The organism is Streptomyces cylindrosporus (assembly GCF_022698165.1).
Lineage (GTDB): Bacteria > Actinomycetota > Actinomycetes > Streptomycetales > Streptomycetaceae > Streptomyces > Streptomyces cylindrosporus.
Map to the genome: position 1 here is coordinate 169,396 of NZ_JALDAY010000010.1, position 115,343 is coordinate 284,738.

Sequence of the window (115,343 nt, forward strand, 5' to 3'; positions counted from 1 at the left end):
CCTAGCCGGCGATCGTCAGTCCAGGAACTCCCCGTCCACATAGACCCACGCCCCGTCCACCCGCTCGAACCGGCTGCGCTCGTGCAGGGCGCCGCCCCTGAAGGACGCGCGGAAGGTCACCGTGCCGGTGCCGTGGAATGCCGAACCGTCGGTCGTGGCGAGGATCTCCAGGCCCGTCCAGCGCGCTCCGGGGTCGAGGTCGAGCGTCGCGGGGCGGGTGCGCGGGTGCCAAGTCCGCAGCAGGTACTGCTCGTTGCGCTTCACGAAGGCGCTGTAGCGCGAACGCATCAACGCCTCGGCGGTGGGTGCCGCGGCCTCACCCCGGTGGAATCGGCCACAGCACCTCTCGTACGTCTCCGCGAGACCGCAAGGGCAGGAGGGGGATTGCGAGGTACGTCGGGACATGGTGCCCATTCTCGGTCTACGCCGACTCGGCGTTCGTCGGCGGGTGCGTCGGGCGGGCCGGGACCTGCGTCGGCATCGGGGGGAGCGCCGTGCCGTACACCCAGGCGTCGAACAGGTCGTTCAGCGGCTCGTCCGCGAAGCGGTTCGCGTGGGCTGTGAACGTCGTGGTCGTCACGGCACCGCCCCGGTGCAGTCCCGCCCAGCCGCGCAGCATGCGGAAGAACGCGTCGTCGCCCATCGCGCAGCGCACCGCGTGCACGGTGAGGCCGCCCCGCTCGTAGAGCCGGTCGTCGAACATCGACTTGCGGCCCGGGTCGGCCAGCCGCAGGTCCTGCGGCTGCGCGGACAGCAACCGGTGCGCGGCGGCGGCCAGTTGCTGCGCCGTACGCCCGCCCGAGCGCTCCGACCACAGCCACTCGGCGTACTTGGCGAAGCCCTCGTTCAGCCAGATGTGCCGCCAGTCCGCGATGGACACGCTGTTGCCGAACCACTGGTGCGCCAGCTCGTGCGCCACCAGCCGCTCCGAACCCCGCGCCCCGTCCACGTGGTTGGCGCCGAACAGCGACAACCCCTGCGCCTCGACCGGGACGTCGAGCTCCTCCTCCGTCACCAGCACCGCGTACTCGTCGAACGGGTAGGGCCCGAACAGCTCCTGGAACAGGTCCATCATCTGCGGCTGCCGCGCGAAGTCCCGGGAGAACTCGGGGAGCAGGTGCGCCGGGATGTGGCCGTGCTGCGGCACGCCGCCCGGGCCGGGGTCGCCCAGCAGCACCGTCTGGTACTTGCCGATCGCGAGGCCGACGAGATAGCTCGACGTGGGCGCCGCCTGCTCGTACACCCAGGTCGTCGTGGACGCCTTCGTCGTACGGGTCAGCAGGCGCCCGCCCGCCACCACCGCGTACGCGGACGGCGTGGTGATCGAGATCTGGTACGACGCCTTGTCCGCGGGCCGGTCGTTGCACGGGTACCAGGACGGCGCCCCGATCGGCTGGCTCGCGACCAGCGCCCCGTCCTCCAGCTCCTCCCAGCCGAGCCCGCCCCAGGGGCTGTTGACCGGCTTCGGGTTGCCCGACCAGTGCACCTCGACCGTGAAGGCCGCGCCGGGGCGGACCGGCTTGGCGGGGCGGATGCGGAGGCGGCCACCGCGGTGCGTGTAGTGCGGCTGCCGGCCGTCCACCCGGACCCGGCCGATCTTGAAGCCGGCCAGGTTCAGGGTGAATTCGGACAGCGGCGAGCGGCCCGCTATGGCGTTGATCCGGGCGCTCCCGGCCAGTCGGTTCGGACCTGGGCGGTAGTCCAGCGCGAGCTCGTAGCGGTGCACCCGGTACCGGGAGTCACCGTGCTCCGGAAAATACGGGTCCGACCCCGCCGACTGCTGAACTGCCACTGCCGCTTCTGCTCCCTGCGCTGCGCTGCCACTCAATGACGCCGGTGCCCCGCTCACCGGTTCCGAGTGGCCCGCGCTCAGGGTCGCCATGCCTCGATCGGGTTACCGAGCCAGCGCGTGTCGTCCGGGACGGACTCCGCTGCCATGACGAGCGACGCGGGACCCAGGGTGGTACGGGCCCCGATCGTGCTGCCGGGCAGCACGATCCCGCCAGGGCCCAGCGTGGCGCCCTCACGGAGAACAACAGTATCCGTCCGCAAGATCCGGTCGTGGAAGAGGTGGGTCTGCAGGACGCAGCCGCGGTTCACGGTCGACGCGTCCTCCAGGGTCACCAGATCCGTCTCGGGCAGCCAGTAGCTCTCCACCCACACGCCCTTGCCGATCCGGGCGCCCATACCGCGCAGCCAGCCGGTCATGAGCGGCGTGCCGGGCACCGAGCCGGCCAGCCAGGGCACGGCCACGACCTCGACGAAGGTGTCCGCGAGCTCGTTGCGCCACACGAAGCCGCTCCACAGCGGGTGCTCACCGCTGCGGTGCCGCCCCACCAGCAGCCACTTCGCGACGATCGACACCAGGGCCGCCGTCACACCGGCGGCAAGGAGCACCAGACCGGACAGCAGCGGCGCCCAGGGCCCGAGCAGGCACAGCAGCGCCACCGTGCCGACGGCGAGCGCCGCCGAGCAGAACACCGGCACGATCCGGAACAGCTCGACCAGCCCGCGCGCCCACAGCAGCCGGGCCGGCGGGTCGTAGGTCAGGCTCTGGTCGCCCGTCTCCGCGTTGCGCGGCAGCTTCACCGGCGGCAGCCCCAGGTACGAGCTGCCCTTCTTCGCCTTCTTCGGGGTCGCCGACAGCACGCCCACGAGCCCGCCGTCCGGCACGCTGCGGCCCGGCGCGGTCATCCCGGAGTTCCCGAGGAAGGCCCGCCGCCCGATCTCCGCGCGCCCGATCCGCATCCAGCCGCCACCGAGCTCGTACGGCGCGGTCAGCGTGTCGTCGGCCAGGAACGCGCCTTCGCCGACCGTGGTGAGGCTCGGCAGCGCCAGCACGGTGGACACCTCGGCGCCCCGCCCGATCTTCATGCCGAGCAGCCGCAGCCACACCGGCGTGGCGAGCCCCGCGTACAGCGGGAAGAGGGTCTCGCGGGAGCGGTCCATCAGCTGCGTGACGGTCCAGGCCTGCCAGCCGATCCGGCTGTGCGTGGGGTGCGTGCCCTCCCGCAGGCCGAGGCTCAGCAGCCGCACGCCGATCAGGATCAGCAGCGCGTACGCCGCCCCGAACGCCAGCGTCGCGGGGACCAGGGCGAGCGCGGCACCCTTCAGGGGCGCGTCGGCGTCGATGAAGGCGCGGGCCACCAGGAGGGCGGCGGCGCCCGCGAGCAGCGGCAGCGCGGAGAGCGCGAGGCCCGTCAGGCCGTACATGACCCGCCAGTACGTGCCGCGCTGCGGCCGGTGCTTCGGCCAGTTCCGCTTGGCCTTGCCGAGCTTGACCGCGGGCGCGCCCGCCCAGCGCTGGCCGGTCGGGATCTGCCCGGTGACCGCCGAGCCGGGGGCCACCTCGGCGCGCTTGCCGACGCGGGCGCCAGGGAAGACCATGCTGCGGGTGCCGACGGTGGCGTGCGCGCCGACCTTGACCGTGCCGATCTCCAGCCGGTCGCCGTCCAGCCACCAGCCGGACAGGTCGACCTCGGACTCCACGGCCGCGCCCCGGCCCAGCTTGAGCAGGCCGGTGACCGGCGGCAGCGAGTGCAGGTCGACGTCCTGGCCGACCTTGGCGCCCAGGGCGCGCGCGTACCGCTCCAGCCAGGACCCGGTCAGCGAGGTCGCCCCGCTGAACTCGGCCAGCCGCTCGGCCGCCCACAGCCGCAGGTGGACGCTCCCGCCGCGCGCGTAACGCCCGGGCTGCACGTCCCGCAGCAGCAGCCGCGCGCCGCCCGCGGCGATCGCGAGCCGGCCGGGCGGGGTGAACAGCACGAGCCCGCCGGCCACCAGCGCCCACCAGGGGGCGGTCGGCAGCCAGGAGTAGGCAGGCAGCAGGTTCCCGAGCGCGGCCAGCGGGACCGCCCAGCGCAGGCCGAGCAGCGTGAAGAGCGGGACCAGGAGCAGCAGCTGGACCGCCCTGGCGCGGACCGGCACCGGGGCGATCGTGCGCTGCGCGCCGTCCTCCTGCGCCGACTCCTCCAGGTGGCGGGCCAGCTTGCGCAGGGTGGGCTTCTGGTAGATGTCGACGACGGCGGCGCTCGGGTAGCGGGTGCGCAGCCTCGTCGTCAGCTGGGCGGCGGCCAGGCTGCTGCCGCCGATCGCGAAGAAGTCGTCGCGGGCACTGGTGACCGGGATGCCGAGGACTTCCGTCCACTGCTCGGCGAGCCAGGCCTCGGTGCCGTACAGCTGCTCGGCCGGGCCGCCGGTCTCCAGGCCCTCCAGGGGCCACGGGAGTGCGTTGCGATCCACCTTGCCGGAGGTGCGGGTCGGGAGGTCCGCGACCGGTGCCAGCAGCGGGACGAGGGCCGCGGGCAGCTCGGCGCGCAGCCTCTCGACGGCGGCCGCCTGGTCCCAGCCGTCCTGGGTGACGACGTAACCGACCAGGAGCTGGTTGCCGCCGCGGGCGGTGCGCACGGCGGCCGCGGCGCCCTGGACGCCCGGCAGCGCCTGCAGGGCCGCGTCCACCTCGCCGAGCTCGATCCGGCGCCCGCCGAGCTTGATCTGCTCGTCGGCACGCCCCAGGAACACCAGCCCCTCGGGCTCGGCCTTGACCAGGTCACCGCTGCGGTACGCCCGCTCCCAGCCCAGGGACTCCAGCGGCGCGTACTTCTCCGCGTCCTTCTCGGCGTCCAGGTACCGGGCGAGCCCGACCCCGCCGATCACCAGCTGGCCGCTCTCGCCCATGCGGACCGGAACCCCGGCCTCGTCGACCACGGCCAGTTCGTAGCCGTCCAGCGGCAGCCCGATCCGGATCGGTTCCTCGCCGGACATCAGCGAGGCACAGGCCACCACGGTCGCCTCGGTCGGCCCGTACGTGTTCCAGACCTCGCGGCCCTCGGTGACCAGCCGCTGCACCAGCTCGGGCGGGCAGGCCTCGCCGCCGAAGATCAGCAGGCGTACGTCGTTGAGCGTCTCCGGCTCCCAGAGCGCGGCGAGCGTGGGGACCGTGGACACCACGGTGATCTCCTGCTCGACCAGCCAGGGCCCGAGGTCGGCGCCGCTGCGGACCTGGGAGCGGGGGACCGGCACCAGACAGGCGCCGTAGCGCCAGGCCAGCCACATCTCCTCGCAGGACGCGTCGAAGGCCACCGACAGGCCCGCCATGACCCTGTCACCGGGACCGATCGGGTCCTCGGTCAGGAACAGCGCGGCCTCCGCGTCCACGAACGCGGCGGCACTGCGGTGCGAGACGGCGACACCCTTGGGCTTGCCGGTGGAACCTGACGTGAAGATGATCCACGCGTCGTGCTCGACGCCCGGGCGGGCGGCAGGGACCTCGCTGCGGCCGGTCACGGTGAGTTCGTGCGCGGCGCCGACGACGGCCCGCACCTCGGCCTCCCCGAACACCAACTCGGCCCGCTCGTCCGGGTCCTCGGCGTCCACGGGCACGTAGGCGGCACCGGCGGCGAGGACGGCCAGGATCGCCACGTACAGGTCGTTGGTGCCGGAGGGGACCCGGACACCCACCCGGTCCCCGAGGCCGACTCCGGCCGCGGCGAGCCGGCGCCGCAGCTGCTCGACCTCGCCGGCCAGTTCCCGGTAGGTCAGCTGGACCGAGCCGTCGTCCAGGGCGAGTTCGTCCGGGTAGGAGCGCACGGACGCCTCGAAGATGTCGACGAGCGTGCGCGGGGAGGCCGCCTGACCTCCCGAAAAGCGTGCGGTGTCGCCGAACTGCTGGTGGATCTCAGCGCTGAGCTCTTCGTCGAGCAGGCCGAGAGCGCTGCTCTCGTGTATGGCTGCCATCGGTCCTCGCGTCTCGATCCCGGAAGCCTCCGGGGCGCTGGCGGGCCCGCAGGTCTGCCTGGGGTTGTCCTCCTCCAGCTCCGTAACAAGCCGGAAATTTTAGTACGACGCTAGGTTCCCGCAGTGTGATCGGCCACTCGGGACGTCCGATCGGGCGTGGGGGCAGCCCACTTCGACCTCTCTGACCTGGTGATCTCCGCCCTGGAGAGAGATGCCCCACACTGTGCGTCAGGGACGGTTTCCATAGGGTGTTGAAGGGGTGTCCGGCCGGTGACTAAGGGGTGTTGGGGGAGCGGCGGGCCAGGAGCGCGGCGGCCAGAACTGCGGCGATGCAGGAGACCCCGGCGACCACCCACAGCGCGCTGTGCACACCCTGCGTGAACGCGTCCCCGACCGCGCCGGTTATCCGCGGTGACGAACGGCCCGAGGAACTCCCTCCGCTCCGGGCGACCTGGACCACCTGGTCGATCACCGGCGGCGGCAGACGGTGTTCAGCGAGCTGCGCGGGGAGCGTGTCCAGGAAGCGGACGGCCAGAACCGCGCCCAGGATCGCCGTCGCGAGCACCGAACCGACCTGCCGGAACGCCGTCACCGCCGAGGAGGCCGCGCCCATCTGCGGGCCCTCGACCACCTCGAACGCGGCGGCCGTGGACGGGGCGACCACCAGCCCGCTGCCCAGCCCCGCGAGCACCAGCCCGAGCGCGGTCACGCCGTAGGAGCCGTCCGGCTGTTGACGCAGCAGCACCAGGGCCGCGGCCGTGGTGACGAGCGAGCCCGCCGCCAGCAGCCGGCCCGCGCGGACCCTGCCGGCCAGGCGCTGTGCCGTGGCCGTCGCCGCCACGAAGGCGAGCATCGCGGGCAGCAGCCGTACACCGGTGCCCAAGGGGCCGAAGCCGCGCACCCGTTGCAGGAACAGCACCTCCAGGAAGACCACGCCGACGAACACGAACAGGGCGGCCGCCGCGACGCACAACGCCGCCGTGTAGCGGGCGTTGGCCATCATCCGCACGTCCAGCATCGGGACGGCCCTGCGGCGCTCGGTGACCACCAGGGCGGTCAGCGACACCGCCGCCACCGCGAGCACGGTGACCACCACCGGGTCGTCGTAGCCCGCCCGGCCGCCCACGGCTATGCCGTAGACCAGCGTGGACAGGCCCAGCACCGCCCAGAACTGGCCCGGCAGATCCAGCGGCCGGTCGGGCACCCGGGACTCCGCGACGGCGTACAGCGTCACGGCCACGGTGACCACCGCGAGCGGCGTGTTCACCAGGTACACCGCCCGCCAGCTCCAGGTCTGGAGCAGGGTGCCGCCGAGGAGCGGGCCGACGGCCAGTCCCACGCCCGAGACGGACACCCAGATGGCTATGTAGCGCAGCATGCGGGGCAGGTCGACGAAGAACGTGGTCGTGATGAGGGCCAGCGAGGTGGGCAGGACCAGGGCGCCGCCGAGGCCGCTGATGCCCCGGCCCACCAGCACCTGCGGGTAGGTGTGCGCCGTCGCCACCACCAGGGAGCCGGCCGCTATCAGGACCGTGCCGGTCACGAACACCCGGCGCCGCCCGAACCGCTCGCCCAGCGCCCCGCCCGACAGCACGCAGGCCGCCACCACCAGGGTGTAGGTGCTGGACACCCAGCTCAGGTCGGCGGGCGCCACCCGCATGTCGACCTGGAGGGCACGCAGGGTGGAGATGGCCGCGGTGACCTCGATGAACGACATGAACAGGCCGAGGCAGGCGGCCAGCAGGACGAGACGGCCCCGGGGGACGGCGGCAGCCGGCCGGGCGTCCGCCGTGGTGGCCGAGACCGTGCTCATGTCGACTGCGCCTCCTTCTCGGCCTGTTCGGCGAGGCGGCGCTGCGCCTCGTCCCAGGTGATCGGGAGGCGCTCCTGCTCGGTGTTCCAGAAGACGAACACCGAGCCCTTCATGCCGGGGCGCAGTCCGCGCACGCTCTTCGCGTGCGGGTCGGTGCGGGCGAAGGCGTCCAGCGCCTCCTGGTCACGCCAGGCCGACAGCGTCCAGAACGTGCGCTTGAACGGCTCCGCCTTCAGGGACGCACCGAGCAGCCCGGGCGAACGGCGCACCTGCTGGAAGACCACCAGCGACAGCAGGAAGAACTTCGGCACGCCCAGCAGCGAGCGCAGCTCCAGCCGCGAGGCCATCACCAGCGGTGGCCCGGCGGGCTCGGTGCCGTCCTTCGCGGTACCGGGCATCCAGGGAATCGTCGGCATGAAGGGTCTCCTCGGCAGAGCGGTCGGGGGCAGGCCGTGCGGAAGTGGCGGGTCATTCATAAGAGTCCGCGAGCGCCGCGTTCCGTACACCCCCGCAAGAGTGAATGCGGCGGACTGCGTGCAGTCGCGCCCACGGAGCCCCGTACGCCCGGATCCGGACACCCGGCCCGCCGGCCCATCGGAGCCTTCGATGGCCGATGTCCCCTCGCCGATGCGGCGATTGACCCCGTTTTCCGGGCCGCCCTACCTTGCTCGTACGCCGTCCGCCGGGCAACGCCGCGGACCGCCACCCACCTCAGAGGTATCAGCCCTCTGCGCCTCACCGTGACCGTTCCCGAGAACTGTTCGAGCCGAGGTGCAGCCCTGCCATGACCACCCGTGTCGCTGTCGTCGGAGCCGGGATCTCCGGACTCTCCGCCGCCCACCACCTGCCGGACGACGCCGAAGTCACCGTGTACGAGAGCCAGGACCGCCCCGGCGGCCACGCCCACACCGTGGAAGTCGACGAGGGCGGCCGCACGATCGGCATCGACACGGCCTTCGTGGTCTTCAACGCGCGCACCTACCCGGAACTCACCGCCTTCTTCGAGAAGCTCGGCGCGCCCGCCCTCGACCACACCGGCGGCTTCGACTTCTTCGACCTCGACCGCGGACTCGACTACGGCACCGCCGAGTTCGAGCTGACCGAGGCCGAGATCGCCGCCCGCTACCCGGCCGACTTCCTGCCCCTGTGGCGCGACGCCGAACGCTTCCACCGCGAGGCGCCCCGCGACTTCCTGCGCAAGCGCACGGACCTCTCCCTCGGCGACTACCTGGACCGCGGCGGCTACACCGACGCCTTCAAGTACGGCTACGTCGTCCTGCTCGCCACCGCCGTCTGGTCGGTGCCGGCCGAACTGATCTGGGAGATGCCGGCGACGACCGTGATCGCCTTCTTCATGTCCCACGACCCCGGCGGCCTCGGCGGGCGTTCGGTGGCCTGGAAGACCGTCTCGGGCGGCAGCATCGAGTACGTCCGCCGGGTCGTCGCCGGCATCAACGGCAAGGTCCGCACCGGCGCCGAGGTCACCCGGGTGCGGGAGGAGGCGGACGGGGTCGTCGTCGGCACGGCCGCGGGCGAGGAGAAGTACGACTACGCCGTGCTCGCCGCGCACGCCGACCAGACCCGCGCCGTCCTCGAACACCCCACGCTGCGCCAGGCGGAGATCCTCGGCAAGGTCCGCTACAGCGCCACCCGGGCGATCCTGCACACCGACCCGTCGAGCATGCCGCCGAGCCGGGAGCGCTGGCAGAGCTGGAACTACGGCCTGAAGACCGTCGACGGCCACCCTCGCACCTGGGTCGCCTACTACATGAACTCCCTGCAGGGCTTCACCGCCGAGCACGACTACTTCGTCACCCTCGACTCGCCGATCGCCCCGCGCGACGAACTCGTCGTACGCGAACTGCCGTTCACCCACCCGGTCATCGATCTGGAAGTACGGGCCATGCAGCGCACGATCTACGACGTCAACGCGCCCGGCGGCCGCATCAAGCTGGCCGGCTCCTACTTCCACGCGCCGCGTATCGGCGTCGACCTCATCGGCTCCCACGAGGCCGGATTCGTCTCCGGGCGCAAGGCCGCCGAGGCCGTCGCGCGCGAGATGCGGACCCGTCACTGAACCGCACAGCAGGAAACAGAAGGCACAGCAGAAAACAAAAGGCACAGCAGGAAACAGAAGGCACAGAAGGAACAGGGGAATTCCATGCAGCGTGTCACCGCCGAAGAGGCCCGGGCCTGGCTGGTCGAGAAGCTCGCGATCCGGCTCGGGGTCGGACCGGAGCAGATCGACGTCGAGCGCTACTTCGACGAGTTCGACCTGGACTCGACGGAGGCGCTGATCCTCGCGGGCGAGCTGGAGAAGTGGCTCGGCTTCGAACTGGAGGCCACGGCGCTCTGGTACCACCCGACGATCGCCGCCCTGTCCGAGCACATCGCCGAGGAGAGCGACCGCCATGTCGCAGCGGCCTGAGCAGGCCGTACGACGTCAACGGGGGCCGGAACAGCGCCTGTTGACGCCCCTCGGTCCGCCCCGTCCGGACGCGGCCAGGACAGTCGTCGCCGTCCACCCGGGCGCCCTGCCGGCCGGCGTCTGGCAGACGGCCCTGGCCCGGCTGCCCGAGGACGGCGCACCGCACCTGCTCGACCTCGGCACCGTCCCGGAGTACTTCGCCGCCGCCCTGGTGCCGACCCTGTCCGTCATCGGCGTCCGCGAACTCGCCGAACGCTGCCTGACCGAACTGACCGAAGCGGGGCTCACCGAGCGGCCGTTCACACTCGTCGGCTGGTCGTTCGGGGGAGTGGTGGCGTACGAGATCGCCGCCCGCCTCGACGGCCAGGGGCTCGGCGACCGCGTCGAGGACCTCGTCGTGCTCGACTCGATCGCGCCCGTCGCCGCGTTCCAGCGGCCGGAGGAAGAGCTCCGGCCCGCCATGCTCCTCGGCTGGTTCGCGATGTACCTGGGCGCCAAGCGCCGCCGTCGGCTCACCCTGGCGCCGGGCGCCCTGGAAGGCCTCGGTGAGCAGGACGGACTGGGCGTGCTGCTCACCGAGGCGACCGCCCAGGGAGTCCTGCCCGACGGCACCGAACCGGCCGGGCTGCGCAAGCTGTACACCGCGTTCCACACCGGACTCGTCCGCAACAACCGGTGCACCGTCGGCTACCTGCCAGCCCCGCTCGACCGCACCGTCACCGTCGTCAAGCCCGAGGGCTCCCTGCTGCCCGACAGCCCGGACCTCGGCTGGACCGAGCTGAGCGGACGTCCGATCCGCCGACTGCCGGTCCCCGGCGACCACTACACGATGCTCCAGGAACCGGAGACCGCGGACGCCCTCGCCGCCCTGCTCACCACCGGCTCCCCAACCCGCTGAGCCCACCCACCACTTGACGTACTCGCCGCACGCGATCCGCGCGACGCGCAAGCCCGAGAGGACCACCATCGTGCACTACTCACGTCTGGCCGAGACGCCGATCGCGATCGTCGGGTTGGCGGGCCTCTTCCCCAAGTCGCGCGACCTGCGCGAGTTCTGGCACAACATCGTGAACGCCGAGGACTGCATCGAGGACGTTCCCGAGAGCCACTGGAACCCCGAGGACTACTACGACCCGGACCCGGCGGCCGAGGACAAGACCTACGTCCGCCGCGGCGGCTTCCTGCCCGAAATCGCCTTCAACCCCATGGAGTTCGGGCTGCCGCCCAACACCCTGGAGGTCACCGACATCCTCCAGCTGCTCTCCCTCACCGTCGCGCGGGACGTGCTGCGCGACGCCGGAGCGGACAGCGGCAGCTGGTACGACGCCTCCCGCACCGGCGTCATCCTCGGCATCACCGGCGCCAACTCCCTCACCCAGCCGCTGTCCGCCCGCCTCCAGACGCCGGTCCTCAAGGAGGTCGTGCGCAGTGTCGGCCTGAGCGAGGCGGACGCCGAGGAGATCGCGCGGCGCTTCAAGAAGGCGTACATCCCCTGGGAGGAGAACTCCTTCCCCGGCATGCTCGGCAACGTCGTCGCCGGCCGCATCGCCAACCGCTTCGACCTCGGCGGCACCAACTGCACGGTCGACGCCGCCTGCGCCAGCTCCCTCGCGGCCGTCAAGCTCGCGGTCAGCGAACTCATCGAGGGCCGCGCCGACATGATGATCACCGGCGGCTGCGACGCCGAGAACACGATCCTCATGTACATGTGCTTCAGCAAGACCCCGGCGTTCTCCAGGAGCCAGCGGATACGGCCGTTCGACGAGTCCGCCGACGGCACCCTGATCGGCGAGGGCATCGGCATGCTCGCCCTCAAGCGCCTCGCCGACGCCGAACGCGACGGCGACCGGATCTACGCCGTCCTGCGCGGCATCGGTACCTCCAGCGACGGCCGCTTCAAGAGCATCTACGCCCCGCGCGCCGAGGGCCAGCAGCTCGCCCTGCGCCGCGCCTACGAGGACGCGAACGTGCCGGTCGGCTCCATCGAGCTGTTCGAGGCGCACGGCACGGGTACGGCCGTCGGCGACCACACCGAGCTGTCCGCCCTGTCGTCGGTGGTCGCCGCCGGCAACGACGACCACGGCTACGCCGCCATCGGCAGCGTGAAGTCCCAGATCGGGCACACCAAGGCGGCCGCGGGCGCCGCGAGCCTCATCAAGCTCTCCCTCGCCCTGCACCAGAAGGTCCTGCCGCCCACCATCAACGTCGAGACACCCAGCGAGGCCGTCGCCCCGGCCACCACGCCCTTCTACGTCAACACCGAGGCGCGCCCGTGGGTGTTGGACCCGAAGCGCGGCAAACGCCGGGCCGCCGTCTCGTCGTTCGGCTTCGGCGGCACCAACTTCCACATGGTGCTGGAGGAGCACGGGGAGGCCGCATCCGACGCCAAATACCTCGGTCCGACGTCCCGTTGGGGCCTGTGGCACGCCGCCGGACCCGAGGCGCTCGCGCTGCGCATCGAGAACGGCGCCGCCCCCGACGAGTCCGGCGCGATCCCCGCGAGCGACGCCCGCATCGGGATCGTCGCCGGCAGCGACGCGGAGTTCGACGAACTCCGCGCCACGGCGGTGGAGTTGCTGCGCGCCCGCCCCGACGCGGCCTCCTGGCAGCACCCCAAGGGCATCACGTACCGCCGCGAGGCACTCCCGGCGTCCGTCAAGGTGGCGGCCGTGTTCGCCGGGCAGGGCAGCCAGTACGTCGGCATGGGCCGACGCGCCGCGGTCGCCGTGCCGCCCGTGCGCGCCGCCTTCGACCGCGCCAACCGGCTCACCGACGGCCCGGACACCCTCGCCCGCACCGTCTTCCCGCCGCCCGCCTTCACCGACGCCGCCCGCGCCGAACAGGAAACGGCCCTGCGCCGCACCGACTTCGCCCAGCCCGCCATCGGCGCGCTCGCCTCCGGCCAGTACATCTGGCTGCGCGGCCTCGGCTTCCGCGCCGACGGCGTCATCGGCCACAGCTTCGGCGAACTCACCGCGCTGTGGGCCGCGGGCGCGCTCGACGACGACCAGTTCGCCGAACTGGCCCGCGCCCGCGGCCTCGCCATGGCCCCGCCCGAGCCCGCCGCGCCCGGCTTCGACCCCGGCGCGATGGCGGCGATCCGCGCCTCGCTCTCCGACGTCCAGGCCCTCGTGGCGTCGTACCGCAACGTCGCCATCTGCAACATCAACGCACCCGGCCAGATCGTCGTCGGCGGGCCGACGGAGGAGATCGACCGCCTGGTCGCCGACGCCTCGGGCCGCCGGGTCCCGGCGAAGCGGCTGCCGGTCTCCGCGGCCTTCCACACCGGCTTCGTCGCCCACGCCGCGGACGCGTTCCGGCAGGCCGTGGAGTCGACCGGCCTCGGCGCCCCCACGATCCCCGTGTACGCCAACACACCGGGCTCCTCGTACGGCGACGACCCCGCCGCCAACCGGCGCACCCTCGTCGACCAGCTCCTGCAACCCGTCGACTTCGTCTCCGGCATCGAGGAGATGTACGCCGACGGCTTCCGTGTCTTCGTCGAGTTCGGCCCCAAGCGGGTCCTCACGGACCTGATCGACCGCATCCTCGAAGGCCGCACCGACGTGGTCACCCTCGCGGCGGACGGCGGCCCGAGCAAGGACGGCGAACTCTCCCTGAAGCGTGCGGCGATCGAGCTCGCGGTGATCGGACTGCCGGTGGTGGGCTTCGACGACCACGTGGAACCGCGCCGCGAACAGCCGGCCCGCAAGGGTATGAACATCGCCCTCCGCGGCATCAACTACGTGACCCAGGAACGGCGTTCGGCCTACCGGGAAGCGCTGTCGGAGCCGCTGGCCCTGGGAGCCGCGGCGGGTCCCGTCGGGGGTGAGGGCGAGGGTGACGGCATCGAGGACGTCGTACGAGATGGTCTCGCCCTTCAGGCGGAGATCCTCACGGCACACGCGGACACCGTGCACGCGTCGGTGCGTTCGCTGGAGGAGTCGGTACGGGCCGGGGGACACCCCGACACGGACGCGGCGCTGCGGCTGATACGGGAGCAGGGCGCGACGATCGGGGCGGCGCACGAGCGGTCGACGCGGCTGTTGCTGGAGGCGTTGCGGGGGCGGGAGACGGAGACCGAGGCAACGGTTGCTGTGGGGGCCGAGGTCGAGGCCGAGGTCGAGGCCGACCCCGCACCGGTGGCCGAGACCCCGGAGCCTGTCGTGCAGCCGGAGCCCGAGCCTGTCTCCGTGGCCGACTCTGCTGTCGCCGCCGGGGTGATGGATGCCCTGATGGGTGCGGTGGCGGAGAAGACCGGTTACCCGGTGGAGATGCTGGAGCCGGGGATGGATGTCGAGGCTGATCTGGGTATCGACTCGATCAAGCGGGTGCAGATTCTGGGGGCGTTGCAGGAGTCGTATCCGGTGTCGGAGGACGTGGATCCGGAGGTGCTCGCCGAACTCCGCACTCTCGATGACATCGCCGGGTTCCTGGCCTCCACGGTTCCGGCGGAGCCGACGGCGGAATCGGTCGCCGTGGCCGAGCCGGTCGTTTCCCCCAACTCCGCTGTCGCCGCTGGGGTGATGGACGCCTTGATGGGTGCGGTGGCGGAGAAGACCGGTTACCCGGTGGAGATGCTGGAGCCGGGGATGGATGTCGAGGCTGATCTGGGTATCGACTCGATCAAGCGGGTGCAGATTCTGGGGGCGTTGCAGGAGTCGTATCCGGTGTCGGAGGACGTGGATCCGGAGGTGCTCGCGGAGCTGCGGACCCTCGATGACATCGCCGGGTTCCTGGCGTCCACCGTTTCCGCCGAGCCCGTCCCGCAGCCCGCGCCCGCACAGCAGCCTGCCCCGGCGCAGCCTGTCCCCGAGGCTGCCCCCGCATCCAACGGCGCTGTTCCCGCAGGTGTGATGGAAGCCCTCCTCGGCGCCGTGGCGGAGAAGACCGGCTACCCCGTGGAGATGCTGGAGCCGGGGATGGATGTCGAGGCCGATCTCGGTATCGACTCCATCAAGCGGGTCCAGATCCTCGGTGCGCTGCAGGAGGCCTATCCCGTCTCCGAGGACGTCGACCCCGAGGTGCTCGCCGAGTTGCGGACGCTGGACGACATCGCCGGCTTCCTCGCCTCCACCGTGAGCGGGACGCCCGGCTCAACCCCCGCGTCCCTCACCGTGACCTACCCGCCCGCCCCCGGCATCGGCCGCACCCACGCCGGCATCGTCGAGATCGCGCCGCCGCACACCCTCGTCGGCGCCTACGCGGAACCCCGTACCGCCGTCCTCGTCGACGACGGATCCACGCTCACCCGGCCTCTCGCCGGAGCGCTCCGTGGGGACGGCTGGCGGGTCGAGGTCGTCGCACTGCCCGGTGTCGACACCGTCGTGCCGGAGGCGGATGCCGTGCGGCGGCTGGGGAGTTGGGACGAGGGCGAGCTCGCCGGGGCGCTGGTGCGCGGCCGGGTCGACCTCGTCGTGCAACTGGCCGCCGCGGCCGGGCCCGAGTGGGCCGAGGGCGTGCAGCGGCTCACGCACTGCCTGCTCGTCGCCAAGCACAGCCTGGCCGGGCTGAAGACGGCCGCCGCACAGGGCACCCGCGCCGCCTTCGTCGCCGTGACCCGCCTCGACGGAGCGAACGGCTACCGCGGTGGCGGCGACGCCTCCCCGCTGCTCGGCGGCGTCGGCGGCCTGGTGAAGACCCTCGCCATCGAGGCGCCCGAACTCTTCGCCCGTACGGTCGACTTCGCGCCGGAACTGGCCCCGACCACCGTCGGCGCCCGCTTCCTCGCCGAGATCCACGACCTGTCGGCCGAGCACGTCGACGTGGCCCACGACCCGGACGGGCGCCGTACCGTCTCGCTCGCGGCCGGCCCGCAGGACGCGTACGCCGGCCCCGTCCCGGAACTCGGCGCCGACGACCTGTTCGTCGTCACCGGCGGCGCCCGCGGCATCACCGCCGACTGCCTGCACGCCCTGGTCTCCGCAAGGCCCGCCGGGCTGCTGCTGCTCGGCCGCAGCCGGCCCGCGCCCGAGCCCGAGTGGGCCGTGGGCACGGAAGGGCCGGCGCTGCGGGGGCTCATCGCGCGGCGTGCCACGCAGAGCGGGCAGAAGCCCAACCCCCGTGCGATCGAAGGGGAGTTCCGTGAGATCACCGCTTCCCGTGAGATCGCCGTGAACCTCGCCCGGCTCACCGCCACCGGCGCCCGCGTCGAGTACCTGACCGTCGACATCACCGATCCCGGCGAGGTGCGACGCGTGCTGACGCCGTACGCCGGACGGGTCACCGGGGTGATCCACGGGGCCGGTGTGCTCGCCGACCGGCTCATCGCGCAGAAGTCGCCCGAGGAGACGCGCCGAGTGCTGGCCACCAAGCTGACCGGGCTCGGCAACGTGCTCGACGCCCTGCGCGGGGTCGCCGAGCTGCGGCATCTCGTCCTGTTCTCGTCCGTCGCCGGGTTCTTCGGCAACCGCGGGCAGTCCGACTACGCCATGGCCAACGAGGCGCTGAACCGGATCGCCGTACGGCTGAAGCGGGAACTGCCCTCCGCGCGGGTCACCGCGATGAACTGGGGCGCCTGGGACGGCGGCATGGTCTCCGACGACCTGCGGGCCATGTTCGCCTCGCGCGGCATCGCGCTGGTGCCGCTCGCGACCGGCGCCGGCATGTTCGCCGAGCAGTTCACGGCCGGGCGCGGGCACGACACGGTGATCGTCACCGGACCGCTCACGCCGCTGTCCGCGCCGCCCGGGACGCAGGGCGCCGCACTCGCGCCGCTCGTCGTCGACCGCACGCTCACCGACCTCGCCGACGAACCGCTGCTCACCGATCACGCCATCGGCGACCGGCGTGTACTGCCCGCCACGGCGGCGCTCGGCGCGCTGGTCCACGCCGTCGAGACGGCGACCGGTGAAGTGGTGGGCGCGGCAAGCGGGTTCAAGGTGTTCAAGGGCGTCGCCTGGGACGAGCCGGAGGGGCAGCAGCCGCAGCGGCTCCGGCTGTCCATCGAGCCCGGTGCCGACGGCATCGATGTGCTCGCGTCCTCGGTCGACGCCGGCGGCCGCGGCCGGCCCGCCTACAGTGTCCGGCTGACCACGGGCGACGCCGGGCCGACGCCCGTCGACCGTGCCGACCTCGCGGCCCTCGCCCGGAGCGCCGCGGGCCAGGACGCCGCACGGCTCTACCGCGACGGCACCCTCTTCCACGGGCCCTCCCTGCGCGGGCTGCGCTCCGTGCTGGTGAGCGACGAGCAGCGGCTCCTCGTACGGGCCCGGCTCGCCGACCACCGGCCCGCGCTCGGCGGCTACCACGGCCGGCTGCACAGCCCCGTCCTCGCCGACCTGCTGCTGCAGGCCGTGCTGGTGTGGGTGCGCGAGCGGCGCGGGCGGGCCTGCCTGCCCATGGAGATCGGGCGCCTGAACCTGTACGCGCCACTGCCCTCCGACGGCGACTTCCTGATCGCCGTGGAGGACGTACGACCCGGCCGCACCGGCGTCACCTGCACGGTCACCGCGCTCGACCCGCAGGGCCGGGTGCTCGCCGTCCTGGAGGACGTGGTCGCGGTCGAGGACGCGGAGCTGGACGCCCGGTTCCGGCAGGCGGGCCGGTCGACCGCCACGGTCACGGTCACGGTCTGACGACGCTCGGAGGCTGATCCGTCATGGGCAAGTACGCGATCGTCGGACTGTCCTGCCTCTTCCCGGGGGCGGCCACGCCCGAGGCCTACTGGAACAACCTGATGGGCGGGGTGGACTCGCGCACCGAGGGCGGCGAACGGATCTTCGGGCACGATCCGCTGGCCGGCGGCGGTGAGGGCGGCGAGGAGCGGCACCGCATCTACTGCACGCGCGGCGGCTTCGTCGAGGACGCCCCGGCACTCGATCCCGCCGGGTACGCACTGCCCGCCGACTACCTGGCCGGCCTGGACCGCTCGTTCCACTGGGCGCTCCGGGTCGCCGGGGACGCCCTGGCCGACGCGGGTGTATCCCCCGCTGCCGCGGACGGCCGGGCTGCCGGCCGGAGGACCGGTGTGGTGTTCGGGAACTACCCGTTCCCCACCCCGGCCTCCGGCCGAACAGCGGGGAAGCTGTGGGACGCCGCGGTCTCCGAGGGCCTCGCGGCGGCCGGCTTCCCCGCGGCCGGGTTGCCGTCCGGTGCGGCGGACGGTGACCCGGCCAGTGACCCGGGGGCCGCCAGGGCGGTCGCCCACAACATGTGGCCGGGCGGGCTCCCCGCCCACGTGGTCGCCGCCGCCCTCGGGCTCGGCGGCCCCCGCCACACCCTCGACGCCGCCTGCTCCTCCGCGCTCTACGCCCTCCAACTCGCCTGCGCCCAACTGGCCACCGGGCGGGCGGACTTGATGCTTGCAGGCGGGGTCTGCGCGCCCGACCCGACCGTCATCCACCTCTCCTTCTCCGACCTGCACGCCTATCCGCCGGACGGCTTCAGCCAGCCCTTCGACGCCCGGTCCAAGGGCATCATCACCGGTCAGGGCGCCGCCATGGTCGCCCTGAAGCGGCTCGCCGACGCCCAGCGGGACGGCGACCGGGTGTACGCCGTCATCGACGCCGTCGCCCTCGGCAACGACGGCCCCGGCAAACACCTCCTCGCGCCGAACGTCACCGGCCAGCTCGCCACGTACGAACTCGCCTACCGGGACACCGACTTCACCCCGCAGGACATCCAGTACGTCGAGTGCCACGCCACCGGTACCCCGCTCGGCGACCGCACCGAACTCGACGGCGTGGAACGGCACTTCGGGCGCGGCCCGCTGCTCGGCTCGGTCAAGGGCAACATCGGGCACCTGCTGACCGCGGCCGGCATGAGCAGCCTGGTCAAGGTGGTCCTCGCCCTCGGGCAGGGCGTGATCCCGCCGACCATCGGAGTGACCGAGCCCCTGCCGGACACGGTCGCGGACCGGGTCGTACGGCAGCCCGTGCCCTGGCCGGCCGCGGACGGCGCACGCCGGGCAGCCGTCTCGGCGTTCGGCTTCGGCGGCACCAACGCGCACGTGGTCCTGTCGGAACCCGGCGGCCGGCAGGAGGAGCCCGCCGAGCCGTCGAAGCCCTCACCCATGGCCGTGATCGGCATGGGCGCGCACTTCGGATCCTTCACCACCCTCGACGAGTTCGAGCGCGCCGGGTACGAAGGCACGGACGCGGTACGGGAGTTGCCGCCGCATCGCTGGCGTGGCTTCGAGACGCTGGACGGCGTCGCCGCGCCACCCGCCGCCTACATCGAGGGCTTCGAGGTCGACGCCACCTCCTACCGCATCCCGCCCAAGGACCTCGACCACTTCAACCAGCAGCACCTGCTGATGATGCGGGTCGCCGAGGAGGCGCTGAAGGACGCCGGGTACGAGCGTCCGGGGCCCGGCACGAAGGGGCGGCGCGTCGCCGTCGTGCTGGGCATGGAGATGGAGCCGAGCGCGGAGGGGCACGGCGCCCGCTACGCGCTCGGGCGCAAGCTCGCCGCCTGGTGCGCCGGGGCCGGACTCGCCCCCACGGACGAGCAGTTGGCTGCGCTCACCCGGGCCGCGCGGGACGGGATCCACGACTCCATCGAGGCCAACGAGGTCCTCAGCTACATCGGCAACATCATGGCCGCCCGCATCTCCTCCCTGTGGAACCTCACCGGGCCCTCCTTCACCGTCTCCTCCGACAGCGCCGTCGGCGCCGACGCCCTCGACGCCGCCCGGCTGCTGCTGCTCGACCCGAGCGTCGAGGCGGTACTGGTGGGCGCGGTCGACCTGGCGGCCGGCCCTGAGTCGACGCTGGCCAGGGCGGCACTGTTCGCGGGTGCCGCACTGATGCCCGAGGGCCCGCTCGGTGACGGTGCCGGTGCACTTGTCGTCACCCGTCCCGGCTCGGTCCCGCCGGAGCGTACCGTGTACGCCACCGTCGACTCCCTCGCCGTCCACCACTCGCCCACGCTGGACCCGCGCCCCGACCCGGGCCTGGTCGCCGCCGCGGCCGAGGAGGCCCTCGCGGCCGCCGGAGTGACACCGGTCGAGGTCGAGCTGGTGGAGAGCGGGGCGCTGACCGACGGAGCGCTGACGGGCCTCACCCGCGTCTGGACGGGCGAGAAGCCGCTGCGCACCGCCCTCAGCTCGGTCAACTCCGCGGTGGGGGACTCCGGTTGCGCCTCCGTCCTCGCCTCCGTCATCCGCGCCGCGCTCTGCCTGCACTACGCCTACCAGCCGGTCGCCCCCGCCGGCGTCGACGGCACCCACCTCGCCGGCTCCGCCCTCTTCCTCGCCACCGACTCACGGCCGTGGCTGCGCGAACGCCGCGAAGGCCGCCGTATCGCCTCCGTGAGCGTCACCGGGACCGCGGGCACCCACGCCCATCTGGTCCTCGGCGGCGCACAGACGCGGGGCGAGGTCGCCGCGACCGACTGGGTGCGGTCCGGGGGCAGCCTGGTCGTGCCGGTCGGCGCCGACGACATCGACACGCTGGTACGACGGCTGGGCGAACTGCGGGACGCGGTCGAGGCAGGCGGCGACTGGGCGGGGCTGGTGGAAGACCGGCCGGCCGCGCTGAAGGCCGTACTCGTCGCGGACGATCCGGCAGGCCTGATACGGCAGTTGGAGCAGGCGGCGAAGGATCTGCCCGGGGTGTACCGGGCGGGCGGGGAGTGGACCTCGCCGTCCGGGAGCTGCTTCGCGGCGCGGCCCGTGGGCGGCCCCGGCACGAAGACGGCACTCGTCTACCCCGGCGCCTTCAACTCGTACCTGGGACTGGGCCGTTCGCTCTTCCGGGCCTTCCCCGGGCTCCTCCCACGCTTCGAGACACAGGCCGAACTGCCTGCCGAGATGCTGCGCTCGCACGCCCTCTACCCGCGCGCCCTCCGACCGATCGACCGGCGTGAACTGATGCGCCGCGAGGCCGAGTTGATCGACGACATCCCGTTGATGCTGGCGGTCGGCACGAGCTACGCGCTGCTCTCCACCGACCTGGTGCGGGAGGTGCTCGGGGTGCCGGTGCACGGGGCGTTCGGGTACAGCCTCGGTGAGAGCAGCATGCTGTTCGCGACCGGGGGGTGGGTGAAGGAGGCCCGGGCGACGACGAAGATCGACGCGTCGCCGCTGTTCGTGGACCGGCTGCGCGGCCGCAAGAAGACGGTGCGCGGGCTTTGGGGCCTCGGGGACGACGTGCCCGACCAGGACGTGTGGGCGACGTATGTCGTGCTGGCGCCGGCGGCGGAGGTGCGTGCGGCGGTCGCGGGCTACGACCGCGTGTACATCACGCACGTCAACACGCCGGCCGAGGTGGTCGTGGCCGGGGACCCGGCGCAGTGCCGGGAACTGATCGACGGGCTCGGCTGCCAGAGTGCGCGCTCGCCCGCCAACCACGTGATGCACTGCCCGGTGGTGGACGGGGTGCTGCCGGAGCTGGCCGACCTGAACCGCTACCCGACGGGTGACGTCGGTGACCTCGTCCTCTACAGCAGCCGCCACTACGCGCCCGTCGGCGCCCTCGACCAGGACGTCGTGGCCCACAACATCGCGGTCACGCTCCGCGAGACGGTGGACTTCCCGCGGCTCGTGCGACGGGCGTACGAGGACGGCTTCCGCTGCTTCATCGAGGTCGGCCCGTCCAGCACCTGCACCCGCTGGATCCACGAGACCCTGGGGAACGACCCGCACATCTCGGTCCCCGTCGACCGCCGCGGAGCCCGGGGCGCCACGGACACAGCCCGCCTGGTGGCCCGCCTCGCGGCCCACGCGATCCCGGTCGACCTCACCCCGTTCCGCCCCCGCACCACGCCCGAACCCCGCCCGATCGGCCGCCGAACCTTCGAGGTGGGAGGCACACCGGTCACACCACTGGTGACGGCGGCGGCGACACCGGTGCTGGAGGGGGTACGACGGCTGCCTGAGCCGGCGGTCGTGGCGACGGGGGTGTCGCGCGAGTCGGAGATCGTGGCGACGGCGGTTTCGTCCGAGCTGGCCATCGTGGCGACGGCGGTTTCGTCCGAGTCGGCCATCGCGGCGACGGCGGCTTCGCCCGAGCAGGCACGTGAGGCGGAGGCGGCAGGGGCAGAGCGGAAGCCGACGATGCCCGCGACGTCGTCGTCCGGGCGTGTGCCGCTGACGGCGGGAACACGGGCATCCGGGCGGGCGCTGGTGACGGCTGCGACGGCGTCGTCCGAGGAGGCGCCCGTGTCGGCGGGGACTCCGGCATCCGGGCGGGCGCCAGTGACGGCGGGAGCACCGGCGTCCGAGGCGGTGTCGGCGGCGGCCGAAACAACGCCGTCCGAGCCGGTACGGATGCTGCCGGCGACCGCGCCTGTCGAGCCGGTGCGGATGTTCCCGGCAACCGTCCCTGCCGAGCCGGTCCCAGCGGTCCCGGTGACGGCGGCATCGCAGCCGAGCCCGGCGCTCACCACGGCCGCCGCGGCATCCGGCGCCGCGCCTCCCGCCCCGGCCCCACACCACGCACCGCCGACCACGACTGACCCGGGCCTGCGGCCCTCGCCCGCTCTTGGCGCAACGCGCCTGCCTGGGGCCGGTCCGTCTTCCGCGGTCGGCGAGGGTTCGCGGCGCTCGACTGATGAGGGTCCGACTTCCGCTGCGGGCGAGGGTTCGCCGCGCTCGACTGATGCGGGTCTGCCTTCCTCCGTGGGCGAGGGTTCGCAGTTCCCGACCGATGCTGCTCCGACTTCCGCCGCGGGCGAGGGTTCCCGGCGCCCGGCCGAAGCTGGTCCGACTTCCGCCGCGGGCAAGGGTTCGCGGCCCCCGGCCGATGCCGGCCCGACTCCTGCCGTTGGCAGCGGTTGGCGGCCCCCGGCCCCGTCGGATTCGCACACCCCTGCCGACCCCGGCCTGCCAGCCGCACTCGCCCAGGACCGGCGCTCCCCGACCCCGTCCGGCCTGCCGACCGCGACCGCCCCCGGCCCCCGACCCGAGCCGCCCCCGCCCCCCTCGTCACCCCCCGTCCCGGTGACCGCCGGGGCCCCCGACCAAGCCCCGGAACCCCCTGTCGAGGGATTCCACGCCACGGAATGGGACACCGCGATGCCGACCCGCCCAGACGGTCCGCCCGTACCCGCGCTCTCGCTGGAGCGGGACCCGATCACGATGCTCCCCGCCGACGCGGTCCCGGCACCGTCCCTCGGCGCCGTGCCCCCGCAGGCCGCGCCCGCGGACGTACCCGCCGATGTGCCGCCCCTCCCCGCCATCTTCGGCGCCCCGCTCCCCGTACCGCCGAAGCCGGACCACCCCACGGACGACCGCGCCGCCACACTCGCCCTCGTACGCAGCCTGCGCGCCGAGATCCTGGAGGCACACCAGGAAGTCCTCGACGCCCAGAGGGAGTTGCGCGAAGAACTGACGGCACTGCTCTCCACATCGCCGACTCCCCAACCACCCGCACCCGCCCAGTCACCTTTGCCCACCCAGCCCCCCGCGCTCGCCCAACCGCCCACGTCCACTCAACCGTCCACGTCCACCCCCCAGCCACCCGCACCCGCCCAGCCACCCACCCCTCTTCAGCCCCCCACCACCCCGCAATCACTCCCGCCCTCCCCGAAATCACCCCCGCCCTCCCCACAATCACCCCCCACCACCCCCCACCCCCCAAAACCCGAAGGCGTCGTCTGGGACGAGCGCGACCTGCTCGAGTTCGCCGTCGGCAAGGTCGGTAACGTCTTCGGCCCCCGTTTCGCCCGCATCGACGGCTACGACCGCCGCGTCCGACTCCCCGCCCCGCCCTACCTCTTCGCCACCCGCGTCACCCAACTCGACGCCGAACCCGGCGAGTTCCGGCCCTCCTTCATCCGTACCGAGTACGACGTCCCGGAGGACGCCTGGTACGCCGTCGACGGACAGGTCCCGCCCGCCGTCACCATCGAGGCCGGCCAGTGCGACCTGCTGCTCATCAGTTATCTCGGCGCCGACTTCACCAACCGCGGTCAGCGCGTGTACCGGCTCCTGGACAGCAGCCTGAGCTTCGTCGGCGACCTGCCCCGCACCGGTCAGACCCTGCGCTACGACATCTGGATCGACCAGTTCGTCCGCCAGGGCGACACCCTGCTCTTCTTCTTCCACTACGACTGCTACGCCGACGGCGAGCTCATCCTCAAGCTCAACAACGCCTGCGCGGGCTTCTTCACCGACGAGGAGCTGGAGAGTTCGCCCGGGTTGGTGCAGGGGAAGGTGGCCGGCAAGGTCAAGTCCCAGGTCGACAGCGGGCGTTCAGGGTTCAAGCCGCTTGCCGTCACTCACCGCGCCTCCCTCTCCGCCGCCGACCTCGACGCCCTCGGGGAGGGCCGGATCGCCGACGTCTTCGGGCCCGGCCACCGCCAGCCCCCCGGCTGCAACACCTCCCTGCGCCTGCCCACCCGCCCCCTCCTCATGGCCGACGAGGTCACTCTCCTCGACCGCAAGGGCGGCAGCCACGGGCTCGGCAGGATCGAGGCCGTGAAGGAACTCGTCCCGGATGCCTGGTACTTCACCAGTCACTTCCCCGACGACCCGGTGCTGGCAGGGTCGTTGGTGGCGGAAGGCGCCGTACAACTGCTGGAGCTCTACGCCCTCTCCCTCGGGCTCCACCTCACCCTCCCCGACGCCCGCTTCCAGCCCGTCCCGGGCCTGCGGACCGAGGTGAAGGTGCGCGGGCAGATCACACCCCGCAACGCCCGCATCGAATACCGCATCGACATCACGGAGTTGACGCTCCTGCCGCGCCCGTCGCTCGTCGCCGACGTCGTCGTGCTGCGCGACGGCACGCCCTCCATCGGCGTCACCGGCCTCGGCATCCGGCTGCGCGAGAAGCCCGGCACCCCGTACCGCCCGGAGACCGCCGGTACCGTCCCGCACTTCCTCGGGCGGCTCTCCCCGGCGACCGGCGAGCCCGCCCTGCTCAACGAGTTCCACATGGCGCATGCCGCGAAGGGGGACCTCGCCGTCGCCATGGGGCCGGAGTTCGAGGTGTACGCCGACAGCCGGGCTCCTTACATCCCCAACGGCGACTTCCTCTTCGTCGACCGGGTGATGAAGCTGGAGGGCACCCGCGGCACGCTCAAGCGCGGGGCCGTGATGGTGACCGAGTACGACGCGCCCGAGGACGCCTGGTACTACGCCGACAACGGACACCCGTACATGCCCAACTGCGTCTACATGGAGTCCAGCCTCCAGGCGGCCATCCTCCTCGGCTACTACCTCGGCGCCACCCTGCCCTTCCCGGAGGAGCAGTTCAGCATCCGCAACCTCGACGGCCGCGCCACCCTCGTCAAGGACGTCGACCTGCGCGGGAAGACCGTCCAGCACCGGTCCACGCTGCTGTCCAGCGACCGGATGCCCGGTTCGATCCTGCAGAACTTCTTCTACGAACTCTCCTGCGACGGCGAGGTCTTCTACACCGGCGAGTCCCTCTTCGGCTACTTCAACGAGAAGGCCCTCGCCCACCAGGTCGGCCTGGACAAGGGACAGCACGTACTGCCGTGGCTGGACACGCAGGCCGCCAGGCCGGCCGGGACCCGCCGTGTCGACCTGCGGGAGTACCGGGCCGCCGAGGCCACCCGCGGCGGCCCACGCCTGGCCGGCGGGCACCTCGACCTCGTCGAGTGGCTGGACGTGCTGCCGGGCGGCGGCGAGCACGGACAGGGGTACCTGCGCGGTCACCGTTCCATCCGGCCCGACGAGTGGTACTTCTCCTGCCACTTCCACCGCGACCCGGTGATGCCCGGCTCCCTCGGCGTCGAGGCGCTGCTGCAGGGCATGCAGGTGTACGCCGTCGAGACCGGCCTCACCGACGGGCTGCGCAACCCGCGGTTCGCGCTGAGCAGCGGCACCGAGACGAAGTGGACGTACCGCGGCCAGATCCTGCGCACCGACCCCGACATGGAGTTCGACGTCCACGTCAAGGAGGTCCGCCGCGAACCCGGCCGGATCGTCCTGCTCGGCGACGCCCACGTCTGGAAGTCGACCCTGCGGATCTACCGCCTGGAAGACCTCGGCATCGAGATCCACCACGACTAGGAGCTGTCCGGGCGAGGACTGAGGAGAAGCAACTGATGAGCACCGAGCAGTCGTCGCGGCCGCGGTGGAGCGGACCCGTGGCCCCCGCGGTCGGCGACAACGGGATCCAGGAGGCGCTGACCCGCCTCGACCAGCCCGTCTACATCCTGCGCGGGCCGTACGGCCTCGGCGCCGCCGCCGGGGGCGCGGTGAGCGCCGGCGGCGAGCACGAGATCGTCGCCGCGGTACCGCCCCTCGGCCCCGAACGGCTGGGCAGCGCCGCCTTCCTGGCCGCGTACGGGGTGCGCGAGGCGTACATGAGCGGCGCCATGGCGAACGGCATCGCCTCCGCCGACCTCGTCATCGCCATGGCCCGGGCCGGCTACCTCGGCTCCTACGGGGCGGCCGGGCTGCTGCCCGAGGCCGTCGAGAAGGCGCTCGCGCGCTTCGCGGCCGAGATCCCGGGGCTGCCGTACGCCTGCAATCTCATCCACAGCCCGAGCGAGGAACGCCTCGAACGCACCGCCGTCGAGCTGTACTTGAAACACCGGGTGCCGTGCGTGGAGGCCTCCGCGTTCCTCGCGCTGACCCCGCACATCGTGCGCTACCGGCTGGCCGGGCTGCGCGCGGGCGGGCCGTACGGGGTGATCGCCGAGAACAAGGTCGTCGCCAAGATCTCGCGCACTGAGCTGGCGGAGCTGTTCATGCGGCCCGCGCCCGAGCCGATGGTGCGGGCCCTGGTCGACGAGGGCGCGATCAGCGAGGAGCAGGCGCGGCTCGCCGCGCGTGTGCCGCTCGCCGACGACATCACCGTGGAGGCAGACTCCGGCGGGCACACCGACCGGCGCCCGCTGCCCGCGCAACTGCCCGTGATCATGCGTCAGCGAGACGCTCTGGTACGGGAGTTGCGGTACCCGGAGCGCATCCGGGTGGGCGCGGCCGGTGGCATCGGCACCCCGGAGGCCGCCTGGGCCGCCTTCGCGATGGGCGCCGACTACGTCGTCACCGGGTCCGTCAACCAGTCCTGCGTGGAAGCCGGTACGTCCGCACAGGTCAAGGAGATGCTCGCGCAGGCCGACCTCGCCGACTTCGACATGGCGCCCGCGGCCGACATGTTCGAGATGGGCGTCGAGCTGCAAGTCCTCAAGCGGGGAACGCTGTTCCCGATGCGGGCCCGGCTCCTCTACGAGCTCTACCGCGACCACGACGGCATCGAGGACCTCCCGGCCGCCGCCCGCGCCCGGGTCGAGAAGCAGATCTTCCGGCGGCCCCTGGACGACGTCTGGGCGGAGACCGTCGCCTACTTCGAGCGCCGCGACCCCGACCAGCTCGCCCGCGCCGCCGCGAGCCCCAAACGGCGGGCCGCGCTGGTCTTCCGCTGGTACCTGGGCATGGCCTCCCGCTGGGCCAAGACCGGCGAGGCGGACCGCGCCGTCGACTACCAGATCTGGTGCGGACCGGCGATGGGCAGCTTCAACTCCTGGGTGCGCGGCACCTACTTGGCCGCCCCGCGCAACCGGCACGTGGCCGACGTGGCCCGGCACATCATGACCGGCGCCGCCTTCCACCAGCGCCTGTCGATGCTGCGGGCGGCCGGCCTCGCGCTCTCCCCGGCGATCGCCGACTATCCGGTGCCGCAGCCCGACCCGGCCGTTCGGGTGGGGCCATGACGGCGCCCTTCGCCGCCGCGGCGCGGCTCGACGAACTGCTCGGGGACCCCTGGCGGCCCGAGAACGTCTACGGCTTCCACGCCGGGGCCGCACGGGACGCCCGCGGCGACTTCCCGCACGCCTTCGCGGCCCGCCTCGACGCGGCCGACTTCCCGCTCGCGTATCTGCCGCCGTCCCTGGGCGGCACGCTGAGCGGCCTCGACGACACGCTCGTCCTGGTCAGGGTGGCGGCCCGGCGCGACGCCGCCGTCATGCCGGCGACCCTCCTGTCCTGCTCCGCGGTCCTGACGGTGCTCGCGGCGGGCACCCCGGAGCAGGCGAAGACCGTCGCCGACTGGGTGCGGGAAGGCCGTACGGTCGCCTTCGCGCTCTCCGAGGAACAGGCGGGCAGCGACGTCCTGGCGGGCGAGTGCCGCCTCGACCCGGCCGCGGACGGCGGCTTCCGCCTCACGGGCCGCAAGTGGCTCGTCGGGCGCGGTGCGACCGCCGACGCGGCGGTCGTGGTGGCCCGCACCGCGCCGCGCGGCCCGGCCGCATTCACGGCGGTGCTGCTCGGTCCGGGGGAGCTGCTCCGGGTGCGGCGGCAGCCCGCCCAGCCCGTCACCGGCATGCGCGGCATCGACTTCGCCGACCTGGACTTCGACGGCACGCCGGTGCCGGCCGAGGCGGTCGTCGGGACGGTCGGCGGCGGCCTCGCGGGTGCGATGCGGGCCCAGCAGGTGGTACGGCTGCTCAGCACGGCAGCGTGCCTGGCCACGGCGGACACGGCGCTGCGTACGGCGCTGCGGTTCACGCGGGCCAGGCGGGTCGGGGGCGTCCGAGTCGCCGACACGGGCCACGGCTCCCGCGAACTCGCCGTCGCCGCGGCCGAGTTGTTCGCAGCGGACCTCCTGTCCTTGACGGCCGCCCGCTATGCCCACCTCTCCCCGGCGACCTTCGGCCTGTGCTCCTCGGTGGTGAAACGGATCGCAACCCGCCTCACGGCGTCATCGGTGGCCCGCTCCCGCTCCCTCCTGGGCGCCCGTGGAGTCCTGGCCCACGGCCCCGGCGCGATCGTCGACAAGGCCCAGCGGGACAACGCGATCGTGGAATCCATCGACACGAGCCCCTTCGGGGTACTCCGCTCGGTGGCCCTCCAACTACCGTCCTACGCAACGACGTTCACCACCCCAGCCCACCCCACTCACCCCCCGGGCACCCGCACGCCCACCCCACCGCCCGCCCCCGATCCCACACCGCCAGCCTCGGCCCCCGCTTCCGGCCCCGCGCCTGCCACTTTGGCTCCCGCCACCAGCCCCGCGCCTGCTGCCTCGTCTCCCGCTTCCGGTCTGGCGCCTGTTGTCTCGGCTCCTGCTTCCGGTCCCGCGCTCGCTTCCTCGGTCGCCGCGACCGATCTCGCGCCTGCTGCCTCGGCTCCTGCTTCCGGTCCCGCACCTGCTGCCTCGGCTCCCGCCTCCGACCCTCCGCTCGCCACCTCGGCCGCCCCGACCGATCCCACGCCCGCGGATACGCTGCCCGCCACCGACCCCGTGCCCGTCTCCTCGGCCGCCCCGACCGGTCCCGCACCCGCAGGCACCGCGCCCGCCCCGGGATCCCCGCCCCCGCCCCCGCTCGACGCCCTCTTCGCCTTTGGTGCGCCCCTCCCAGCCCTCGACCCCGTCGCCCTCGATCTCTCCGCCCGCCCCAAGGACCTCGTGCTTCTCGGGTTCGTGGAGCACGCGGAGGCGGTTGCCCAGGAGCTTGTGGGGCGCGGTGAAGGCCGGGTGGCCGGGCTTGTGTGGGACGTGCGGGCCGCCCTCGCCGACACCTTTCGCACTGCCGCCGAGGCGCAGCGTGACCGGGCCCGTGGGCTCGGTTCCTCGCCCGAGTTGCTCGATCTCGCCGACCGGTGCTGTCTGCTGTACGCGGCCGCGGCGGCGGCCCTTGCCTGGTGGGCGCACGCCGAGCGCGGACTGTACGGGGAGGACCCGGCCGGTGCCGGCTGGCTCACCGCCGTGCTCGCCGTGCTGCTCGCCCTCGCCGACGGTCGTGACCCGCGACAGGCCGGCCCTGAGCTACCCCCGGCCGCCCGCGCCCTCAACCGGCTCGACGCCGCCCGGCTCCTGTTCACCGCGCACCCGGTCCAGCTCTCCGACGGACCGTCCCCCGAGAAGGACGAGACGACATGACCGACCTCACCGCGCTCATGGCGGACCTGGAGGGATATCTCGGCGACCCGTGGGACCCCGAGGCCCCGATGCCGTACCCGCGCGTCCTCGATCTCGACGAACGCCAGCAGTACCCGCACGAGTTCGTCGACACCCTCGCCTCCTGGGGCCTGTACGACTGGATCGTCCCGGCCGCCAACGGGGGCAGGGCCGTGCACGTCGAGGACGGGTTCAACCTCTACCGGCTCGTCGGCCGCCGTGATCCCACCTCCGCCACCGCCATGGTCCTCACCAGCCTCAGCTACATGCCCGTGTGGATCGCCGGCAGCGCACAGCAGCGCCAGTACTTCGCCGACGCCATCCGGCGCGGGGAGAAGCTCGCCTGGGGACTGTCCGAGCGGCGGCACGGCAGCGACGTCCTCGCCAACGAGACCAACGCCCGCCGCGTGGACGGCGGTTGGCTGCTCAACGGGGAGAAGTGGACCATCGGCAACGCCACCGTCGCCGCCACCGTCATGGTCTTCGCCCGTACCGCGGACAAGGGCGGACCCGGCGGCTACTCCATCTTCGCCGTGGAGAAGTCCGGCATCCCGGCGGAGCAGCTGACGCACCTGCGCGACGAGCCCCTGCACGGACTGCGCGGCCTAGACATGAGCGGCGTGCGCCTCACCGACTGCCTCCTCCCGGACTCGGCCCTCGTCGGCCGGGTCGGCCAGGGCCTCGAAGTGGCCCTCAAGAGCAGCCAGTTGGCGCGCATCGCCATCTCCAGCATCGCCATGAGCTGTGTGGACACCGCCCTGCGCACCACCCTCGACTTCGCCTCCGGCCGCGTCATCTTCGGCGGAACCGTGCTCGAAGTGCCGTACTCGAAACGCCAGTTGGCCGAGAGCTTCGCCGAGCTGCTGATCGCCGACGCGCTCACCACCGGCGCCGTGCGCTCCCTCCAGCTGGCTCCCGCGCAGGCCAGCATCTGGTCGTCGGTCGTCAAGTACTTCGTGCCGACTCTGCTGGAGGAGACCCTCGCCCGGCTGACCACCGTCCTCGGCGCCCGCTACTACCTGCGGGCACACCCGCGGCACGGCATCTTCCAGAAGGTGCTCCGCGACTTCGCGATCTCCAACTTCGCCGACGGCAACACCGTGGTGAACCTGAAGAACATCGCCCTCCAGCTCCAGGGGCTGCTGGCCAACGCCCTCGCGCAGGAGCCGGACGCGGTGGCGGACGCCGTCGGACTGACCACCCGGCTCTTCGATCCCGCGCACCCCATGGAGCCGTACGAGCCCGCCGAGCAGCAGCTGTTCAGCCGGGGCGGCGACGACTCGGTGCTCGCCCTGCGCTCCGGCGTCGCCGAGCTGCGGGCCGCCGCGGCCACCGCCGACGGCCGCGAGGCGGGCTGGCTGGCCGGGTGCGCGGAGACGGCCGGGCTGATCGCCGACGAGACGCACCGGATCGCCGACGAGCACGCCAAGCTCCTCGCCGAACAGGGCAGGCGGGCCGGGCAGTCGGCCGAGCTGTACGACCTCGCCAAGCAGTACACGGCGGTGTCGGCCGCGGCCGCCTGCGTCCACCTGTATCTCCGCGGACGCGACAGTTTCACGCCCGCGATGCGCTCACCCGCCGTACTCCTGCTCTGCCTTGAGCGGCTGCTGCGCCGCTTCCACCCCACCCGTCGGGTGACCGGGCCTGACGACGTCGACGCCGTCGCCGAGGTCATGGCGGACGCCCATCGCGCGGGCCGACTGTTCTCCTTCCGTCCGTTCCAGGTGAGTTGGTGACCCGGAGATGCGTACGACCGTGGAGACCCTGGACAGCTCGCGAGAGCCCGTCGGCGACCCGCTGGCCGAAGGCGCCGACGTCTGGCTCCTGGCCGAGGAGGACGTGGACCGGTTCGCCGAGGCGACCGGCGGCCTCGAACTGCTCACCGAGGAGGAACGGGCTCGGCACGACCGGCTGCTCTTCCCCGCCGCCCGCACCCGCTTCCTCGGCGCCCGGCTGCTGTCGCGCCAGGTGCTGTCGCAGTACGCCGACGTGCACCCGGGGGAGTGGCGGTTCGACAAGGGCCGGTTCGGGCGGCCGTCGGTCCAAGGGGCCGACTGGGGGCTCGACTTCAACATCACCCACACCAACGGGCTGATCGCCGCGATCGTGGTCCGGGGCCGCACCGCCGGGGTCGACGCCGAGAACACGCCGGCCCGCCCCGAGGCCATCCAGTTCGCGCCGAAGGTCTTCACCCCGCTGGAGCAGGAGGTGCTGCGCCGGGACCGCGAGGACCAGCGGGGGCACGCCTTCGCCGACTCCTGGGTGGCCAAGGAGGCCTACACCAAGGCCACCGGCATGGGGATGGCGCGCGGCTTCGACGCCTTCTCCGTGCACCGGCTCAGGGGCGGCGGACTGGCCGTCGTGGACGACGAGATCCCGCAGGACGAACGGCCGTTGTGGCAGATCCAGGTGCTCCAGGTCTGGGACCGGTTCGCGCTCGGCATCGCCATCCGCGCCAGCGAGCAGGACTCCGGGCCGATCCCCGTACGGATGCGCTCCGCGATGGCCGAGCTGCTGCCGAACTCCCCTACGGGAGGCGCCCGATGAGCGACTGCGCTGTCCACTCCTGGCAAGACCGCTACCTGACGCCGTCATCCGTTTCCGGCCATCGCGCACGCCCGGTTGCATGGAAGCCGGAGCCCGCTCAGGTGCGGGCGCGCGCCGACGGAGGACGAGCGATGCCGACCATGGGGAACGCCGAACTGCTCGCGGGCTGCGCCCGGGGCGAGGCGGAGGCCTGGGACGAGACCGTCGACCGGTTCGGGCGGCTGGTCTGGTCGGTGGCCCGCAGCCACCGGGTCAGCCGGGTCGAGGCCGAGGACGTACGCCAGCTCACCTGGTTCCGGCTGATGCAGAACGCCGACCGCATCCGCGACCCCGAACGGCTCGGCGACTGGCTCGCCACCGTCGCCCGGCGCGAGGCCATCAAGGCGGCCACCCGCGACCGGCGCCTGGTCATGGTCGGCGACAGCGCCTCCCTGGAGCACCTCCTCGACCACCACGAGAGCCCCGAGCAGATCACCCTGCGCGCCGACCGCGGCCAGGAGGTGCTGCGCGCCCTCGACAGCCTCTCCGACCAGTGCCGCGAACTCCTGCTGCGGGCCCTGCAGGACCCGCCCGCCTCCTACCAGGAGATCGCCGCCGCGCTGTCCATGCCGGTCAGCTCGGTCGGCCCGATCCGCACCCGCTGTCTGCGCCGGCTGCGCCGCGCCCTGGACCGGGACGCGCCGCCGGTCGCCCCCGACGACGACTGCGCCCGCTGCCCCGTACGCACTCACCCCGGAACGGAGGTGCCCAGGTGACCACCCTCACCGCGTCCGAGACCCAGCTGGTCAGCCGGGAGATCACCACCGGTGAACCGCTCGGCACCGTCGAGCCGGCCACCCCCGACCGCGTCACCTCCGCTGCCCGCCGGGCCGGCGCCGCGGCCCCCGCCTGGGCGGCCACGCCCGCCGAGGAGCGCGCCGCGATCGTCGAGCGCGCGGCCGACCTGCTGGTCGAACGGGCCGCGCAGGCGCAGGAGTTGCTGGTCCGCGAGGGCGGGGCGATTCCCGGCAAGGCGTTCTTCGAAGTCCACCAGGCCGCCCAGGAGCTGCGGCACGGCGCCCGCCTCGCCCGCCACCCCGGCCTCCCGCACCCGCCCGCCGACGACCCCGACCGCGCGGCCGAGGTGACCCGCGTCCCCGTGGGCGTCGTCGGCGTGATCGTGCCGTGGAACTTCCCGCTGCTGCTCGCCGCCCGCTCGCTGGGCCCCGCGCTCGCCCTCGGCAACACCGTCGTCCTCAAGCCCGACCCGCACACCCCGCTGTCCGGCGGCCGCCTCTTCGTGGAGGCGTTCGCCGGGGCCGGACTGCCGCCGAGCGTCCTCGAAGTCGTGCACGGTGGCGCGGAGGCCGGGTCCGCGCTGGTCCAGGCGCCGGACGTGACCATGGTGTCGTTCACCGGATCCACCGAGGTGGGCCGGGAGATCGGCGCCGCATGCGGGCGGCTCCTCAAGCGGGTCGTGCTCGAACTAGGCGGCCAGAACGCCTTCGTGGTCCTCGACGACGCCGACGTGGAACAGGCCGCGGCGGCCGGTGCCTGGGGCTCCTTCCTGCACCAGGGCCAGATCTGCATGTCCGCCCGCCGCCACCTCGTGCACGCCTCGATCGCCGAGCGGTACACCGAGGCACTCGCCCGGCACGCCGCCGCCCTGCGCGTCGGCGACCCGCACCGCTCCGACGCCCAGATCGGCCCGGTCATCGACCGCCGCCAACTGACCGGCATCGCCACCGCCGTCGAACAGGCGGTCGCCCAGGGCGCCCGCCTCGTCACCGGCGGGCGCCCGCGGCCGCCGTACTACCCGCCGACCGTCCTCGCCGACGTCACCGAGCAGATGGACGTCTTCCACACCGAGGTCTTCGGCCCGGTCGCCACCGTCACCGCCTTCACCGACGACGAGGACGCCGTACGGCTCGCCAACACCAGCGACCACGGACTGACCGCCGCCGTCTACACGCCCGACGTCCGAAGGGGATCGCTGATAGGGCGTCAACTCCGTTGCGGGGTCACGCACATCGGCGACCAGACCGTCGTCCAGGACGCCGCCCTGCCCTTCGGCGGCATCGGCGCCTCCGGCAACGGCTCCGGATTCGGCGGACGGGCCGGCCTGGAGGCGTTCACCCGCTGGCACACCCTCACCACCAGCACACCCCCGCGCACGTACCCCTTCTGACGGACCGTCGACGAGGAGCTTCCGTGGCAGCCAAGGTCGAGCTAGTGCCCCAGGTGGCGGACCCGCCCGAGGGAACCGTCGTGTTCCTCATCGGCATGCGGATCAACAGCTTCTGGAAGGTGCACCGCTGGCTGCCGTCCTTCATGGCGATGGTCCCGATGCTCGTCGAGCTCAACAAGCAGAAGGAGTACGGCTTCCTCGGCGCCCGCACCTGGATCGGCCGGACCGTCCTGGTGCTCCAGTACTGGCACTCCATGGACGAGCTGATGGCGTACGCGCACGACACCGACGCCTCCCACCGGCCGGCCTGGGGCCGCTTCAACCGCACCGTCGCGAACAACGGCGCGGTCGGCATCTACCACGAGGCGTACGTCGTCGACCCGGCACGCATGCACACCGTCTACCGCAACATGCCGCCGTTCGGCATCGGCAGGGCCACCGAGAGCCGGCCCCAGCGGGCCGTTCCGGTGCCGCGGTCGCCGCGCGAGCACGGCAGTCCTCAAGAGCGGAGCACACCATGACCACACCAGGGCCCGTGCGGGCCGGACAGGACGTGCAGTGGCGCCGGTGCGGCTCCTGCGGCGCCTACGTCTACGGCAAACGGCTCGACCGCAACCGCAAGGTCTGCCCCGAGTGCCAGTTCCACTTCCGCATCCCGCCCGACGTACGGATCGCCCAACTCGCCGACCCCGGCAGCTTCGAGGCGTTCCCCGACACCTACGCGCCGCGCGACCTCCTCGGCTTCAGCGACAGCAAGCCGTACCCGGACCGGCTGCGCGACGCCCAGTCCCGGACGGGCCGTCAGGACGCGGTGCTCGCCGGGACGATGAGCATCAACGGCCGTCAACTGGTCGTGGCCGTCCTCGACTTCACCTTCATGGGCGGCAGCATGGGCACGGTCGTCGGCGAGACCGTCGCCGCCGCGGCCCGCACCGCCCTCGCCGAACGGCTCCCGCTCCTCCTGGTCGCCGCCTCCGGCGGGGCCCGGATGCAGGAGGGCGCCCTGTCGCTGATGCAGATGGCGAAGACCTCCCAGTGGATCGCCGCCCTGCGCGAGGCCCGCGTCCCGGTGATCAACCTCAACACCGATCCGACCTTCGGCGGCGTCAGCGCCTCCTTCGCGATGCTCGGCGACGTCGTCCTCGCCGAGCCCGGCAGCCTCCTCGGCTTCGCCGGACCCCAGGTCATCCGCAACACCATCCGCCAGGAGCTGCCGCCCGGCTTCCAGAGCGCCGAGTTCCTGCTCGAACACGGGATGATCGACGGCGTCGTACCACGGGAGAACCAGCGGGAGCAGCTGGCGCGACTGCTCACGCTGCTCGGACCGTCCGTTCCCGAACTGCCCGAAGTGGCCGAAGAACACGCGGTGTTGGAGCATCCGGTACCGACTACCCGTACCACCCGCGAGACCGTCGCCCTCGCCCGGGACATCCAGCGACCCACCACCCTGGAGTACATCGGATACGTCTTCGACGACTTCGTCCCCCTGCACGGCGACCGCGCCTTCGGCGACGACGAGGCACTGGTCGGCGGGCTGGCCCGGTTCGGCGGGCAGAGCGTCGTCGTTCTCGGGCACCAGAAGGGCCACGACACGGCCGAGTTGGTGCGCAGCAACTTCGGCATGCCGAACCCCGAGGGCTACCGCAAGGCGCTCCGGCTGATGCGCTTCGCGGACCGCTTCGGGCTGCCGGTGATCGCGTTCATCGACACGCCCGGCGCCTTCCCCGGGATCGGCGCGGAGGAGCGCGGGCAGAGCGTCGCCATCGCCGACTGCATCCTCGAACTGTCCCGGCTGCGCGTCCCGGTCGTCTCCGTCGTCACCGGCGAGGGCGGCAGCGGCGGCGCGCTCGCGCTGGGCGTCGCCGACACGGTCCTCATCCTGGAGAACGCCTACTACTCGGTGATCAGCCCCGAGGGCTGCTCCACCATCCTCTTCGGTACGGCCGAACACGCCGGCCGCGCCGCCGACGCCCTTCGGCTGACCGCCTCCGAACTGCTGCGCCTCGGCGTCGTCGACGGCATCGTGCCCGAGCCGCCCGACGGCGCCCACACCGCCCCGCACACCACCGCGCTGACCGTGAAGAGCGCCCTCGCGCGGACCCTCGCCCCGCTGCTCGACCGCTCCGGCGAGCAGCTCGTCGACGCCCGACGGAGGCGGTACGACCGCTTCGGGGACCCTCAACTGCAGCCCGTAGTGGACTGGGAGACGCACGATGAGCACTGAGGCGACCACCGGAACCGAGGAAAGCACCGACATGACGGTGGAGGAGCTGAGGGCCCACACCCTGCTCCTCGCCGGCCAACTCCCCGGCACGCTACGGCGGATCACCCTGCGGGCCGGGGCGCTGAGCGTGGACGTGGAATGGGAGAACGCACCCGTGCAGGCCGCCCCGGTCGCGCAGTCGGCCCCCACGGCCGCGCCCGCCTCCCCGGAGCCCGACACCGCCCCCGCGAACCTCGTCCGCGTCACCGCCCCCCTCGTCGGCACCTACTACCAGGCCCCCTCCCCGGGCGCCGAACCCTTCGTCAAGGTCGGCGACACGGTCGAGGCCGGGCAGCAGCTCGCCGTCATCGAGGCGATGAAGCTGCTGAACTCCATCACCGCCGAGGTCAAGGGCGTCGTGCACGCCATCCACGTACAGGACGGGGAGGTCGTGGAGTACGCGCAGCCGCTCGTCGACCTCGTCCCGGCCGGCTGAGACGGGCGGGACGACGACATGTTCGACAAGGTGCTCATCGCCAACCGCGGCGAGATCGCGCTCCGGATCATCCGGACCTGCCGCGACCTCGGCGTCCGTACCGTCGCCGTGTACTCGACGCCCGACGCGGACGCCCAGTTCGTGAAGGCCGCCGACGAGGCCGTGCACATCGGCCCCGGCGCGCCCACCCGCAGCTACCTCAACATCCCGAACATCATCGGCGCCGCCGTGAAGACCGGCGCCGAGGCCGTCCACCCCGGCTACGGCTTCCTCTCCGAGGATCCCTACTTCGCCGAGATCTGCGCCGACGACGGCATCACCTTCATCGGCCCGCCGCCGGACGTCATGGAGAACGTCGGCGACAAGGCCACGGCCCGCAAGCTGATGACGGCAGCCGGGCTCCCGCTGCTCCCCGGTACCACCGAGCCCGTCGACTCCGTCGAGGCCGCCGAGGAGATCGCCCGGGAGATCGGCTACCCGGTCATCATCAAGGCCGCGGCCGGTGGCGGCGGGCGCGGGATCACGGTCGTACGACGCCCCCAGGACCTGCGGGACGCGTACACGACCACCCGCGCCAACGCCCAGGCCGTCTTCAAGAACAGCGCCGTCTACATCGAGCGCTACCTCACCCGCACCCGGCACATCGAGATCCAGGTGCTCTGCGACGACTTCGACGGCGCCGTCCACCTCGGCGAACGCGACTGCTCGGTGCAGCGCCGGCACCAGAAGCTGGTCGAGGAGTCGCCCGGGCCCGGCATCCCGCCCGAGCTGCGCTCCCGGCTCGGCGCGGCGGCCGTCGCCGGTGCACGGGCCGTGGGCTACCGGGGCGCCGGGACCGTGGAGTTCCTGCTGGAGGCCGACCCGGAGGCGCACAACGCCTTCTGGTTCATGGAGATGAACGCCCGGATCCAGGTCGAGCACCCGGTCACCGAACTCGTCACCGGCGTCGACCTGATCAGCGAGCAGCTGCGCGTCGCCTCCGGCTCCCCGCTCACCGTCAAGCAGGAGGACGTCGAGGTCCGCGGGCACGCCATCGAGTGCCGGATCAACGCCGAGGACCCCGACCGCGGCTTCGCGCCCACGCCGGGCCTGCTGGAGAACTACCGCACGCCGGGCGGCCCTTGGGTCCGCGTCGACACCGACTACGTGCCCGGCTCCCGGGTCAGCCCCTACTACGACTCGATGATCGGCAAGCTCATCGTCTGGGGCCCGGACCGCGCCACCTGCCTGGACCGGGCCCTGCGCGCCCTGTCGGAGTTCGAGGTGTCGGGCCCCGGCGTCCACACCACGATCCCCATGCACCAGGAGATACTCGGGCACCCCGAATTCCGCCGCGGCGGCATCGCCACGGATTTCCTGGAACGGAATTTCGCGCTGTAGGAAATCCGTCCCTCAACCTATGGAAATTCTTGATCGCCGGACCGGGAAATCCGTTGGGCGGGATCTGTACTTTTCCTCCGGGGAATTCAAGAGTGAAGGCATGTCTCTGCGAATCGTCGTATCGAGTGTCTCCTCCGACGCGCACATGTGGAATCTGGTCTATCTGCAACTGCTCCTGGAGGAGGGCGGGCACGAGGTCACCAACCTCGGGGTGTGCCCGCCGGACACGACCGTCATGGACGCCTGCCGCGGCGCCGACCGCCCCGACCTGCTGGTCCTGAGCACCGTCAACGGCCACGGCCACCTCGACGGACTGCGCCTGATCCGCGCCCTGCGCGCCGACCCGGAACTCGCCGCACTGCCCGTCGTCATCGGCGGCAAACTCGGCGTCCGGGGCGGCGACGCGGAAGAGGGCCGGCGACTGGTGGACGCCGGTTTCGACGCCGTCTTCAACGAGTCGGAGCAACCGGCCGGCCGCACCCTCGCCGCCTTCGGGGATTTCCTCGCGCGGCTGGCCGAGGAAGTGGCCGCACCCGAGCCCCTCGTCACCGGAGCCCCGCACTGATGGGCCGGTTCGCCGAATTCGTCCGTACGGCGACCACGGCGGGCCGGCTCGTCGTGCAGCCGCGCATGGGCTTCGGCGAACTCGCCCGGATGCGGGCCGGGCTGACGGCGGTGCGGGACTGCCGGGCCACCACGGTCGGCACCATCACCCTCGACAGCTACACCCGCGTCGGCGACTACGCCTCCGCCCGCCGCGCCCTGCGCGAGGGAGCCGACCTCAACGGCTTCCCGCTCCTCGCGCACGGTGCCGGAACCGTCCGGGACCTGCTGCGGGAGGTCTCCTCCGACGGCTTCCCGGTGCAGGTACGGCACGGCTCGCCGTTGCCGCTGGACCTGTTCCGCGTCATGGTCGCCGCGGGCGTGGACGCCACCGAGGGCGGGCCGGTCTCCTACTGCCTGCCCTACGGCCGCGTCCCGCTCCCCGAGGCCGCCGACAACTGGGCGCGCTGCTGCGAACTCGCCGCCGGCGCCCGCGAACCCATGCATCTGGAGACCTTCGGCGGCTGCATGCTCGGCCAGCTCTGCCCGCCCTCGCTGCTGGTCGCGCTGAGCGTCCTGGAGGCCCTGTTCTTCCACGAGCACGGCCTGCGCTCGATCTCCCTCAGCTACGCCCAACAGGTCCACCTGGGCCAGGACTTGGAGGCGCTGGCAGCCCTCCGCCGCCTGGCCTCTGCACATCTCCCCGGCATCGACTGGCACATCACCCTCTACACCTACATGGGCGTCTTCCCCCGCACCCCGATCGGCTCCTACCGCCTGGTCGAGGACAGCGTCCGGCTCGCGGTCCACAGCCGCACCGAGCGGCTCATCGTCAAGACCCCCGCCGAGGCCCGTCGTATCCCCGCGATCGAGGAGAACGCCGAGGCCCTGGAGTTCGCCGACGCCGTGGCCCGCAAGGCCGCGGCGGACTGCGCCGTCACCAACTGCCCGCCGCCCACGGACACCGGCCTCCTGGCCGAGGCCCGCGCCCTGATCGAGGCCACCCTCGAACTCGGCCGTACGGTCGGCTCGGCCCTGGTCGCCGCCTTCGCCCGGGGCGTCCTCGACGTGCCGTACTGCCTCCACCGCGACAACGCCAACGCCGCCCGGGCGGTCATCGACGAGCGGGGGATGCTTAGTTGGGCACGGGCCGGAGGCATGCCGGTCAAGGTGCGGGAGCGAGACGCGGAATGCACCTCCGGCCTCACCGCCGCCCGCCTCACCACGATGCTCACCCACAACGAACGCCGCTACGACCGCGAGGACTTGGTGGGCTCACTGCTACGGGGTGCGACATGAGGACGAAAACGCCGCACACCGGCCCCCGAAACCGCCGAGCCGCCCCGACGCCCACCCGGGTGGCCCCGTCGGCGGCCGCCCGCATGGCCCCCACGCCGGTCGCCCGCGTGATCCCGACGCAGGTCACTCGCGTGGCCCCGCCGGTCGCCCGCGTGACCTCGGCCCCGGCCGCCCGCGTGACCCCGCCGGTCCCCTGGGTGACCTCGACCCCGGTCGCCCGTGTGGCCTTGACCCTAGTCGCCCGCATGGCCCCCACGCCGGTCGCTCGCGTGACCCTGCCCCCGGCGGCCCGGATGGCCCCGACCCCGGTCGCCCGTGTGACCCCGCCAGTCGTCCGCGTGGGCCCGACCCCGGTCGCCCGGGTGACCTCGACCCTGGTCGCCCGCGAGACCCCGACGCCCACCCGCGTGCCCCCGACGTCGGCCGCCCACGTGACTCCGACCGCCGCCCCGGTGACCTCGGCCCCGGTCGCTCGCGTGACCCTGACCCCAGCCACCCGGGTGACCCCGCCCCCGTTCGCCCACGTGACCCCGGTCATGCCTCCCGCCTCCGACGCGCCGTCCGTCGCCCCGGAACGGAGCGTCCCATGACCGGCCGCCGTGCCCCTGCGGGCACCCGTGCCCCCGTCGGCACCCTTGCCGCCGTCCGTGCCCGAGGTGCCGTTCGTGTTCTCGTCTCTCGGGGGCAGCCCGGGCTTTCCCTCCGTACCCCCGACGGGCACTGGACCGGTCTCGACGCGGACGTCGCGCGGGCCGTTGCCGCCGCTGTGCTCGACGAGCCCGACGCCGTCGACTGGTGTCCCGCCGGGTCTGACGAACGGCTCAGTCAACTCGCGGGCGGGCGCGCCGATCTGACGGTGTGCAACGTCAGCTGGACCATGGGCCGCGAGGCCGCGCACGGGCTGCTCTTCGCCGGGGTGACCTGTTACGACGGCGAGGGCTTCCTCGTCCGAGCCGACTCCGGCATCCACGAACCCGCCCACCTCGCCGGTCACCGCCTCGCCGTCCACACCGGCTCCACCTCGCCCGCCAACCTCGCCGCCTGGTACGGCCCCAGGGGCCTCGCCGTCGAGCCCGTCGCCTTCGACGCCCCGGCCGACGCGCTGCACGCCTACGCCCGCGGCGACTGCACCGCGTACGTCCTCGACAAGGTCGCCCTGGCCGGCGCCCGCCGCACCCTGCCGGACCCGGAGGCGCACCGCATCCTGCCCGCCGAGATCTCCCGCGAGCCGATGGCCGCCGTGGTGCGCGACGACGACCCCGGCTGGTTCCGCATCTGCCGCTGGGTGCTCCAACTCCTGTTCGCCGCCGAGTACGAGAGCCACCGCACCGGCGCCGCGGGCCGCGAGGCCGTCGCCCGCCAGGCCGGCCGGCACGGCCCCGCCGCCGGACTCGACGAACGCTGGGCCGCCCGGGTCCTCGACGCCGTCGGCAGCTACGCCGAGCTCTACGAACGCAACCTGGGCCGGGCCTCGGGCCTCGACGTTCCGCGCGGCCCCAACGAGCTGTGGACCAGAGGAGGTCTGCACTACGCCGTGCCCCTGCACTGACCCACCAGCGGAGAGACGAGGTACCGAACGTGAGCAGCACCCCCACCCCAGGACCGACCGGCGCGCAGCAGACCAGAGGAGCCGCCGAACTCACCGCGGCCATGGTCCTGTCGGGCACCCTCGGCGTCTTCGTCGTCGAGTCCGGCCAGCCCAGCTTCAACGTGGTCTTCTTCCGCTGCGTCTTCGGTGCCGTCGCGCTCGCCGCGTACTGCCTGGCCCGCGGGCTCTTCAGGAACCATGGCTTCACCCGCCGCACCTTCGGCCTCGCGGTCCTCGGCGGAGTGTGCATCGTCTTCAACTGGGTTCTGCTGTTCAGCAGTTACGGCAAGACGTCCATCTCGGTGGCGACCGTCGTCTACCACACCCAGCCGTTCTACGTCGTGATCCTCGGGCTCGTCCTGTTCAAGGAGAAGCTCAACCGCCACCAGGCCGGCTGGATCCTGATCGCCTTCGTCGGCGTCCTCCTGGTCGCCGACCTCACCACCGCCGACGGCGCGAAGGGTGCCACGTACTTCCTGGGCGTCGGCCAGGCCCTGCTCGCCGCGCTGCTGTACGCCTTCGCCACCGTCATCGCCAAGCACCTGAAGTCCGTACGCCCCGAACTCACCGCCCTCACCCAGGTGCTGGTCGGCATCCCGCTGCTGCTGCCGTTCACGGCACTGGGCCGCACCGCCGGTCTCGGCGCCGACTGGGCCTGGCTGGTCGCGCTCGGCGTGATCCACACCTGCCTGATGTACATCCTGCTGTACGCCTCGTACCAGAAACTGCCCACCGCGAAGATCGCGGTGCTGTCCTTCGTCTACCCGGCCGTGGCCATCCTCGTCGACTTCACGGTGTACGGGCACCACATCACGCCCCTTCAGGCCCTGGGCGTCCCGCTGATCGTCGTGGCGGGCCTCGGCGTCAACCTCGGCTGGCGGCTGCTGCCGGCCGGGCGCCGCCGTACGCCCGGCGAGACGGCCGCACCCGCGCTCACCCGGATCGGAGAACCCCGATGACCTTCGTCAGCGACAGCAAGGCGCCGGGCATCGCCATCGTCGGCGCGACGGGAGCGGTCGGACAGACTCTCGTGGAGCTCATCGGGACAAGGGGCTTACGGCACCGGGGAGTTCGGCTTGCCGCCTCCGCGCGCTCGGCCGGCCGGCGGATCGAGGTCGACGGCCGCACCCGCACCGTGGAGGACCTGGAGGGCTTCGACTTCTCCGGCACGGACATCGCGTTCTTCTCCGCCGGCACGTCCGTCAGCCAGAAGTACGCCCGCCCGGCCGCCGCGCAGGGCGCCCTGGTCATCGACAACACCAACGCCTTCCGCATGGACCCGGACACCCCGCTGGTCGTCCCGCAGGTCAACGCCGACGTGCTCACCGGGCGTCCGGCGAGCGGGATCATCGCCAATCCCAACTGCTCGACCATCCCGCTGGTGCGGCTGCTGCGGACGGTCGAGCAGCGGTGGGGGATACGGCAGGTGGTGGTCAGCACGTACCAGGCCGCCTCGGGGCAGGGCGAGCACGGCATCGCGGAGCTGCGGGAGGGCGCCGAGCTCGTCCTGCACGAGCCGGGCGCCGAACTGCCCGCCGACCGCTTCGGCAAGCCCCTCGCCTTCAACGTCGTGCCCTTCATCGACCGGCTGCTGGAGACCGGCTTCACGATGGAGGAGCAGAAGATGCTCCAGGAGTCCCGCAAGATCCTCGGCCTGCCGCATCTCGACGTCACCACCACCTGCGTCCGGGTGCCGGTCGTCAACTCCCACTCCGAGGCGGTGTGGGTCGAGGCCACGGAGCCCGTCGACCGCGCCGAACTGGTCGCCCGGCTGGCCGAGTTGCCCGAGGTCACCGTCCACGACCGGGACACCCTGGGCGCCTACCCGACCCCGCTGACCGCGGGCGAGCCCGACCACGTCCACGTCGGCCGGGTCCGGGTCGCCCCGCACAACCCGCGCGGGTTCTGGCTCTGGCTGGTCGCCGACAACCTGCGCATCGGGGCCGCCCTGAACGCCGTACAGATCGCCGAGACCGTCCTCGACCGGGGGTTGCTGTGAGCGACGCTGCCATTCTGAAGTTCGGCGGCTCCACCTTCCGTACTCATGCCGCCTACGACAAGCTCGCGGCCGGACTCGAAGAGCGCCTGGACGCCGACGGACGGCGGCTGGCCGTCGTCGTCAGCGCCATGCAGGGGGAGACCGAGCAACTGCGCGGACGGCTGCACGAGGTCAACCGGCACCCCGAGGACGCCACCCCGGCCGGCATGCTCGCCACCGCCGACCTGATCAGCGCCCACCTCCTGGCCACCGCCCTGCACCGCAGGGGCCGCACGGCCACCGTGCTCGCCGGCCACCAGATCGGGCTGATCACCAACTCCTCGTTCCTGTGGGCCCGGGTCATCGAGACCGACCCCGGGCCGCTGAGCAAGACGCTCTCCGAGCACGAGGTCGTCGTCGTCCCCGGCGGACAGGCCGTCGACGCGCAGGGCCGGCCGACCTGGCTCGGCAAGAACAGCTCCGACCTGAGCGCGATCGCGGTCGCCCGCGCCGTCGGCGGCAGCGCCTGCGAGATCCACTCCGACGTCGACGGCATCTACACCTCCGACCCCCATCTGGTGCGCGGCGTAAGGCTGTTGCCGAAGGTCTCCTTCAACATGGCCGCCCTGATGTCCCTGTACGGCGCGAAGGTGCTGCACCGCAGGGCGGTCCAACTCGCCCTGAGGCACGGCATCGAGATCGTCTGCCGCTACAACCGGGCGCCCTTCTCGCCGGGCACCACCATCAGCCGCGAGGGCGACCAGATGGCCGCGATCGTCTTCAACCAGCGTTCCGTGGTGCTCGGTTACGACAACGACGACTGCGCCGACCTCGCGCACGGCGTCTTCCACGCGGCCGGCATCGACACCGTGCGGCTCACCGACAAACCCTGGGTGGCCGTGGTCGGCGGCTTCGTCGACCTGGAGGCCGTCCAGCGGCGCCAGAACCTCAAACCGGGCGCCTACATCGGCGTCCCGGTCGCCGAGATCCGCGGCTCCAAGGTCACCACCCACATCGCCGAGAGCGGCGAGGACGCCCTGCACGTCGCCCAACGCCTGCACGACCGGCTCGACATACCGTTCACGGGCCCCGAGCCGCGGCCCCAACTCGCCGGAGTGTGACCGTGACCTTCGCCGACCTCGAACTGCCCGACCGGGTGCGCGACACCATCGGCACCGAGCTGTGTCTGCTGCCCGACCCGACCCAGGACGTCGACCGGGCGCTCACCCGCTACCACCGCGTCTTCGCCGCCCTGCCGACCGAACTCCTCCAGCAGATCATGGACTTCGGCCGGCACAACGACTCCCCGGGCGTGATGCTCGTACGCAACCTGCCCCTGGACGAGAACCTGCCGCCCACGCCCGCGGACGGCGAGCCCAGCACCGCCAAGGCCAGCTTCGTCGCCGAGGGCGTGCTGCTGGGCCTCACCGGCCTGCTCGGCGAACCGATCGGCGTGCTCACCGAGAAGGCCGGCCGGCTCGTCCACGACGTCGTCCCGGTGCCGGAAGGAGCACGGGCCCAGACCAACCAGGGCTCCGCGGTCTTCCTCAACTTCCACAGCGACATCACCTACGACACCACCGGCCGCTACGACGTCGCCAACCCGGACTTCCTGGTGCTGAACTGCCTGCGCGGGGCCGCCGGGAACGACGCCCTCACCTACTACGCCGACGCCCGCGACCTGTGCGCCGAACTCCCGGACGCGATCGTCGAGACCCTGCGCAGCCCCCTCTACCGGCTCAACGCGCCCGGCAGCTACACCCGCAGCGTGGGGGAGGAGGTGCTGTCCGAGCCCGTGCCGATCCTCAGCGGCGCGGCCCGCTTCCCGGAGATCGCCGTCTCCGCCAACGGCACCCGCCCCCTCACCCGGGGCGCCCGCGCCGCCCTGGACACCCTCCAGGAGGCCTGCCGGAGCGTCGCCCACGCGGTGCGCCTGCAACCGGGGCAGGCCCTCCTCATCAACAACCGCAAGGGCGTCCACGCCCGCTCCACCTTCCGGGCCCACTACGACGGACAAGACCGCTGGCTCCAACGCACCTACATCCGCCGCAACTTGTGGAACCTGCGGTATCGCGCCACCCCGGAGGACCGGCGCGTTCATTACTGAATGCGCGCACCTACCTAACGCTTTCGCGCCCGCGCACCTCGCAAGGGAGTTCGGGCGGACGGGGCTCGCCTACGCTGGAACGGCGAGAGGCAGTGCTCGACGACTTCGTGGGGTGAGGAATTGACGGGTGGGATTCCTCTACTGGGCGAACTGGCGGTGAAGGCCTACGAAACGGCCCTCCAGAAGGGCCGCTTCGAGGACGAGGAGATCGCCGCCGCCACCGGAGCGGACCTCGGCGCCGTCGAGGAGGTGCGCAAGTCCCTCCAGGACCTGCACCTCCTCAGCCAACCCGCGCCCGGACGACCCGTCGTCCCCCTCGACCCCGAGGTCGCCGAGGCCGAACTCGTCACCCCGCTGGAGGTCGAGATCGGCCGCCGACGGCGCGAGATCGGCCGTATCCACGAGGAGTTGCGCACCCTCGCCGCCGACTACCGCGCCCGGCCGAGCGGCGGCCCCGCCGCCGACGTGCCCATCACCGTCCTCGACGACGTCGAGGAGGTGCGGCGCGAGATCGACCGCGCCCGCTACGGCTGCACGGAGGAGCGCATGAGCCTCCAGTCCGGCGGCGGCCGCCCGCCCGAACTCCTGGAGGCGGACCGGGAACACACCCTGGAGCTGCTGCGCCGGGGCGTCCGCGTGCGCACCCTCTACCAGCACACCGCCCGCACCAGCCTCGCCACCCGCACCTATGTCCAGGAGGTCACCCGCCAGGGCGCCGAGGTGCGCACCGTCGACGAGCTCTCCGAACGGCTCATCATCTACGACCGCAGGATCGCGTTCATCCCCAAGGAGCGCACCGGCAGCCGGCCGCCCGGCGCCGCCGTCATCACCGAGCCGACGGTCGTCGGATATCTCGCCCGCAGCTTCGAGTCGGTCTGGCAGATCGGCCGCCCCTTCGAGGTGGGCCGGCAGACCGCCGAACACCCGCAAGTCGCCGAAGAAGTACGGCATTCCATCATCCGCCTGATGGCGCTCGGCCTCAAGGACGAAGTCATCGCGCGCAGGCTGGGAATGGCGACCCGCACCTGCCGGCGCCACATCTCCGCGATCATGGAGGAAATGGGCGCCGTCAGCCGTTTCCAGGCGGGCCTGATAATCGGCCGTGAAAACGGGGATGTTGGCAGCTAGCTGACGCCGCGTGGCCCGAATGGGACATCGCCCGGACATGGCGCACCCGGCCTCCCGGTGATTCGCTGTACTGGGAAATCCATCGTCGGAAATCCAGCGAATGTCGGCCCATGCAGGGAGAAGACCATGGACATCAGGCAGCTGGCGGCGTTCCACAAGGTGGCCACGCTGCTCAGCTTCTCGAAGGCGGCGACGGAGCTGAAGTACGCGCAGTCCAGCGTCACCAGCCAGATCAAGGGGCTGGAGATGTCCCTCGGCGTCGACCTCTTCGACCGTCTCGGCGGCCGTATCCAGCTCACCGAGGCGGGGCAGCGGCTGCTGCCGTACGCCGAGCAGATGCTGGCCCTGGCCGGCGAGGCCCGCGGCGCCACGGTCGGCTCCGGGGACCCCTCCGGCGTCCTCACCATCGGCTCCATGGAGAGCATCACCTCGTACCGGATGCCGCCCCTGCTGGAGTTCTTCCACCACCGCTACCCGGCCCTGCACATCGTGCTGCGCCCCAGCCTGTGCGCCGAGACCTGCCACGCGCTGCGCCAGGGCATGTTCGACATGGGCTTCCTCATGGAGGCGGAGACCCAGCACCCCGGCGTCCAGACGGAGGTGCTCGGCTCCGAACCGCTCACGGTGGTGGCGGCCCCCGACCACCCGCTGACCCAGCTCCCCAAGGTGACGACCGAGGAACTGCGCCGCACCCAGGTGATATCGGCGGAGGCCGGCTGCGCCTACCGGGAGCTGTTCGAGGCGGAGTTGAACGACGGCACGGGCGAGGCGCTGCCCTTCCTGGAATTCGGCACGATCGAATCCATCAAGCGGGGCGTTGCGGCGGGCCTCGGCATAAGCCTGCTGCCGACGGCCTGCGTCCAGGACACGCTGGATACCGGAATTCTGGTCGAGCTGGAATGGGACATCCCTTTCGAGGTGTTCACCCAGCTCGCCTGGCGACGCGGAAAGAACCTCACCCGGGAAATGCGGGTGTTCACCGACCAGTCGATCCGGTTCCTGGCCGAGGAATACGGCCGTTGAGGGTCATTCACGGGCGATCGGCGCCAGTTCGCGGAGGGTGCTGCGGAGCGTGCGGATGTGGTCGTCCACCGTTCCCAGCCCCATTCCCATCGTGCTCAGACACAGATGCGTCGCCCCCAGGTCACGCCAACCGGCCACGAAGTCCGGCCACTTGGCCTCCGGCACCTCCGAGAGCTTCAGCCGGGCCTCGAAGCCCAGCCGGGACGGATCCCGGCCCGCCTGCACGGCGTACGAGCGCACCCGCCCCACCGCCGCCCGCGCCGCCTCGTCCGGCGGGCGCTGCGGCAGCCAGCCGTCCCCGAGGCGTCCCACCCGCCGCAGCACCGGCTCCGCCTCCCCGCCGAACCACACGGGGATACGGCCCCGTACGGGCCGCGGGAGGATCCCGGCGTCCTCGATCCGGTGCCAGCGGCCCTCGAAGGTGACCGTCGGGGACGTCCACAGCGCCCGCAGCGCCTCCACCTGCTCGGCACTCCGGGCGCCCCGGTCGGTGAAGGCCGCGCCGAGGGCGTCGTACTCCACCCGGTTCCAGCCGATGCCCACGCCCAGTCGCAGCCGGCCGCCGCTGAGCACGTCGACCTCCGCCGCCTGCTTGGCGACCAGTGCCGTCTGGCGCTGCGGGAGCACCAGGACGCCGGTGACCAGCTCCAGCGAGCGGGTGACACCGGCGAGGTAGCCGAACAGCACGAAGACCTCGTGGAAGAGGTCGTCACTGGTGTAGCCGTACCAGCCGGGGCGGCTCGCGGTGCCGGCGCCGAGCACGTGGTCGAAGGCGACCGCGTGCTGGAATCCCAGCCCCTCCACCGCCTCCGCCCACGCGCGCACGGCGCCCGGGTCCGCGCCGATCTCCGTCTGCGGGAACACCGCCCCGATCCGCATGGCTGTGCGGTTCCGCATGGTCCGGCCGCCTAGCCGACCAGACCCCAGCCGTCGTCCTCGCCGGATGTCCCGCGCCTGTTCCCTGCGGCGTTCACCATCGGTTCCTCCTCGTGGGTCGATCCCGTCGTCGTCCCACCCTCACCGCCCCGCGCCACGCACGGAGCGCGCCCGGCACCCGGAGCCGGGCACTCCGTCAGACGGGGAATGACACTGCGTCAAGTGACCTGTCAGATCAAATGAACTGACGTAGTACCGGGTCGGAGCTCGCAGAGTGTGCCGGTCGGGCACCGCACCGGGACCTCGCGCCCGGACCCCCTCACTAGCGTCGGCCGGGACCGCCTCGCCCAACACCACGGCATGCCAACGGAGTTGACCATGAGTCCCGCCGAAGACCGGCTCGACGCCATCGAGACCTGCACCCGGATGCTGTGGCACGTCGACCTGCGGCAGTGGGACGCCCTCCCGGCCCTGCTCGCGGAGAAGGTGACGCTGGACTACACGAGCCTGTTCGGCGGGCAGCCGTCCACGAGCACGCCCGACCGGATCATCGCCGACTGGCGGGCCGGGCTCGGCCACCTCAGGGCGACCCAGCACATGATCGGCAACCAGATCGCCGAGGTGCGCGGGGACGAAGCGGTGGTCACCGCCCACTTCCAGGCCACCCACCTGCTGCCCAACGCGTACGGCGGCGCGACCTGGACGCTCGGCGGCCGCTACCGCTTCGACCTGGCCCGCACCACCGCCGGCTGGCGCATCGCCGGCGTGGTGATGACGGCCCTGTGGGCGGACGGCAACCAGCAGATCATGACCCCTCCGGACAGCCAGTAGGCCGCAACGGCGGCCGCAAGGAGACGACATGAGCGACCTCACCGAGCAGACCCGGGACGTGGCCAAGCGGTGGTTCGCCGCCCTGACCAGCGGCGACTTCGGCACCGCGCTCGGGCTCCTCGCCGACGACGTCGAATGGATCAACTACCGCCCCGTGCCCGGCTACAACGACGACATGAAGTGGATCGGCACCCTGCACTCCAGCACCGAAGTGGCCGACAGCGTCGGGGTGTTCGCCGGACAGTGCGACGTGATCTCCGAGGAGCTGCTCGACCTCGTCGTCGAGGGCGAGAAGGCCGCCGGGATCATCCACGAGATCTCCCGGGTCAAGGAGACCGGCATCGACTTCGAGATCATCTTCACCCACTGGCTGACCGTACGCGACGGCCGGATCGTCCGCTGGGAGTCCCACACCGACCCCTCCCAGATCATCCGCGCCATCCGCGGCGGGGCGGTGACCTCATGAGCGCCGAGCTCGTCGCGGCCGTACGCGCCCGCGCCGCCGAGGACGTCAGGCGGCTGCTCGACGCGGGCGCCGACCCGAGCACCCGGGAGCACTCCTCCGGGCTCACCGTCCTGATGATCGCCGCGGGCCAGGCCGACCCGGCCACCGTCGCGACGCTCCTCGCCTCCGGCGCCGACGTCCACACCGCCGACAGCCGCGCCGGCGCCACCGCGCTGCACAAGGCCTGCCAGGGCGGCAGCCTCGACGTCACCCGGCAACTCGTCGAGGCCGGCGCCTTCGTGGACGCCGTCGCCCCCACCACCGGGCACACCCCGCTGATGGACGCCCTCTGGTACAAGTACCCGGACCTCGTGGAGTACCTCCTCGACCAGGGCGCCGGCCTCAAGCTCCACACCCACTACGGCTTCTCGCTGGAGGAGCACTTCGCCTACGAGCTGAACGTCAACACCTTCGGCAAGGACAAGCTCCTGCGCGCCGAGCAGCTCCTCAAGGAGCGCCGCGAGCACGACGCGAACACCGTCGAGGCCCAGCCCCTGATGGCGGCCACCGCCGCCGGGGACGCCGAGAAGGTACGTCAACTCCTCGCCGACGGCGCCGAGGTGGACGCCCGCGCCCCCTTCCTCAACGGCTTCAACGACGCCCACACCCCGCTGCTCGTCGCCTCCCGCGACGGCCACGGCGAGATCGTCCAGCTGCTGCTCGCCGCGGGCGCCGACATCAACGCCGTCGAGCCCTGCTTCGGCGCGGTACCCCTGCACAAGGCCGTCTACAACGGCCACACCGGCATCACCGCCGACCTGGTCGCCCACCCCGGCATCGACCTCGACTTCCAGGGCGCCACCAACGGCTACACCCCGCTGCACGACGCCCTGTGGCACGGCTACGCCGACTGCGTGACCGTCCTGCTGGACGCGGGCGCCCGCACCGACCTGGTCGGCCACGACGGCAAGACCCCGCTCGACCTCGCCGTCGAGGTCTTCGGCGACGACGACCCGATCACGCGGCGGCTGACGGCGCTCGTCGCGTCGTAACCCCAACTGCCCTAAGGAACCCCGATGTTGTTCTACGTCCAGATGCGCTGGAACCACGAGGGACGGATCTCCCTGGACGAGCTCTGGGAGATCGAGCGCGAAGAGGCCGAGCACGCCCAGGAGACCCTCGACTCCGGCTTCGCGGTCGGCCTGTGGAAGGTCGCCGCGCAGAAGCGGGTGATCGGGATCATCGAGTCCCCGAGCGCCGAGGAGCTGGACCGGACCGCGCTCGGCCGGCTGCCGATGCGCGAGTACCTCGAGTTCGAGGAGGTCTGGCCGCTGCGGGACTACCTCGGCTTCGCCGAGGACGTCAAGAAGGCCTACAAGGTCTGACCGTCCACTTCTTCTGGAGATGGCCATGATCCACCAGCTGATCTTCGCCCACCCCAAACCCGGCATGTCCGAGCAGGAGTTCCAGGACTACTGGGTCAACACCCACGCCGTGCAGTACGCGAGCAGGATCCCGCAGATCAGGAAGTACCTGATCGACACCCGCATCCCCTTCGGGCCGGAGCCCGAGGACCCCCTGTGGAGCGGCATCGCGGAGATCTGGCTGGAGAACGAGCAGGAGCAGCTCGCCTCCCTGCAGACCCCCGAGTTCCTGGAGGGCGCCCGGCTCGACGAGCCGAGGTGGGCCGCCTTCTGGCGGACCGTCGTCCTCGACACCGACGCGCACGTCCTGCGGGCCGGGGACCACCCGGCGCCCGCGGACGGCGTGAAGATCGTCGCCCTGGTGAAGCGGAACGAGGGCACCACCGTGGAGCAGTTCCGCGAGCGCAGCCTCGGCGCGCACGCCGAGCTGATGCTCCAGGTGCCCGGCCTGCGCCGCTACCTGCAGTGCTTCACCCGCGACGGCGCCTACGCCATCGGCGAGGCCCTCCTCGACGCGGCCTACCTGCTCTCCTTCGACAGCCTCGAAGACCTGGAGAAGGCCGCCGCCTCCGAGGAGTACGCGCGGGCCAAGGACGACCTCGTCACCTTCGTGCAGCCCCGCTATCTGCACCACATGGCGGTCAAGGAGCACTGGATCATCGGCTCGGAGGACAGCGCACGTGAACACGGCTGAGAACCCTCGGCGTACCCAACTGGCCCTGGGCACCCTCGCCCTGGGAGCCTTCGTCATCGGTACGGCCGAACTCGTCATCGTCGGCATCCTCAATCTCATCGCCGAGGACACCGGTGTCTCGGTCGGCACGGCCGGCCTGCTCGTCACCGCCTACGCCCTCGGCATCTGCATCGGCGGTCCACTGCTGACGGCCGCGACCATCCGCCTCGGCCGCCACACGCTGCTGTGGTCGGCGCTGTCGGTGTTCCTCGTCGGCAACCTGCTCGCCGCGCTCACCACCAGCTTCGGCGCGCTGATCGTGGCCCGCGTCATCACCGGCGCCATCCACGGCCTGTTCATCGGCGTGGCCTCCGCGCTCGCCGCGCACCTGGTGCCCGCCGGGCAGCAGGGCCGGGCCGTGGCCATGGTGTTCGGCGGGATCGCGGTGTCGACCGTCATCGGCGTGCCGCTGGGCACCCTGGTCGGCAACGCGATCGGCTGGCAGGCCACCTTCGTCGGCATCGTCGCGCTGGGCGCGGTGGCCCTGGTCGCCACCCTCGCCCTCGTGCCGCGGATCGGCATCACCGGACCCACCGGGCTCGGCGCACAGGCCAAACACGCCTTCGCGCCAAGGGTGTTGGCCCAGCTCGGCGTCGGACTGCTGCTGCTCGGCGGCCAGTTCGCGGCCTTCACCTACCTCGCCTCCTACCTGGAGGACGTCACCGGCATCTCCGGCGGAGCCGTCAGCGCCTTCCTCCTCGTGTACGGAATCGCCAGCGCCGTGGGCGTGTTCGGCGGCGGCCGGTTCGCGGACCGGGGCGCGGCGACCACGCTCGTCGTCGCCAACATCGCGCTCGCCCTCATCCTCACCGCCCTGCACTACGTCGGCGACAACGCGGCCCTGACCGCGGTCGCCCTCGCCGTGTGGGGGCTGGTCGGCTTCGGGCTCGTGCCCTCCTTCCAGCTGCGGGTGATCACCCTCGCCGGACCCGGCGGCGACCTCGCGGCCACCCTCGGCGCCTCTGCGGTCAACGCCGGCATCGCCGGGGGAGCGGCGGCGGGCGGCTGGGCGGTGGAGAGCCACGGCGTCGACTCCGTGTTCGTCCTGGCCCTGATCGTCATGGTCGTCGCCCTGCCCGCGACCTGGGCGGCCACACGACTGCGCCCGGCGGCCGACGAGCCGGCCCGGCCGCTGTCCCCCGTGGCCGACCCGGTCTCCGATCCCCTCTGAGGAGCGACCCGTGCAGATCATCGCGAAGAACAGCCTGCCCACCGTGCAGATCAACGGCGAGGTGGCCGCCCACATCCTCAACGCCAGCGACCATCCCGGCCTCAGCGTCTCGGCGTTCATCGTCGACGTCGCCACCGACGCCGGACCGCCGCGCCACACCCACCCCTACGAGGAGATCTTCGTCGTCGTCGAGGGGACGGTACGACTGGAGGCGGGCGGCGACACCGTCGACGCCACCCCGGACGACATCTGCGTCGTACCGGCCGGGATGCCGCACAAGTTCGCCAACCTCGGCCCCGGACGCGCCCGCATGGTCAACATCCACGCGGCCAAGGACGTCGTCACCGAGTTCGTCCCGGACGAGTCCGACACCAACGAGTCGTACGCGTACAACCGTCCGGGCAGCTGAGAGGACCCGTACATGAGGATCGGCATCCTGGGCAGCGGCGAGATCGGCTCCACGCTGGCCCGGCTGCTCACCGCCGCCGGACACGAGGTCGCCCTCGCCAACCGGCGCGGCCCCGGCTCCCTCGCCGGGCTCGTCGGCGAACTGGGCGGGCGGGCGCGGGCGGCGAGCGTCGAGGAGGCGATCGCCTTCGGTGACCCGCTCGTCTTCGTGGCCATTCCGTTCGGGGCGTACGAGACCCTCCCGGCCGGCGCGCTCGCCGGGAAGGTCGTCGTCGACACCACCAACTACACCCCCGGCCGGGACGGGATCTTTCCCGAGCTGGAGGAGGACCGGACCACGTCCTCCGAGTTGATCGCGGCCCACCTCCCGGACTCCCGGCTGGTGAAGGCCGTCAACACCCTCAACTACAAGTACCTGCTCGACCTCGCCCGGCCCGGCGCACCCCGCGAGGAGCGGACCGCGTTGTTCGTGGCGGGCGACGACACCGAGGCCGACGGGACCGTGGCCGCGCTCCTGGAGGAGCTCGGGTTCGCGGTCGTCCGGACGGGCCCCCTCGGCACGGGCGGGCGCCGGCAGCAGCCGGGCACGCCCGTCTTCAACCGTCCCCTCGACGCCCGTACCGCACAGGAGAGGTGGAGCACATGACCATCGTCGAGACCATCAGGTTCAAGCTGCGCCCGGAGGTCGGGGACGCCGACTTCCAGGACCGCAACCGGACCATGGAGAAGGAGTACCTCCAGGCGCGGCCGGGTTTCCTGGCCCGCTCCACCGCCCGCGGCGCCGACGGCGAGTACCTGGTGACCGTCCACTGGGCGACCCCCGAGGACGCCGAGGCCACCATCGCCGCGTTCTTCGGCGCCCCCGAGACACAGTCCTTCCTCGCCGCCGTCGACCTGGAGACCGTACAGCCGGGCCGCTACGAGCTGATCGAGAGCTGAGGCGCGCCTCCTCCCGCCGGGCCGGCTCCAGGACTGTGAGGGACCCGGGGCCGGCCCGATCCATCCCCGACCCGCACAATCCCTCCGCCGAGCCAGCGCGGCCCGTCCGCGGCCTGTCCGATCCGTCGGCCAGACCCCGGCGCGGTTCGTCTGCGGCCTGTCCGATCCGTCGGCCGGACTGTCGCGGTCCGTCCGCAGCCTGCCCGATTCGTCGGCCGGACTCTCGCGGTGGTCCGTCCGCAGCCTGCCGATCCGTCCGCCGGGCCCGCGCGGCCCGTCCCCGGACCGCCCGATCCGTCCGCCGGGTCCGCCCGGCCCGTCCCCGGACCGCCCGATCCGTCCGCCGAGCCCGCGCCGCCCGTCCCCGGCCCGTCCGTTCCGTCCGCCGAGCCCGCGCGGCCCGTCCCCGGACCGCACGATCCGTTCCCCGGACCCGCGCGGCCCGTTCCCGCCCCCGACCATCCCCTGGACCGTCCCTCCATCCCCCGGACCGGACGAGAAGTGGTGGAGCCATGGCACCCTCAACGACCACTCCCGCGTCGGCGGCCGCCGTACGCGCCCTGCGCACCACCCTGCGTGGTGGTGTGCTCGCGGCGGGCGACGCGGCCTACGAGCCGGCCCGGCGCCTGTGGAACGGCGCGGTCGAGGCGCGGCCCGCGGTGATCGTCCGCCCCGCCGACGAGACCGACGTGACCTGGGCGGTCCGCATCGCCCGGACCCACGGCCTGCCGCTGTCCGTGCGCGGCGGCGGCCACGACTGGGCGGGCCGGGCCACCGTGGACGGCGGCCTGGTGATCGACCTCGCCGACCTGCGGCGCGTCACCGTCGACCGGGCGTCCGGCACCGCCGTGGCCCAGGGCGGCGCCCGGGCCGGCGACCTCGTCGAGGCGACCCGCGCCTTCGGGCTCGCCCCGGTCACCGGCACCGTCAAGGCGGTCGGCTTCGCCGGTCTCGCCCTCGGCGGCGGCTACGGCCTGCTCGCCGGCAAGTGCGGACTCGCGCTGGACAACCTGGTCTCCGCCCGCGTCGTTCTCGCCGACGGCCGCCCGGTCGTCGCGAGCGCCGACGAGAACGCGGACCTGTTCTGGGCGCTGCGCGGCGGAGGCGGCAACTTCGGCGTCGTCACCGAACTGCGCGTCCGCCTGCACCCGATCGGCACGGTACTGGCCGGCATGATCCTGCACCCGCTCGCCCGAGCCGCCTCCGTCCTGCGCGGCTACCGCGACATCATCGCCACCGCCGCCGACGAACTCACCGTCATGACCGGCTTCTTCGGCGGCCCCGACGGACAGCCGCTCGTCTATCTGCTGCCGGTCTGGTGCGGGGACATCGCCGAGGGCCGCCGCGTCATCGACCGCTTCGACGCCCTCGGCAAGCCCCTCGCCGGACGCGTCTGCCCGCAGGAGTACGCGGCCGTCCTCGGCATGTTCGACCAGGTCGTCGTCGACGGCCGGCACAACGAGGTCGCCACCCGCTGGCTGCCCGAACTCACCGACGAGGCCGTCGAGTCGGTCGTCGACGCGGCCGCCACGGCCACCTCGCCGTACTCCGGCATGTACGTCCACCACTTCCACGGCGCCGCGAGCCGCGTCCCCGCCGGGGACACCGCCTTCGCGCTGCGCCGCGACCACCTGCTCGTCGAGATCGGCGCCGCCTGGGACCCCGCGGCGCCCGCGGCCCCGCACCGCCGCTGGGCGCACCAGGTGTCCGCCGCGTTCGCCGGACACGCCCTGCCCGGCGGCTACCCCAACCTGCTCGGCCCGGAGGAACACCAGCGCGCCACAGCCGCGTTCGGCCCGGGCGCCGGACGGCTGCTGAAGGTCAAGGAACGCTACGACCCGGACCGCCTCTTCAGCGCGGTGGCGGCGCTCGAACCGACCGACCCCAACCCAGGAGCCTGATCACCATGACCGCCACCAACGAAGCGGCCCCCTCCCGGACCGTGCGGGACGCGACCCTCGACGTCCTGCGCGCCCTCGGCCTGACGACCGTGTTCAGCAACCCCAGCCACACCGAGATGAAGCTGTTCGAGTACTGGCCCGAGGACGAGTTCCGCTTCGTCATGGGCCTGCAGGAGGCCGCCGTCGTCGGCATGGCCGACGGCTACGCCCAGGGCACCGGCGAACCCGCCCTCGTCCTCATCAACGGCGGCCCCGGCCTCGGCAACGCCATGGGCAGCGTCTACACCGCGGCCGCCGCCAACACCCCGATGGTCATCCTCGGCGGCCAGCAGGCCCGCAAGATGCTGCTCGGCGACCCCTTCCTGGTCGCCAAGGACGCCACCCAGCTGCCCAGGCCGTACATCAAGTGGGCCGGCGAACCCGGCCGCCCGCAGGACGTGCCCGCGCTGATCGCCCAGGCCTACCAGATCGCCAAACAGGCCCCGCAGGGCCCGGTGTTCGTCGCCGTCCCCGAGGACGACTGGGTCCGCCCGGCCGACCCGGAGCCGGTGCGCATAGCCCAGGTCGAGAGCGCCGTCGTACCGGACCCGGCGGTCCTGGCGCGGATCGCGGCGGCCCTGGACGGCGCCGAGCGGCCCGGCCTGGTGGCCGGCGGACCGGTGGACGCCCAGGGCGCGCGCGGCGACCTGATCGCGCTCGCCGAGAAGCTCAACGCCCGTGTGTGGGGCGCCCCCGTGTGGAACCGCGGCGCCTTCCCGGAGGACCACCCGCTCTTCGCCGGAGTCCTGCCGCCCATCCCGGAGCTGGTCAACGAGCGGCTCGCCGCCCAGCACGACGTGGTCGTCGTCCTCGGCGGCCCCGCGTTCACCCTGTTCACCGCCTGGGACCTGTTCTCCACCGCGCCCGCCGACCTGGACCGCACCCCGCGGCCCCAACTCACCCCGGACGTACGGTTCCTGCACGTCACCGACAATCCGCAGGCGGCCGCCGCGACGCTCGCCGACCAGAGCTTCGTCGCCCCGCCCGGCGCGGTCGTCAAGGGACTCGTCCCGCTGGTCTCCGAGCGCGAGCGCACCGAACTCGCCCCCGTCCGCGAGCCGGTGGCGGTCCCCGAACCCTCGACCCCGCTGACCCAGGCGTACCTCTTCCACGTCCTGTCGCAGGAACTCCCCGCCGACGCCCAGCTGTTCGAGGAACTGCCCATCGCCCGCGCCGACTTCCACGAGCAGATCCCGCTCGGCGCGGACAACGGCTACTTCGCCACCGCCAGCGGCGCCCTCGGCTTCCCCTTCGCCGGCGCCGTCGGCTACGCCCTCGCACACCCGGAGAAGCGGGCCGTGGTGGTCGTCGGCGAGGGCTCGGCCCAGTACACCCTGCACGCCCTGTGGACCGCGGCCCAGCACCAGCTGCCGGTCACCTTCGTCATCCCCGACAACTCCGGCTACCTGTCCCTCAAGTACTACCTCCAGGACCAGAAGTCCTGGCAGAAGGGCTGGGACCTCAGCGGCGTCGACATGGCCCAGCTGGCCCGAGGCTTCGGCGTGCGCGGCGAACGCGTCGAGAGCCCCGAGGGCCTGCGCGAGGCCCTGCGCACCGCCCTGACGGCCGACGGACCGGTCCTGCTGGACGTCGTGGTCGCCGACCCGGGCCTCTTCCGTCTCTGACGCCCGCGACGCGACACCGGACGCCCTCCGCCCAGCGGGGGGCGTCTTCGTTGCGCATGGGACAACAGCCCAGTCCAAGGCTCGATTTGCCGTAGTGCGGTCTGCCACTTGGGGATGTGCGGCACCCGGCGCCCTCCCGTCTGGTACCGGCCGAAGCCCGAAAACTAGACATGAGTTCGGCGGTTCACGCGTACGAACCGACGCCGACCGAGAGGAACCCCATGAGCAGGCGCATCCTCGTCGTCCTGTCCGAGTACGGCTACTGGGGCGAGGAACTCATCGGCCCCCTGGAGACCTTCGACAAGGCGGGCTACCACATCACCTTCGCCACCCCGACCGGCAAGCGGCCGGTGGCGCTGCCCCCGAGCATGGACCCCGACTACGTCGACCCGCCGCTGGGCCGCTCCGTCACCACGCCCGAGATGGCCGCGAAGGTCAAGGCCGTGGAGGCCTCCGACCGCCTCGACAACCCGCTCGACCTCTCCTCCTGGCTCCCGGACCGGCCCTACCGCTCCAAGCCGTACTTCCTGCGCGACTGGGAGGCCTACAACACCCGCCTGGAGAAGGTCCGCGACCAGATCGCCGACCGCTACGACGCCCTCCTGGTCGTCGGTGGCAGCGGCCCGATCGTCGACCTCGCCAACAACTGGCGCGTCCACGACCTGATCCTCGCCTTCCACGCCCTCGACCGCCCGATCGCCGCCGAGTGCTACGGCGTGGCCTGTCTGGCCTTCGCCCGCGACCAGGAGGACCGCGAGAGCATCATCCGCGGCAAGCACGTCACCGGTCACTGCATCGAGTACGACTACCTCGACGGCACCGGCTTCGTCGGCACCGACTTCAACATGGGCCCGCCGCCGTACCCGCTGGAGTACATCCTGCGCGACGCGACCGCACCCGGCGGCGCCTACCACGGCAACTTCGGCAAGACCACCTCGGTCATCGTCGACTACCCCTTCATCACCGGGCGTTCGACCCCCGACTCCTACCTCACCGGCCAGAAGACGGTCGAGGTCCTCGACCAGGGCCTGCGCCAGTGGGGCTTCAAGTCCGCCTAGCCGACAGCCGTTCACGAGGAGGCAGACCCATGGACAGCAGGCCGGCCCGGGCGGCGTTCCTGGAGCAGCTGGTGGCCGAAGGGGTGCCGTACATGTTCGGCAACCCCGGCACGGTCGAGCAGGGCTTCCTGGACGAACTGCGCCACTTCCCGGCGATCGAGTACGTGCTCACCCTGCAGGAGTCCGTCGCCGTCGGCATGGCGGACGGCCATGCCCGCGCCACCCGCCGCCCGGCGGTCGTCCAGCTGCACTCCGGCGTGGGCCTCGGCAACGGCATCGGCATGCTCTACCAGGCCAAACGCGGCCACGCCCCGCTCGTGGTGGTGGCCGGCGAGGCCGGCCTGCGCTACGAGGCCATGGAGGCCCAGATGGCCGCCGACCTGGTCGCCATGGCCGAACCGGTGACCAAGTGGGCGACCCGCGTGGTCGATCCCGACTCCACGCTCAGGGTGCTGCGCCGCGCCTTCAAGGTGGCCGGCACCCCGCCGTACGGGCCGGTCCTCGTCGTCCTCCCCGCCGACGTGATGGACCGGCCCACGAGCGAGGAGGCGGTGCCGGTGACCTATCCCGACACCGCCTCCGCGCCAGACGCCGGGTCGCTGGAGCGTGCGGCCGAGCTGCTGGCCGACGCGCGCAGGCCGATCGTGATCGCGGGCGACGGGATCCACTTCGCGGGCGCCCAGGCCGAGTTGGGCCGGCTGGCGGAGGTGTGGGGCGCCGAGGTGTGGGGCGCGGACTGGGCCGAGGCCAACCTCTCGGACCGACACCCCGCCTACGCGGGCCAGTTGGGCCACATGTTCGGCGAGAGCAGCCGCCGTATCACCGAGGCGGCCGACGCCGTCCTGCTCTGCGGCACCTACGCGCTGCCCGAGGTCTTCCCGGCCCTGTACGGCGTCTTCGGCGCGGGCGTGCCGGTGGTCCACATCGATCTCGACACGGACGCCATCGCCAAGAACTTCCCGGTCGACCTCGGTCTGGTGGCCGACCCGAAGCGGTCCCTCGCGCTGCTCGCCGACGCCATCGAGGCACGGATGAGCCGTGCGGAGCGTACGGCCGCCGCGGACCGGCTGCGCCGGGGCGCCGCCGAACGCGCCGAGGCCCGGACGGCCGCCGCCCGCACCGCCCGTGAGCGGGCCGCGGCCCAGGAGCTGCCGCACATTGCCTTCGCCGAGGAACTCGCCGCCCAACTCCCGGACGACGTCGTCCTGTTCGACGAGTCCCTCACCGCGTCCCCGGACCTCTTCGGCCCCCTCCCCGCCGCCGAGCCCGGCCGCTGGCACCAGACCCGCGGCGGCTCCCTGGGCGTCGGCATCCCGGGCGCGCTGGGCGCCCAACTGGCCCGTCCGGACAGCACGGTCGTCGGCTTCACCGGCGACGGCGGCAGCCTCTACACCTTCCAGGCCCTGTGGACGGCGGCCCGGTACGACATCGGCGCCAAGCTCGTCGTCTGCAACAACAGCGGCTACAAGCTGCTGGAGCTCAACATCGGCCAGTACTGGGGCGAGCAGGGCATCGCCGCGCACGAGTACCCGGAGATCTTCGACCTCTCCCGGCCGGCCGTCGACTTCGTCGCCCTGTCGAGGTCGCTGGGCGTGCCCGCGCTGCGCGTGGAGAAGCCGGGCCAGGTGCGCGCGGCCGTCGCCGAGGCGCTCGCGCACCGCGGCCCGTTCCTGATCGACCTGGTGACCGAGCGGCGGGGGAGGGGACGGTAGCGGTGCGACTGACGGGTCACAAGATCGCCGTACTGATGGAGAGCGACTTCTACGAACCCGAGATCCTCTACTACCGCCACCGCTTCCCGGAGGAGGGCGCCGAGGTGCACTTCCTGTCCCGGCTGTGGGGCCAGGAGGAGATGACCTTCCAGGGGCACGAGCACCGCATGCCGTTCACGGTCACCGAGTCCTTCGAGGACGTCGACGAGTTCGCGCTCAAGGAGTTCAGCGCGGTCATCGTCCCCTCCGGCATGGTCGCCGACCGCCTGCGTTACACCGAGGACCCCGCCCGACTCCCGCCCGCCGCCCGCTTCCTGCGCCGCGCCTTCGCCGACCCGGCCATCCTCAAGGGCGTCATCTGCCACGGCATGTGGCTCGCGGCGCCGGTCGCCGGGCTGGTCCGCGGCCGGCGTGCCGTGGTCCACAACAACCTGCTGGGCGACCTGCGCAACATGGGCGGCGAGTACGTCGACCAGGACGTGGTCGTCGACGACGACCTGGTCACCGCCCGCACCGGCGAGCACTGCCACCTCTTCGCCCGCACCATCATCGACCTGCTCGCCGGCCGTCCCAGAGGCACGGTGGGCTGATGAGGAGTCACGGGGGAAGGGACCGGGCCGGCCGAGCCGCCCGGTCCGCACCGGCCGGATCAGTCCTGGTGCTGCTTGGCGAGGACCTGCGCGGGGTCGTACGTCATGGGCATCCCGGAGGCCTGCAGCGCCTGGTCGTACGCGTCGAGCGCCTCCTTGGTGCGGCCCTGCCGCTTCCACACGTCGCCGAGGTGACGCCACTCCTGCGCGGTCTCGTACGACGGCGCGAAGTGCCTGAGCTGACGGGTCGCCGCGTGCAGACCCTGCAGGCCCTCGTCCGTCTCGCCGCGCAGCAGATGGATCTCGGCGAGCCGCACCCGCGCCCCGACCGCCTCCACCCGGGGGCCGGAGCTGAGCAGTCCGAGCGCCCGCCGGGCGTGCGCGGCGGCCTCGTCCCACCGGCCGAGCTGGGTGTTCGCGTCGATCAGGCAGATCTCGCACCTGGCCTGCTCCACGGCCGTGCCGACCTCGCTGAGGGTGCCGCCCGCGTCCTCCAGCAGTTCGAGGGCGCGCGCGGGATCGGGCACCTCGGACTGCAGCTCCAGCCAGGCGACGGTCGTCTTGAGCATCGCCACGTGCCGCAGGTTGTCGTCGTCGGCCATCATCGCCAGCGCCCGCTCGGTGAGCGCGAGCGCCTCGGGCAGCTGCCGCCGGGAGAGGGCGACCAGCCCCGCGTTCCAGTAGACGGCGCCCCGGCCGGCCCGTCCGCCGTGTTCCTCGGCGACCGGGATCAGCTTCTGGGCGAGCAGATGGGCGCGGGTGACGTCACCGCGCATGAGGTACGAGCCGATCAGCGTGGCGCCGACCTGGACGTGGTCCACGGTGACGTCGAGGCCGAGGGAGTCCAGGGTGGCCAGGGCCCGTTCGCCGATCTCGATGCTCAGGGTGATGTCGCCCATGTTGCGGTAGCAGCGGCTGAGGGCGACCGAGACCCTGCACCACTCGTCCGAACCGGCCGCCAGAGACGGGTTCCTGGTCAGCTCCTCCAGCACCGGGACGGCCGCCTCGATCCGGTCGAGCTTCTCCAGGGCGGTCGCCTGGCCGATGCGGGCGCGCAGCAGCATCCTGGCGTCCAGCAGCACGGGCTTGGCGAGGAGTTCACCGAAGGCCTGCAGAGCCTCGCCGTTGTCCCCGTTGCGCAGGGCCATTTCGGCGAAAGCGAGCTTCAGCCGGGTGTCCTCCAGCGTGTGGTCGTCGAGACCCGAGCGGAGATGATCGGGCGAGCACCCCAGTTTTCCCGCCAGGGCGGTCAGTACCGCGTCCGAGGGAGCCCTTTTACCGGATTCGATGAGCGAGATGTAGCTCGCGGAAATATCCGTCGAGGCGAGATCCTGCTGCTTGAGCCCGAGTTTGGTGCGAAGGTTCCGGATGCGCCTGCCCACCTCGACCGGAGATGTGCCTTCCGCTTGATCCATTTGGCTTCCCAGAGTGAGCACATGACTTCAGATGTCATAGATCACACTACCAGCATGACTGGGGCACGCCAATGGGCCTGACCGCTCTGTTGCCGGTCACGGCCGAAAATCTCCTGTTCCGCCTGGGTCGCCAGATAGCTGGAACGGGAAATGGAAATTCCGATTCCTGCTCATTCTCGATGTAAAAAGCTGCACTTGACTTGCGAAGTAATGTTCGATTGACTGGAATCGTAAACAAATCCTCCAGGGGAAATGGAGAAAAGGAGAGATGCATAAATTCGCGGTAATACTGATGGTGACGCTGTTCGTCGCCGGACTGGTCGTCGGCGGCACCTTCCTCGCCGGCGGAGGCACGTCGACCCGGCACGTCGTGCAGATGCCGGGCAGCCTCAGCGGTGGCTGCTGCTGAATCCGCCGCCGGTGAGCGGAAAATGACAGGCCACTGAACGGCCACCCCCCACAGCCGTCGTCAAGGCCTCGGGAATTTCCCGCTCGCAGCGCATTCGCTGCCGCTGCCGAAGCGACATGAACACCGGGCAACGTGTCCGGAACCGGCACCCCGTCAAGTCCGCGCCGGGCGACTGCGGTTCGCCCCGCAGGATCACCCGCGGACGGCCGCGCACCATGGCGGGATCCGGCACCGGTACCGCGTCGAGCAGTGCCCTGGTGTAAGGGTGGCCCGGCAGCGCGAACACCTCAGGGACCTCGCCGGTCTCGACGATGCGACCGGCGTACATGACCGCGACCCGGTCGGCGATCTGCCGCACCACCGCAAGGTCGTGGGAGACGAACAGACACGCAGGGCCAGGGTCCTCCTTCAGCCTGCGCAGCAGATCGAGGATCCCGGCCCCCACCGACACGTCCAGCGCGGAGACCGGTTCGTCCAGCAGCAGCAACTGCGGCCGTACGGCCAGCGCCCGGGCGATGGCGATCCGCTGGCGCTGGCCGCCGGAGAACTCGTGCGGGTAGCCGGCGGCGTCGCCCTCGTCCAGCCCGACGAGCCGCAGCACCTCGCCGACCCGCTCGGCGACGCGTGCCCGGGGCACCTTCTGCACCCACAGCGGCTCGGCGACGATGTCGCCCACCCGCATCCGCGGATCCAGGCTCGACATGGGGTCCTGCGGCACGAACTGCACGGCGCCCCGCAGCCGCCGCACCTCGTGCCGCCCGAGCCGCGCGACGTCCTGTCCGAGCACCTCGACGCTCCCGAACTGCGGCGCGTCCAACGACACCACCTGCGACAGGACGCTCGACTTCCCGGCCCCGGACTCCCCGACAAGCCCCAGCGTCTCCCCTCGCCGCACCTCCAGATCGACCCGCTCAACGCCCCACACCTCACGCACCGAGCCCACCCGGCCCGACCTCCCGAGCCCTGCCCATCTCCCCCTGCCACCCGGCACGGGAAACGACCGAGCAAGCCCCGAAACCCGCAACACCACGTCAGCGCCCCGCGCTTGCGCCCCCTTCACCCGACCCGACTTCTGCCCTCCGGCCACCCCCTGCGCGCCTGCGCCCTGCCCTTCGGCTGGCTCCTGGGTGCCCGGGTTCCGCCTTTCGGTCGGCGTCTGGGTGCCTGGGTTCTGCCCTCCGGCTGGATCATGTGTGCCTGGGTTCCGTCCTTCGGTTGGCCTCTGCGCGCCCGCGTTCCGTCCTTCGGCTGGCCCCTGCGTGCCCGCGTTCCGTCCTTCGGCTGGCCCCTGGGTGCCCAGGTTCCGCCTTTCGGTCGGCGTCTGAGTGCCCGCGTTCTGCCCCCCGGCCAGCCCCTCCCCGCCCGCGTCGCACCCGTACGGGGGCCCCTCCCCGTCCGTCCCCCGCCCGTGCGGAGGCCCGCCCCCCTCCCGCCCCTCCGGGCGCGGCGCTCCACCCCCCGAAGGCGGAAAAAGCTCCTCCGCACTCAGTTTCACCGCCTCCTCCGCCCGATGGCACGCAGTCAAATGGCCGTCCGCGCCGTCGAGTTCCGGCTCACGCACCCCGCACGCCTCCTCGGCCAGCGGGCAGCGTGCCGCGAAGGCGCACCCCGGCCCCGGCCACCCTGCCGCCGGCGGCGAACCCGGCACCGGTGTGGGCGGTGTCTCGCGGTCGATCCGTGGCACCGAGCCGATCAGCCCTTTCGTGTAAGGCATCCGGGCCGCCCCGTACAGCGCGTCCACACCCGCGCTCTCCACGATCCGCCCGCCGTACATCACAGCGACCCGGTCCGCCTCGCCGGCCACCACCCCCAGGTCGTGGCTGACCAGCAGCAGCGCCGCCCCCGTGGCCAGCCGCGCGGCCCGCAGCGCTTCGAGGACCTGCGCCTGCACGGTGACGTCCAGCGCGCTGGTCGGCTCATCGGCCACGATGACGTCCGGACGCCCCGCCATGGCCATCGCGATCATGGCCCGCTGACGCATCCCGCCCGATAGCTCGTGCGGATACGACCGCGCCGCCCGCCCCGGCTCCGGCACCCCGACCGCGTCCAGCAGCTCGACCGCCGCCCGCAGCGCCGACTCCCGCCCCGGCCGCGGCCGTCGGTGGATCCGCAGCACCTCGCCGATCTGGTCCCCGACCCTGACCACCGGCGTGAACGCGGCGAGCGCGTCCTGGAACACCAGGGCGATGTGACGGCCGCGCACCCGGGCCAGCTCCCGCCCGGGCAGCCCGACGAGTTCCCGCCCGTGCAGCCGCACCGAGCCCGACACCCGCAGCCCCGGCGGGGTCAGCCCCAGCAGCGCGAGCGCGGTGAGGCTCTTGCCCGCCCCCGACTCGCCCACCAGGCCCAGGACTTCACCCCGGCGCAGCACGAGATCGACGCCGCGCACCAGCGACAGCGCGGGCGAGCGCCGGGTGGCGGGCCGCTCGACCCACAGGCCCCGCACGTCGAGCAGCACCTCACCGGACGACGTCATGCCCCGCTCCCCGCGAGGTCCGCCGCGGCCGCCTCGCCCGCCGGATCCAGCGCCCCGCGCAGCGCGTCCCCGATCAGATGGAAGGCGAGCACCAGCAGGACCAGCAGCCCCGCCGGGAACCAGAACATCCACGGGTACGTCGTCGGCACGTCCGCGGAGTCCGCGATCAGCGTGCCCAGCGACACGTCGGGCGGCTGCACCCCGAAGCCGAAGTACGAGAGCCCCGTCTCGCTGATCACCGCCCCGGCCACCGCCACCGTGGCGTCCGTGACGAGGAAGGACGCCATGTGCGGCAGGATGTGCCGCCGGATCACCATGCCCGGCCCCACCCCCATGTGCCGTGCCACCAGCACGAACTGACGCTCCTTCAGCGACCGCGTCATGGCCCGCACCGCCCGCGCGGTGACCATCCAGCCGAACGCGGCGATCAGCCCCGCGTACGCGAGCCAGCCGAGCCCGCGCAGCCTCGGCGCCAGCACCACCAGGACGAGGAACGCCGGCACCACCAGCATCAGGTCGACGCAGAGCATCAGCAGCCGGTCCGCCCAGCCCCCGAAGTAACCGGCGCACACCCCGACGACCGCCCCGAGGCCCGTCGCGAAGAACGCCGCCAAAGCCCCGATCAGCAACGACTTCTGCAGACCCCGGGCGCACTGCGCGAACACGTCCTGCCCGATCCGGTTGGTGCCGAACCAGTGCCCGCCGCCCGGCGGCCGGTGCAACGCCGAGTAGTCGACGTCGGCGTAACCCCACCCGGAGATCCGCGGGCCGACGAACGCCAGCAGGAACAGGGCGATGAGCAGCGCCGCGCCCGCCACCGCCCCCGGCGCGCGCACCAACCGCCGTGCCGGCGGCCCCCCGTGGCCGTACCTCACGCCCGCCGGACTCTCGGATCGAGCGCGCGATGCAGCAGCTCCGCCACCAGACCCGCCAGCAGCACCAGCGCCGCGCTGAACACCTCGACCGCCACGGCGGCGTTCACGTCGCCCTTCTGCACGGACTCCACGAACCAGCTGCCCATGCCGTGCCAGCCGTAGATCTTCTCGGTGAACACCGCTCCGGTGAACAGGGTCAGGAACCCGAAGGAGAAGAAGGCCGTGAGCGGGATGAGCGAGGTGCGCAGGCCGTGGCGCAGCAGGGCCCGGCCGGGGGTGAGTCCCTTGGCATGGGCGGTGCGCAGATGGTCCGAGCCGAGGACGTCCAGGGTCGAACCGCGCTGGTAGCGGCTGTACATGGCGATCGCCCCCAGCGCCACGGACAGGGTCGGCAGCACCAAGTGCACGGCGGAGTCGCCGACTTGGGTGAGCGGGCCGCCCTTCAGGCCCGGTGTGCTCTCGCCCGTGTAGCGGATCACCGTACGGCCCGCCGCGTCGTTGACCGACAGGGCGCCGGTCTGCAGCAGCAGGCCGAGCACGAAGGGCGGCACCGACAGCACCGCGAACGAGAACAGGGTCAGCGCCCGGTCCGGTAGCCGGCCGCGCCGCGTCGCCGCCCACACCCCGGCCAGCACGCCGAGCACCGTGCCCACGACGGTGCCCGCCACCAGCAGCCGCGCCGTGACGCCGACCCGTCTGCCGAACTCGGCGTTCACCGAGGTGCCGTCCAGCGTGCGGCCGAGATCCCCGTGCAGCGCCCGCCGCGCCCAGTGCGCGAAGCGGTCGGTGACCGGCATGCCCGGATCCAGTCCCAGTGCGGTCAGTTGAGCGTTCACGACCGCCGCGGACGGACGCGGTGTCCGGTCCTCGTAGTAGGCCCGGGGATCGAGCGCGACGGAAGAAATCCAATAACAGAGAAACGTTGAAACGACTAGTAATGCGAGGGAGTTCACGAGGCCTTTTGCCAACGCCCTTGACATGTCTCGATGTTAAGCTCCAGACAACCTCATACGGGGAGAGGTCGTCACAATGACCGGGTTTGCCATGCGCAACAGACCGTTGTGGCCCACGCTGATATGGATTGCCCTCACTGCTCTCCTGTTCGGCTGTACCTCCGCCCACGGCAGCGGCACCCCCGACGACGAGTCCGGCGCACCGGTCCCCGCCTACGGCCGTACCGACATCAACGCGAAGCCCCCGGCCGAGCTGAAACAGGGCGGCACCCTCACGCTCCCGATCTACCAGTGGCTGACCCAGTTCAACTACTTCCAGGTGGACGGCGCCTGGGACGACGTCTCCACCGTCATGAGCCTGCTCGAACCGCGCCTCTTCGCCCGGGACGCGGTCGGCACCCCGCACCCGGTGCCGGACTACCTCCGCTCCGCCTCCGTCACCTCCTCCGCCCCGCAGACGGTCGTCTACCGCCTCAACCCGGAGGCCAGGTGGTCCGACGGAAAGCCGCTGAGCTGGCGGGACTTCGCGGCCCAGTGGCACGCCCTCGGCAGCGGCGACCAGCGTTACCGCATCGTCGACCCCAGCGGCTACGAGGACATCGCCTCGATCCGCCAGGGCGCCGACAAGCACCAGGTGAAGGTGACCTTCAAACGGCCCTTCGCCGACTGGCAGCGGCTGTTCACCCCGCTCTACCCGGCCGCCGCCTACAGCACCCCCGCCCAGTTCAACGACGGCTGGCGCAAGGGCGCGCCCATCACCGCGGGCCCCTTCCGGATCGGCTCGCTGGACGCCACCGCCCAGACCCTCACCGCCGTACCCGACCCCCGATGGTGGGGCACCCGCCCCCGCCTCGACCGCATCGTGCTGCGCACCCTCGACCCGGCCACCGCCGTCCAGGCCTTCCTCAACGGCGAGCTCGACGCGGTCAACGCCGCCTCCGCCGACCTCTACGACCGCCTGCGGGACGCCGACGACACGGACATCCGCACCGGCTCGGCCTGGGACGACGTCCAGGTGGCACTGAACGGCGCCGCGGGCCCGCTCGCCGACCCCGAGGTGCGCCGGGCGGTACTGAAGGCCATCGACCGGCAGGCCCTCGCCAAGGTGGCCGGCACCGGACTGCCCGTCGGGGTCCCGCTGCTCGGCAATCACTTCTTCATGACCAACCAGCCCGGCTACAAGGACAATTCCGGAACGCTCGGAACGTACGACCTGAAGGACGCGGAACGCATTCTCGAACAGCGCGGCTGGCACCGGGACGGCAACAGCGGCACACGAACCAGGAACGGGCAGAATTTGACGCTCCGTTTCGTTCTCAGCCAGGCCACCAACCGACTCGGTCTGGACCTCTCCCAACTCCTCCAGCAGATGCTGCGACAGGCCGGAATCCAGGTGGAGATCCAGAAAGTCCCGGCCGACGACTACTTGCCGAAGTACCTCAACAGCGGGAATTTCGACCTGGCGATCTTCCGATTCACCGGACTGACCTATCCGAGCACCCTGTATCCCGTGTACCGGGAGCCGAGCGGCGAGCAGATCTACGAGAACTACGGCCGGATCTCCAGCCCCGAGGTCGACCGGCTGCTCGACCGGGCCGTGCACACCCTGGACGCCGGACGCCGCAACCGGCTCTACAACCAGGCCGACCGCCTGATCTGGCAGCTCGGCCACGACGTCCTGCTCTACCAGCGCCCCCAGGTCCTCGCGGTCCGCAGGACCCTCGCCAACTACGGCGTCCCCGGCCTCGGCGACACCGACTTCACCGCGGTCGGCTGGGAGCGGTAGGGCCGGTTCAGCGCGTCGTACCCCATCGCCACCGAGGCGAGGGTGACGTGATGGTGCCAGCCGCGGAAGGAGCGGCCCTCGAAGTCGGCGAGCCCGAAGTCCTGCTGGAGCCGGGCGAGGCTCTCCCCGGACAGCGTCCGCAGCTGGGCGAGCGGCAGCACGTCCGACAGCTTGCGGCCGGGCAGGTTGGTCAGCCAGTAGGCGCGCGGGGTGGGCCGGCCGTAGGGCCAGTCGGTCACCAGGTGCCGCGGCCGCTGCGGCGGCAGTGCCGCGGCCGACCGGGCGCCCGCACCCCCGCCGTGGGGCGCCTCGGTCAGCAGCAGCGCCGGTGCCGACAGCACCTGCGACTGCCGCATCCGCGCGGTCGCCCGGTCCTGCCAGGCGATCGGCATCCGCTTGCGGTGCTGCGCCGCGTGCACCGCCAGCTCGGTCAACGTGCCACTCCCGTACGGCGATCCGGCACAGGGCCGCGGCAGGGTGACCGCCGTGCTCGGCGAGGCCTCGACGAGGTAGGCCAGCCCGCGCGCCTCCAGGCCGCGCAGCAGCGGCGCCACGTCGTTCTCGCCGCGCCAGTCGACGAGGACCGGCAGCGGCTCCAGGTACCAGTCCTCCAGCATCTCGTCGACGGCCTCCAGGATGTACCGCCAGCGCGGCCGGGACCGCTCCTCCGGCGGCAGGTGCGCCTGGGTGCGCAGCCGTTCGTCGCGGTCCCAGCGGGCCGGCAGCATCAGCCGCCAGCTCACCGGGACCCCGCCGTGCCGGCCCACCAGCGAAGTGGCCAGCGCCAGCTGGCAGTTGACCGTGCGCTCCAGCGAGGGGGCGTACTGCCGGGCCACGCCCACCGAACGGTCGCCGTTCTTCGCGAACACGACCTCGTCGACGCACCACGCCTCGGTCCTGAAGGCCGCGCTCAGCTGCCCGGCGAGCCGCCGGCGCACCGGCCCGCACGGCCACGGGCTCTGGTTGACGAACTGCTGGATCTGCTGCACGGCCCGGCGGCCCAGCACCTGCTCGGAGATCCGGGCCGGCGTCTTGCGCCCCGGCACGTCGAGCAGCCCGCGCACATAGACCTCGCCCCAGCGCCGCTGGTCGGAGCGGCTCAGGGTGCCGAACAGGTCCCGGCAGTACGCGGAGAGGTCCACCGGCTCGGCGGGCAGCTCACAGGGCGGGTCGTACGACTCCGTGGCGAGGTGTCCGAGGGGCAGGGTGGTGGTGGTCACGGTTCAGTCCTCCTCGCCCTCTAGCAGGAAGGCGTCGGTGGCCATCAGGGCTTCGCGGACCTCGGGCAGGACATGGCCGACGACGACGAAGTCGACGTCCAGGCCCGCCTTGGTGCGCTGCACGAGCAGTTCGTTGACCGCGGGCCGGCACATCTCGGTGACCTCGGACAGATGGAACTCCACCCGCTGCGGCCCCGCGGCCATCACCTCGCCGAGCACCCGCCGGAACTTGTCGAGCTCACCGCCGTCGACCGCGCCGCCGCAGCGCACGTGCGCGGTGCCGCCGTCGAACTCGCTGCGCATGCGCAGCCGCATCTGCACGGGCTCCAGCTCGACCCGCACCCGCACCGGCCCGTCGCTCTCGGGGAGCTTCACGGTCAGCTGCTTCGCGTCGAAATGGTGGTGCTCTCGGCCGTCGATCCACACCCGGGTCAGCTCCACCGAACCCGGCGGCAGCAGATCGGGCGCCACCCTCAGCTCCCGCCCGGGCAGATCGTCCGGGCGCGGGCGGAAGTGCAGGGTGAGCGGCTCGTGACTGATCAGCAGCCCGGTGTACGCGGCCGCCAGGTAGCACAGTTCCAGCGAGTGGTAGCCGGCCATGGCGTGCGAGCCCTTGAGCCGCTCGGTGCCCACCAGGTACGGGATCCCGTCGGCCAGCACGTTGAAGTAGACGCCGCCGTCCTGGTGGTCCAGGAAGAAGGCGTTGTAGAAGGAGGCGGCCTCCCGCGCGAGCCGCAGCGACTCGGGGTCGTCGCCGGTCCCGGCCAGGATCAGATAGGCGAGGATCGCCTGTTCCTGCTGCCACCAGGCCTTGCGGTCGTGCCACACCATGCGGTGGATGCCGCTGTCCGCGTCGGCCCGCCGCTCCACCACGTCGTACCAGCCGCCGCGCTGCTGGTCGCTGCCGACCGGCGGCATGATCTCGGCGATCCGGCGCGCGGTCTCGGCGTACTCCCGCTTGTCGTGCAGCGCGCGGATCCGGGTCAGGTTCCAGGCGATCTTCAGGTTGTGTCCGACCACGGCCCGGTCCTGCTGCCAGCCCCAGGTGCGGTCCGGGCTCCAGTCCTCGTGGAAGCGCTCCTGTACGAAGGGGCTGTCCGGCTCGTCCGGGAAGCGCTCGACGATGGTGTCGGCGGTCTCCTCCAGGAGCTCGGCGAAGTCCTCGCGGCCGGTGGCCAGATAGGCGTTGATGAGATAGGCGGGGGCGTGGTCGCCGACCGAGTTCCAGTTCTTGCGGGAGCGGTTGCGGCCCAGGGCGTCGTCGCAGGGGCTCAGGTTGATCGGGTCGATGTGCGAGAAGAAGCCCCCGCGCTCCTCATCACGGAAGTACCGCTGGAACAGGGCGACCGTCCGGTCGATGTCCTCCAGGATCCGCGGATCGCCGGTCACCCGGTACGTCTGGGTCGGGCCGGCCAGCGCGTAGATCTGCTCGTACATCGGGATGGCGTCGAAGTCGTCGCCGAACTCCGAGGCGTACACCTTGCGCCGCCCGGTCGGCGTGATGTCCATGCCGTGGTACCAGTAGACGATCCCGTCCTGCTTGTCGTCGACGCGCATGTACTGCCGTAAGTACTCCGTGCCGCTCTCGGCCGCGTCCAGGAACCGGTCCTCGCCGGTCAGCAGGTACGCGGTCGAAAGGCCGTACACCAGACGGGAGATGGTGTCGGTCTCCTGCCGCACGTTCTCACCCGCGTGCTCCGGCAGGTGCGCGCCGTCGAGGGTGAGGTGGGTGCGGTAGTTGCGCCAGTCGAACTTGCCGTCCGGGAACTGGCCGCGCAGATAGAAGTCGGCGATCGCGGCGGCCTGCCGCACCCACCAGTCGGGGTGCTCGAAGACGTAGTGGCCGCGGCTCTCCTCGGGGAAGGTGATCTCCTTCGCCTCGAACCGCGAGCCGCCCTCCCACTCGTAGAAGATCCCGTACGCGAACAGGAAGCGCCCGGTGCCCAGCATGTCCCGGGTGCGCGGGGTGGTGTCCTGGTAGGGGTCGCCCAGGTTGCGGACGATGCGGGAGACGACGTTGCGGGCGAGATGCACGGTGAACTCGCGGCCGTCGGAGGTGCGCAGCCCGAACCGGTGCTGGGTGGGGCTGTGGTACGTCACGTATCCCGCGAGGGTGTCGGAGAGGATTCGGCGGTCGGTGGTGGCACTCATCTCGTCAGGTGCCCTTCTCGTCGGGTAGGGCCACGAGCAGGACGACACTGCGGCCGTGGGCGTGGAAGACGTCCCCGTCGACGGCCTCCTCGGCGCCCGGGGCCAGCAGGTCGTGCGGCCCGGTGCAGGCGGTGTCCAGGACCCGGGACCAGCGGTGCCCGTCGATCGGCGGCAGCTCGAAGTCCAGGCCCAGGTGGTACATGTTCAGGATCAGATGCAGGTCGGGGTCGCCGTCGAACCCGCCCAGGGTGCAGGCCAGGACCCGCGCGTCGGAGTGGTCCCAGCCGGGGCACAGCAGCTTGGTGCCGTGCCAGGTGACGTCGGCCTGCCCCCGTTCGTTGCGCCGCTCGGTGAAGAAGCGGGCCTCGCGGAAGGTCCCGAAACGCTTGCGCAGACCGATGACCCGCTCGGTGAAGGAACGTATCTCCGTTTCCTTCTCCGCCTGGTTCCAGTCCAGCCAGGACGTCTCGTTGTCCTGGCAGTAGGCGTTGTTGTTGCCCTGCTGGCTGTTGCGGAACTCGTCCCCGGCGAGCAGCATCGGGACGCCCCGGCTGAGCATCAGGACCGACAGGAAGTTCTTGATCTGCCGGATCCGCAGCCGCTCGACCTCCTCGGAGTCCGTCGGGCCCTCGACCCCGCAGTTCCAGCTGAAGTTCTCGTGCGCCCCGTCGGCGTCGGACTCGCCGTTGGCGTGGTTGTGCTTGTGCTGGTACGACACCAGGTCGTTGAGGGTGAAGCCGTCGTGGCAGGTGACGAAGTTGATGCTGTTGGTCGGCAGCACCTGCTGCGGGTAGAACAGGTCGGCCGAGCCGCCCAGCCGGGAGGCGATCTCCCCGACCAGCCCGGCGTCCCCGCGCACGAACCGCCGTACGTCGTCCCGGAACGGCCCGTTCCACTGCGCCCAGCGCTTCCCCGGGAACCGGCCCACCTGGTACAGGCCGCCGCCGTCCCACGGCTCCGCGATGATCTTCGTCTCGGCGAGCACCTGCGACAGCTCGATCGCCCACAGCGCGGGCGGTACGGCCATCTCGTACCCCATCGGCCCCCGCGACATCTCGGAGGCGAGGTCGAAGCGGAAGCCGTCGACGTGGTGCTCGGTGACCCAGTACTCCAGGCACTCCAGGATGAACTTGGTGACCATCGGGTGGTTGGCGTTGACCGCGTTCCCACAGCCCGTGAAGTCCATGTAGCGGCTGCGGTCCTGCGGCCACAGGTGGTAGTACGCGTCGTTGGCCATCCCGCGGAAGCTGATCGTCGGCCCGAACTCGTTGCCCTCGCTGGTGTGGTTGAAGACCACGTCGAGGATCACCTCGATGCCGGCCCTGTGCAGCGCCTTGACCATGTCGCGGAACTCGGTGATGTGACCGGCGAGATGGGGCTCGGCGCAGTAGCCGGTGTGCGGGGCGAAGAAGCCGTAGGGGTCGTAGCCCCAGTAGTTGTGCAGCGGGGTGCCGTCCGGGCCGGCGCGCAGGATCTGGGTCTCGTCGAAGTCGAAGACGGGCAGCAGCTCCACGGCCGTGATGCCCAGCCGCGTCAGCTCCGGGATCTTCTCGACGACCGCGGAGAAGGTGCCGGGGTGGGCGGTGCGCGAGGTCGGGGAGGCGGTCAGCCCGCGGACGTGGGTCTCGTAGATGATCGTGTCCGCCATCGGCGTGCGTAACGGGCGGTCGCCCTCCCAGTCGTAGTCGTCGAGGTCGACGACCAGACTGCGCATGCAGTGCTCCACGTTGTCCCCGCCGCCGATCGCGTGCGTGCGGTCCCAGCGGCTGTTGATGTTGGCGCGCGCGTACGGGTCGAGGAGCACCTTGCGGTGGTTGAAGCGGGCCCCGGAGTGGTGGGTGTTGCGCGGGCCGTCGATCCGGTACGCGTACACCTGGCCCGGGCCGATGCCGGCCACATGGCAGTGCCAGAAGTGGAAGCTGCGGTGCCGCTCGGGATGGAGCCGTACCACCCGGGACGGCAGGGGCGCGTCGCAGCGGTCGAAGAGCAGCAGGTCGACCCGTGTCGCGTGCTCGGAGAAGACCGAGAAGTTCACGCCGTCGGCGTCGACGGTGGCGCCCAGCGGCTGGGGGCGCCCCGCGGTGACTCTCAAGGCGGCCTCCGGCCGACGCTCCATCGTCAGACTTCCCTGGGTCCTCACAGAGCTTCACCCCTTGCCACCTGGGAGTCACTGGCTGCGAACCAGTCAACAAGCCTTGTAAGGTAGAGTCAAGTGAATTGTAAATCCGGAGCGCCGAGGAGAGCCCGGCGTACGCCGGAGCGTGCGCGGGGAGCTGGGACTACGCCGAAGCACCGGGAATCTTGCGGAACCTGACCCGCGGCTGTCATCGGCGGCGGGAAGCGGCCACACGGGCCGCGGAGAGACGACGGAGCCCCCGGCCGCTCAGCGGCCGGGGGCTCCGGTTGGTGTCCGAGGGGGGACTTGAACCCCCACGCCCGATAAAGGGCACTAGCACCTCAAGCTAGCGCGTCTGCCATTCCGCCACCCGGACAAGGTGTCTGTCGTGCGGGGTTTCCCCCGCGGCGACGAAGGAAACACTACCAGGCTTTCGAAGGGCCCCTGGTCACCCCCTGTCCCGGCGTGAACGGCGTGTGACGAGCGGCTCCCGGCCTTGGGGTGCGGGTGGGGTCGGAGGGAGGATGAGGGGAACCACCAGCAGTGACAGCGGGAGGAAGCAGCGTGAGCGACACGGACACGGCCAGGGCCGTCACCGGCGAGGACGAGGTCGTGGACCTCTGCCGCGACCTGATCCGGATCGACACCAGCAACTACGGCGACCACTCGGGTCCGGGTGAGCGGGCGGCGGCCGAGTGGGTCGCCGGCAAGCTCGCCGAGGTGGGGCTCGAACCGCGCATCTTCGAGTCGCATCCGGGGCGCGCGTCCACGGTCGCCCGCATCGAGGGGGCCGACCCGTCCCGGCCCGCGCTCCTCATCCACGGCCACCTGGACGTCGTACCGGCCAACGCGGACGACTGGACCCACCACCCCTTCTCGGGCGAGGCCGCGGACGGATGCGTGTGGGGGCGCGGGGCCGTCGACATGAAGGACATGGACGCGATGACCCTCGCGGTCGTCCGCGACCGGCTCAGGAGCGGCCGCAAGCCGCCGCGGGACATCGTCCTGGCCTTCCTCGCCGACGAGGAGGCGGGCGGCACGTACGGCGCCCGGCACCTGGTCGACAACCACCGGGACCTCTTCGACGGCGTGACCGAGGCCATCAGCGAGGTCGGCGGATTCTCCTTCACCGTGAACGAGCAGCGCCGGCTCTACCTGATCCAGACGGCCGAGAAGGGCATGCACTGGATGAAGCTGACCGTGGTCGGCACCGCCGGGCACGGCTCGATGATCCACCGGGACAACGCCATCACCGAACTGTCCGAGGCCGTCGCCCGGCTCGGGCGGCACAAGTTCCCGGTACGGGTGACCAAGACCACCCGCGCCTTCCTCGACGAACTCGGCGACGCGCTCGGCACCGAGCTCGACCCCGAGGACATGGAGGGCACCCTCGCCCGCCTCGGCGGCATCGCCAAGCTGATCGGCGCGACCCTCAGCAACACCGCCAACCCGACGCAGCTGGGCGCCGGTTACAAGGTCAACGTCATCCCGGGCGAGGCCACCGCACACGTCGACGGCCGCTTCCTGCCCGGCTACGAGGAGGAGTTCCTCGCCGACATCGACAAGATCCTCGGCCCCAAGGTCAGGCGCGAGGACGTGCACGCCGACAAGGCCGTCGAGACGACCTTCGACGGGGCGCTGGTGGACGCGATGCAGTCCGCGCTGCTCGCGGAGGACCCGGCCGCGAAGGCGATCCCGTACATGCTCTCCGGCGGTACGGACGCCAAGTCCTTCGACGACCTCGGCATCCGCGGCTTCGGCTTCGCGCCCCTCAAGCTGCCCCCGGAGCTGGACTTCGCGGGCATGTTCCACGGCGTCGACGAGCGGGTGCCGGTCGACGGCCTGAAGTTCGGTGTGCGCGTGCTCGACCGTTTCATCGACGCTTCGTGATCCCCGGTAATCGCCTGCGTGTCCAGAACTGACTGAGAAGAGTGAATGCGCTCATAAGCTCGTAGCTCCATTACTCCCTCCTCGTTACAGGTGATGCGATCCGCTACTTGGGATCGCATTGCCAACAAGGAGGAATAATGATCAAGAAGGTCGTCGCTGCTGCGGCTGCCACTGGTGGTCTGGTTCTCGCGGGTGCGGGCCTGGCCGTCGCCGACGCCGGCGCTCAGGGTGCCGCGGTGCACTCCCCGGGTGTCGCGTCCGGCAACGTCGTTCAGGTGCCGGTGCACGTCCCGGTGAACGTCTGCGGCAACACGGTCTCCGTGATCGGGCTGCTGAACCCCGCCTTCGGCAACACCTGCATCAACAAGTGACGTCGGCCCGTTGAGGGTCTTTCGTTCCACGCCCGTCGGCTCCGGAGCGCGTGCCATGCGCTCCGGGGCCGACCGGCCTTTTCCATCGAAGGCAGGGGGGAATTCAGAATGCGACAGGTCACCCGCAAGAGCCTGATGACCGTGGCGGCGGCGACCGGTGTGATCGCCGCGGCGGGCGGATACGCGCACGCCGACTCCGGGGCGAGCGGCTCGGCCTCGGACTCGCCCGGCGTGCTGTCGGGCAACACGGTGCAGGCGCCGGTGCACGTGCCGGTGAACGCCTGCGGCAACACCGTCAACGTCGTCGGCGTGCTCAACCCGGCGGTCGGCAACTCCTGCGCCAACCACGGCGGCTCGTCGTCCGGCGGTTACGGCGACTCCGGCGGCCAGGGCCACTCCGGCTCGGGGGGCGCACAGGCCGGCGGGCACAGCGGTCACTCGCCCGGGGTCGGTTCGGGCAACCATGTCGAGGCCCCGATCGACGTGCCGGTGAACGTGTGCGGCAACACCGTCGACGTCGTGGGCGTCGGGAACTCCGCCACGGGCAACGACTGCGGCAACGGCGGCGGTGCCGGGGGAGGGCACGGCACGCCTCCGGGCGGTGGGCACGGTACGCCTCCGGGCGGCGGCCATGAGACGCCGCCGGGGAACCCCGGGACTCCGGGGCAGCCGGGCACTCCTGGCAACCCCGGTACTCCGGGTACACCGGGTACCCCCGGCAACCCCACGACGCCCGGTCAGCCCGGCACTCCGGGTACCCCGAGCTCCCCGGGCGGCTCCTCGCACGCCAACCAGCCGGGCGCCCAGTCCGTCACCCAGCCCCTGGGCAGCGCGCAGCTCGCGCACACCGGCAGCGACGTGCCGCTGGGCCTGGCGATCCCGGTGGGTGCCGGGGCGCTGCTCGCGGGCGCGGTCCTGTACCGCAAGGCGCGTGCGTCGGCGTAGCGCGTAGCGGACATACCCGCGCATCCCGTACCGGACGCATCACGGAGCGGGCCCCGTCACGGCGGGGCCCGCTCCGTTTCCGTCTCCTTCGTCGTCGCCCCCGCTCACCACGTGGCGCGCACCTGGCGGATGATCCGCCGGCGCAACCGCACCCTGCGGCTGCCGTCGCGCATCAGACTGAGGCGGTCCAACTCCCAGTGTCCGTACTCGGCATGGTCCGTCAGCAGGCGTGTGGCGTCCTTGCGGGAGACCCCGCGCGGTACGTACACGTCGACAAATTCGTATTCCGGCATCGCATCTATTGTGCGGGCTGGGGCCCGGTACGGATAGCGTCTGCACTATGTCTGATGCTGCGCAGCCCACCGCTGCCGAGGTACGCGCCGCCGCCGAGGCGGTCAAGACCGCGCTCGACCGCCACCTGGCCGCGGTCGAACGCCGGTCGGGGGAGGACGACCCGGCCGTCTACGAGGCGTTCAACCAGCTGGCGGCGGCCGCCGAGGCGTACGACGAGCTGCTGTTCCACACCCACCAGGAGGTCACGCCGTTCGACATCCCTGCCACCGTGCCGCCGTACACCGGTCCCGAGCCGGAGGCGATCGGCGTGCTGATCCGCCAGGACTACACCGTGGTGGAACCGCAGCGGCTGCTGGCGCAGGCGGAGCGGATCCAGGTCGCGGAGGGTGGCGACGGGGTCGCCGTGCGTACCGACGAGGATCTCGACACCGCGCAGGCGCTGGAGCTGGTCTTCGGTGAGTTCGAGGCGGACGAGATCGCTTCGCGGCACAAGGAGTTCGGGCTGGCCGAAGGGGACTCGACGCTGTGGGTGACGCGGCTGGAGGAGGTTCCCGAGCCGGGGGAGTGGCTGGACGCGCCGTTCGAGCAGCCGGAGCAGGACCAGGTGATCTGTCGGTTCGAGGCGAGTACGTCGTTCGCCGACGGCGGGGTGGACGACGAGTTCGAGGACGACCTTGAGGTCGTGGAGCTGGACGAGGACGAGGAGTTGGAACCGCTCGACGTGGACCGCTGACGTCGTCGGGTGAAGGCGGCGGCCGGGGGTTGGTTCCCTGACCGCCGCCTTCGTGTGTATGGGGGTTGTCCAGGTGGGTCAGGTGGGTCAGGTGGGTCAGGTGGTCGTGGGGAGTTGGGTGGCCAGGAGGACCGGCAGGCGGGTTGTGCGGGGCTTGGCGGGGATTTCCGTCACCGCGCGCTGCAGGGCCTGGTCCGCGCCGTGGACCACGGACAGATGGCGGTCCGCCCGACTGAAGGCCGTGTAGACCCAGGGGCGGGTCAGGGACTGCGCCGCGTCGCCCGGGAGCACCACGACCGCCGCCGGCCAGCGGGTGCCCGCGGCCTGGTGCGCGGTGAGGGCCCAGCCGTGGCGTACGGACTGCTCCACCCGGTCCTTCGGTACGACCACGGGGGTGCCCGCGCAGGACAGGTGCAGGCCCTCCGCGTCGGCCTTCACCACCTGGCCGGGGACGGTCCGGCCGAGCGTGGGGGAGTAGGCGACACGGTCACCGGGGTCGAAGCCGGCGAAGCGGCCGGGGCCGGGGTTGAGGCGTTCCTTGAGGGCGGCGTTGAGGGCTCGGGTGCCTGCCGCTCCGCCGTGGGCCGGGGTGATCACCTGGGTCTGGTCGGCCGGGACGCCGATCGCCCTCGGGACCGAGTCGGCGACCAGCTGGACGGTGCGGTGCACGGCCTCGCCCGCGTCCCGCACCGGCACGATCACGACCTCCTTGCCGGGGGCGTCGACCTGGTTCAGCTCGCCGATGCCGATGCCGGAGACCAGTTCGCCGAGGGGGCCGAGGTCGGGCACGCGGGAGGCGACGTGGGGGCTGACGCGGGCCGCGAGCAGGTCGGCGAAGACCCGTCCGGGGCCGGCGGACCACAGCACCGCGGGATCCCCGACCAGCACCAGCCGGGCCCCGTCCCGCAGGGACTCGACGAGCAACGCCGCCGTCTCCACGTCCAGTTGAGGCGCGTCGAGCACGACGAGGAGGTCGAGGTCCAGGGCGCCGTCGGCGTCCCGGCCGGGGCCTTCGACGCCGGAGAGGAGACCGGCGACGGTGGCCACGGGCTGGGTGCCGACTGAGGTGGGCGGGGGTGCGTCGGTCGAGGTGGGCGGGGGTGCGTCGGTCGAGGTGGCCCGGGATGAGTTGGCGGAGGCGGCCCGGGGTGAGTCGGCCGATGTGGCGCGCGGTGAGTCGGTCGACGTGGAGTCTTCCTGCGCGTCGAACCGTGCCGCGAAGCGTGTCCGGCCGCTCGGGGTGTGTGCCGCCGCCCAGGCGCTGAGGCCCAGGGCCGTCGCCGCGCGCAGCAGCGTCGCCGGTTCGGTCAGGGACGCCTCGCCGCCGGTGTGCAGGACCAGGCCGTGGCCGGCGACCGCGCGGATCAGCTCGGCCGTGGAGCCCTTGGCCCGGGCTGCCGCTCGCTCCCACCCCTCCGCCGAACCGTCCTCCTTCGGCACGGAGTTGATGAGCCGGGCCAGGCCGTCGGCGAGGCTCTCCTCCGCGAGGGCGTACCGCTCCAGGCCGACCAGGATCCGCACCGGCTGTTCCTCGGTCTCGCCCTCCTCGTCCTCCTCCGGCTGCGGCGCACGCGGGTCGAGCGCGTCCTGGAAGACCAGCGCCTCGCCCTCCGTGACGGCGCTTTGCACGGCCGACTCGGCGTCCGGGACGCCCTGCCGGCCCAGGGCCGCGGTGAGCGTCTGCATCTCCAGTGCGGTGTGCCCGGCGACGGCCGCCTGCTCCAGGAGCCAGCCCGTCAGCGCGCGGCCCCGCCGCTCGTCGTCCGGGCCGGCCTCGGCGCCGAGCAGCGCACGCGCGAAGCCGTCGGCCTGCTCGGGCCGTACGCCGGTGACGCGCAGCAACTGCCAGGGATCCTCGCGGAGTTGCTCGTCCGCGCCCTCGCCGAGGGCGGCGGCGACCTGCGGGGCGAACGCGTCCGGGGCGCCGCCGTCGGCGAGCACGCGGCGGACCGCGTCGACGGCCTCCGCGGCGGGGGCCGCCACGGGCGCGGCCGGCTCGGGGGTCGGCTGCGGCCGCCGTACCGGCTCGGGGGCGGGGCGGCGCGGAGCGGGCGTCGGGTCGTCGAACACGGTCGCCGTGGGCTTGGCGCCGCTCTCCACGGCCCGCACGGCGGCGAGCAGGTCGGCGGCCTTCCCACTCAGCTTGGCCCCGCTGGCGATGGGCCCCGCCTTCTCGGCCTTCCGCCGCTTGATCCGCTCCCGCTCAACCTGCTGAGCCGCCAACTCGGCCGCAGCCTCGGACAACTGCCCAACAGCCGCACCTTCACCACCGACACCCACACCTACGGCCTCACCCGCGGAGCCCGCACGCGCGGCCTCACCCGCGGAGCCCGCACCCGCATCCCCGGCGCCGACGGGCTCACCCGAAGAGTCCGCGCCCGCATCCTCGGCACGCGCGGCCTCGCTCGCGTAGCCCGCGCTCACCCCCTCGGCGCCTGCGCCCGCGCCCTCCCCGCCGCTCGCTTCCGGCTCGGCCCCGCCGTCTGCCGCCAACGACGCTGCCTCGTCCTCGCCCGTGGCCTTCCCCGCCCCGTCCGCCTCCTCGGCCCCCCGGCCCGCCGCCGTCTCCGCGGCGTTGCCCTCCGTGGCCGTGCCCGGGGTCCCCGGCTCGGTCGGCTCCGTGGTCTCGGGGTCCGTGCTCACAGCGTGCTCCAGTCGTGATCGGGATAGCGGTGCACCGGTGCCGACACATCGTCGAGCGCCCGGCAGATCTCGTCAGGAAGACTAAGGGCCTCCACTGACAATGCGGCCGTGAGCTGCTGCGCGTTGCGCGGACCGATGACGGGCGCGGCCACGCCGGGGCGGTCGCGGATCCAGGCGAGGGCGACCTGGAGGGGGGTGACGGCGAGGCCGTCGGCCGCCGTCTGCACCGCGTCGACGATGCGGCTCGCCGTGTCGTCGAGGTACGGCGCGACGAACGGGGCCAGGTGCTCGGAGGCACCGCGGGAGTCGGCGGGCCGCGCGTCGCCCCGGTACTTGCCGGTCAGCACCCCCCGCCCCAGCGGCGAGGACGGCAGCATGCCGATGCCCAGGTCGAGCGCGGCGGGCAACACCTCGCGTTCCACGCCCCGCTGGAGGAGGGAGTACTCCATCTGCGTGCTCGCCAGCCGCGTCCGCACCCCAGGCGCCGCCAGCTGCCACGTGCCCGCCTTCGCCAGCTGCCAGCCGCAGAAGTTGGAGACCCCGGCATACCGGGCGCGGCCACTGCTGACCGCGAGATCGAGGGCCTGGAGCGTCTCGTCGAGCGGCGTGAACGGGTCGTACGCGTGCACGTGCCAGACGTCCACGTAGTCCGTGCCGAGGCGGGTGAGTGAGGCGTCCAGCGCGGAGAGCAGATGGCCGCGCGAACCGTCGAAGCGCCGGTCGGGGTCCGGCACGCTGCCGGCCTTGGTCGAGATCACCAGGTCCCGGCGCGGAACCAGCCCTTCTATGAGACGTCCGAGCAGGTACTCGGCCTCCCCGTCGCCGTACACGTCCGCCGTGTCGACGAGGCTGCCGCCCGCCTCCCAGAACGTCTTCAAGAGGTCCGCGGCGTCGTGCTCGTCAGTGTCCCTGCCCCAGGTGAGGGTGCCGAGTCCGATACGGGACACACGAAGGCCGGTGCGGCCGAGATGCCTCTGCTCCATGAACGCCGACACTACTGGCCTGAACCTGTGGTGTGGGGGCCTGTGGACAAGCAGTTTCCACAGGTTAGGGTCTGCGCAACAGGGACGACGTTACTGATCGGTAAGGGGAACGGCCATGCAGCTCGGGATCAATCTCGGCTACTGGGGCGCCGGAATGGACTCGGACAACCTGGAGGTGGCCAAGGAGGCCGACCGCCTGGGCTACTCCGTGTGCTGGGCCGCCGAGGCCTACGGCTCGGACGCGGCCACCGTGCTCAGCTGGGTCGCCGCCCAGACCGAGCGCATCGACGTCGGCTCGGCCATCTTCCAGATCCCGGCCCGCCAGCCCGCCATGACCGCGATGACCGCCGCCACCCTGGACTCGCTCTCCGGCGGCCGCTTCCGCCTCGGCATCGGCGTCTCCGGCCCGCAGGTCTCCGAGGGCTGGTACGGCGTCAAGTTCGACAAGCCGCTGGCACGCACGCGTGAGTACGTCGAGATCGTCCGCAAGGCGATGACCCGCGAGCGGCTGTCGTACGACGGCGAGCACTGGACGCTGCCGCTGCCCGACGGCCCGGGCAAGCCGCTCAAGCTGACCGTGCACCCCACGCGCGAGCACATCCCGTTGTACATCGCCGCGATCGGCCCGAAGAACCTCGAACAGACCGGTGAGATCGCCGACGGCGCCCTGCTGATCTTCCCCTCCGCCGCGCACCTGGAGGAGACCACGCTCAAGTACCTGCGTGCCGGGCGGGAGAAGGCCGGAAAGACCATGGAGGGCTTCGACGTCCACCCGACGCTGCCGCTCGCCCTCGGCGAGGACAAGGACGTGGCCACGCTCGCCGACGCCTTCCGCCCGTACACCGCGCTGTACGTCGGCGGCATGGGCAGCGCCAAGCAGAACTTCTACAACCAGCTCGCCCAGCGCATGGGCTTCGAGGCGGCCGCCGCCGAGGTCCAGGAGAAGTACCTGTCCGGCGACAAGCAGGGCGCCGCGGCCGCGATCCCGCACGAGCTGATCGACCAGACCACGCTGCTCGGTTCCGTGGACCGCATCGCCGACCGGATGAAGGAGTACGCCGCCGCCGGGGTGACGAGCCTGGCGCTCAACCCGGCCGGCTTCACCCTCGACGAGCGGCTCGCCGCGCTGCGCGCCGGGGTCGAGGCGCTGGGGCGGGCCGGGCTGGCGTAACACCGGGTTCGCACACGGAAGGTTTTCCGCGGCCGTGGTGGGGGCTCGGGGGTCTTCCCCGCCACGGCCGTCACGGGGAACAACGCCTGTGCGCGCATGCGGTTACGCTCCCGAAGTGACCCCGTGGGTCCTCCTTTTGGCGGAGTTGTCCGACACAGCTGTTGCAGCACCTCTGGCGCCGCATTTGACTCGTTCTTTGCGGATTGCTGCGGATCCGGCGAGTCCAGCGGAGAGGTGCCCATCGATGCTTTCGGCCAAGAGTCTGTTCACGGAGATCCTCGACGACGACGAGTCCTTCGCCCTGTTCTGCTCCATCGCGGCCAGCGGGGAGTCCCAGGGCGGCTGGGAGAACGCGCGCATCGCCGCTCTCGTACCGGAGAGCGAACGCGAGCTGGCCCCCAAGATCACCCGCCACGGTGCCGACGAGGACAAACACGGGCGGATCTTCAACGCACTCATGAAGAAGCGCGGACTGGACCCCGTCCCCGTCCCCTCCGACACGGACTACACGATGCTCCTGGAGCGGCACGGCATCGGACTCGCCCACGAGAAGCTCAAGGGCGAACAGCCGCTCACCGTGCAGGACATCGTCACCTACCTCGCCCACAGCCGGGTCACCGAACAGCGCGCCTCCGAGCAGATGGACCTGCTGCGCAAGCACTTCGCCGACCACCCCGACATCGGCCGCGCGGTGAAGATGATCTCGAACGACGAGGACAACCACCTCGCCTACTGCCACGAGGAACTGCTGCGCTTCGCGGGGGCCGGCCACGGCCGGGACATCCAGCGCACGCTGCGCGAGTGCGCGCTCGCCGAGATCCGCATCTACCGGGACGTCAGCCTCGCGGTCATGGCCCACATGGGCCGCATCCTCGGCTGGTCCAGGGCCAGGTCGGCCCTGCTCGCGGCCGGCATCCACGCCGTCTACGCGTACGAACGGTTCGCCGGCTGGCGCCGCATGGTGAGCCTCAGGATGCCGGAGCGGCGCGACGCGCTCGGTGGGCCCGCCTCCGCCGCCCCCGAGTTCGCCTGAGCGGCTCCTACAGCCAGCCCCGGCGCTTGAACTGCCGGTACAGCAGGACCTCCAGGGCGGCCATCGCCAGGATCACCGCCGGGTACGACCACAGCCAGTGCAGCTCCGGCATGTGGTCGAAGTTCATGCCGTAGATCCCCGCGATCATCGTGGGGATCGCGGCCATGGCCGCCCACGCGGAGATCTTCCGCATGTCGTCGTTCTGCCGCACGCTCATCTGCGCCAGATGCGCCGACAGCACGTCCGAGACCAGCCGGTCCAGGCCCTCCACGGACTCGTTCACGCGCGTGAGGTGGTCGCTGACGTCCCGGAAGAAGGGCTGCGCCTTCTCGTGCACGAACGGCACCCGCACACCGAAGACGCCCCCGCCAGCGAGCCGCGTCAGCGGCTGCGCGAGCGGCCCGGTGGCCCGGCGGAACTCCAGGATCTGCCGCTTGAAGGCGTAGATGCGCGAGGCCGTGTGCCGCGAGCCGCCGGTGCTCGGCGAGAACACCTCCGTCTCCAGCTCCTCCAGGTCGGTGCCGAGCTCGCCCGCCACCTCCACGTAGTGGTCGACCACGGCGTCCGCGATCGAGTACAGCACCGCCGTGGGCCCGTGCCGGAGCATCTCCGGCTCCTCCTCCAGACGATGCCGTACGGCGGCCAGCGGGGCCTCCTCGCCATGGCGCACGGTCACCACGAACGAGTCGCCGACGAAGACCATGACCTCGCCCGAGGTGACGATGTCGCTCTTGGTCTCGTACCCGATCGGCTTGATGACCATGAACAGCGAGTCGTCGTACACCTCCAGCTTGGGCCGCTGATGTGCGGTGAGGGCGTCCTCGACGGCCAGCGGATGCAGTCCGAACTCCTTCGTGACCCGGTCGAACTCCTCCTCCGTGGGCTCGTACAGGCCGATCCAGACGAAGGAGTCGTGCCCGCGGCGGCACTGCGCGAGCGCGGCCGAGAGGTCCGGGGGCCCGTCCTCGCGGCGCCCGTCGCGATAGATGGCGCAGTCGACGATCACGGTGCGTATTCTCCCGCCGTACTCCCGTGGGCGCACCCGCGTGTGCGCCTACCCTTGGCCGCATGCCCACGCTGATCCTGGTCCGGCACGGACGTTCCACCGCCAACACCGAGGGGCTGCTCGCCGGGTGGACGCCCGGTGTCGCCCTGGACGAACGCGGGGCCGCACAGGCCGCCGCGCTGCCCGGGCGGCTCGACGGGCTGCCGATCTCCGAAGTCGTCACCAGCCCGCTGCAGCGCTGCCAGGAGACGATCCGGCCCCTGCTGGAGGCCCGCCCGGAGCTCACCGCGCACACCGAGGAGCGCATCGGGGAGGCGCACTACGGCGACTGGTCCGGCCGCAAGCTCGCCGAGCTGGGGGACGAGCCGCTGATGCAGGTCGTCCAGGCACACCCCTCGGCCGCCGCGTTCCCCGGCGGGGAATCGATGCGCGCGATGGCCACCCGCGCCGCCGAAGCCGTACGAGAATGGAACGCGCGCGTGGAGCGCGACCACGGCGGTGACGCCGTGTACCTCATGTGCTCGCACGGCGACATCATCAAGTCGCTCGTCGCGGACGCACTCGGACTTCATCTCGACCTCTTCCAGAGGATTTCCGTTGAACCGTGTTCCATCACCGCGATCCGTTACACACGCCTGAGGCCGTTTCTCGTACGCCTCGGTGACACCGGTGACTTCACCTCCCTCGTGCCGCGCGAGGACCCCCCGGCGGAAGACGCCACGGTCGGGGGCGGTGCGGGCGCACCGTGATCGTCGGGCGCAGTAGGGTGAAGCGGTCGCAGTAGCCGCACCCATCCACGACTCCAGGAGACAGGACGTGTCCCGTCAGGTGTTCCTCTACGACCCTCCGGACCGCTTCGTGGCGGGCACGGTGGGGCTGCCCGGACGCCGTACGTTCTTCCTCCAGGCCACGGCGGGCGCCCGGGTGACCAGCGTGGCCCTGGAGAAGACCCAGGTCGCGGCGCTCGCCGAGCGCATGGACGAGCTGCTCGACGAGGTCGTACGGCGCAGCGGCGGCAACGCCGCGGTGCCGGCCGTCGCCCCCACCGAGGTCTCCGACAGCGCGCCCCTGGACACCCCCGTCGAGGAGGAGTTCCGGGTCGGCACCATGGCGCTGGCCTGGGACGGCGAGGAACAGCGCATGATCGTCGAGGCGCAGGCCCTCGTGGAGCTCGACGCCGACTCCGAGGAGGACCTCGCCGAGGCCGAGGAGCGCCTGCTCCAGGACGAGGAGAACGGGCCCCCGATGCTGCGGGTCCGGCTGACCGGCGCGCAGGCGAGAGCCTTCGCCAAGCGCGCCCTCGACGTCGTCAACGCCGGGCGGCCGCCGTGCCCGCTGTGCAGCCTCCCGCTGGACCCGGAAGGACACGTATGTCCGCGCCAGAACGGATACCGCCGCGGAGCGTGACCACGGCCGAGCTGCTCACCCGGGGTGAGCTCACCGTCCGCGGACAGATCCGGGACGCGTCCAACGCGGTGCTGTACTGCTCCGTCGCCCACGACGGCGAGGAGCTCGCCTGCGTCTACAAGCCGGTGCGCGGCGAGCGCCCCCTGTGGGACTTCCCGGACGGCACCCTGGCCCGGCGCGAGGTCGCCGCGTACGAGGTGTCCGAGGCCACCGGCTGGGGCCTGGTGCCGCCGACCGTGCTGCGCGACGGACCCTTCGGCGAGGGCATGGTCCAGCTGTGGATCGAGGGCGAGCCCGGCCCCGAGCTGCTGGCCCTGGTGGACGGCGAGGAGCCCGGGGAGGGCTGGAAGGCGATCGGCCTCGCGGAGGTGGGGGAGGGGAAGACCGCCCTGCTGGTGCACGCGGACGACGAGCGACTCAGGCGGCTGGCCGTCCTCGACGCGGTCATCAACAACGCCGACCGCAAGGGCGGCCATCTGCTGCCCGCCGGCGAGCGGCTGTACGGCATCGACCACGGGGTCACCTTCAACGCCGAGAACAAGCTCAGGACGCTGCTGTGGGGCTGGGCGGGGGAGCCGCTGACGCCGGAGGCGGTCGACGTCCTCAAGCGCCTCCAGGAGGCCCTCGCGCCCCAGGGAGCACTCGGCGGACGGCTCGCGGAGCTGATCACCGACGCGGAACTCGACGCCACGCGCGCGCGTGTCGCCGTACTCCTGGAAACCGGGAGGCATCCCGAGCCGGGCGGGGAGTGGCCGGCCATTCCGTGGCCGCCTGTGTAGGAGCACACTGGCCGGTAGCGCGCAAGAACGCCTTACCGGCCATCCGGCCCGGTCCGGTTCGTATACGGAACATCCGTCCGGTTAGGCTCATGACATGCATGCCTGGCCCGCTTCCGAGGTCCCCGCCCTGCCTGGTCAGGGCCGCGACCTGAGGATCCACGACACCGCGACCGGTGGTCTGGTCACCCTTGACCCCGGTCCCGTCGCCCGTATCTACGTCTGCGGCATCACCCCGTACGACGCGACCCACATGGGTCACGCGGCGACCTACAACGCGTTCGACCTCGTTCAGCGCGTGTGGCTCGACACCAAGCGGCAGGTTCACTACGTCCAGAACGTCACCGACGTCGACGATCCGCTCCTGGAGCGCGCGCACCGGGACGGCGTCGACTGGGTCGCCCTCGCCGAGCAGGAGACGGCCCTCTTCCGCGAGGACATGACCGCCCTGCGGATGCTGCCCCCGCGGCACTACATAGGCGCGGTCGAGGCGATACCCGGCATCGTGCCGCTCGTCGAGCGGCTGCGGGACGCGGGTGCCGCCTACGAACTCGAGGGCGACATCTACTTCTCCGTCGAGTCCGACCCCGACTTCGGCAAGGTCTCCGGCCTCGACGCGACCGCCATGCGGCTGCTGTCCGCCGAGCGCGGCGGCGACCCGGACCGCCCGGGCAAGAAGAACCCCCTCGACCCGATGCTGTGGATGGCCGCCCGCGAGGGCGAGCCCAGCTGGGACGGCGGCTCGCTCGGGCGCGGCCGGCCCGGCTGGCACATCGAGTGCGTCGCCATCGCCCTGGACCACCTCGGCATGACCTTCGACGTCCAGGGCGGCGGCTCCGACCTCGCCTTCCCGCACCACGAGATGGGCGCCTCGCACGCCCAGGTGCTGACCGGCGAGTTCCCCATGGCCAAGGCGTACGTGCACGCCGGCATGGTCGCCCTGGACGGCGAGAAGATGTCCAAGTCCAAGGGCAATCTCGTCTTCGTGTCCAGGCTCCGCTACGACGGCGTCGACCCGGCCGCGATCCGGCTCGCCCTGCTCGCCCACCACTACCGGGCCGACTGGGAGTGGACCGACCAGGTGCTCCAGGACGCCGTGGCCCGGCTCGGGCGCTGGCGTGCCGCCGTCTCCCGGCCCGACGGGCCGCCCGCCGAACAGCTCGTCGAGGAGATCCGCGAGGCCCTCGCGAACGACCTGGACGCCCCGGCCGCGCTCGCCGCGGTCGACCGCTGGGCCGCACGGCAGGACGCCGAGGGCGGTACGGACATCGGGGCCCCGGGTGTCGTGTCGCGTGCCGTGGACGCTCTGCTGGGCGTGGCGCTCTAGGCAACCGCGCGAAGAGGGGCGCTTCCTCCCCGCGGGGGAAGCGCCCCTTTCCGTCTGTCAGAGGGTGGTCAGACCCGCTGGATGCGGACGCTGCGCAGGACGTTGGGGGACTGGCTGTCCCAGACGCCGATCACCTGGTGCCCGAAGGCGAAGGCCTCCTGGATCTGCTGGTGGATCTGCGGGGTCGCGCTGTTGAGGATCCGGAACTGGTTGTTGATCCGTAGGAAGATCTGCTGCGGTTGCCCCGGGAGCGGCTGCACGATGTCGACGAAGCCGTTCGCCACACCGGCCGCCAGCGTCTGCTGCTGGGCCTGCTGGACGACCTGCTGGATCACGGCGTGCGCGAGCTGCTGGAGCTGCTGCTGGGTCTGCTGCTCCTGCTGCTGAGCCTGCTGGTCCTGCTGCTGTTGCTGACCGAACGGCTGTTGCTGCTGGCCGAGTTGCTGCAGCAGCTGCTGGAACGGCTGCTGCTGGCCGAGCTGTTGCAGCTGCTCCAGCGAGCCGCCGCCCATCCCCATGGGCTGCTGCTGGCCGAACGGCTGCTGCTGGTACTGCTGGTAGGGCGATGTGCTCGGGAACTGCTGGCCCTGCTGTTGTCCCAGTTGGCTCATCTGCGGGGTGGTGCTCATTCCGGTGTCACCTTCCCTTGATGGTTGGGATGCGTCAGCCCGTGACGACCAGGCCGACGATCTCGTCGTCCGAGAACCACACCCGGACGTCGGGCCGTCCCCCCGCGAAGGCGGAGTGCACCGCCTGGCGGATCTCGGGGGACGGGTGGTTGAGGTTGCGCCACGCCCCGGCCACGAACAGCCGTAGCCGCGGCGGGAGTTCACGGGGGTACGGCAGCAGCTCGTCCCAGTACTTCTCGGCCTGGCCCGAGCCGACCGCCTGCGGCAGCAGCCGGGTAACCGCCGCCTTGATGTCGGGCCGGCTGCCGATCCGCTGCGAGGCGGGCCGCCCCGGCGCGTCCTGCTGCGGGGAGCCCGTGGCCCGCAGCACTTCGCGCGCACGCCCCGGGGACATCGGCGGCAGGCCGGCCGCCTTGAGCATGCCCTGCAGCGCGGCCAGCGCGCCGACCACCACCGGGGAGGCGGCGGAGGTCCCGGAGAACGTGTCGGTGTACCAGGCGATCTCCTCGGGCCCGCCCTGCAGGTCGCCGGGCTTGTCCCAGAAGCCGCCGGTGGTCGTGACCTCGCGGCCCCAGCCCTGCGCGTCCACGCGGGCGCCGTAGTTGGAGAACGCGAGCCTGGAGCGGTCCGGCCCGTGGTCGCGGCCGTGCGTGCCGGGCGGCGGTGCGCCCGCGCCGACCAGGACCGCGCCGGAGGACTGGTTGGAGGGGTTGAAGGGGTTGCGCCACCACTCGGGGAACTCGTCGGGGCGGCGCTCGTACACCGCGTCGTCGAGCGACTCGGCGCCGTTGCCCGCGGCCGCCACCACGAGGACGCCCTTGGCGGTCGCGTAGCGGACGGCCGCGAAGTCGTCCGGCCACCATTCGAGCGCGACATAGCCGCGCTGGTCGTCCCGGTCGGCGAACTCGAACCGGGGCCCCGGGCGGTGCAGTTCGACCAGTACGACGTCGCCGGGGCCGAGCCGGTCGGCCGCCGCGTGGATCGCGGCCGCGGTGCCGATGCCCTGGAAGGACGCGGCCGCGGTCACCGCCTCCGGCACGATGCCGTTCACCCCGTACTCGTTGCGGTCGCCGCCGATCACGCCGATCACCGCGGTGCCGTGGTTGCGCCAGGCGACATCGGTCAGCGGGGTGCCGACCACGACGCCGGCCAGCTTGGCGGCCAGGTCCTCGTGCCCCAGCTGCCAGGCGCCCTCGACGTCGATGACCGTCACCCCCTGACCCGACCCACCGGGCCGCTGCCAGGCCCAGTGCGCGTCGATCCCCTCCGGCGCCGGACGCAGATAGCCCTGCCGGCTGCTGAAGTCGGGCGTCACCGGCGCCCCTTCCTTCAGCCGCCCGCTCTCCTCCGCCACGGATGCCGGTACGGCACCCGATTTGACGTACGCCGTCTCGACGCCCGGCAGTGCGGCGATCCGCGACCGCAGCTCCTGGGCCCGGCTCTCACCGCCGCGCAGCCGGTAGAACAGCGTCAGGTCGGGCACGTTCGCCTCGCCCGGCGCGGCGGACTGCTGCAGCCGCTCCTCGCTGCCGAACAGCGGCTGCAGCGTGAGCTGTTCGTCGCTGAGGAACATGTTCAGCGCCGACACGTCCGCGCCCGCGGCGGAGCGGACGCCCTCGGCCTGGGCACGCAGCCGGGCCTCGGGACGGGCGACGACGATCAGCTCCTGCTCGGCCCCTCGATAGGTGAATCCCGCTCCGTCGGGCCCGGGCCCGGACGTTCCCGGCCCTTGCGCCGGCTGTACCTGCTCGCTCATCGGGTACCGCTCCCCTCGGTCCGTGCGGGTGGCCGTCGGTGCACAACCAAGCACTCCGCGGGCGGCCCGTAAACCCCGTCTTCGGCAACGAGGTTTGAAACAAGTTGAATTGGGCAACCTGTGCAATCCGCCCGGAATCCGATGTCACGCCAAAAACCGGCCAAACACTGCCGAGGCGACCGTCGTACGGAGAGACGGAAACGGCAGACGGAAGGGGCGGTGCGCGTGATGCGCACCGCCCCTTCTCTGGTCGGTCCGGTCAGTCCTCCGACGAGTCCTCGTCGTCCGTGCCCGCTCTGTCGTCCGCGTCCGTCTCCGGCCTGGGCGGCTTCGGCGGTTTCGTACGGCCGCCGGGGCCGTCCCGCAGATACGACGAGCTGTCGCTGCCGTCCGCCGTGGCGTGCCCGCCGGAGCCGGCCGGGCCGCTGCCGCCGTCCCGGCGCCGCAGATACCGCTCGAACTCGCGGGCGATCGCCTCGCCCGAGGCCTCAGGCAGTTCCGCGGTGTCCCGGGCCTCCTCCAGCGTCTGCACGTACTCGGCGACCTCGCTGTCCTCGGCGGCCAGCTGGTCCACCCCCACCTGCCAGGCGCGCGCGTCCTCGGGCAGCTCGCCCAGCGGGATGCGCACGTCGATCAGGTCCTCCAGGCGGTTGAGCAGCGCCAGCGTCGCCTTCGGGTTCGGCGGCTGCGACACGTAGTGCGGTACGGCCGCCCAGAGGCTGACCGCCGGGACGCCCGCGTGCGTGCAGGCCTCCTGGAGGACGCCGACGATGCCCGTGGGGCCCTCGTACTTGGTCTCCTCCAGGTCCATCCGCCGGGCCAGGTCCGAGTCGGACGTGGTCCCGCTGATCGGGACCGGACGCGTGTGCGGGGTGTCGCCGAGCAGGGCGCCCAGGATGACCACCAGCTCCACACCGAGTTCGTGCGCGAAGCCGAGCAGCTCGTTGCAGAACGAGCGCCACCGCATGGACGGTTCGATACCTCGGACGAGTACCAGGTCACGCGGCTTCTCGCCGCCGACCCGGACCACCGACAACCTTGTCGTCGGCCACGTGATCTTGCGCACGCCGCCGTCCATCCACACCGTGGGGCGGTTCACCTGGAAGTCGTAGTAGTCCTCGGCGTCCAGCGCCGCGAAGACCTCGCCCTTCCATTCCCTGTCCAGATGCGCGACCGCGGTGGAGGCGGCGTCGCCGGCATCGTTCCAGCCCTCGAACGCGGCCACCATGACCGGGTCGATCAGCTCGGGAACCCCCTCGAGCTCGATCACCCAGGCCTCCTTCCGACGTGCCCTCGCTTGACCACCCAACCTTACGGCGTGCGGCGGGGGCGCTCGCAGCCCCCTTGCACGGGGGAGTGAACGGATCACTGCCCCGAACGCCACCCCGGAACACCCCCCTGCCGAGCGGGCCGCCGGAGATCACGGCAGCCCGCCTTTCACCCACTCGTGTGGCGACGTTCGGATCCGACACCCCGGGCGAAACGGCGGCCGGGCTCCGGTCACAGGCTCGCCCTGAGCCACTGCTCCACGCTCGCGATGTGCACCGTCGCCCACGACCGTGCCGCCTCCGCGTCGCGGTCCCGCAGGGCCCCGAGGATCGCGCGGTGTTCGCGCAGGGTGCGGCTGACCGCGTCCTCCTGGGTGAGGCCGCGCCAGATGCGGGCCCGCGTGGTGGGGCCTGACAGACCGTCAAGGAGGGAGCAGAGCACGGAGTTCCCGGAGCTCTGCACGATCCCCCGGTGGAAGTCGAGGTCGCAGGCGACCAGCTCCTCCACCGAGGGGGCGTCACCCAGCTTGTCCAACTGGGCCGACAGCGCGCCCAGTTGCTGCTCACTGATCCGCGAGGCCGCCATCGCCGTCGCGGCCGGCTCCAGGATCCGCCGCACGGCGAGGAACTCCAGCACCGTGTCGTCCCGGTGGAAGTCCACGACGAAGCTCAGCGCCTCCAGCAGGAGTTGCGGATCCAGGCTCGTCACATACGTGCCGTCGCCCTGCCGCACGTCCAGGATCCGGATCAGCGACAGGGCGCGCACCGCCTCCCGCAGGGAGTTGCGCGAGAGCCCGAGCTCGGAGGCGAGCTCGCTCTCCTTGGGCAGCCGGTCACCCGGCCGCAGCGCCCCGGAGACGATCATGCCCTTGATCTTCTCGATCGCCTCGTCGGTGACTGCCATGACCGGCCTCCCTGTCGTTCCGCACCGCTCCCGCGACACCGTTCCCGCACGTCAGGCGAGACATCCGATGTCTTACGCCATTATGGGGGTTCAACGGGGTGAACGGGACGGCAAACGCTCAGCTCAGACGCGGGGAGCGGTGCGGTACGACCGGTTACTTCTTGTCGAGCAGATCCTGCACCTTGCCCCGGACCTCGTCCGTGGCAAGCCCGCGAATCGTCAGAGTCGTCCGCCGCCGCAGCACGTCGTCCGGCGTCTCGGCCCACTCGTGGTCGCGCGCGTACACGACCTGCGCCCAGATCTCCGGCGCGTCCGGATGCACCCGCTCACCCAACTCCGGGTTCTCATTGGCCAGTCGAGCGATGTCGAAGGCCAACGACCCGTAATGCGTGGCAAGGTGCTTCGCCGTGTCCGCGGCCATCCGCGGCCCCGGCGCCGGGTTGTCCACCAGCAACCGGTGCGCGACCGCACGCGGGTTGGCGACACCGGGCAGCGGCAGCTTCTTCGGCAGCGACGAGATGGGCTCGAAGTCGTCGCCCAGCGGAGCGCCCGGCAGCGCCTCCAGCTTCTTCATGACCGTACGGCCGATGTGCCGGAAGGTCGTCCACTTGCCGCCCGCGACGGACAGCATCCCGCCACGGCCTTCCGTGACGACGGTCTCGCGCTTGGCCTTGGCCGTGTCACCGGGACCACCCGGCAGCACCCGCAGACCCGCGAAGGAGTACGTGATCAGATCCCGCGACAGCTGCTGGTCCCGGATCGAGAACGCGGCCTCGTCCAGGATCTGGGCTATGTCCTTCTCGTTGACCGCGACATCCGCCGGGTCGCCCTCGTACTGCTCGTCGGTCGTACCGAGCAGCAGCATGTCCTCCCAGGGCAGGGCGAAAGTGATCCGGTACTTGTCGATCGGCGTCGCCAGCGCGGCCTTCCACGGCGAGGTCCGCTTCAGGACCAGATGCGCGCCCTTCGAGAGGCGGATGGACGGCGCGGCGTTCGGGTCCTCCATACGGCGCAGGTGGTCGACCCACGGCCCGGTCGCGTTGAGCACCAGACGGGCGTTGACGCCGAACTCGTCGCCGGAGACGCGGTCGCGCAGGTCGGCGCCGGTGACCCGGCCCTGGGTGAACCGCAGCCCGGTCACCTCGGCGTGGTTCAGCACCACGGCGCCCGCCTCGACGGCCGCGCGGACCGTCATCAGCGCCATCCGCGCGTCGTTCATCTGGTCGTCGCCGTAGACGGCGACGGCCTTGAGGTTGTCGGTACGCAGCTCGGGCACGTCCTGCGCCGCCTTCGCGGGGGACAGGAGGTGACCGACGCCGTCACCGAAAGCGGAGAGCGCGGAGTAGGCGAAGACGCCCGCCCCGAGCTTCGCGGCGCCGTGCGGCCCGCCCTTGTAAACGGGGAGGTAGAACGTGAGCGGGTTCGCCAGGTGGGGAGCCACCTGACGGGAGACCGCACGGCGCTCGAAGTGGTTCTCCGCCACCAGCTTCACCGCGCCGGTCTGCAGATAGCGCAGACCGCCGTGGAGCAGCTTGGAGGAGGCGGAAGAGGTGGCGCCGGCGAAGTCGCCGGCGTCGACCAGAGCCACCCTCAGGCCGGACTGCGCGGCGTGCCAGGCGGTGGAGATGCCCAGGATGCCGCCGCCGATGACAAGAAGGTCGTACGACGCCTTGGCGAGCTGCTCCCGGGTCTCGGCGCGGCTCGGGCCTGCGCCGAAGGCCGGGCGCGTACCGAGGGCAGGCACGGACTGGAGGGTGGTCTGACTGGTCATTTCGGGTTCTTACTCCTCATCAGAGCGTTCGAGAGCCTCGACGAGGTCTCGTCAGCTCTCGTCCTCGATCCAGCCCATGGTCCGCTCGACGGCCTTGAGCCAGGTCTTGTACTCACGGTCGCGGGTCTCCGCGTCCATGCGGGGGGTCCACTCGGCGGCCCGGCGCCAGTTGGCGCGCAGGTCGTCGGTGCTGGTCCAGAAGCCGACGGCGAGACCGGCGGCGTAGGCGGCGCCGAGGCAGGTCGTCTCGGCGACCATCGGGCGCACCACCGGCGCGTCCAGGAAGTCCGAGAGGGTCTGCATCAGCAGGTTGTTGGAGGTCATGCCGCCGTCGACCTTGAGGGCCGTGAGCTCGACGCCCGAGTCCTTGGTCATGGCGTCGGTGATCTCACGGGTCTGCCAGGCGGTGGCCTCCAGGACGGCCCGCGCCAGGTGCGCCTTGGTGACGTACCGGGTGAGGCCGGCGATCACACCGCGGGCGTCGGAGCGCCAGTGCGGGGCGAACAGACCGGAGAAGGCCGGCACGAAGTAGGCGCCGCCGTTGTCCTCGACCGAGAGCGCGAGCGTCTCGATCTCGGCGGCGGTGGAGATCAGGCCCATCTGGTCGCGCATCCACTGCACCAGCGAACCGGTGACGGCGATGGAGCCCTCCAGCGCGTAGACCGGGGTCTCGTCGCCGATGCGGTAGCCGACGGTGGTGAGCAGTCCGGAGTACGAGTTGATGATCTTCTCACCGGTGTTCATCAGCATGAACGTGCCGGTGCCGTACGTCGACTTGGCCTCGCCCTCGGAGAAGCAGGTCTGGCCGAACAGGGCCGCCTGCTGGTCGCCGAGCGCGGAGGCGACCGGGATGCCGCCGAGCAGGTCGCCCAGCTTGCCGCCGGTGACCTCGCCGTAGACCTCGGCGGAGGAGCGGATCTCCGGGAGCATCGACAGCGGCACGCCGATGGACTCGGCGATCTTCTCGTCCCACTCCAGCGTGTGGAGGTTCATCAGCATGGTGCGGGAGGCGTTGGTGACGTCGGTGTAGTGCTTGCCGCCGTTGACACCACCGGTCAGGTTCCAGATGACCCAGGTGTCCATGGTGCCGAAGAGGATGTCCCCGGCCTCGGCGCGCTCGCGCAGGCCCTCGACGTTGTCGAGCAGCCAGCGGGCCTTCGGGCCGGCGAAGTACGAGGCCAGCGGCAGGCCGGTCTCGCGGCGGAAGCGGTCCTGGCCGACGTTGCGCCCGAGCTCCTTGCACAGGGCGTCGGTGCGGGTGTCCTGCCAGACGATGGCGTTGTGGACGGGCTCACCGGTGTTCTTGTCCCACAGCAGCGTGGTCTCGCGCTGGTTGGTGATGCCGATGGCCTTGATGTCGTCACGCGTGATGCCGGCCTTCTGGATGGCTCCGGCGACGACCTCCTGGACGTTGGTCCAGATCTCGTTGGCGTTGTGCTCGACCCAGCCCGGCTTCGGGAAGATCTGCTCGTGCTCCTTCTGGTCGACGGAGACGATACGGCCGTCCCGGTCGAAGACGATGCAGCGGCTGGAAGTCGTGCCCTGGTCGATGGCGGCGATGAAGGGGCCGGCGGTGTGCGCGTCGGTCACTGTCTGCTCCTGGGGTTCCGTGAGTTAGGGGGAAGGTCTACCGAGTTGCTTTAAGCAAAAGCGACGTTGTAGATGCCTGCAGCGATGGCGCCGCCGATCAGCGGACCGACCACCGGGATCCAGGCGTAGCTCCAGTCGGAACCGCCCTTGTTGGGCAGGGGGAGGAGCGCGTGCACGATGCGCGGGCCCAGGTCACGGGCCGGGTTGATCGCGTAGCCGGTCGGGCCGCCGAGGGACAGACCGATGGAGACGACGACCAGCGAGGTGATCAGGGCGCCCAGGACGCCCAGGCCCTTGCCGCTGTCGTTGAGGCCCTGCGTGAGGACGGCGAGCACCAGCACGACGGTGCCGATGACCTCCGTGGCGACGTTCTGCCAGGCGACCCGGACCTCGGGGCCGGTGGAGAAGATGCCCAGGACCGGGCCGGCGCCCTTCTCCTGCGCCTCGACGGCCTTGGCCGTGGTGGCCTGCGCACCCGGGCCGCCGACGATCTCCTTGTCGGTGAGGTGCGCGTGGAACTGGCCGTAGTAGGCGACCCAGACCAGGGCGGCACCGATCATGGCGCCGAGCAGCTGCCCGCCCCAGTAGACCGGAACGTCGCTCCAGGAGATGCCGTCGTCCTTGAGCGCGAGCGCGAGGGTCACGGCCGGGTTCAGGTGGGCGCCGGAGAGCGGCGCCGAGGTGTAGACCGCCGTGAGTACCGCGAAGCCCCACCCGAAGGTGATGGCGAGCCAGCCGGCGTTGCGGGCCTTGGAGGCCTTCAGCGTCACGGCGGCGCAGACGCCGCCGCCGAGCAGGATGAGTATGGCGGTACCGATGGTCTCGCCGATGAAGATGTCGGAGCTGGACACCCGCGACTCCTTTGTCCTTCGTCCAGGGGACCGAACCCCGGGTCCCTCCGGGAGTTCGAGCTGCCCTCGGGGTGAGAGCGTTGCCGGCCCTTGGCGTTGTCACACTCTAGCGCGTATTGCCGGTAGGTGTTCGACAATGCCGACCGATGGACGGGAGTCTTGCTCTGCGGTTACACGCGCGTCAAGAGTTCTGTTGTCGAAAACACGATCGTTATTGACAGCTGTGGGCCAACGATCTTGTTTCGGCGATTTGCGCCGTTGTGTCAGGTTACGACTGAGGGCCGGTACGTCGCCTGACGTACCGGCCCTCGGCTCGGTCCTCGGGACCGGTCCTCAGAACCGTCCCGCACCCAGGTCCCGGGAGACCGCACGGGCGCAGTCCCGCACCGCCGCGATCAGCTCGGGCCGCAGCTCGCCGTCCCGGCACAGCCGCTCCACCGCGCCGGTGATGCCGACCGCGCCGACGGGCATCCGCCGCCGGTCGTGGATGGGCGCGGCGACGGACGCGACGCCCTCCCAGGTCTCCTCGACGTCGGCCGCGTAGCCGCGCGCGCGTGACAGGTCGAGGATGTGCTCGAAGTCCTCCAGCTCGCACACCGTGCGCTCGGTGAAGGGCTTGCGGTCGGCCTCGATCGCCTCGCTGTGCGCCACCGGGTCGTACGCCGACAGCACCTTGCCCAGGGCCGTGGAGTGCAGCGGCTGCATGGCCCCGATCTCCAGCACCTGCCGGCTGTCGTCGGGCCGGAAGACGTGGTGCACGATCAGCACGCCCTGCTGGTGCAGGACGCCGAGGTACACGCTCTCGCCGCTGGACCTGGCCAGGTCGTCCGTCCACACCAGGGCGCGTGCGCGCAGTTCGTGGACGTCGAGGTAGGTGGTGCCCAGGCGCAGCAGCTCGGCGCCCAGCTGATAGCGCCCGGAGGCGTCGTCCTGCTCGACGAAGCCCTCCTGCTGGAGGGTGCGCAGAATGCCGTGGGCGGTGCCCTTGGCGAGGCCCAGCGACGAGGCGATGTCCGAGAGGCCGAGCCGCCGCTCGCCGCCCGCGAGCAGCCGCAGCATCGCGGCCGCCCGTTCGAGCGACTGGATGTTCCGTGCCATCGCCGTACTGCCTCCGTCCCCTTCGACCGTCGACGTAACATCGTCGATAACGTCGTTCGGCAATGTCGAACACTACCGGTCGATGCCGACCTCCCGCTAATGGTCGGTCGATATCCGTTGCGTCACTGGTATCCCGGGAGTGACCTGCCGGTCATCCCCGTCCGCCCCGTGGACGCCTATGACCATCCCCGGGGCGACCCGGTTACCCTGGCGAAGTGCGCCCACCGCGGAGAGTTCCACGGGCCGCGCAAAGCCGACAGCCGTCGCACCAAAGGGAGCCCCTTTCATGGCCTCGTCGCCACTGACCCCTTCCGCCGACAGCCGGACCCGTGTGTCCGCGCTCCGTGAGGCACTGGCCACCCGAGTGGTGGTCGCCGACGGAGCGATGGGAACCATGCTCCAGGCTCAGGAGCCGACCCTGGAGGACTTCGAGAACCTCGAGGGCTGCAACGAGATCCTCAACATCACCCGCCCGGACATCGTCCGCTCGGTCCACGAGGCGTACTTCGACGCGGGCGTGGACTGCGTGGAGACGAACACGTTCGGTGCGAACCACTCGGCCATGGCCGAGTACGACATCGCCGAGCGGGTGTACGAACTGTCCGAGGCCGGCGCCCGCATCGCCCGCGAGACCGCCGACGCGTACGGCGCCCGGGACGGGCGTCAGCGCTGGGTGCTGGGCTCGATCGGGCCGGGCACCAAGCTGCCGACGCTCGGCCACATCGGTTACGGCACGCTGCGCGACGGCTTCCAGGCCAACGCCGAGGGTCTGCTCGCGGGGGGCGCCGACGCGCTGATCGTGGAGACCACCCAGGACCTTCTGCAGACGAAGTCCTCGATCCTGGGCGCCAAGCGCGCCATGGAAGCCACCGGCACCGTGGTCCCGCTGCTGGTCTCCATGGCCTTCGAGACGACCGGCACCATGCTGCTGGGCTCGGAGATCGGTGCCGCGCTGACCGCGCTGGAGCCGCTGGGCATCGACATGATCGGCCTGAACTGCTCCACCGGCCCCGCCGAGATGAGCGAGCACCTGCGCTACCTCGCCCGGCACTCCCGCACCCCGCTGCTGTGCATGCCGAACGCCGGTCTGCCGATCCTCACCAAGGACGGCGCCCACTTCCCGCTCGACGCGAAGGGCCTGGCCGACGCCCAGGAGAACTTCGTACGCGACTACGGCCTCAACCTGATCGGCGGCTGCTGCGGCACGACCCCCGAGCACCTGCGGCAGCTCGTGGAGCGCCTGCGCGGGGCGGAGCCCGTCGAGCGTACCCCCCAGCCCGAACCCGGCGCCGCCTCGCTCTACCAGACCGTCCCCTTCCGCCAGGACACCTCGTACCTGGCGATCGGCGAGCGCACCAACGCCAACGGTTCCAAGAAGTTCCGCGAGGCGATGCTGGAGGCCCGCTGGGACGACTGTGTGGAGATGGCGCGCGAGCAGATCCGCGAGGGCGCCCACATGCTGGACCTCTGCGTGGACTACGTCGGCCGTGACGGCGTCGCCGACATGGAGGAGCTGGCCGGCCGCTTCGCCACCGCCTCCACCCTGCCGATCGTGCTGGACTCCACCGAGGTCGACGTGATCCGGGCCGGCCTGGAGAAGCTCGGTGGCCGCGCGGTCATCAACTCCGTCAACTACGAGGACGGCGACGGCCCGGAGTCCCGCTTCGCGAAGGTCACCAAGCTTGCCCAGGAGCACGGCGCCGCGCTGATCGCGCTGACCATCGACGAGGAGGGCCAGGCCCGTACCCCCGAGAAGAAGGTCGAGATCGCCGAACGGCTGATCGACGACCTCACCGGCAACTGGGGCATCAACGAGTCGGACATCCTCATCGACACCCTGACCTTCACCATCTGTACCGGTCAGGAGGAGTCCCGCAAGGACGGCATCGCGACGATCGAGGCGATCCGCGAGCTCAAGCGCCGCCACCCGGACGTGCAGACCACGCTGGGCCTGTCCAACATCTCCTTCGGCCTCAACCCGGCCGCCCGCATCCTGCTCAACTCCGTCTTCCTGGACGAGTGCGTGAAGGCGGGCCTGGACTCGGCGATCGTGCACGCGTCGAAGATCCTCCCGATCGCCCGGTTCAGCGAGGAGGAGGTGCAGACGGCCCTCGACCTGATCCACGACCGCCGCGCCGAGGGCTACGACCCCCTCCAGAAGCTCATGCAGCTCTTCGAGGGCGCCACCGCCAAGTCCCTGAAGGCCGGCAAGGCCGAGGAGCTGGCCGCCCTGCCGCTGGAGGAGCGCCTCAAGCGCCGCATCATCGACGGCGAGCGCAACGGCCTGGAGGCCGACCTCGACGAGGCCCTCCAGGAGCGCCCCGCCCTGGACATCGTCAACGAGACCCTGCTGGACGGCATGAAGGTGGTCGGCGAGCTGTTCGGCTCCGGCCAGATGCAGCTCCCGTTCGTGCTCCAGTCCGCCGAGGTCATGAAGGCCGCCGTCGCCTACCTCGAACCGCACATGGAGAAGACGGACGCCGACGGCAAGGGCACCATCGTGCTGGCCACCGTCCGCGGGGACGTGCACGACATCGGCAAGAACCTCGTCGACATCATCCTGTCCAACAACGGCTACAACGTCGTCAACCTGGGCATCAAGCAGCCCGTCTCCGCGATCCTGGACGCCGCCGAGGAGCACCGGGCCGACGTCATCGGCATGTCCGGCCTCCTGGTCAAGTCCACGGTGATCATGAAGGAGAACCTGGAGGAGCTCAACTCCCGCGGTCTGGCGGCCGACTACCCCGTCATCCTCGGCGGCGCGGCGCTGACCCGGGCCTATGTCGAGCAGGACCTGCACGAGCTGTACGAGGGCGAGGTCCGCTACGCCCGCGACGCGTTCGAGGGACTGCGCCTGATGGACGCGCTGATCGGCGTCAAGCGGGGCGTGCCCGGGGCGAAGCTGCCGGAGCTGAAGCAGCGCCGGGTGCGCGCAAGCGCCGTACAGGTGGAGGAGGAGCGGCCGGAGGAGGGGCACGTCCGGTCCGACGTCGCCACCGACAACCCGGTGCCCACGCCGCCGTTCTGGGACACCCGCGTCATCAAGGGCATCCAGCTCAAGGAGTACGCGTCCTGGCTGGACGAGGGCGCGCTGTTCAAGGGGCAGTGGGGTCTCAAGCAGGCCCGCACCGGCGAGGGGCCGACGTACGAGGAACTCGTCGAGACCGACGGCCGGCCGCGGCTGCGCGGGCTGCTGGACCAGCTGCAGACCGAGAACCTGCTCGAAGCGGCCGTGGTGTACGGCTACTTCCCGTGCGTGTCCAAGGACGACGACCTGATCATCCTGGACGAGCACGGCAACGAGCGCACCCGCTTCACCTTCCCGCGTCAGCGCCGTGGCCGCCGACTGTGTCTCGCGGACTTCTTCCGCCCGCAGGAGTCGGGGGAGACCGACGTGGTCGGCCTGCAGGTCGTCACCGTCGGCTCCCGCATCGGCGAGCGGACGGCGAAGCTCTTCGAGGCGAACGCCTACCGCGACTACCTCGAACTGCACGGCCTGTCCGTCCAGTTGGCCGAGGCCCTCGCCGAGTACTGGCACGCGCGCGTGCGTTCCGAGCTCGGCTTCGCCGGCGAGGACCCGAACGAGATCGAGGACATGTTCGCGCTGAAGTACCGCGGCGCCCGGTTCTCGCTCGGTTACGGAGCGTGCCCGAACCTGGAGGACCGTGCCAAGATCGCCGACCTGCTCCAGCCCGAGCGCATCGGCGTCCACCTGTCCGAGGAGTTCCAGCTGCACCCCGAGCAGTCCACGGACGCGATCGTGATCCACCACCCCGAGGCGAAGTACTTCAACGCCCGCTGAATAAGGCCGCCCGAGGGCACATCGGCGCACGTCAGGGCATCCCCCGGCGGTATACACGGTGTGCCCCGGACCACGCCGGATAAACGAGGCGCTTCGCCCGCGGGCGACGTACACTGGTCGGTCCACTGCAGGCCGGTTCCCCCAGCGGGAACCGGCCTGATCGTCCCTCAAGGAGGTGCGCCCGGATGACCAGTACGGTCCCCGCGCTCGGAACCCGTACGGCCGAAGGCTCAGCCCTGCAGGCCGTGCTCCTCGACATGGACGGCACCCTGGTGGACACCGAGGGCTTCTGGTGGGACGTGGAGGTCGAGATCTTCGCCCGCCTCGGCCACGTCCTCGACGAGTCCTGGCGGCATGTCGTGGTCGGCGGCCCCATGACCCGCAGCGCCGGGTTCCTCATCGAGGCCACCGGCGCCGACATCACCCTCGCCGAGCTGTCCGTCCTGCTCAACGACGGCTTCGAGGACCGCATCGGCCGCGCCCTGCCGCTGATGCCGGGCGCCGCGAGGCTGCTCGCCGAGCTCTCCGAGTACGAGATCCCCACCGCCCTGGTCTCCGCGTCCCACCGGCGCATCATCGACCGCGTGCTCGCCTCGCTGGGCCCGCAGCACTTCGCCCTGTCGGTGGCCGGGGACGAGGTGCCGCGCACCAAGCCGTACCCCGACCCGTATCTGGCCGCCGCCGCCGGACTCGGCGTGGATCCGGCCAGATGCGCGGTCGTCGAGGACACCGCGACCGGCGTCGCGGCGGCCGAGGCCGCGGGCTGTCATGTCGTGGCGGTGCCCTCGGTCGCCCCCATCACGGCCGCCGTCCGGCGGACCGTGGTGACCTCTCTGGAAGAGGTGGACCTGGCATTCCTGAGGCGATTGATCACTTTCTGAACAGGAATTCCCCGGGCGGACGTCCGAGGTAATTGCCTCCTAGTGCGGATGGCCGAATTCCGGTACCGAACCCGATGATTGGGAATGTGAGGTTCCCCACTTGCGGCAGGGTCGACAGTCCGGACCGCGTGTGCTGCGCACCCCCTTTCCGGGGCTTCTGGCGCGCCCTTGTGTCCCGATTGATGGAAAGCTGCACTAATCCTTCCGCTGTCGGGTTTTCGGTCTGTCCACACCCGGTTTCGCTGCGTGATGGGTGCTCAACTCCGGTGGCCGCGAACCTCCGTGCTGGTGCGGACTAATCTCGTCGCGAGAACATCGCCGCTACCCCCGTGATCCGCCGCGACACCCCTGCATGCCGGGTACACGGACCTGAACAGCTCTGGAGAAACACGAGCATGAACCGCAAGACTTTGGTGCTGCCGGCGGTGGTCGGCCTGCTCGCACCCGTGCTCGCCGCCTGCGGCGGCTCCGACAGCGGCAGCGGTGGCGGAAGTGCGATCGTCGTGGGTACGACGGACACGTTCGCCGCGACCAAGGACGCCCCGGCTCCGCTCGACCCCGCCTACGCCTACGACGTCGGCTCCTGGAACATCCTGCGCCAGACCGTGCAGACCCTGATGATCCAGCCCAAGGGCGAGGGCGACCCGGTGCCCGAGGCCGCCGAGAAGTGCGGCTTCACCGACAGCGGCAACGAGCGCTACGCCTGCACCCTGCGCGACGGCCTCGAGTTCTCCAACGGCGACAAGGTCACCGCGGCCGACGTGAAGTACTCCATCGACCGCGCGCGTGCCATCAACGCCGAGGGCGGTCCCGTCGGTCTGCTGTCGACGATCGACACCGTCGAGGTGAAGGGCGACCGCGACGTCATCTTCCACCTCAAGACCGCCGACGCCACCTTCCCGTACAAGCTGTCGACGCCGGTCGCCGGCATCGTCAACCCGGACGACTACGAGAAGAACAAGCTGCGCGACGGCTTCGACGTGGACGGCTCCGGCCCGTACACCATGTCGACCGAGGTCAAGGACGACGCGATCGTCAAGGCCACCTTCACCAAGAACCCCCACTACAAGGGGACGTTGAAGGTGAACAACTCCAAGGTCGAGATGGTGTCCTACAAGGACGCCGCGGCCATGGGCACCGCCCTGGACAAGGGTGACATCGACGTCATGACCCGCACCATGTCGCCCGAGCAGATCCAGAAGCTGTCGGACAGCCCCGGCGACAACGAGGACCTGGTCGAGATGTCCGGCCTGGAGATCCGCTACCTCGCCTTCAACACCGACGCCCCGACGGTCAAGAACAAGGCCGTCCGCCAGGCGATGGCCCAGCTCATCAACCGCGGCGAACTCGTCTCCAAGGTGTACGGCACCCAGGCCGAGCCCCTGTACTCGCTGGTCCCGGCGAGCATCACCGGCCACTCCAACTCGTTCTTCAACAAGTACGGCGACCCGAGCGTCGCGAAGGCCAAGGCATTGCTGACCAAGGCGAACATCACCACGCCGGTCAAGCTGACGCTGCACTACACGACCGACCACTACGGTTCGGCCACCGCGAAGGAATTCAAGATCCTTCAGCAGCAGCTCAACGACAGCGGCCTGTTCGACGTCAGCATCAAGGGCGCGCTCTGGAAGGACTTCGTGCCGGCCGAGCGCAAGGGCGAGTACGACGTCTGGGGCATGGGCTGGTTCCCCGACTTCCCGGACGCCGACAACTACCTCGCGCCCTTCCTCGACAAGGACAACTTCCTCAAGTCGCCGTACCGCAACAGCACGATCATCAACACCCTGATCCCGGAGTCGCGCCGTGAGGCGGACCGGATCGCGGCCTCGGGGAGCCTCACCTCGATCCAGGACATCGTCGCCGACGACGTCCCGCTGCTGCCGCTGTGGCAGGGCAAGCAGTACGTCGCGGCCCGCGACGACGTGACGGGGACGGCGTACGCGCTCAACTCCTCCTCGACCCTTCAGCTGTGGGAGCTCGGTCGTGGCGTGAGCAACTGACCTCCCTCATGCCCGGGGCCCCAGGGACGGCGGCCCCGGGGTTCCGACAACCGACGACAAGGCACATGCAGTGAACATGCGCAACCAGTGGCCGGTCCTGCCCATCGTGGCGGGGCTGGCCTCCGGCCTGTTGACCGGCTGCGGCTCGGAGAACGGCGATTCCGGGGGCACCGGGTCCTCCGTGGTCATGGGGATGTCCGACGACGTCCTGGCCACCGACCCCGCCTCCGGCTACGACCCCGGCTCCTGGCTGTTGTTCAACAACGTCTTCCAGTCGCTGCTCAGCTTCCCCAACGGGGGCACGGAACCGCAGCCGGAGGCCGCCGAGTCGTGCGCCTTCACCGACACCTCCACCAAGGTGTACAAGTGCACGCTGAAGGACGGCCTGAAGTTCAGCAACGGTGACAAGCTCACCTCCGAGGACGTCAAGTTCTCCTTCGACCGCATGCTGAAGATCAACGACGACGCCGGTCCGGCGATCATGTTCCCGATGCTCGACAAGGTCGAGACGCCGGACGAGAAGACCGTCGTCTTCCGCCTCAAGGTGCCCGACGCGACCTTCCCGAGCAAGATCGCCTCCGGCGCGGGCTCCATCGTCGACCACACGCAGTACGACGGGAACAAGCTGCGCAAGGACGGCAAGGCGGTCGGCTCCGGCCCGTACAAGCTGGACTCGTTCGGCGACGACAAGGCCGTCTTCTCGGTCAACGACAACTACAAGGGCACCGCCAAGGTGAAGAACTCGGGCGTGACCCTGAAGTTCTTCCACGGCGACCAGTCCGCGCTGAAGAAGGCGCTCCAGGACAACAAGATCGACATCGCCTACCGCGGCCTCAGTGCGAGCGACATCGCCGACATCCAGAACGCCGACAACAACTCGCAGACCGAGGTCGTCGAGGGCAGCAGCGCCGAGGTCCAGCACCTGGTCTTCAACATGGACGACCCGGTCACCGGAAAGCTCGGCGTGCGCAAGGCCATCGCCTACCTGATCGACCGGGACGCCCTCATCAAGGACGTCTACCAGGGCACGGCCACCCCGCTGTACTCGATCATCCCGGCGGGCATCGCGGGCCACAACACGGCCTTCTTCGACACCTACGGCGCCAGCCCCTCCCCGGCCAAGGCCGCCGCCGCCCTCAAGGACGAGGGCATCACCGGCAAGGTCAAGCTGACGCTCTGGTCCACCCCGTCGCGCTACGGCCCGGCCACCGACCAGGAGCTCAAGGCGATCGCCGGGCAGCTCAACGACAGCGGCCTGTTCGACGCCGACGTGAAGTCCGTCGCCTTCGACCAGTACGAGAAGGACATCGCCAAGGGCAAGTACGGCGTGTACGTGAAGGGCTGGGTGCCGGACTACCCGGACGCCGACAACTTCACGGCCCCCTTCTTCGGCAAGGGCAACGTGCTGAGCAACAACTACAGCAACAGCACCATCACGGGCACGCTCATCCCGCGCACCGCCGCCGAGAGCGACCGCGCCGCCACCGACAACGACTACGGCAGGCTCCAGGACATCGTCGCCGAGCAGCTGCCCGTCCTCCCGGTCTGGCAGGCCAAGCAGTACGCGGTCACCCGCGAGAACGTCTACGGCCTCGAGTACTGCCTCGACGCCTCGACCGTCTTCCGCTTCTGGGAACTCAGCAAGGGCTGACGGCTCGTACGGTACGACGACGGAGGGCGCCCCTCGCGAAAAGGGGCGCCCTCCGTCGTCGTAACCCCTACTGCGCGCCGGGGCGCACCAGCCCGCTCTCGTACGCGTACACCGCGGCCTGCACCCGGTCGCGCAGCCCCAGCTTGGTCAGCACATGCCCGACATGCGTCTTGACGGTGGTCTCGCTGACGAACAGGTCGGCCGCGATCTCGGCGTTGGACAGCCCGCGCGCCACCAGCTTCAGCACCTCCACCTCGCGCTCGGTCAGCGTGTGCAGGGTGTCGGGCACGGGCTCGTCGCCGGAGGGGAGATGCGTGGCGTACTTGTCCAGCAGCCGCCGGGTGATGCTCGGCGCGAGCATCGCCTCGCCGGCCGCGACCACCCGGATCGCCTGGACGAGCTCGTTGGCCGGCGCGTCCTTCAGCAGGAAGCCGCTCGCGCCCGCGCGCAGCGCCTCCACCACGTACTCGTCGAGGTCGAAGGTGGTCAGCACCAGCACCTTCGCCGGGCCGTCCCGCCCCGGGCCGGTGATCTGCCGGGTCGCCTCCACGCCGTCCATCCGGGGCATCCGGATGTCCATCAGGACCACGTCGGGCTGCAGCGCCCGCACCTGGTCCAGGGCCTGGAGGCCGTCTCCGGCCTCGCCGACGACCGCGATGTCCTGCTCGGCCTCCAGGATCATCCGGAAGCCGGTACGCAGCAGCGGCTGGTCGTCGACCAGTAGGACGCGGATGGCCACGTAAGTCTCCTTCGCTAGTCCGGCCCCATTCTGCCCTGAGTGAGGTCACCGGACCCGACCGCCCTCACCGGCAGCGGATACGGCGGGGGAGTGCCGCCGAACTCCGGGCAGTGCGCCTGGTGGTCGCACCAGCCGCACAGCTTGGTCGGGCGCGGCCGCCAGTCGCCCGTCTCCGTCGCCTGCCGGATCGCCTCCCACAGCGCGAGCAGCTTCCGCTCGACGCGCTCCAGGTCGGCGAGGACGGGGTCGTACGTCAGCACGTCGCCACTACCCAGGTACACGAGCTGGAGCCGGCGGGGGATCACGTTCTTCAGCCGCCACACCACCAGGGCGTAGAACTTCATCTGGAACAGGGCGCCTTCGGCGTACTCGGGCCGCGGTGCCTTGCCCGTCTTGTAGTCGACGATCCGCACCTCGCCCGTGGGCGCCACGTCGACCCGGTCGATGATCCCGCGCAGCGTCAGCCCGGACTCCAGCTCGGCCTCGACCCACAACTCCCGCTCGGCGGGCTCCAGCCGGGTCGGATCCTCCAGCGTGAACCACCGCTCCACGAGCTGCTCGGCCTCGCCCAGCCAGCGCGCGAGGCGCTCGCCCTCGGGATCGTCCTCGAACAGCTCCACGACCTCCGGCCGGTTCTCCCGCAGCCGGTCCCACTGCCCCGGGATCAGCGACTTGGCGCGGGGCGCGGTCCGCTCCGCGGCCGGGGCGTCGAAGAGCCGCTCCAGGACGGCGTGCACCAGGGTGCCTCGGGTCGCCGCCTCGCTCGGCTTCTCCGGCAGCCGGTCGATCACCCGGAACCGGTAGAGCAGCGGGCACTGCATGAAGTCACTGGCACGGGAGGGGGAGAGGCTCGCGGGCGCTATGGCGACGGGACGCGTCACGGGGACCGACTCCGCGGCCGCCACGGTCTCCTCGTCGGCCGTCACCGCCTCGGCACTCGCCGTCGCGACAGCAGCCGTCGCGACCGCGTCGGCGTCCACCGCCTCGGCTGCCGGCGAAGCCGTCGTCCCCGTCGTCACCACCACCGTCGGCTCCCCGGCGGCCACCGGCGAGTCCGCTCGCGCCCCACCGCTGCCCTGCGCCTCCGCCGCGCTCTCCGCGCTCGTCTCCATGCCCCAGACCTTACGACCCGCCACTGACAGTGACCCAGCCGCGGCCGTGACAGGTGCGACAGGTGGGGAAACACAGGGGGTGCCGGGGCGGAACGCGCCGCGACGGCCGCATACCATCGACCCGAGACCCTTCCGCCCGGCAGGCGCGGAGGACGCTTCGAACGAGGGGACACCGTGGACCAGAGCGGCGGGAGCGGGCAGCCGCGGCCCGGCACGGACGAACGGGCCGACCACCACACAGGGCCCGCGGACCCGGCCACCCCCTCACCCACCCCGGCCGACCACCACCCCACGGACCCGGACCGGTCCACCACGACGAGGGAAACCGCCGAGGGGGACCCCGAGATGGGCAACACGGGCAACATCACACAGGCCCCGGCCAACGGCCCGACCGAACCGAACCCGGCCCAGCACCACGAGCGGGACGAGAAGCCCACCGCCCCCGGCGACGGCGACACCCTCCGACAGGAGCCCGGGGCCACCGAAGCCCGGCAGACGGCCCGTCAGGACGGGAACACCCCGACGGACGACAGCGAGCCCGGACGGGACGAAGGCGCGCCCGGACCGGAGCACACCCCAGCGGCCCACCCCACCGGCGACCGTCCCCTCGGCGCCGACGGCGACCGCGCTGCCGACCGGCACCCCGAGCGCCCCCACGCCCACGCCGGTCCCAAGCAGCCCCCGCCGCAGCGCCCCGAATCCCCCCGCGGCGGCCTCCTCATGGGCCGCCCCTTCGGCGTTCCCGTGTACGTCGCGCCCAGCTGGTTCCTCGTCGCCGCACTGATCACCTGGGTGTTCGGCGGCCAGCTCGACCGCGTGCTGCCCGAGCTCGGCGCCGCCCGCTACCTCGTCTCCCTCTTCTTCGCGGTCGCCTTCTACGCCTCGGTCCTGGTCCACGAACTGGCCCACACGGTCGCCGCCCTCCGCTTCAAACTCCCGGTCCGCCGCATCCAGCTCCAGTTCTTCGGCGGCGTCTCCGAGATCGAGAAGGAGGCCGAGACCCCCGGCAGGGAGTTCGTGCTGGCCTTCGTCGGCCCGCTGCTCTCGCTCGTCCTCGCGGGCATCTTCTACGTCGCCCTGCTCCCCGTCGAGCCCGGCACGGTCCCCGGCGTCCTGCTCGCCGGACTGATGATCTCCAACCTCATCGTGGCCGCCTTCAACCTCCTCCCCGGCCTGCCCCTGGACGGCGGCCGGATGCTCCGCGCGGTCGTCTGGAAGATCACCGGCAGGCCCATGAGCGGCACCGTCGCCGCCGCCTGGGTCGGCCGCGCCCTGGCCGTCTCCGTCCTGATCGGCCTCCCGCTGCTCACCCAGTCCGGCGCGCTCGGCTCCACCGCCGAGGACAGCGTCGGCATGGACACCGTCACCGACGCCCTGCTCGCCGCGATCCTCGCCGCGATCATCTGGACCGGCGCCGGCAACAGCCTCCGCATGGCCCGGCTGCGCGAGCACCTGCCCGAGCTGCGCGCCCGCAACCTCACCCGCCGGGCGGTCCCGGTGGAGACGGACACGCCGCTCTCCGAGGCCCTGCGCCGCGCCAACGCCGCCGGTGCCCGCGCCCTGGTCGTCGTCGACGCCGACGGCAACCCGCTCTCCCTGGTCCGCGAGGCCGCGATCGTCGGCGTACCGGAACACCGCCGCCCCTGGGTCGCCGTCAGCGGCCTGGCCCAGGATCTGACGGACGGCATGCGCGTCTCCGTGGAGCTGGCGGGCGAGGACCTCCTCGACGTCCTGCGGGCCACCCCCGCCACCGAGTACCTGGTGGTCGAGGAGACCGGCGAGATCTACGGCGTACTGTCCGCGGCGGACGTCGAACGGGCCTTCGTGAAGGCCATGGCCAGGCCGTCCTAGTGGTCGGCGGCCCCCGTAAACCCCGGTAGTCTGTTCACATGTCCGAACCGACCGGTGCCGCCCGCAGGCGCGGGCCCTTCAAGGTCGGGGACCAGGTTCAGCTGACCGACCCCAAGGGCCGCCACTACACGTTCACGCTCGAAGAGGGAAAGAACTTCCACACCCACAAGGGTTCCTTCCCGCACGACGAGCTGATCGGCGCACCCGAGGGCAGCGTTGTCCGCACCACCGGTAACGTCGCCTATCTCGCGCTGCGCCCCCTGCTCCCCGACTACGTCCTGTCCATGCCCCGCGGGGCAGCCGTCGTCTACCCGAAGGACGCGGGGCAGATCCTCGCCTTCGCCGACATCTTTCCCGGCGCCCGCGTCGTGGAGGCCGGCGTCGGCTCCGGCTCGCTCAGCAGCTTCCTGCTGCGGGCCATCGGCGACCAGGGCATGCTGCACAGCTACGAGCGGCGCGAGGACTTCGCGGAGATCGCCCAGCAGAACGTGGAGCGCTACTTCGGCGGCCCGCACCCCGCCTGGCAGCTCACCGTCGGCGACCTCCAGGACAACCTGTCCGACACCGACGTCGACCGCGTCATCCTCGACATGCTCGCCCCCTGGGAGTGCCTGGAGGCCGTCTCCAAGGCGCTCGTCCCCGGCGGCATCCTCTGCTGCTACGTCGCGACCACCACCCAGCTCGCGAGGACCGTCGAGTCCATCCGCGAGATCGGCTCCTTCAACGAGCCGACCGCCTGGGAGACGATGATCCGCAACTGGCACATCGAGGGCCTGGCCGTCCGCCCCGACCACCGGATGATCGGCCACACCGGCTTCCTGCTCACCGCCCGCCGCCTCGCGGACGGCGTCGAGCCGCCCATGCGCCGCCGCCGCCCCGCCAAGGGCGCTTACGGCGAGGACTACGCCGGACCCAACGCGGACGGAGGCGGTCGCTGACGCGACCGCGTACCGCAGTCAACGCACGGGCGCTGCGGCCGAGTTCCCGGAACCCTCCGGAACTCGGCCGCAGCGCCCTTCTGTTGACAGCACGCCACAAACCGCACCATCCCGGCAGCCGGTGTCCGTAACCCCGGACCCCGCCGTTCCCCCGCACTGTGACGTGTGGCACGATGCGTGCCACCCCCACCGGCACAGCCCTCACAGGAGACACTCCTAGTGCAGCAATCCGCCGTTCCGGAACTGGCACACACGCACACCCGTCCGATCCACTGGGTCGCCACCGCCACGGCCGTCGCCGGGGTGATGGCCTTCTCCTCGCTCCTGCAGCCCAACTCCGCGACGGCGGCCCAGGCGGCCCCCGCCCGGCCGAAGCAGGCCCACGCGGCCGCCGCCCCCGGCACCGCCGGCGTCGACTTCCCGATCACCTGCGGTCCGGTCAAGGCCGTCGTGCAGAAGAAGGCCACCGGGGACCTCGACGGGGACGGCAATCCGGAGACGGTCGCCGTGGTGCACTGCGACGCCCCCATGGGCACCCCGCCCGACGGCGTCTACGTCCTCACGCGCGCGTCGGACGGCAAGGCCCGCGTGGTGGCCACCCTCGTCGACCCGAAGAAGGGCGACACGGTGAGTGACTTCGCGGTGCGTGACGGCGCCGTCGTCGCGAAGCTCCTCGGCTACTCCTCGGACGACGTACCGCGTTGTTGCCCGGACGTGACCGACAGCGCGAAGTGGCAGTGGAAGAACGGCGCGTTCGTGCGCTCGACACCCGCCGGTTCGCACAGCGTCTGAACCGCGCAACCGACGCCTGTGAGAAATCAGACAGTCGTAACAGCCTGTGCTGAAACGATCACTCGGCGTCCGGTCCGTAGACCTCGACCCTGTCCGAAACTCGCCGTACATGAATGCAGTCGCCCGGGCACTCCTTCGCCGAGTCGACGACATCCGTGAGAAGCGGCAGTGGTACGGGCGTTGTGGCGCCCCTGGCCTGCAACAGCTCGTTCTCCGAGCTCTTCACATAGGCCAGGCCGTCGATGTCCAGCTCGAACACCTCGGGGGCGTACTGGGCGCAGATGCCGTCGCCGGTACAGAGGTCCTGATCGATCCAGACCTCCAGCTCCGCGCCCTCGGTCACGGCCTCCTGCTGCACGCTCATGTCTCCTGCCGTTCCGGTTCGAGCGGACGGGAATCCGGCCAGCTCTGGCGGGTGTTGAACACTTCGACCCTACCTCCGGCGGCTTTCCAATCATGTTCGGTGGGTATTCCCCTGGCGTGAGGGAGAGCGCAAGGGTGAAGATCGGACACACCTCGACCGTCTTTGTGATCTAGGGGTTTCAATCGACACCCACCCAGGTAGGGTCTGGAAGCGTCCAGCTCCCCTTGGAGGAGGTGAGGACCGTGGCAGCCCACGACGACGACATGAACCGCGGCATCCGCCCGGGACGAGGGTCCGACGACCCTGCCGGGCAGATTGCCTACCTTGAGCAGGAGATCGCCGTCCTGCGACGCAAGCTCGCCGACTCTCCGCGACACACGAGGATTCTCGAAGAGCGGATCGTCGAGCTGCAGACCAACCTGGCCGGCGTGTCCGCCCAGAACGAGCGACTCGCCAACACGCTCCGTGAGGCCCGCGACCAGATCGTGGCCCTCAAGGAGGAGGTCGACCGGCTCGCACAGCCGCCGGCCGGCTTCGGCGTCTTCCTGACGGCGAACGAGGACGGCACCGCCGACATCTTCACCGGGGGCCGCAAGCTCCGGGTGAACGTCAGCCCCAGCGTCGACCTCGAAGAGCTCAGGCGCGGCCAGGAAGTGATGCTCAACGAAGCGCTGAACGTGGTCGAGGCCATGGAGTTCGAGCGCGTCGGGGACATCGTCACCCTCAAGGAGATCCTCGAGGACGGCGAGCGCGCCCTGGTGCTCGGGCACACCGATGAGGAGCGGGTGGTACGGCTCGCCGAGCCACTGCTGGACGTGAACATCCGCCCCGGTGACGCCCTGCTGCTCGAACCCCGTTCCGGCTATGTCTACGAGATCGTTCCCAAGAGCGAGGTCGAGGAACTCGTCCTCGAAGAGGTACCCGACATCGGGTACGAGCAGATCGGCGGACTGGGTGGCCAGATCGAGGCCATCCGCGACGCCGTCGAGCTGCCGTACCTCTACCCGGACCTGTTCAAGGAGCACGAACTGCGGCCGCCCAAGGGCGTGCTGCTGTACGGGCCGCCCGGATGCGGCAAGACGCTCATCGCCAAGGCCGTCGCCAACTCGCTGGCCAAGAAGGTCGCCGAGGTCACCGGCCAGGCCGCCGGCAAGAGCTTCTTCCTCAACATCAAGGGCCCCGAGCTCCTGAACAAGTACGTCGGCGAGACCGAGCGGCAGATCCGCCTCGTCTTCCAGCGTGCGAGGGAGAAGGCCAGCGAGGGCACGCCCGTCATCGTCTTCTTCGACGAGATGGAGTCGCTCTTCCGCACCCGCGGGTCCGGTGTCAGCTCGGACGTGGAGAACACCATCGTCCCCCAGCTGCTCGCCGAGATCGACGGTGTCGAGGGCCTGCAGAACGTGGTGGTGATCGGCGCCTCC

At 71.6% G+C, this 115,343-nt stretch carries 88 protein-coding genes and 1 tRNA gene (2 of these 89 only partly in view); 60 read left to right on the forward strand and 29 right to left on the reverse strand.

All coding sequences use genetic code 11. The features are described from left to right. Positions 1-5 carry the end of a FadR/GntR family transcriptional regulator gene (locus tag MQP27_RS31665; protein WP_242770245.1) on the forward strand. Its footprint begins 697 nt before the window's first position, so 5 of the gene's 702 nt are visible here — the last part of the coding sequence; its start codon lies beyond the left edge, outside the window; the stop codon is at positions 3-5. Between the two features lie 10 nt (positions 6-15). Here MQP27_RS31665 and MQP27_RS31670 read toward each other — a convergent pair whose 3' ends face one another. The 5 genes from MQP27_RS31670 to MQP27_RS31690 form a co-directional block, all read right to left on the reverse strand. After that, positions 16-405 (reverse strand): YchJ family protein, encoded by a 390-nt coding sequence (locus tag MQP27_RS31670; RefSeq protein ID WP_242770248.1) that lies wholly within the window; start codon positions 403-405, stop codon positions 16-18. Positions 406-421: 16 nt separating this feature from the next. Next, complete coding sequence (locus tag MQP27_RS31675) at positions 422-1,792, reverse strand: M1 family metallopeptidase (RefSeq protein ID WP_242770251.1); 1,371 nt, start codon at positions 1,790-1,792, stop codon at positions 422-424. A 77-nt stretch (positions 1,793-1,869) separates the two neighbouring features. Further along, on the reverse strand, positions 1,870-5,736 hold the full coding sequence (locus MQP27_RS31680) for a Pls/PosA family non-ribosomal peptide synthetase (RefSeq protein ID WP_242770254.1): 3,867 nt from the start codon (positions 5,734-5,736) through the stop codon (positions 1,870-1,872). A 274-nt stretch (positions 5,737-6,010) separates the two neighbouring features. Then, positions 6,011-7,549 carry an MFS transporter gene (locus tag MQP27_RS31685; RefSeq protein WP_242770257.1) on the reverse strand — a complete coding sequence of 513 codons (1,539 nt, stop codon included), beginning with the start codon at positions 7,547-7,549 and terminating at the stop codon, positions 6,011-6,013. Beyond that, positions 7,546-7,965, reverse strand: coding sequence for a DUF4188 domain-containing protein (locus MQP27_RS31690; protein ID WP_242770260.1), 420 nt, complete (start codon positions 7,963-7,965; stop codon positions 7,546-7,548). Before MQP27_RS31690 ends, MQP27_RS31685 begins: the two co-directional genes overlap by 4 nt. 368 nt (positions 7,966-8,333) lie before the next feature. On the opposite strand from MQP27_RS31690, the gene MQP27_RS31695 reads away from it, so the two are divergent. From MQP27_RS31695 to MQP27_RS31820, 25 genes are all read left to right on the forward strand, one after another. Further along, positions 8,334-9,626: an NAD(P)/FAD-dependent oxidoreductase gene (locus tag MQP27_RS31695; RefSeq protein ID WP_242770263.1), complete on the forward strand. Its 1,293-nt coding sequence runs from the start codon at positions 8,334-8,336 to the stop codon at positions 9,624-9,626. Between the two features lie 84 nt (positions 9,627-9,710). Further along, positions 9,711-9,977: an acyl carrier protein gene (locus MQP27_RS31700; RefSeq protein ID WP_242770266.1), complete on the forward strand. Its 267-nt coding sequence runs from the start codon at positions 9,711-9,713 to the stop codon at positions 9,975-9,977. Further along, positions 9,961-10,875 carry a thioesterase domain-containing protein gene (locus tag MQP27_RS31705; RefSeq protein ID WP_242770269.1) on the forward strand — a complete coding sequence of 305 codons (915 nt, stop codon included), beginning with the start codon at positions 9,961-9,963 and terminating at the stop codon, positions 10,873-10,875. The genes MQP27_RS31700 and MQP27_RS31705 overlap by 17 nt, the downstream gene beginning before the upstream one ends. Positions 10,876-10,945: 70 nt before the next feature. Continuing rightward, positions 10,946-17,554 carry a type I polyketide synthase gene (locus tag MQP27_RS31710; RefSeq protein WP_242770272.1) on the forward strand — a complete coding sequence of 2,203 codons (6,609 nt, stop codon included), beginning with the start codon at positions 10,946-10,948 and terminating at the stop codon, positions 17,552-17,554. Positions 17,555-17,577: 23 nt separating this feature from the next. Next, positions 17,578-25,899: a beta-ketoacyl synthase N-terminal-like domain-containing protein gene (locus MQP27_RS51105; RefSeq protein WP_278196786.1), complete on the forward strand. Its 8,322-nt coding sequence runs from the start codon at positions 17,578-17,580 to the stop codon at positions 25,897-25,899. 35 nt (positions 25,900-25,934) lie between these two features. Next, the gene (locus MQP27_RS31725; RefSeq protein ID WP_242770287.1) at positions 25,935-27,548 is read left to right on the forward strand and encodes a PfaD family polyunsaturated fatty acid/polyketide biosynthesis protein; all 1,614 of its coding nucleotides are present in this window, start codon (positions 25,935-25,937) and stop codon (positions 27,546-27,548) included. Then, positions 27,545-29,716, forward strand: coding sequence for an acyl-CoA dehydrogenase family protein (locus MQP27_RS31730; protein WP_242770315.1), 2,172 nt, complete (start codon positions 27,545-27,547; stop codon positions 29,714-29,716). The genes MQP27_RS31725 and MQP27_RS31730 overlap by 4 nt, the downstream gene beginning before the upstream one ends. Continuing rightward, positions 29,713-31,470, forward strand: coding sequence for an acyl-CoA dehydrogenase family protein (locus MQP27_RS31735; protein WP_242770318.1), 1,758 nt, complete (start codon positions 29,713-29,715; stop codon positions 31,468-31,470). Before MQP27_RS31730 ends, MQP27_RS31735 begins: the two co-directional genes overlap by 4 nt. 7 nt (positions 31,471-31,477) lie before the next feature. Beyond that, positions 31,478-32,281: a 4'-phosphopantetheinyl transferase family protein gene (locus MQP27_RS31740; protein ID WP_242770336.1), complete on the forward strand. Its 804-nt coding sequence runs from the start codon at positions 31,478-31,480 to the stop codon at positions 32,279-32,281. Positions 32,282-32,412: 131 nt separating this feature from the next. After that, positions 32,413-33,036: an RNA polymerase sigma factor gene (locus MQP27_RS31745; RefSeq protein ID WP_242770340.1), complete on the forward strand. Its 624-nt coding sequence runs from the start codon at positions 32,413-32,415 to the stop codon at positions 33,034-33,036. Beyond that, entirely contained in the window at positions 33,033-34,448 is a 1,416-nt protein-coding gene (locus tag MQP27_RS31750) for an aldehyde dehydrogenase family protein (protein ID WP_242770343.1), read from the forward strand. Before MQP27_RS31745 ends, MQP27_RS31750 begins: the two co-directional genes overlap by 4 nt. Before the next feature lie 23 nt (positions 34,449-34,471). Beyond that, positions 34,472-34,969: a DUF4188 domain-containing protein gene (locus tag MQP27_RS31755; protein ID WP_242770346.1), complete on the forward strand. Its 498-nt coding sequence runs from the start codon at positions 34,472-34,474 to the stop codon at positions 34,967-34,969. Then, a complete protein-coding gene (locus tag MQP27_RS31760; protein ID WP_242770349.1) occupies positions 34,966-36,672 on the forward strand; it encodes an acetyl-CoA carboxylase carboxyltransferase subunit alpha in 1,707 nt (568 codons plus the stop codon). The genes MQP27_RS31755 and MQP27_RS31760 overlap by 4 nt, the downstream gene beginning before the upstream one ends. Then, complete coding sequence (locus tag MQP27_RS31765; RefSeq protein ID WP_242770352.1) at positions 36,662-37,147, forward strand: acetyl-CoA carboxylase biotin carboxyl carrier protein; 486 nt, start codon at positions 36,662-36,664, stop codon at positions 37,145-37,147. Before MQP27_RS31760 ends, MQP27_RS31765 begins: the two co-directional genes overlap by 11 nt. A gap of 18 nt (positions 37,148-37,165) precedes the next feature. Further along, positions 37,166-38,527 carry an acetyl-CoA carboxylase biotin carboxylase subunit gene (gene accC / locus MQP27_RS31770; RefSeq protein ID WP_242770368.1) on the forward strand — a complete coding sequence of 454 codons (1,362 nt, stop codon included), beginning with the start codon at positions 37,166-37,168 and terminating at the stop codon, positions 38,525-38,527. Positions 38,528-38,627: 100 nt separating this feature from the next. Then, on the forward strand, positions 38,628-39,092 hold the full coding sequence (locus MQP27_RS31775; RefSeq protein WP_242770386.1) for a cobalamin B12-binding domain-containing protein: 465 nt from the start codon (positions 38,628-38,630) through the stop codon (positions 39,090-39,092). Further along, a complete protein-coding gene (locus MQP27_RS31780; RefSeq protein ID WP_242770389.1) occupies positions 39,092-40,369 on the forward strand; it encodes a methylaspartate mutase in 1,278 nt (425 codons plus the stop codon). Before MQP27_RS31775 ends, MQP27_RS31780 begins: the two co-directional genes overlap by 1 nt. Beyond that, entirely contained in the window at positions 40,366-40,959 is a 594-nt protein-coding gene (locus tag MQP27_RS31785) for a hypothetical protein (RefSeq protein WP_242770392.1), read from the forward strand. Before MQP27_RS31780 ends, MQP27_RS31785 begins: the two co-directional genes overlap by 4 nt. Then, positions 40,956-41,918: a transporter substrate-binding domain-containing protein gene (locus MQP27_RS31790; RefSeq protein WP_242770395.1), complete on the forward strand. Its 963-nt coding sequence runs from the start codon at positions 40,956-40,958 to the stop codon at positions 41,916-41,918. The genes MQP27_RS31785 and MQP27_RS31790 overlap by 4 nt, the downstream gene beginning before the upstream one ends. 101 nt (positions 41,919-42,019) lie before the next feature. Next, positions 42,020-42,916, forward strand: coding sequence for a DMT family transporter (locus MQP27_RS31795; RefSeq protein ID WP_242771259.1), 897 nt, complete (start codon positions 42,020-42,022; stop codon positions 42,914-42,916). Continuing rightward, complete coding sequence (locus MQP27_RS31800; RefSeq protein WP_242770410.1) at positions 42,913-43,956, forward strand: aspartate-semialdehyde dehydrogenase; 1,044 nt, start codon at positions 42,913-42,915, stop codon at positions 43,954-43,956. The genes MQP27_RS31795 and MQP27_RS31800 overlap by 4 nt, the downstream gene beginning before the upstream one ends. Continuing rightward, positions 43,953-45,056 carry an amino acid kinase family protein gene (locus MQP27_RS31805; RefSeq protein ID WP_242770413.1) on the forward strand — a complete coding sequence of 368 codons (1,104 nt, stop codon included), beginning with the start codon at positions 43,953-43,955 and terminating at the stop codon, positions 45,054-45,056. The genes MQP27_RS31800 and MQP27_RS31805 overlap by 4 nt, the downstream gene beginning before the upstream one ends. Before the next feature lie 2 nt (positions 45,057-45,058). Next, a complete protein-coding gene (locus tag MQP27_RS31810) occupies positions 45,059-46,042 on the forward strand; it encodes a TauD/TfdA family dioxygenase (protein ID WP_242770416.1) in 984 nt (327 codons plus the stop codon). A gap of 156 nt (positions 46,043-46,198) precedes the next feature. Then, on the forward strand, positions 46,199-47,170 hold the full coding sequence (locus tag MQP27_RS51470) for a LuxR C-terminal-related transcriptional regulator (RefSeq protein WP_242770419.1): 972 nt from the start codon (positions 46,199-46,201) through the stop codon (positions 47,168-47,170). A gap of 126 nt (positions 47,171-47,296) precedes the next feature. Further along, positions 47,297-48,193, forward strand: coding sequence for a LysR family transcriptional regulator (locus tag MQP27_RS31820; protein WP_242770422.1), 897 nt, complete (start codon positions 47,297-47,299; stop codon positions 48,191-48,193). A gap of 3 nt (positions 48,194-48,196) precedes the next feature. Here the strand turns inward: MQP27_RS31820 and MQP27_RS31825 are convergent, their stop codons facing one another. Next, entirely contained in the window at positions 48,197-49,090 is an 894-nt protein-coding gene (locus MQP27_RS31825; RefSeq protein WP_242770426.1) for an LLM class F420-dependent oxidoreductase, read from the reverse strand. Positions 49,091-49,447: 357 nt separating this feature from the next. Between MQP27_RS31825 and MQP27_RS31830 the strand changes: the two genes are divergently transcribed. From MQP27_RS31830 to MQP27_RS31895, 14 genes are all read left to right on the forward strand, one after another. After that, the gene (locus MQP27_RS31830; RefSeq protein WP_242770455.1) at positions 49,448-49,900 is read left to right on the forward strand and encodes a nuclear transport factor 2 family protein; all 453 of its coding nucleotides are present in this window, start codon (positions 49,448-49,450) and stop codon (positions 49,898-49,900) included. Between the two features lie 28 nt (positions 49,901-49,928). Then, on the forward strand, positions 49,929-50,366 hold the full coding sequence (locus MQP27_RS31835; protein ID WP_242770458.1) for a nuclear transport factor 2 family protein: 438 nt from the start codon (positions 49,929-49,931) through the stop codon (positions 50,364-50,366). Then, positions 50,363-51,397: an ankyrin repeat domain-containing protein gene (locus MQP27_RS31840; RefSeq protein WP_242770461.1), complete on the forward strand. Its 1,035-nt coding sequence runs from the start codon at positions 50,363-50,365 to the stop codon at positions 51,395-51,397. The genes MQP27_RS31835 and MQP27_RS31840 overlap by 4 nt, the downstream gene beginning before the upstream one ends. A gap of 24 nt (positions 51,398-51,421) precedes the next feature. Then, the gene (locus MQP27_RS31845; RefSeq protein WP_030947702.1) at positions 51,422-51,730 is read left to right on the forward strand and encodes a muconolactone Delta-isomerase; all 309 of its coding nucleotides are present in this window, start codon (positions 51,422-51,424) and stop codon (positions 51,728-51,730) included. 25 nt (positions 51,731-51,755) lie between these two features. Beyond that, complete coding sequence (locus tag MQP27_RS31850; RefSeq protein WP_242770464.1) at positions 51,756-52,463, forward strand: EthD domain-containing protein; 708 nt, start codon at positions 51,756-51,758, stop codon at positions 52,461-52,463. Beyond that, positions 52,450-53,673, forward strand: coding sequence for an MFS transporter (locus tag MQP27_RS31855; protein WP_242770467.1), 1,224 nt, complete (start codon positions 52,450-52,452; stop codon positions 53,671-53,673). Before MQP27_RS31850 ends, MQP27_RS31855 begins: the two co-directional genes overlap by 14 nt. Before the next feature lie 10 nt (positions 53,674-53,683). Then, a complete protein-coding gene (locus tag MQP27_RS31860) occupies positions 53,684-54,082 on the forward strand; it encodes a cupin domain-containing protein (protein ID WP_242770470.1) in 399 nt (132 codons plus the stop codon). A gap of 12 nt (positions 54,083-54,094) precedes the next feature. After that, positions 54,095-54,727, forward strand: a complete 633-nt coding sequence (locus MQP27_RS31865; protein ID WP_242770473.1) for an NADPH-dependent F420 reductase — start codon at positions 54,095-54,097, stop codon at positions 54,725-54,727. Beyond that, entirely contained in the window at positions 54,724-55,020 is a 297-nt protein-coding gene (locus MQP27_RS31870; RefSeq protein ID WP_242770476.1) for an antibiotic biosynthesis monooxygenase family protein, read from the forward strand. The genes MQP27_RS31865 and MQP27_RS31870 overlap by 4 nt, the downstream gene beginning before the upstream one ends. 512 nt (positions 55,021-55,532) lie before the next feature. After that, positions 55,533-56,921 (forward strand): FAD-binding oxidoreductase, encoded by a 1,389-nt coding sequence (locus MQP27_RS31875; protein WP_242770479.1) that lies wholly within the window; start codon positions 55,533-55,535, stop codon positions 56,919-56,921. A 5-nt stretch (positions 56,922-56,926) separates the two neighbouring features. Further along, complete coding sequence (gene mdlC / locus MQP27_RS31880; protein WP_242770482.1) at positions 56,927-58,585, forward strand: benzoylformate decarboxylase; 1,659 nt, start codon at positions 56,927-56,929, stop codon at positions 58,583-58,585. 221 nt (positions 58,586-58,806) lie between these two features. Further along, the gene (locus MQP27_RS31885; protein ID WP_242770485.1) at positions 58,807-59,643 is read left to right on the forward strand and encodes a type 1 glutamine amidotransferase domain-containing protein; all 837 of its coding nucleotides are present in this window, start codon (positions 58,807-58,809) and stop codon (positions 59,641-59,643) included. Positions 59,644-59,672: 29 nt separating this feature from the next. Beyond that, positions 59,673-61,355, forward strand: coding sequence for a thiamine pyrophosphate-binding protein (locus MQP27_RS31890; protein WP_242770488.1), 1,683 nt, complete (start codon positions 59,673-59,675; stop codon positions 61,353-61,355). Positions 61,356-61,357: 2 nt separating this feature from the next. Continuing rightward, positions 61,358-61,945 carry a DJ-1/PfpI family protein gene (locus tag MQP27_RS31895; RefSeq protein ID WP_242770491.1) on the forward strand — a complete coding sequence of 196 codons (588 nt, stop codon included), beginning with the start codon at positions 61,358-61,360 and terminating at the stop codon, positions 61,943-61,945. A 59-nt stretch (positions 61,946-62,004) separates the two neighbouring features. Here MQP27_RS31895 and MQP27_RS31900 read toward each other — a convergent pair whose 3' ends face one another. Continuing rightward, positions 62,005-63,360, reverse strand: coding sequence for a helix-turn-helix domain-containing protein (locus MQP27_RS31900; protein ID WP_242770494.1), 1,356 nt, complete (start codon positions 63,358-63,360; stop codon positions 62,005-62,007). 268 nt (positions 63,361-63,628) lie between these two features. Between MQP27_RS31900 and MQP27_RS31905 the strand changes: the two genes are divergently transcribed. Then, on the forward strand, positions 63,629-63,769 hold the full coding sequence (locus tag MQP27_RS31905) for a hypothetical protein (protein WP_242770497.1): 141 nt from the start codon (positions 63,629-63,631) through the stop codon (positions 63,767-63,769). Here the strand turns inward: MQP27_RS31905 and MQP27_RS31910 are convergent. From MQP27_RS31910 to MQP27_RS31920, 3 genes are read right to left on the reverse strand one after another with little or no spacing between them, the layout of a single operon-like run. Then, complete coding sequence (locus MQP27_RS31910; RefSeq protein ID WP_242770500.1) at positions 63,750-66,245, reverse strand: dipeptide ABC transporter ATP-binding protein; 2,496 nt, start codon at positions 66,243-66,245, stop codon at positions 63,750-63,752. The two genes, MQP27_RS31905 and MQP27_RS31910, sit on opposite strands and share 20 nt — an antisense overlap. After that, positions 66,242-67,120: an ABC transporter permease gene (locus MQP27_RS31915; RefSeq protein WP_242770503.1), complete on the reverse strand. Its 879-nt coding sequence runs from the start codon at positions 67,118-67,120 to the stop codon at positions 66,242-66,244. The genes MQP27_RS31910 and MQP27_RS31915 overlap by 4 nt, the downstream gene beginning before the upstream one ends. Then, on the reverse strand, positions 67,117-68,100 hold the full coding sequence (locus MQP27_RS31920) for an ABC transporter permease (RefSeq protein ID WP_242770520.1): 984 nt from the start codon (positions 68,098-68,100) through the stop codon (positions 67,117-67,119). The genes MQP27_RS31915 and MQP27_RS31920 overlap by 4 nt, the downstream gene beginning before the upstream one ends. Positions 68,101-68,164: 64 nt before the next feature. Here MQP27_RS31920 and MQP27_RS31925 point away from each other — a divergent pair, with 64 nt between their 5' ends. After that, positions 68,165-69,859 (forward strand): ABC transporter family substrate-binding protein, encoded by a 1,695-nt coding sequence (locus MQP27_RS31925; protein ID WP_242770523.1) that lies wholly within the window; start codon positions 68,165-68,167, stop codon positions 69,857-69,859. On the opposite strand, the gene MQP27_RS31930 is transcribed toward MQP27_RS31925, so the two are convergent. The 4 genes from MQP27_RS31930 to MQP27_RS31945 form a co-directional block, all read right to left on the reverse strand. Continuing rightward, on the reverse strand, positions 69,802-71,016 hold the full coding sequence (locus MQP27_RS31930) for an IS701 family transposase (protein ID WP_443735760.1): 1,215 nt from the start codon (positions 71,014-71,016) through the stop codon (positions 69,802-69,804). The genes MQP27_RS31925 and MQP27_RS31930 overlap by 58 nt on opposite strands. 66 nt (positions 71,017-71,082) lie before the next feature. After that, entirely contained in the window at positions 71,083-73,230 is a 2,148-nt protein-coding gene (locus MQP27_RS31935; protein WP_242770529.1) for an AGE family epimerase/isomerase, read from the reverse strand. Between the two features lie 4 nt (positions 73,231-73,234). After that, the gene (gene glgX, locus MQP27_RS31940) at positions 73,235-75,322 is read right to left on the reverse strand and encodes a glycogen debranching protein GlgX (protein WP_242770532.1); all 2,088 of its coding nucleotides are present in this window, start codon (positions 75,320-75,322) and stop codon (positions 73,235-73,237) included. Between the two features lie 312 nt (positions 75,323-75,634). After that, positions 75,635-75,722, reverse strand: a tRNA-Leu gene (locus MQP27_RS31945). A gap of 188 nt (positions 75,723-75,910) precedes the next feature. Between MQP27_RS31945 and MQP27_RS31950 the strand changes: the two genes are divergently transcribed. From MQP27_RS31950 to MQP27_RS31960, 3 genes are all read left to right on the forward strand, one after another. Then, complete coding sequence (locus MQP27_RS31950) at positions 75,911-77,236, forward strand: M20/M25/M40 family metallo-hydrolase (RefSeq protein ID WP_242770536.1); 1,326 nt, start codon at positions 75,911-75,913, stop codon at positions 77,234-77,236. Between the two features lie 137 nt (positions 77,237-77,373). Continuing rightward, positions 77,374-77,607 carry a chaplin ChpH gene (gene chpH / locus MQP27_RS31955; RefSeq protein WP_242770539.1) on the forward strand — a complete coding sequence of 78 codons (234 nt, stop codon included), beginning with the start codon at positions 77,374-77,376 and terminating at the stop codon, positions 77,605-77,607. 108 nt (positions 77,608-77,715) lie between these two features. After that, positions 77,716-78,552, forward strand: a complete 837-nt coding sequence (locus MQP27_RS31960; protein WP_242770542.1) for a chaplin — start codon at positions 77,716-77,718, stop codon at positions 78,550-78,552. 104 nt (positions 78,553-78,656) lie between these two features. Here the strand turns inward: MQP27_RS31960 and MQP27_RS31965 are convergent, their stop codons facing one another. Further along, positions 78,657-78,845 carry a DUF5703 family protein gene (locus MQP27_RS31965; RefSeq protein ID WP_007380901.1) on the reverse strand — a complete coding sequence of 63 codons (189 nt, stop codon included), beginning with the start codon at positions 78,843-78,845 and terminating at the stop codon, positions 78,657-78,659. Between the two features lie 47 nt (positions 78,846-78,892). On the opposite strand from MQP27_RS31965, the gene MQP27_RS31970 reads away from it, so the two are divergent. Next, the gene (locus tag MQP27_RS31970; RefSeq protein WP_242770545.1) at positions 78,893-79,579 is read left to right on the forward strand and encodes a hypothetical protein; all 687 of its coding nucleotides are present in this window, start codon (positions 78,893-78,895) and stop codon (positions 79,577-79,579) included. Positions 79,580-79,675: 96 nt separating this feature from the next. On the opposite strand, the gene MQP27_RS31975 is transcribed toward MQP27_RS31970, so the two are convergent. Continuing rightward, the gene (locus MQP27_RS31975) at positions 79,676-82,222 is read right to left on the reverse strand and encodes a helix-hairpin-helix domain-containing protein (RefSeq protein ID WP_242770548.1); all 2,547 of its coding nucleotides are present in this window, start codon (positions 82,220-82,222) and stop codon (positions 79,676-79,678) included. Next, positions 82,219-83,205: an aldo/keto reductase gene (locus MQP27_RS31980; RefSeq protein WP_242770551.1), complete on the reverse strand. Its 987-nt coding sequence runs from the start codon at positions 83,203-83,205 to the stop codon at positions 82,219-82,221. Before MQP27_RS31980 ends, MQP27_RS31975 begins: the two co-directional genes overlap by 4 nt. 115 nt (positions 83,206-83,320) lie before the next feature. Between MQP27_RS31980 and MQP27_RS31985 the strand changes: the two genes are divergently transcribed. Both MQP27_RS31985 and MQP27_RS31990 read left to right on the forward strand, forming a co-directional pair. Continuing rightward, positions 83,321-84,376, forward strand: a complete 1,056-nt coding sequence (locus MQP27_RS31985) for an LLM class F420-dependent oxidoreductase (protein ID WP_242770553.1) — start codon at positions 83,321-83,323, stop codon at positions 84,374-84,376. A gap of 244 nt (positions 84,377-84,620) precedes the next feature. Beyond that, positions 84,621-85,409 carry a ferritin-like domain-containing protein gene (locus tag MQP27_RS31990; RefSeq protein ID WP_242770556.1) on the forward strand — a complete coding sequence of 263 codons (789 nt, stop codon included), beginning with the start codon at positions 84,621-84,623 and terminating at the stop codon, positions 85,407-85,409. 7 nt (positions 85,410-85,416) lie between these two features. Here the strand turns inward: MQP27_RS31990 and corA are convergent, their stop codons facing one another. Further along, on the reverse strand, positions 85,417-86,415 hold the full coding sequence (gene corA / locus MQP27_RS31995; protein WP_242770560.1) for a magnesium/cobalt transporter CorA: 999 nt from the start codon (positions 86,413-86,415) through the stop codon (positions 85,417-85,419). Between the two features lie 62 nt (positions 86,416-86,477). Between corA and MQP27_RS32000 the strand changes: the two genes are divergently transcribed. From MQP27_RS32000 to mshC, 4 genes are all read left to right on the forward strand, one after another. After that, positions 86,478-87,164, forward strand: a complete 687-nt coding sequence (locus tag MQP27_RS32000) for a histidine phosphatase family protein (protein WP_242770564.1) — start codon at positions 86,478-86,480, stop codon at positions 87,162-87,164. A gap of 67 nt (positions 87,165-87,231) precedes the next feature. Then, a complete protein-coding gene (locus tag MQP27_RS32005) occupies positions 87,232-87,822 on the forward strand; it encodes a DUF3090 domain-containing protein (protein ID WP_242770567.1) in 591 nt (196 codons plus the stop codon). Beyond that, on the forward strand, positions 87,786-88,601 hold the full coding sequence (locus MQP27_RS32010; protein WP_242770570.1) for an SCO1664 family protein: 816 nt from the start codon (positions 87,786-87,788) through the stop codon (positions 88,599-88,601). Before MQP27_RS32005 ends, MQP27_RS32010 begins: the two co-directional genes overlap by 37 nt. A 94-nt stretch (positions 88,602-88,695) precedes the next feature. Continuing rightward, positions 88,696-89,925 carry a cysteine--1-D-myo-inosityl 2-amino-2-deoxy-alpha-D-glucopyranoside ligase gene (gene mshC, locus MQP27_RS32015; protein ID WP_242770572.1) on the forward strand — a complete coding sequence of 410 codons (1,230 nt, stop codon included), beginning with the start codon at positions 88,696-88,698 and terminating at the stop codon, positions 89,923-89,925. A gap of 68 nt (positions 89,926-89,993) precedes the next feature. On the opposite strand, the gene MQP27_RS32020 is transcribed toward mshC, so the two are convergent. The 8 genes from MQP27_RS32020 to MQP27_RS32055 all read right to left on the reverse strand — a co-directional run bounded on the left by MQP27_RS32020 (position 89,994) and on the right by MQP27_RS32055 (position 99,792). Continuing rightward, a complete protein-coding gene (locus tag MQP27_RS32020; RefSeq protein WP_242770575.1) occupies positions 89,994-90,554 on the reverse strand; it encodes a hypothetical protein in 561 nt (186 codons plus the stop codon). A gap of 34 nt (positions 90,555-90,588) precedes the next feature. After that, on the reverse strand, positions 90,589-92,310 hold the full coding sequence (locus MQP27_RS32025) for a S8 family peptidase (RefSeq protein WP_242770578.1): 1,722 nt from the start codon (positions 92,308-92,310) through the stop codon (positions 90,589-90,591). Between the two features lie 259 nt (positions 92,311-92,569). Beyond that, entirely contained in the window at positions 92,570-93,580 is a 1,011-nt protein-coding gene (locus MQP27_RS32030) for a PAC2 family protein (protein ID WP_242770580.1), read from the reverse strand. 230 nt (positions 93,581-93,810) lie between these two features. Further along, on the reverse strand, positions 93,811-94,482 hold the full coding sequence (locus MQP27_RS32035; RefSeq protein WP_242770582.1) for a FadR/GntR family transcriptional regulator: 672 nt from the start codon (positions 94,480-94,482) through the stop codon (positions 93,811-93,813). Positions 94,483-94,636: 154 nt separating this feature from the next. Beyond that, positions 94,637-96,253 carry a glycerol-3-phosphate dehydrogenase/oxidase gene (locus MQP27_RS32040; RefSeq protein WP_242770584.1) on the reverse strand — a complete coding sequence of 539 codons (1,617 nt, stop codon included), beginning with the start codon at positions 96,251-96,253 and terminating at the stop codon, positions 94,637-94,639. Positions 96,254-96,304: 51 nt separating this feature from the next. After that, entirely contained in the window at positions 96,305-97,843 is a 1,539-nt protein-coding gene (gene glpK / locus MQP27_RS32045; protein ID WP_242770593.1) for a glycerol kinase GlpK, read from the reverse strand. Between the two features lie 50 nt (positions 97,844-97,893). Beyond that, positions 97,894-98,694 carry an MIP/aquaporin family protein gene (locus MQP27_RS32050; protein WP_242770595.1) on the reverse strand — a complete coding sequence of 267 codons (801 nt, stop codon included), beginning with the start codon at positions 98,692-98,694 and terminating at the stop codon, positions 97,894-97,896. A gap of 333 nt (positions 98,695-99,027) precedes the next feature. Beyond that, entirely contained in the window at positions 99,028-99,792 is a 765-nt protein-coding gene (locus MQP27_RS32055) for an IclR family transcriptional regulator (protein ID WP_242770597.1), read from the reverse strand. A 286-nt stretch (positions 99,793-100,078) separates the two neighbouring features. On the opposite strand from MQP27_RS32055, the gene metH reads away from it, so the two are divergent. The 4 genes from metH to MQP27_RS32075 all read left to right on the forward strand — a co-directional run bounded on the left by metH (position 100,079) and on the right by MQP27_RS32075 (position 108,126). Next, positions 100,079-103,594, forward strand: a complete 3,516-nt coding sequence (gene metH, locus MQP27_RS32060; RefSeq protein WP_242770599.1) for a methionine synthase — start codon at positions 100,079-100,081, stop codon at positions 103,592-103,594. Positions 103,595-103,779: 185 nt separating this feature from the next. Further along, positions 103,780-104,475 carry an HAD family hydrolase gene (locus MQP27_RS32065; RefSeq protein WP_242770601.1) on the forward strand — a complete coding sequence of 232 codons (696 nt, stop codon included), beginning with the start codon at positions 103,780-103,782 and terminating at the stop codon, positions 104,473-104,475. A 395-nt stretch (positions 104,476-104,870) separates the two neighbouring features. After that, positions 104,871-106,475 (forward strand): ABC transporter substrate-binding protein, encoded by a 1,605-nt coding sequence (locus tag MQP27_RS32070; protein WP_242770603.1) that lies wholly within the window; start codon positions 104,871-104,873, stop codon positions 106,473-106,475. 70 nt (positions 106,476-106,545) lie between these two features. Next, positions 106,546-108,126: an ABC transporter substrate-binding protein gene (locus MQP27_RS32075; RefSeq protein ID WP_242770605.1), complete on the forward strand. Its 1,581-nt coding sequence runs from the start codon at positions 106,546-106,548 to the stop codon at positions 108,124-108,126. 67 nt (positions 108,127-108,193) lie between these two features. On the opposite strand, the gene MQP27_RS32080 is transcribed toward MQP27_RS32075, so the two are convergent. Together MQP27_RS32080 and MQP27_RS32085 are read right to left on the reverse strand one after the other, a co-directional pair. After that, positions 108,194-108,865, reverse strand: coding sequence for a response regulator (locus tag MQP27_RS32080; RefSeq protein WP_030179609.1), 672 nt, complete (start codon positions 108,863-108,865; stop codon positions 108,194-108,196). A 14-nt stretch (positions 108,866-108,879) separates the two neighbouring features. Further along, positions 108,880-109,977, reverse strand: a complete 1,098-nt coding sequence (locus MQP27_RS32085) for a RecB family exonuclease (protein ID WP_242770607.1) — start codon at positions 109,975-109,977, stop codon at positions 108,880-108,882. 174 nt (positions 109,978-110,151) lie between these two features. On the opposite strand from MQP27_RS32085, the gene MQP27_RS32090 reads away from it, so the two are divergent. The 3 genes from MQP27_RS32090 (at position 110,152) to MQP27_RS32100 (ending at position 113,558) form a co-directional block, all read left to right on the forward strand. After that, positions 110,152-111,828, forward strand: coding sequence for a site-2 protease family protein (locus tag MQP27_RS32090; protein ID WP_242770609.1), 1,677 nt, complete (start codon positions 110,152-110,154; stop codon positions 111,826-111,828). Positions 111,829-111,866: 38 nt separating this feature from the next. Continuing rightward, positions 111,867-112,766: a tRNA (adenine-N1)-methyltransferase gene (locus MQP27_RS32095; RefSeq protein WP_242770611.1), complete on the forward strand. Its 900-nt coding sequence runs from the start codon at positions 111,867-111,869 to the stop codon at positions 112,764-112,766. 219 nt (positions 112,767-112,985) lie between these two features. Further along, on the forward strand, positions 112,986-113,558 hold the full coding sequence (locus MQP27_RS32100; RefSeq protein WP_242770613.1) for a hypothetical protein: 573 nt from the start codon (positions 112,986-112,988) through the stop codon (positions 113,556-113,558). A gap of 58 nt (positions 113,559-113,616) precedes the next feature. Here MQP27_RS32100 and MQP27_RS32105 read toward each other — a convergent pair whose 3' ends face one another. Beyond that, positions 113,617-113,922, reverse strand: a complete 306-nt coding sequence (locus MQP27_RS32105; protein ID WP_242770614.1) for a ferredoxin — start codon at positions 113,920-113,922, stop codon at positions 113,617-113,619. Positions 113,923-114,164: 242 nt separating this feature from the next. On the opposite strand from MQP27_RS32105, the gene arc reads away from it, so the two are divergent. Continuing rightward, positions 114,165-115,343 carry the 5' portion of a proteasome ATPase gene (gene arc, locus MQP27_RS32110; protein ID WP_242770616.1) on the forward strand. 588 nt of this gene lie beyond the right edge of the window, so the window shows 1,179 of its 1,767 coding nt (coding positions 1-1,179); the start codon lies at positions 114,165-114,167; its stop codon lies off the right edge, out of view.

Excerpts from the sequence above, each read along its gene's own strand:
- MQP27_RS31670 (WP_242770248.1), bottom strand. The coding sequence starts at position 405 with ATGTCCCGACGTACCTCGCAATCCCCCTCCTGCCCTTGCGGTCTCGCG.
- MQP27_RS31680 (WP_242770254.1), bottom strand. The coding sequence starts at position 5,736 with ATGGCAGCCATACACGAGAGCAGCGCTCTCGGCCTGCTCGACGAAGAG.
- MQP27_RS31685 (WP_242770257.1), bottom strand. The coding sequence starts at position 7,549 with ATGAGCACGGTCTCGGCCACCACGGCGGACGCCCGGCCGGCTGCCGCC.
- MQP27_RS31690 (WP_242770260.1), bottom strand. The coding sequence starts at position 7,965 with ATGCCGACGATTCCCTGGATGCCCGGTACCGCGAAGGACGGCACCGAG.
- MQP27_RS31695 (WP_242770263.1), top strand. The coding sequence starts at position 8,334 with ATGACCACCCGTGTCGCTGTCGTCGGAGCCGGGATCTCCGGACTCTCC.
- MQP27_RS31700 (WP_242770266.1), top strand. The coding sequence starts at position 9,711 with ATGCAGCGTGTCACCGCCGAAGAGGCCCGGGCCTGGCTGGTCGAGAAG.
- MQP27_RS31705 (WP_242770269.1), top strand. The coding sequence starts at position 9,961 with ATGTCGCAGCGGCCTGAGCAGGCCGTACGACGTCAACGGGGGCCGGAA.
- MQP27_RS51105 (WP_278196786.1), top strand. The coding sequence starts at position 17,578 with ATGGGCAAGTACGCGATCGTCGGACTGTCCTGCCTCTTCCCGGGGGCG.
- MQP27_RS31725 (WP_242770287.1), top strand. The coding sequence starts at position 25,935 with ATGAGCACCGAGCAGTCGTCGCGGCCGCGGTGGAGCGGACCCGTGGCC.
- MQP27_RS31730 (WP_242770315.1), top strand. The coding sequence starts at position 27,545 with ATGACGGCGCCCTTCGCCGCCGCGGCGCGGCTCGACGAACTGCTCGGG.
- MQP27_RS31735 (WP_242770318.1), top strand. The coding sequence starts at position 29,713 with ATGACCGACCTCACCGCGCTCATGGCGGACCTGGAGGGATATCTCGGC.
- MQP27_RS31740 (WP_242770336.1), top strand. The coding sequence starts at position 31,478 with ATGCGTACGACCGTGGAGACCCTGGACAGCTCGCGAGAGCCCGTCGGC.
- MQP27_RS31745 (WP_242770340.1), top strand. The coding sequence starts at position 32,413 with ATGCCGACCATGGGGAACGCCGAACTGCTCGCGGGCTGCGCCCGGGGC.
- MQP27_RS31760 (WP_242770349.1), top strand. The coding sequence starts at position 34,966 with ATGACCACACCAGGGCCCGTGCGGGCCGGACAGGACGTGCAGTGGCGC.
- MQP27_RS31765 (WP_242770352.1), top strand. The coding sequence starts at position 36,662 with ATGAGCACTGAGGCGACCACCGGAACCGAGGAAAGCACCGACATGACG.
- accC (WP_242770368.1), top strand. The coding sequence starts at position 37,166 with ATGTTCGACAAGGTGCTCATCGCCAACCGCGGCGAGATCGCGCTCCGG.
- MQP27_RS31775 (WP_242770386.1), top strand. The coding sequence starts at position 38,628 with ATGTCTCTGCGAATCGTCGTATCGAGTGTCTCCTCCGACGCGCACATG.
- MQP27_RS31780 (WP_242770389.1), top strand. The coding sequence starts at position 39,092 with ATGGGCCGGTTCGCCGAATTCGTCCGTACGGCGACCACGGCGGGCCGG.
- MQP27_RS31785 (WP_242770392.1), top strand. The coding sequence starts at position 40,366 with ATGAGGACGAAAACGCCGCACACCGGCCCCCGAAACCGCCGAGCCGCC.
- MQP27_RS31790 (WP_242770395.1), top strand. The coding sequence starts at position 40,956 with ATGACCGGCCGCCGTGCCCCTGCGGGCACCCGTGCCCCCGTCGGCACC.
- MQP27_RS31795 (WP_242771259.1), top strand. The coding sequence starts at position 42,020 with ATGGTCCTGTCGGGCACCCTCGGCGTCTTCGTCGTCGAGTCCGGCCAG.
- MQP27_RS31800 (WP_242770410.1), top strand. The coding sequence starts at position 42,913 with ATGACCTTCGTCAGCGACAGCAAGGCGCCGGGCATCGCCATCGTCGGC.
- MQP27_RS31820 (WP_242770422.1), top strand. The coding sequence starts at position 47,297 with ATGGACATCAGGCAGCTGGCGGCGTTCCACAAGGTGGCCACGCTGCTC.
- MQP27_RS31825 (WP_242770426.1), bottom strand. The coding sequence starts at position 49,090 with ATGCGGAACCGCACAGCCATGCGGATCGGGGCGGTGTTCCCGCAGACG.
- MQP27_RS31830 (WP_242770455.1), top strand. The coding sequence starts at position 49,448 with ATGAGTCCCGCCGAAGACCGGCTCGACGCCATCGAGACCTGCACCCGG.
- MQP27_RS31835 (WP_242770458.1), top strand. The coding sequence starts at position 49,929 with ATGAGCGACCTCACCGAGCAGACCCGGGACGTGGCCAAGCGGTGGTTC.
- MQP27_RS31840 (WP_242770461.1), top strand. The coding sequence starts at position 50,363 with ATGAGCGCCGAGCTCGTCGCGGCCGTACGCGCCCGCGCCGCCGAGGAC.
- MQP27_RS31845 (WP_030947702.1), top strand. The coding sequence starts at position 51,422 with ATGTTGTTCTACGTCCAGATGCGCTGGAACCACGAGGGACGGATCTCC.
- MQP27_RS31850 (WP_242770464.1), top strand. The coding sequence starts at position 51,756 with ATGATCCACCAGCTGATCTTCGCCCACCCCAAACCCGGCATGTCCGAG.
- MQP27_RS31865 (WP_242770473.1), top strand. The coding sequence starts at position 54,095 with ATGAGGATCGGCATCCTGGGCAGCGGCGAGATCGGCTCCACGCTGGCC.
- MQP27_RS31870 (WP_242770476.1), top strand. The coding sequence starts at position 54,724 with ATGACCATCGTCGAGACCATCAGGTTCAAGCTGCGCCCGGAGGTCGGG.
- MQP27_RS31875 (WP_242770479.1), top strand. The coding sequence starts at position 55,533 with ATGGCACCCTCAACGACCACTCCCGCGTCGGCGGCCGCCGTACGCGCC.
- mdlC (WP_242770482.1), top strand. The coding sequence starts at position 56,927 with ATGACCGCCACCAACGAAGCGGCCCCCTCCCGGACCGTGCGGGACGCG.
- MQP27_RS31885 (WP_242770485.1), top strand. The coding sequence starts at position 58,807 with ATGAGCAGGCGCATCCTCGTCGTCCTGTCCGAGTACGGCTACTGGGGC.
- MQP27_RS31890 (WP_242770488.1), top strand. The coding sequence starts at position 59,673 with ATGGACAGCAGGCCGGCCCGGGCGGCGTTCCTGGAGCAGCTGGTGGCC.
- MQP27_RS31900 (WP_242770494.1), bottom strand. The coding sequence starts at position 63,360 with ATGGATCAAGCGGAAGGCACATCTCCGGTCGAGGTGGGCAGGCGCATC.
- MQP27_RS31905 (WP_242770497.1), top strand. The coding sequence starts at position 63,629 with ATGCATAAATTCGCGGTAATACTGATGGTGACGCTGTTCGTCGCCGGA.
- MQP27_RS31910 (WP_242770500.1), bottom strand. The coding sequence starts at position 66,245 with ATGACGTCGTCCGGTGAGGTGCTGCTCGACGTGCGGGGCCTGTGGGTC.
- MQP27_RS31920 (WP_242770520.1), bottom strand. The coding sequence starts at position 68,100 with ATGTCAAGGGCGTTGGCAAAAGGCCTCGTGAACTCCCTCGCATTACTA.
- MQP27_RS31925 (WP_242770523.1), top strand. The coding sequence starts at position 68,165 with ATGCGCAACAGACCGTTGTGGCCCACGCTGATATGGATTGCCCTCACT.
- MQP27_RS31935 (WP_242770529.1), bottom strand. The coding sequence starts at position 73,230 with ATGAGTGCCACCACCGACCGCCGAATCCTCTCCGACACCCTCGCGGGA.
- chpH (WP_242770539.1), top strand. The coding sequence starts at position 77,374 with ATGATCAAGAAGGTCGTCGCTGCTGCGGCTGCCACTGGTGGTCTGGTT.
- MQP27_RS31960 (WP_242770542.1), top strand. The coding sequence starts at position 77,716 with ATGCGACAGGTCACCCGCAAGAGCCTGATGACCGTGGCGGCGGCGACC.
- MQP27_RS31965 (WP_007380901.1), bottom strand. The coding sequence starts at position 78,845 with ATGCCGGAATACGAATTTGTCGACGTGTACGTACCGCGCGGGGTCTCC.
- MQP27_RS31970 (WP_242770545.1), top strand. The coding sequence starts at position 78,893 with ATGTCTGATGCTGCGCAGCCCACCGCTGCCGAGGTACGCGCCGCCGCC.
- MQP27_RS31980 (WP_242770551.1), bottom strand. The coding sequence starts at position 83,205 with ATGGAGCAGAGGCATCTCGGCCGCACCGGCCTTCGTGTGTCCCGTATC.
- MQP27_RS31985 (WP_242770553.1), top strand. The coding sequence starts at position 83,321 with ATGCAGCTCGGGATCAATCTCGGCTACTGGGGCGCCGGAATGGACTCG.
- MQP27_RS31990 (WP_242770556.1), top strand. The coding sequence starts at position 84,621 with ATGCTTTCGGCCAAGAGTCTGTTCACGGAGATCCTCGACGACGACGAG.
- MQP27_RS32000 (WP_242770564.1), top strand. The coding sequence starts at position 86,478 with ATGCCCACGCTGATCCTGGTCCGGCACGGACGTTCCACCGCCAACACC.
- MQP27_RS32010 (WP_242770570.1), top strand. The coding sequence starts at position 87,786 with ATGTCCGCGCCAGAACGGATACCGCCGCGGAGCGTGACCACGGCCGAG.
- mshC (WP_242770572.1), top strand. The coding sequence starts at position 88,696 with ATGCATGCCTGGCCCGCTTCCGAGGTCCCCGCCCTGCCTGGTCAGGGC.
- MQP27_RS32020 (WP_242770575.1), bottom strand. The coding sequence starts at position 90,554 with ATGAGCACCACCCCGCAGATGAGCCAACTGGGACAACAGCAGGGCCAG.
- MQP27_RS32025 (WP_242770578.1), bottom strand. The coding sequence starts at position 92,310 with ATGAGCGAGCAGGTACAGCCGGCGCAAGGGCCGGGAACGTCCGGGCCC.
- MQP27_RS32035 (WP_242770582.1), bottom strand. The coding sequence starts at position 94,482 with ATGGCAGTCACCGACGAGGCGATCGAGAAGATCAAGGGCATGATCGTC.
- MQP27_RS32040 (WP_242770584.1), bottom strand. The coding sequence starts at position 96,253 with ATGACCAGTCAGACCACCCTCCAGTCCGTGCCTGCCCTCGGTACGCGC.
- MQP27_RS32055 (WP_242770597.1), bottom strand. The coding sequence starts at position 99,792 with ATGGCACGGAACATCCAGTCGCTCGAACGGGCGGCCGCGATGCTGCGG.
- metH (WP_242770599.1), top strand. The coding sequence starts at position 100,079 with ATGGCCTCGTCGCCACTGACCCCTTCCGCCGACAGCCGGACCCGTGTG.
- MQP27_RS32065 (WP_242770601.1), top strand. The coding sequence starts at position 103,780 with ATGACCAGTACGGTCCCCGCGCTCGGAACCCGTACGGCCGAAGGCTCA.
- MQP27_RS32070 (WP_242770603.1), top strand. The coding sequence starts at position 104,871 with ATGAACCGCAAGACTTTGGTGCTGCCGGCGGTGGTCGGCCTGCTCGCA.
- MQP27_RS32085 (WP_242770607.1), bottom strand. The coding sequence starts at position 109,977 with ATGGAGACGAGCGCGGAGAGCGCGGCGGAGGCGCAGGGCAGCGGTGGG.
- MQP27_RS32095 (WP_242770611.1), top strand. The coding sequence starts at position 111,867 with ATGTCCGAACCGACCGGTGCCGCCCGCAGGCGCGGGCCCTTCAAGGTC.
- MQP27_RS32105 (WP_242770614.1), bottom strand. The coding sequence starts at position 113,922 with ATGAGCGTGCAGCAGGAGGCCGTGACCGAGGGCGCGGAGCTGGAGGTC.